The sequence below is a fragment of the Phycisphaerales bacterium AB-hyl4 genome, from assembly GCA_041821185.1.
Classification (GTDB): domain Bacteria; phylum Planctomycetota; class Phycisphaerae; order Phycisphaerales; family Phycisphaeraceae; genus Natronomicrosphaera; species Natronomicrosphaera hydrolytica.
Map to the genome: position 1 here is coordinate 57,672 of JBGUBD010000004.1, position 115,343 is coordinate 173,014.

The window sequence follows — 115,343 nt, forward strand, 5'->3', positions numbered from 1 at the left end:
GGCATCACAAGCAGACGGACTTCTGGCTCTGCCTCGATGGGATGCTCAAGGTCGGCGTGCACCGGGAAGCGGACGGAACGTCGTGGCAGGCAGTTATCGGCGAGCGACGCCCCGGTGTGCTCGTCATCCCGCCGCCGCTGTGGCATGGCGGCGCGACGGTGGGGCCGAAGTCGGCGGGGCTGCTTTATTATGTGACGCATCAGTACGACCCGGCGGCGCCCGACGAGGACCGCCGCGCTTACGACTCGATCGCTGATTTCCCCTGGACGGTCGAGCATAAGTAAGGCCGACGCCGACCCGGCTTGCGGGCCGAGTTGAAGCGCAGCGCAAGTCCGGACCATGCCTATGAACCAGCCTGACTTTCAGAAGATCACCCCCCTGCTGTTGATCAGCCCCAACGGCATGCTCGGCCGAGCGTGGCGTGAGCTGCTCGACGCGCACGGGTTGGATTACGAAACGGCAGCCCGCCCGGACTTTGATCTCAATCAGCCGGAGACAATCGAAGCGCATCTGGTGGATGGCGTGCGAACCGTGATCAACTGCTCGGCGTGGACGGACGTCGACGGCGCGGAAACGCACGAAGCCGACGCGATGCTGGTCAACGGCGAAGCGGTGGGCCAACTCGCCCGCCGATGCCAGGCGATCAACGCCACGCTGGTGCACTACTCCACCGACTATGTTTTCAACGGCCGGGCGGAAACGCCCTATCGCACGGACCAGCCGCGCGACCCGTTGAACGCCTACGGCCGAACGAAGGCTCGCGGCGAACTGCTCATCGAACAGTCCGGCTGCGAACACCTGATCATCCGCACGAGTTGGCTATACGCGCCGTGGGGCAGCAACTTTGTACGGACGATGGCGCGGCTGACGGCGGAGAAGCCGACGCTTCGCGTGGTGGACGACCAGCGCGGCAGGCCAACGAGTTGCGAACACCTCGCAACCACATCGCTGGCGCTGCTGCAAAACGGCGGGCGGGGCGTTTACCACATCACCGACGGCGGCGAATGCACCTGGTGCGAGTTTACGCAGGAGATCAATCGGCAGCTCGGGCATTCGTGTGATGTGCAGCCTTGCACGACGGACGAGTTTCCCCGCCCTGCGAAGCGGCCGGCGTACAGTGTGCTCGACCTCAGCGAAGCGGAGCACTTGGTCGGGCCGATGCCGGAGTGGAAAGTGAACCTGCGGTCGGTTTTGGACAGGATGGCGGGATCGACGGAATGACAATCAAGGTTAGAGCGAGTTGAACCCAGGTATCGCGTTCAGCCCCGCCGCCCCCGCGTGGGCGCGTGGGCTAAACAGGGTGCTTGAGTCGGCGGCTGACGGACCATGACAGACTCGGAACAGACACGCTATGAAAATTCTGCTTACTGGCGGCTCAGGCTTTATCGGTTCGAACTTTGTCCGGTTTGTGTTGCGCGAACGGCCTGGGTATCAGGTGATCAACCTCGATGCGCTGACTTACTCCGGCAATCCGGAGAACCTGGCCGACATCGAGAGCGATGAGCGGTATCGCTTCGTGCATGGTGATATTCGTGACATCGATCGCGTGGCGGAGTTGATTGAAGAGGCGGACGCGGTGGTGCACATGGCGGCGGAGAGCCATGTCGACCGTTCGATCATGGACGCGCGGCCGTTTGTTGAGTCGAACGCGCTGGGAACGCAGACGGTGATCGACGCGCTGCGTCGGGCGAACCCGAAGCTGACTAAGCGGCTGGTTCATGTGTCGACCGACGAGGTGTATGGCACGCTGCCGCTGGACAAGCCGGAGGTGAAGTTCACCGAAGACACACCATTGCAGCCGAACAGTCCGTATGCGGCGAGCAAGACGGCGAGCGACCTGTTCGTTCGCGCGGCGTTTCACACGTTCGGCATGGATGTGTGCATCACGCGGTGTTCGAATAACTTTGGCCCTTACCAGTTTCCGGAGAAGGTCATTCCGCTGTTCGTGACGAACCTGATCGAAGGCAAGAAGGTGCCGCTGTACGGCGACGGCCGAAACGTGCGCGACTGGCTGCATGTGGAAGATCATTGTGAAGCTGTGCTGGCCGTGCTGGAGAAGGGGTCGGCCGGCGAGGTGTACAACATCGGCGGCAACAACGAACGGTCCAACCTGGAACTGACGCACAGCATTCTCCAGGCGATGAACTGCGGCGAAGAGAAGATCGAATACGTGAAGGATCGGCTGGGGCATGACCTGCGGTACGCGATCGATGCGAGCAAGATCGAACGTGAACTGGGGTGGCGGCCGACGCGATCGGCCTGGCCGGGCGCGCTGGAGGCGACGGTGAAGTGGTACGTGGACAACCCGCAGTGGTGGCAGCGGGTGCGCAGCGGGGCGTACCGGACGTACTACGAGAAGCAGTACGGCAATGCGTGAGGGGGCGGTTTCCGGGGGGTTGCGGGCCATTCGAGCACCGGCCTGCGGTTGGGCTGCGGACAGTTGCCCTGCAATCACATCTTGCGGTAGGATGGGGGGCTATGACGTGGGTTGGCCCTATCGCCCGTTGATGCGTCGGTCTGTCAATCTGCTGCTGGTTTACCCCCCACGCGACCCTGCGCCGACGCGGGGCGACCACTATTTGTTCGTATCAGGAAGGTCATTGCCGTGACAGAACAACAATCCCTCTCTGCCGCCGACGCGACGCGTACGCAACCGCACGGTGACCTGACCGCCTACTACGGCGAGCCGGAGAACCGCAAGGAATATCTACGCGAGTTGTTTGACGATACGGCGATGGACTACGACCGGATTCTTCAATACGCCTTCTTCGGCACGGGGAATTTTTACCGTCGGCGGGCGTTGCGCTTCGCCGGGCTGAAGCCGGGCATGAAACTGCTTGATGTGGCTTGCGGGACGGGCGTGGTGACGGTGCAGGCGCTGCACACGCTTGAGCCGGAGGACATCGTCTGCGTCGATCCGAGTCCGGGGATGCGGAAGGTCGCCAGCGAGAAGCTTGGCGAGCGGACGCCGGTGCTCGAAGGCAGTGCCGAGCATCTGCCGGTGGAAGACAATCAATTCGATTTGCTGACGATGGGCTACGCGTTGCGGCATGTGACGTCGCTGGAAGATGCGTTCACCGAGTATTTCCGCGTGCTCAAGCCGGGCGGGAAGGTGATGCTGCTGGAGATTTCCAGGCCGAAGGGCCGGGTGTCGCGCTTTTTCACTCGGCTGTACATGCGGGATCTCGTGCCGTTGATCAGCCGTATCGTTGCGCGGCGTGAGCGTGGGCATACGTTGATGCGTTATTTCTGGGAGAGCATTGACCAGTGCGTGCCGCCGCAGACGATTCTCGATGCGCTGGAGAGTTGCGGGTTCAAGGATGTGTCGCGGCGGGCGGAGCTTGGGATTTTCTCGGCGTATATCGCGACGAAGCCCGAGGGTAACGACTGACATTTTTCCGGTCTGAAGGCTTGGCTGTGTCGCGTAACGAAGCGTGCGTGTGACGGCGAAGCTTGTGTGACGCGCTCCGCTGCGCTTCACGGCTAACGTGCCAGGCGCAGAGGCGATCGAGGCTGGGGGCGTTCGGCGACGAAAGATCCATAAGTGTCTGGGACGTATGTCACCGACCACTGACGAAACCTGCTTTCGGCCTGTCGCGGTCACGCCGACGTATAACAACGCCGGCACGTTGATCGATGTGCTGTCGCGCATCGAAAACCAGGGTGTGCCGATCGTCGTGGTGAATGACGGCTCGACGGACGCCACTGCCGAGCGGCTTGCTGCATGGACGAGCGAGCCACGCGCGGTCGCGGTGGAGGTGGTGACGCATCCGCAGAATCGCGGCAAGTCGGCGGCGCTGCAGACCGGCTTCGCCCGCGCCCGCGAGCTGGGTTATACGCATGCGCTGAGTATCGACACGGACGGCCAACTCGATCCGGAGGAGATGCCCGACCTGCTGGAAGTGGCCCGGCGCGAGCCGAGGGCGCTGGTGGTGGGCTATCGCGATGCGTCGACGCACAACGGCCCGGCGCGAAGCATGCTCGGCAGGCGAATGAGCAACCTGGGCATACGGCTGGCGTGCGGGGCGAAGCTGGAAGACAGCCAGTGCGGGATGCGGGTGTATCCGCTGGCCCTGGTGGAGGGCGTGTCGTGTCGAGGGCAGCATTTCGTATTTGAGACGGAGATCATCACGCGTGCGGCGTGGGCGGGGTGTCCGATCGAACAGGTGCCGGTGACGAGCCGATACTTTCCGCCAAACGTGCGGGTGAGCCACTTTCGACCGGTGATGGACACGATGCTTTGCCTGCGGCTGCACGCGAGGCTGTTGGCACGCAGTTTGATGCCGTGGCCGCACCGTCAACTGTGGCAGGATGCGTCGGCGGCGGATGATGGCGAACGGCCTGCGTGGTGGCGGCGGGCGCTGCGGTGGCTGGACCCGCGTCGGCTGTGGCATGAACTGCGGCGAGACTCGGTGAGCCGATGGTCGTTCGCGACGGGGTTGTCGCTGGGGACGCTGATTGCGAATCTGCCGATCTATGGCTTTCAGACGCTGTTGAGCCTGTACCTGGCGAAGCGGCTGCATCTGCATCCGCTGCCGGTGGTGACGGGGTCGCATCTGTCGATGCCGCCGATGGGTCCGGTGCTGGTGGTGGCGGCGATCTTCGTGGGGCATCTGCTCTTGGAAGGCCGTTGGCCGACGGGGATTGAAATTGAAGGCCGAGCGAGCGAGCTGGTGAGCCTGCCGGGGCGGGTGCTGCTGGCGTGGCTGGTGGGGTCGGTGCTGGTGGGCGTGGCGTGCATGGCGGTGACGTTTGTCGGATGTCTGGCACTGCTGCGGTTGCTGCCGATGGAAGAGAGGCCCGCGAAAGGCGGGGGCGATGGTGGCGAGGCGGGGGTTGGGTGAGTCGGTGACCCACGGATTCGCTGCGCTATATCCGTGGGCTTTCATGGTGCTTGATGGGAAAAGGTATGGACGCGAAACAGGACTATGACGTGTTGATCGTTGGCGGCGGGCCGACGGGGTCGACGGCGGCGCTGGCGCTGGCACGCAAGGGCTGGCGGGTGGCGATCCTGGAGAAGGCGACGTTTCCGCGCTTTCAGATCGGCGAGTCGTTTCTGCCGGCGGGCCTGGATGTGATCCAGAAGCTGGGCCTGGAAGAGCGGGTGAGGCAGATGCCGCACGTCGACAAGTATGGCGTTGAGTTCGCATTCGGCGACGGTAGAGACTGCCCCTACTTCGACTTCGGGCTGGTAATGACGGACCGTTCGAAGCAGGCGTTCAACGCGGCGCGGGCGGACTACGACCAGATGCTCATTGATGCGGCGAAGGAGGCGGGCGCGACGGTGCACCAGCCAGTAACGGTGCGCGAGATTGAACAGCTTGCAGATGATGCTGTTCGACTCGGGACGGACAAGGGCACGTTCACCGGGCGATACGTGCTGGACGCGAGCGGGCAGGCGACGTTGCTCGGCAAGCATTTGAATATCCGCACGCCGCTGCCGGACGATCATCTCCAGAACGTGGCGTACTTCGGGCATTTTGAGAACGTCGTGCGTCAGGCGGGCAAGCGCCAGGGCGACCCGACCATCGTGATGTGTGACGAAGGCTGGTTCTGGATCATTCCGTTGAACGAGCAACACACGAGCGTGGGCGTGGTGCTTCGGCCACACATCCAGAAGCAGGTTGGCGTGCCGGCGGACCAGATGTTGCAGTGGGCGATTGCGCGCAGTCCGCTGATGCGTGAGCGGATGGCGAACGCGGTCGGGCCGGACCGGAACAAGGTGCGTGGCGACTTCAGCTACCGTTGCGATCCGTCGGCCGGGCCGGGCTATTTTCTCATCGGCGATGCGGCGATGTTTCTCGACCCGGTGTTTTCCACCGGCGTGTGCGTGGGCATGCGGTCGGCGCTGTGCGTGAGCGAGCATCTGGACCGGGTGCTTGCAGGCAAGCTCGCCCCGGCGAAGGCGCGGCGGCAATGCATGACGGGCCATCGCAAGAGCATGAAGCTGCTCGTGCGTTCGATTCAACACTACTACCGGCACAGCTTCCGCGAGTTTCTCATGCAGGGGCAGGGGCCGCTGAAGATGCACTGCGCATTCATCACCGTGGTGGCGGGCTACGTGGTGCCGCGGACACCGCCCGGCGTGTGGTGGCGGTATCGGCTGTTCGAGCTTTGCATGCTCATCCAGGATCGGCTGCCACTCGCGCCGCGACACGCGCGGTTTTCGCTGCTCGCCCAACCCGCCGAAGCACCGGAACCGACGCGCGAGCCGGCGGCGGTATGACGCCACGCGACGCCCGGTCCGCTACAATTCAAACGTGACTGACTCACTCGACCAACTCATGCAGCGGGCCAGCGAAGCGCTGGTGAAGATGGACTACCTCGGCTGCGAGACGCTCTGCCTGCAGGCGCTGGGCATCGCGCGGCAGCAAACGGCGTGGTCTTACTACGCCCGCATCCTGCTGCCGTTGCAGGAGGCCCGGCGACAGCGGCGGATGATCGCGGCGGAGGGCACGATCCGCCTCGGCTCGGCCGGGCTCGAAACACCCGCCGTCGACTGGCTGGAGCGGCTGCAGCCGGGGTGCATGGTGGTGACGCATCCGCACACCGCCGACGACGCCCGCGCGCTCGACGATGCGGTGCATCAGCAGCAGTGTCATGTTGAAGTGCTCTACGCTAACCCCGCGAGCACGCGCGGCACGTGGACCGTGCGTTCGTTTCGCGGGCCGGACGTGCACGCGCTGCTGCCCGCCCCGCCGGAGGCCTGGCAACACCGCTGGCTGGACGAGCACACGCACTTGCCGCACGCCGCGGAAGACAGCACCATCGCCACGCCGGCCGACTGGTTTCTCAGTGCGGCCGAGGCCCTGGGCGATGCGGCGCTGGACCAGGTTGAGATGGGCCTGCCCTCGCTGGACCGACTGATGCAACTGGAACGAGCGTTACAGGTGGCCCGGGATCATGAAATTCTGCATCAACGGCTGGGCGACGCGGCGCGGGCCATGCGTTAAACTCATGGCTCGTCCCCGGAACCTGCGCGCCCCGACCTGAGTAACCCCGCCATGGCGAATCAAGCGAACACCACCCGACGCGGCTGTGGCTGCGGCACGCTCGTGCTCGGCTGCCTGGGGGTCATCGTGCTCTTCGTCGTGGGAATCGTCGCCGTCGGCGTGTTTGCGTGGTGGCAGTGGACCAGCACGCCGGATTACTGGGACGAGCAACGAGCCCGCATCGCGCAACTGACACCTGAAGAGCGTGACCAGCGCGCCGAAGCGGTGGAGCATCGCATTTCGAGTTGGCTCAGCCAGGCGAACGGGGCCGACCCGGATCGCAACTACGCCGCGCGATCGCTGGGTGAAGCCGGCGAGGGCGCGGACGCCCCTGCCGAGCAGAGTCAGTCGTTGAGCATGAGCTTCGACGAGGTCAACGCCTGGCTGGATCGTCGGCTCACCGGCTGGATGCAGCAACAAGAGGTCGACGTCGACCTGCCCGTGCGCGACCTCATCATCACGTCGCGGGATGGCAAGCTTATCGTCGCGGGCGACGTGCACATTCGACAGTTCAACCAGGTTGTCAGTGCTGTGATTGACGCAAACCTGCTGGCCGACGGCGACCTGCACCTGCACGTCGAACGCGTCCGCATCGGCCGTGTGCCCCTGCCCAGCGATGCGGTCGTGCAGTACGCTCGGCAACACATCCCCGACGACGAAAAAACCCAGGCCGTCCGTCAGGCGCTGGACGTGTTCGAAGGCACGAGCTTCACGCCGGTCTATCGCATCGACAATGAGCGCGAAGTCCGCCTTGTCGCCTGGTCGGTGAGTGACGATGGCGTTGAGCTGACCATCGACACCTCGCCGCGCAGCGATCGTCGCTGATTGGATGACTTATCAAACTCAGGCGCGGTTTATGAATCTGAAGCCCACGGATTGAATCCGTGGGCTTCCGCCATCATGCCAAGCTCATCGCTGCACCAGCGGCGACGGCTTGCCGAACGCCTCGCCGAAGATGAACTCGTCGAACGCCTTGCGTGTGCGTGGGGCGACTTCGTCGTCGCGCATCTTTTCGGGCAGGGATTGCGGATCGCCGCCGTAGCCGATCGCGCAGCCGGTCTGTGGCTCGAAGTCTTCCGGCACGTTGAACACCTCGCGTACGCGGTCGGGCTCGATGCCCGCCATCTGGTGGAGGAACAGCCCTTCCGCCGTCGCTTGCGCGGAAAGGTTGCCCATCGCCAGGCCCAGGTCATGTTGATGCACCCGGTTGAACTTGCCGCCTCGCGTGAACGTCTTTTTCGTCAGACCGAGCATCACGACGGGCGCGCCGCTGGCCCAGCTCGCGTTGAACTCGACGAGGCAACTGAGCACTTTCTCATACTGTTCGGGGTCGTCTTTCGTGCCGACGATAAACCGCCAGGGTTGTTCGTTGAACGACGAGGCCGACCACCGCGCCGCTTCAAACAGGCGGAGCAGTTTGTCTTGCTCTACCGGTCGGCTATCGAACGCTCGTGGGCTCCATCGTCGCGAAAGCACATCGAGTATCTCATGGTTCGGCTTAGCTGGCTTGTCCATTTTGCAACCTTTCTCTTGAATCAAAACTATCAAGCGATACGCACACGCTTCGCCCGCAGATGCACGACCTCGGCCGCGTTCGAACCGCAGGTGAACAGTGCGACTATCGTCGCGCGGTGCACACCATTGGCGCATCACATCAACGATCCAGTGTAACAGCGCGGGTAACGCCCACGTCAATCGTCTGATTCAAGAAAGCGGTCCACCGGCGAGGCGGGGTCGATCTCGCGTGCCTTTTCCGCAGCGCGACGCGACGCCTCGCCATCGCCCACGCGCGCGTAGAGCGCCGCGAGGCGAACCTGATGCGTCGCTCGCGTGGGTTCGAGCAGGGCAAGGCCTTGCAGGTGGTGCAGCGCCTGCTGCATATCGCCGCGCTGCATGTGAATGGTGGCCGCCAGTTCGCGATACGTGCCGTTGTAGGGTTCGCGTTGCAGTGCACGCTCGGCGGACCGCCCTGCCGTGTCAAGGTTGCCCATCCGCCGATGAATCTGTGCAAGCTGATGCGCCCATCGGCCGTGCTGAAGCTCCTGCTGATCGAGGTATGTCAGCGCGGCGACGGCTTCGTCATCCCGGCCGAGTTCGAGCGACAGTTCCACCAGCATGCGGTACGACCACGGGTCGACCGGCCGAGCGTCGGCGTAACGCATCACCGCCCGCCGCGCCGCCGCCGGGTCGCCCGAATCAATCGCGCGATGCGCGAGCATCAGCAGCAGCTCCGGATGACGCGGGTGTTCGTCCAGCAGTTCCGACAGTTCATCGGAGCTCTCGGGTTCACTGCGGCCGGCGAGAATGTCGCGCAACCGCTCACTGGTGTCGTGTTGTGCAAGGCCCCACTGCCGAACCTGATCGTGCGCCCACTGGCGAAACGCGCTCATGAACCCATCGCCATCCAGGCCGGTCACCTGTTCGATGGCTGGCACATCTTCCACGCCCTTGGCATGCAGGTTGAGCATGTCGACGATCGCGTCATGGCCGAACCGGTGCACAATGAACTCATGCATCCAATGCGCCTGTGCATACGCCAACGGGCGATCGCGCGGCGTACGCGGCCTCACGAAACCCCAGTTGATCGTCTCCAACGTGAACAGCTCGTCTTCGTGCAGCGCCCACGCGAGCAGTTGGGCCGTCGAGTAGTTGCGCTCCACGTACTCTTCCGCCACGGCACACGCTTCAGTGAACCAGTGCGGCACACGGTTGTTCGTCTGCGACAGGTTGAGCGTGTGCACGTACTCATGCCGTAAGACATTTGGCCAGTCGAACGTCCCGCGTTGTCTCGCGCCCTCGCGAGGCGGCGTGATCGAGATCACCGGCCCGGTCGCAGCGCCGATCGTCCAGATTTCCGGCATGCCGGTGATGCGTACGCCGAACCATTGTTCGTCGGGCATGATGTCGATTTGTGTTTTGCGATCTGGCGCGTGGCCGTAGAGGGCGACCAACTCTTCGTGAATCTGTTCGAGTCGCTCGGGCATATCGCGGGCGAGCACTTCGTCAATGCCCTGCTTGTAGCGGATGATGAAATGATCCGTTTCGATCGTTTCATACTGCAACAGTTCCTCGGCCAGTTGCAGTGTGTTGTTGGCTCGTCGATTGAACGGGTCCATCCGCGTGACCAGCGCAAGCTCACGACGGGCCGCGTCAATGTCGCCTGCCTGCATGAGCATCAAGCCAAGCTCGATGCGCGGTGCTGTTGCGTTCGACTGCCGGTTAAGCGCTTCGCGCAGCATGCGCTCCGACATGTCATATTGCCGAGCAAGCGACAGATATTCGCCGGCAAGCAACGGGCCCAGCGGCGAGCCGGGCGACAGCTCGTCATGCCGCGCCATCGCTTCGGCGGTCGCATCGTCGTCGTACGCCATCGACTCGACCGCCACCGCCAGCGCGATCAGCTCCCGCTGCTCCGGGTAGCGTTCGAGCGCGGCGTGCAGCGTTTCGCGGGCCGTATGCGGCTCGCGCTGCACGAGGCGCATGTGCACTTCCAGCAGGTCGGCAAGCAGATGTTCATCGTTGGTCTGACGCAGCGCGTCGATCGCTTCGTTCGCACCATCGAAATTGAAGCCGCGTGCTGACATCCGCCCAAGCCGATACCACGCTTCACTGCTGCGCGGGTTCAGCGCGAGCGTTTCAAGCAGCGCTTCGACCGCGTCGGGCCGGTTGTCCTTTTCCATCAGCAGCTCGGCCTCGGTCAGATGAGCGGGCCAGTACAGCGGGTCCAACCGCTGCCGAGCGTCGGCGAGCTGGTTCATCGCCACCTGGTAATCGCGGGCCGGCCGACCTTCCAGCTGCGCGAGCATCACCAGCGCCCGCGCCGCCGCGGTCTGCTCCGCCGGGTCGTCAAACTGCTGCGGTGCACGCTCCTGCCACGCGCGCAACACGTTCGTCGCACGGTTCAGCTCGCCGCGCTGCTCGTGCGCCTGGGCACGCAGCACCGCCGCCTGCACGCTGTCCGCTTCTTCGAGCAGTTCGATCACCCGCGAGGGCTCGCCGCGATGCAGCGCCGCCCGCGCTCGCAGCATCGGCTCCACCTGCTCGTCGGCCAGGCTGGGGTGGTTCAACTCAAACCGTTGCACCGCAAGCGACGCCCGTTCGTCCGGGGTAAGCTCGTCTTCGTCGGGCAGGTCGTCCCATCGGCCGTGGAAAATCTTGAGCTGCCGACGTTCCTCGTCGCTGATGATCGGATCATCGAGCAGGCGGTCGACCAGTGGCGCACGCTCGATCTGCTCGCTCAGCGCGGGCCCTTGTTGATGCTCGGTCGCGAGATCGCCCGGCGGGTAGATTTCCTCGTCGTCCGGCGGGCCGGGCTCCATCCCCGCATGCCCGCCCGGGTGGGCCGCCGCGGGCATGACCACGCAAAACGACAAGATCCACGCCAGCACCCACCGGCGTAAACCGGGGCGACCCATCCGTGCTACGGTAAACTGCATACTTCCGCCTCTCCCAAGTGGATCAACCGACCCGTGATAGTTTAGGATTCCAACCAGCTATGAGCCATGATTCTTCCCAACTTGCTGCCTGCCCCGGCTCGGACGTGTTTCCGATCCTCGACGAAATGGCCTTCTTCAACCACGCCGGCGTCGCGCCCATCTCCGGACCTGCCGCCGACGCGCTCGCTCAATACGCCGCCCGCGCCGCCAGTCACGCCTACGTCGACTCAGGCTGGTACCGTCGTGTCCGGGAGGTCAAACGTGCCGCCGCGACACTCATCAACGCACGCGGCGAGCATGAAATTGCCTTCGTCCCCAACACCACCGCCGGCCTCGCTCAGGTCGTCTACGGCCTGAACTGGCAACGCGGCGACAATGTCGTCATCACCAACGTCGAATACCCCGCCAACCGCTACCCCTGGCAAGACATCCAACAGCGGCTCGGGGTCGACCTGATCGAAGTGCCCCAGCAACCCGACGGCCGCATCGACGTCGACGATGTGCTCGACGCGATCACCGACCGCACGCGCGTGGTCAGCCTCTCACACGTTCAGTTCGCCTCCGGCCATCGCATCGACCTCAAGCCCATCAGCGACACGTTGCATCAACTGCCCAGCGGCCGAGGCTACCTCTGCGTCGATGCGATTCAAAGCGTCGGCGTGCTGCCGGTCGACGTGCAGGCGATGGGCATCGACTTCCTCTCCGCAGACGGTCATAAGTGGATGCTCGGCCCGGAAGGTTGCGGCATCTTCTACTGCCATGAAGACCTCGCCCCCCTGCTGCGCCCGACCATCGTCGGCTGGATGTGCATGGTCGATGCGCAAAACTTCGGCGACTATCGCTTCGAACTGCTGCCCGACGCGCGACGCTTCGAGCCCGGCAGCTACAACATCCCCGGCATCTACGCGCTGGGCGCGAGCATTGACCTGCTGTTGGAAACCGGCATCGACAAGGTCTGGGCACGCATCGAATCGCTCACCGCCCGCCTATGCGAACGTCTGCCGGAGAAAGGCTACCGCGTCTTCAGCCCGCGCGACCATGCGGACGAGCGCAGCGGCATCGTCATCTTCGAGCCGACGGATGATGCCAAGCCCCCCCTGCCGCAGATCGTGACGCAGTTGCAGCAGCAAGGCATCGTGATTGCGCTGCGCGAAGGCCGACTGCGTGCGAGCCCGCACTACTACAATCGGCTTGAGCAGATCGATCGACTGATCGACGCGCTGCCGTGAGCCGAGTCGCTATGGCGACCGGGTGTATCGCTGTAGGAATCGGTTGCTGATGAAAATGAAGTGAAGGTGAAGCGTATGCAATGCAACATCGACGCGCGTGGCCGATCGGTTCGACTGGTGGCGGGACTGGTGACGGCAGCGGTTAGCATTCTGCTGATCGCCCTGCTGTTGATGAATCTCGTGCAAGGCATGGCATGGTGGATCGTGGCGATCGCGGCGGGCCTAGGCGGCGCGTTTCAGATCTACGAAGGCTGGGCCGGCTGGTGCGTGTTGCGTGCAATGGGTTGGCGGACGCCGATTTGAGGCACCCGTTACGAGCCAAGCATCGCCGGCGTCTGGCGGACGCGGCCCGGCTGCCTGGCTGTGATGTGAGACAGGATGCGATGCCTGCCCGAGCCGATGAGGCGAGGTCAATCGTGAGGCGTATGGCAAGCAGTACTGACCAAAATGGTTTGACGTTAAAGTGAATGATGTTCTTCAATTGCGAGACTGGACACCGATTTGCTCGGGGGGTAGGATGATCGCTCATTCATGGCAACGAATGTGTTTTGCGACACAGGATTGTGCCGAAAAAATGAATGATGCCTTCAGGAGAGGTGGCCGAGTGGCTGAAGGCGACGGTTTGCTAAACCGTTGAAGGGGGTACATCCCCCTTCCGGGGGTTCGAATCCCCCCCTCTCCGCTTAAATGGTCCGTATGAACGCAAAAGCGTCTACGGACCATTTTTATTGCCCATCGCCCCCACCCGCGGGACCCCACTGTCCCCGTTTGGTCCCCAAAGGGCCTAAGTTCGGGGGGCGCGGGGGATGCGGTCCCCGCCTTGCCCACCTCCACCTTCCAGTCGTCACGGTAATTTCGTGTACCAATGGCCGTTCTGCGCATCCCCGTCGACAAACGGGGTATGAACAAGCAGCACACCCGACCGTCGTCCGCCGCATCCCCACCCTCCGGTCCGCTCACCATCGAGGAGGTGGCGGCGGCCCTCGCTCCACTCGCCGATCAGTTTCCACCCATCCTGTCGCTGGAGCAGGCTGCGAAGCTCAGCCATTACACGCCCGGCTCGCTGAAGAAGCTGGTCAGTCAGGACCGCTTCCCCGACAGCGCGATTCGTGCTCGACCGCTGCGGTTCTGGCGCGATCGGTTCACGTTGGAGGTGTTCAATGGCACCACCTCGCCCCGCCGATCGGCCAAGCCCTTCAAGGAAGAGCCGAAGGCCACACACCACGCCAACACGGAGACGCCCAAGCGATGAAGCTGGCCAATCGTCACGCTTGTGAAGGGACGGTGCCGCGCATCACCATCGGTCAGCGGGTGTACCGCCGCGCCGATGGCAGTCGATACGTGAGCAACACGTGGACCGCCCAGTGGTCGTACGAAGGCAAGCATCATTATGAAGCGCTCCAGACACGTCGGAAAGATGCGGCGCTGCGGAAAGCATTTTCGATCTGCGAGCGGATTCGGGCTGGCGAGGTGAAACCGAAGAAGTACGCGCTCACCATCGCAGAGATGCGAGAGAAGTACCTCGACCTCAAGCGAGGGGAAGGCCGAGCGCCCAAGACGGTTCAAAAGTATGAAGCCGGGCTGCTGTCGCTGGTGGCGTGGTCGACCACGGTCGGCCGGCGATCGGCCACCAGCTTCACCGCCGACGATTTCTGGCGCTACAACCGTTGGCTGGCGGACAACGGCGCCAGCGAGAAGACGCGATACGACCGGCTCATCCTGATCAAGCAAGCGTTCAAGTGGGCGCACAAGCAAAAGTTGCTGGCTGAGAACCCGCTGGTCGGCGTCAGCCTCAGCGAACCTACCCCGACCGAGCAGCCGTGCTTCACGCCCGATCAGGTGTCCACGTTGCTGCGGGAAGCGGACCCGCATGAGGCGGCGATTTACGCCACCATGGCCTACCTCGGCCTGCGCATCGGCGAGGTACGTGAACTCCGCTGGTCCGACATCCTCTTCGACGCCGGCGAGCATGGCGTGGTGGTGGTTCGGCGCGGCGGCTCAGGTGGCACGACAAAGAACCGAGGTGTGCGCCGCATCCCGCTCAACCCGGCCCTCAAGCCTTACCTGGACACCGTTGAGCGCAAGTTCGAGCGGGTCTTCACGGCTCGCCCTTCACCCAAGCATCCAGCCGGCGGCAGCCCGATCAGCGAACGACGGCTGTTGCTGTCACTCAAGCGGCTGTGCAAACGATGCGGGTTCAACAATCCGAACCAATACAAACTGCACACCTTTCGCCACGTGTTTGCGTCGATGTGCGCGAGGTCGAACATCGCGTACAAATACGCGCTCACGTGGCTGGGCCATTCGGACTCCAAGATTTTAGACATTTATTACACGATGTTCGATGACGTCGCCGGCGAGGCGATGCAGACCATCGTCTATCCCACACAACCCCCGTCAAAACCGCCATCGGAAGGCAAATGAGCCGAGGAGGCGGATCGTTACCATCGCCGCCCCTCACGCCTGTTCAGGGAAAGCACCGTCCGCACCGAGCATGAACATTGCCAGCAACGATTGGCTCATCAACAAGGAACATCACCATGCAACCCAATAACGATCCACATCATGACGAGTCCGATTCACAGAAGTTCGAGGAAGCAGAGGCGTATGGCCTGCCCGAGCAATTCGAGGTGCGTGACGACGACTCGGCGAACTGGGTCCTGCGCAAGATCGTGGAGGCGCGGCAGTATGCGCAGCGCGTAACGACGTGGGCGGAGCAGGAAAAAAAACGCGCCGAGCATCAGGAGGCGTTCTTCTGGAACCGCTTCGGCATGCAACTCCGGCGCTGGACGCAGCGGCAGATCGCTGAGCGCGGCGGCAAGCGCAAGAGTCTGGACCTGCCCGCCGGCCGGGTCGGGTTCCGAGCCGGCAAGGAGAAGCTCGTCGTCTGTGACGAAACAGCGGCGATCGCGTGGGCGGACACGCACTGCCCACAGGCCATCCAAGCGAAGCCTCGCCTGCTGATCAGCGAACTCCAACAGCACCTGAACGACACCGGCGAAGTGCCCGAGGGCGTCACCGTGCAGCCGGCCGGGGAAAGTTTCTACGTCAAGTAACCCATCACATTGTGCATCGCAGCAATCCAATCGAAAAGGAAGAACCATGACTCACCAGCCACACGACCGACACCTCGCCAGCAGCCTGCTTGCCGCACCAGATACCCCGCAGGCCGACCTGCCCCTGAGCGACGAAATGGCGTTCCTTACTGACGCGCTCAGCCAATTCGCCGTCGGCGGGCTGTATCTGCTCGGCGGCACGCCGGGTTCAGGCAAATCGCTTCTGGCGTTGCAGGTGGCGCTGGACCTGGCGAAGAACGGGCACAAAAGCCTGATGCTCCTGACCGAGCAAGGCTCGGCCGCACTCAAACAGAGGGCCATCCACATGGCCAGCGACCTGCCGCCGGAGCAGGCCAAGGCGGCGATCGGCGCCATCGACTACAACGACACGTTGCGCGATGTGGCCAGCCTGCCCGCCTACGCCGCGCGGGAAATCCTCAGCCCCCACGGTCGGCATCACGGGGTCAAGCTCGTCGTGCTCGACAGCATTCAGGGCGAAGGCCTCGCCGGTGCCGCCACGAAGGCCTACGGCAAGGTGTTGGAATTCGGCCGACTCTGCGCCAGTGCCGGCATCACCACCGTCCTCGTCTCGCATGTGACCAAGCGAGGTGACCTCGCCGGTCCCAAGACGCTGGAGCACGGCGTTGACGGCACCCTCCTGCTTCGACGAGCGATGCTCAATACGCTGTTGGCCGTCCGCAAAAACAGGTTCGGCCCACCACTGCTGCGCCCCATGCCGCTGGTGATCGATCCGTTGACGATGCGGCTCGCGCCTGCCCCGCATGCCGAGGCCCGGCCGGGCGCTGCCCGCACCTTCAGCGGCAGTCTCGGCCTGATGGAAGTTCAAGCCGCCGTGGCGGTGCCGCCGGATGGCCGCGTGGGCCGGACCACCGCACCGGGCCTGCCGCGCAAGGAGATCGAGCAGTTGCTCGACTGCATCGGCCAGATCGAGGGGCTGGAACTGAGCGACCTGGACTACCGCATCCAGTGTCGGCTGCCGCGCAGCGGGCAGTACATCGCCCACTTCGGCCTGCCGCTGTGCATCGCGCTCGTCGCCAGCTTCACGCGTAAGCCCGTGCCGGCGGATCACCTGTATCTGGGCGAAATCGATCTGTTCCGTCAGGTGCGCGAGGTGGCGCCGCCGGTGCTCGATGCGCTTGTCACCTCGCTGGCCGAAGGCCAATTGCCCTCACCGTTGACGTTGGTGGTGCCACCATCTGCGCTGCCGCACCTGCCGGCTGAAAACCCACCTTCGCTGCGGCTTGTGCCGTGTGCGACGCTCGAAGAGGCGATCTATGCCACCTGGCCTGAACTGCGGTGATCTCCATGGACTCACTTCTCATGACCTTGGGAGAAACGCATCATGAAACGTCAATTGCCCATGCCTGACTATGCCCTGACGCTGTTGCATAAACAGATGTGCATGAAATGCGGTGCTGGTTTCACGCGTGATCATGTTTCGCATATCGGGATATGCCATTGCAGGGGCGGCCACTATTTCTTCTACGCCACCGTCTGCTCGAAATGCGAAGAATCCGTGACGGTGATCGTGACGACCCAGGGCGAGATGACGGTGCAACGGTTGGCCGACGAGTTGGGCGGTCAGGTCCAGGGCCAGACCGAAGACGCCGTCCCCCGTGAAGGTGGCAACGATCTGTCGCCGTCTCCATCAGCCGGGCCACCCCCTCGGCCGATCGGTGCCGCGGAAGTCGAGCGTTTTCTGGCAGTGATGCACAAGGCCAAAACGTATGAGGAAGTCCTGCGAGCCATCGGAATGACATCGAAGGAGATCAGAAAGTATCGCTACAAGCGGTCATAACCCTCATGAAAGACGCGCCCCGCCATGGTAAGGAACATCACGATGCAGACCATCAATAACTGGGAAGTGCGATTTTATGGCGACCCCGAATCCCCACTGCCTCGGTTCTATCTGGAACTGGTGCATCAGCAGTCGAACCTGCGGGTCGGTGGCTGGCTTATCCGGTTCGACGATGGCACGGTGCTTGACGACTACGACGAGAGCGACCTGATGCTACCGATGCGGATGGCGGATGATCTGCTCGTCAACCTGCTTGATTACTGGTGGGACGACCTGACCGAGGGATTCTGGATCGAAGACGCGTTGGAGTGGCTTATCGACCCTGCCTACGGCAGCGCCGACGATACACAAGAGGTCAAAGGCTTGATCGAACGGGCCATCCTTTTCCACAGCCAGTAGTCCGTCACAACCGTCGCTGAGAAAAAAGAAGGAGTTTTTCATGGCCATTCGGAAGAACCAACCAACGGCCCCGTGCATCGAGCGCATCGCCGTACGACCGGCTTCAGAGGAGGAGTCGGCGACGGCGATCGCCGCGCTCGATGCGTTGCTGGTGGAGTTGGTCCATCAGGTTCGAGCCGATCAGGAGGGGGAAACCCATGACGATCAATGATGTACGACGTGAAGACAAGTGGCGCGGTCTGCGCTTCATTATTCTGGTTCGCCAAAGCGACGACAGCCAGGGCAGCACGAGCACCGAAGCTCAGTTGCAGTGGCTCCGAGCGGAGGGAGAGCGGCTGGGCATGGTGCTCGTTGACGAGATTATTCTCAACGGCGTCACTGGATCGCTGCCTGGTAAGCGCGACGACCTGCCACAACTGCTCGACCGCAAACGCGATCAGGACGACTTCGACGTTCTGGTCGTCCAGAGACTGGATCGGTTGACGCGCGGCGGCACCAGCCACGGCTTCTGGATTGATCATGAATTCGAGAAGGCGGGGATTACCATTCTCGCCACCGGCGACGATCTGCCAGAGGATGGCCGTTATGGTGGTCTGATCAAGGCTGCCAAGTATGACGCCGCCCGCGAGCAGGCCCGCTCCATCGGGCAGCGGTCGGTGCAGGGCATGATGCATGCCATCAAACAAGGCAGAAATTGCGTCGCCTCGCGCACGTCCTATGGCTGTGATCGCCTTTATCTGACAAGCGACGGCAAGCCGTCGTTCGTTATCCGCAATCTCGCTGATGGGCGGCAACATAAGCTGACCCACGACAAGAATGAGATCATCGACACGCTCGGCCAAGCCGGCGGGGGCGTGAAAGGCCACTACCGCAAGCAGAAGGACGAGCATGTCTTGATCGTGCCCGGCGAGGATGTGAAGGTCGGCGTGGTGCGCGACATCTTCGACCTGCACTACAACCAGCACTGGGGCGGAAAACGCATCGCCGACTTGCTCAACCGTCGCGGCATCCGCTCGCCAGCCGGCAAGGGCTGGAGCCAGCGGCAAGTTGAGTCGATCTACGAAAACCCCATCTACTGCGGCGTCGCGCTCGGCCAACGGATCAGTCAGGGCATCTATTATAAGCGTGGCGAACAGCATCCCGAGGCGGTCAATCTGGACGCCAAGACGCTGGCCAATTGCCATGTCGCGCCCAAGCAGCATCGCCCGCCGACAGAGTGGTTGTGGCAGGACCAGCCGTTGATGAAGGACTTCCTGCCCGAACCGGTCGCCGTCAAGGCGCGGCAGGAGATCGAGAAAGTGTTGCTGGAGCGATGGCAGCGGCGTCAGGACCCCACGCAGCCCACGCGATCGACGAACAAGCACAAAAACAGCGCCTACATCCTGACGGGCCTGCTGTTCGCGAAACAGGACGGCGAAGACCTCAGCGGTGTGATGTGCGGCAACGAGGGCCATCGCAAGCGCTACTACCGCAATCGCAAGGCCAACGCCACCTACTGCAAAGGGTCGGTGCTCAACCGTCTCATCTCCGCCGAAGCGTTGGAGACGGCCGTGGTCAAACTCCTGCGCAACGTGTTGCTCGATGCGCCGATGCTGCGCGAGCGGGTCCTGCAAGCCATCGCCGATCGTCCCTCCACCGATGCCAGCCGAACACAACTGGCCGAAGCTCAGCGAGAGCGGGATGCGATCGCCAAACGCGTGCAGTTGATCTTTCAGACCTTTGACGACGCCGACCTGGCGGATGCCAAGCCCGTATTGAAGGGCCTTAACGCCCAGGGTCGTGCCCTCGAGCATCGCATCGCTGAACTGACTCGTGCGTTGGAATACGTGGACGCTGACTCGGCCCCCGAAGAACTGGCCGACCGTGTCATCGAGCGTCTCAGCGGCATCGACGCCCAACTGCCCAACCTTCCCGCCGTAACCCTCCGCAACGTGCTGCGAGCATTCGTGGAACGGATCGAGGTGGACATGGCCAGCAAAAACGCCGCCGTCAGTCTGCGGTTGCCGCCTTGGGCGCTCCACAGGGGCGATTTGGCGATGTGCCTCGCACCCAGTTCAGCGTCACCAACTGGGCACGAGACACATCAGCACGACGGGTTGGTGATCCACCTCACCCACGCCGACTGCCGGTACGTTCACACCCGTGGCAGCACGACCGTGCCGCCGTGCTATGACTGCCGACGGCGGGCGGCGTAAGGGGCACTCTGCGCCAATCTGGTGGACGGCTGACTCGATCGTCGCACGTCGGTCGATCAACATGATAGAGGGCGCCACAACCATCCCTGTCCCGCAATCATGCAACGCTGCCGCCGCAGGCCGCAAGTGTCTACGGGACCGATCTTTGACAAGTAAATACTGGCTCAGGCCAGGCACCGGTTAACCATGCCTACCTCAAAATGGGCAGATCACCTCTGGTCGCAGCCACTACGGCCGCACATTCGTTTCGATGCGATCGACTTGAGTGACGCATTCGACGATGCCATGAGCATGTTGTGCGGCGACGAACACAGGATCACCATGTATGTGGTCTGTCACGGAATACACTACACGATCCGTGAACTGAGTGTTACCAGGCAATCGATCAGGAAAGCACAGGCGGGGATGCCGCTTGGCTCCTGCAAGGTAGGTACGTCAGCAGCTAAACCGGTGTTGTCGCGAGCCGGTTGTATAGCTGCGATGGGTGCGCGACACGTACGGGGTTTTCGCTGCATTGAGCCTGCGCCTTGATTCACGTACCTGCGCCGCCATTGAAAAGCAGGAACCATGCCATCCCCACACCCGCCGCGACCGCCAGCGTGCGGATCATGCCCCACTTGAACTGGAACATGGCAATGAACGCTCCGGCGGTGATAAGCAACGACGCCACGTTAATCGTCGCCCACTCCGGTACAAGCAGGCGAACACCGAACCCGCGCCACTCTTCGATGCGATCGAACATCACATGAACACCGAACCAGATCGCCAGGTTCAGCACCACACCGACGACAGCGGCGGTGATGGTCGACAGTGCAGCGCTGAGCACCTTATTGCCCCGCAGGTGTTCGATGTAGGGCGCGCCCAGGAAAATCCACAGGAAGCAAGGCGTAAACGTGACCCACGTCGTGACGATCGAGCCGAGGATGCCCGCCATGATCGGGTCGAACGGTTCCGGGAAGCGGTACGCGCCCATGAAGCCGACGAACTGCACGATCTGAATCAGCGGCCCCGGCGTGGTCTCGGCCATGCCCAGCCCGTCGAGCATCTCGCCGGGCATCAGCCACTGGTACGTCTCCACCGCCTGCTGGGCAATGTAGGCCAGCACCGAATAGGCCCCGCCAAAGGTGACCACCGCCGCTTTGCTGAAAAAGATCGCCTCGGCGGCCAGCACATGCTCGCGCCCGAACACGGCCACCAGCGCCGCCACCGGTACGAACCATAGCGGCAGCCAGACCGCCAGCACCTTCAACGTTCGGCCCCAGCTTGGCCGGGTGTGTGCCTCGGCATGATCCGCCAGCGCCGCCGCCGGGCCGTTGTCTTCGCCGTGCCCCTTGAGTACCGCGAACAGGCTTGGCCACAGTCGACCGCCGATCAGCCCGAGCAGGCCCGCTCCGAGCACGATGATGGGAAACGGCACCTCGAAGAAGAAAATGCCGACGAACGCCAGCGCCGCGATGGCCACCATCAGCCGATTCTTCAATGCCTTGCTGCCGATGCGGATCACGGCCGAGATGACCACCGCCAGCACTGCCGCCTTGAGTCCGAAGAACAGCGCCTGCACCAGCGTCGCGTCCTGGTAGACAGCGTAGATCAGCGACAGCGCGAGGATCGCCACGAAGCCCGGCAGGATGAACAGCCCGCCGGCCACCAGCCCACCGCGCCAGCCGTGCAGCAGCCAGCCGATGTAAGTGGCCAGTTGCTGCGCTTCGGGCCCGGGCAGGAGCATGCAGTAGTTCAGTGCGTGCAGAAAGCGGTTCTCGCTGACCCAGCGTTTCTCGTCGACGAGGATGCGGTGCATGACCGCGATCTGCCCCGCCGGCCCGCCGAAGGACAACGCCGCCACCCGGCACCAGACCTTGAAGGCTTCGCCGAACGAGACGCGATGGCCGGTAAAGGCGCTGCTGCTTTCCGCCAGCAATGTCGCACCACTTGCCGTCGATGTATCACAGGGAAGTTCAGAATGATTGTCAGACAATGCGATCACTCCAAGCAAATCGCACTGGCTTTCACCCAGTAGCGAGACAGCCATTCTGACCGAGGGGGCGAAGCTTGTCCACGGGTAACGCCGACCGGCGTCTGCCGTGCCGATTACTCTTCCTCGCCATCAGCAAATACGCGGATGTGCCGTGGGCGGACGTACACCTTGCTGCCGGCTGCCAGGTTCATCGTCGCGAAGCGTTCCTGAGAGATTTCCGAAGTTAATCGCTGATTGGCGCTGGTCAGCAGTTCGACGCGTGCCAGCGGGCCGGCGGAATGAACGCGGACGACTTGCGCTTCGAGCGACGGCAGACCGTTGGTCTTGGTGTCGATCGTCACGTCATAGGGGCGGATGAACACGCGGGCATCGCCAGCGATCTGCCTGCGATCTTCGGGGAATGGAAGCTCCAGTGAACTGAACTGGACCGTGCCGCCACCGACGCTGCCGTGGAAGGCGTTGACGTCGCCGAGGAAGTGCATAACGAACTCGGTTGCGGGGTGGTGGAATACATCGTCGGGCGTGCCGACCTGTTCAATCTTCCCTTGGTGCATGACGACGACGCGGTCGGCGACCTCCAAAGCCTCGTCCTGGTCGTGCGTGACGAAGACGCTGGTGACGTGCAGTTCGTCGTGCAATCGACGCAGCCAGGCACGCAGTTCCTTGCGGACCTTGGCGTCCAACGCCCCGAACGGCTCATCCAACAGCAGCACCTTGGGTTCCACCGCCAAAGCGCGAGCCAGTGCGACGCGCTGACGCTGTCCGCCGGAGAGTTGGTGTGGGTAGCGACCGGCCAGGCCATCGAGTTGCACGAGCTTGAGCAGTTCATGCACCTTATCGCGAATGAAGGCCTTGCTCGGCCGGTCGCGCCTGCGCTTGACGCGCAGGCCGAAGGCGACGTTCTCAAAGACGCTCATGTGACGAAACAGTGCGTAGTGCTGGAAGACGAAACCGACCCCTCGCGAGCTGACGTGCCGGCGGGCGACATCTTCGTCATGAAAGTGGATCGAGCCTTGCTCGGGGTCGGCCTGCTCCAGGCCGGCGATGATGCGCAGCAGCGTCGTCTTGCCCGATCCCGAAGGTCCGAGCAGCGCGACCAGTTCGCCGGAGTTCACGTGCAGGCTGACGTCGTTCAACGCTTTGAACGTGCCAAAGGTCTTGCTGATGTTTTTAACTTCGATGCTCATGGTTCACTCTCCTGAACTTTCGCGAGTGGCGATGGCCAGGTCGCGAGCGATTTTCCATTCCACAACCGACTTCACCACCAGCGTGACCAGCGCGAGCATGGCCAGCAGTGACGCCACCGCGAACGAGGCGGTGAACATGTAGTCGTTGTAAAGCACTTCAATATGCAGCGGCATTGTGTTGGTTTCGCCCCGGATGCGGCCGGAAACGACGTAGACCGATCCGAACTCGCCCATGGCTCGGGCGTTGCAGAGGATGACGCCGTAGATCAGGCCCCACTTGATGTTCGGCAGCGTGATGCGCCAGAACGTCTGAAACCCGCTGGCCCCGAGGGTGAGGGCGGATTGCTCTTCTTCCGTGCCCTGAGCTTGCATGAGCGGGATGAGTTCGCGCACCACGAAGGGCATCGTGCCGAACGCGCTGACGATGATGATCGCCAGAGGTGTGAAGATGATCTGAATGCCCCACTCGCTCAGCGTCGGGCCGAACCAGCCGCGAGCGCCGAAAAGCAGGATGAAGATCATGCCCACGACCACCGGCGAGATGGCGAAGGGCAGATCGATGATGGTGATCAGGACGCTCTTGCCCCGGAAGTCGAACTTGGCGATCGCCCACGCGGCCGCGACGCCGAACACAGTATTCAAGGGCACCACAATGGCGGCGGTGATCAGCGTCAGACGGATCGCAGACAGCGAGTCGGTCTCACGGATGGCGGCGAGGTAGACCTGCAAGCCCTCCCCAAACGCATATGTGAACACGAGCACCAGCGGCATCAGCAACACAAGACTGATGAAGCCGAGCGCGATCGCAATCAGTGTCCTTCGAACCCAGGCCGACTCGCCCACCGCCGCTGGCAGCGGCGAGGATGAGGCGTGTGGTTGTATTGATGTTGCGATACTCATCTGTTCAAGTTCCTTTTTCGAGCTTCAGCCCTGGTATCGCCTGCTCCACCATTGCAGCAGATTGATCGCCAGCAGCAGGATGAATGCGGCGGTCAGCATGACCACGCTGATGGCGGTGGCCCCGTTGTAGTCGTAGTCCTCCAGCCGCACGACCACGAGCAGCGGCGCGATCTCCGTTCGGCCGGGCATGTTGCCTGCAATGAAAATCACCGAGCCGTACTCGCCCAGCGCCCGTGCAAACGCGAGGGCGAACCCGGTCAACAATGCCGGCAGCACCGCCGGGAAGATCACCCGGCGGAAGGTTTGAAGCCGGGACGCCCCCAGGCTCGCCGATGCTTCTTCGATTTCTTTCTCCAGGTCTTCAAGTGCCGGCTGAAGCGTTCGCACGACAAACGGCAGGCCGATGAGCGTGAGTGCGATCACGATGCCGACCCAGGTGTACGCGATCTGGATGCCGATCATGTCGAACCACTTGCCGATCCAGCCGGTGCGGGCGTAAAGCGTGGTCAGCGCGATGCCCGAGACGGCGGTGGGCAAGGCGAAGGGCAGGTCGACGATCGCATCGATCAGCCGTTTGCCGGGGAAGCTGTATCGCACGAGCACCCAGGCGACGATGAAGCCGAACACCGCGTTGAGCAGGGCCCCCACCAGCGAGGCCCCGAAGCTCAAGCGGTACGCGGCAAGCACACGCGGGTGGGCGATGCCCTTGGCCCAGAACTCGCTGAAACTCATCTGCGTCGCCGCCAGCACCAGTCCGCCAAGGGGGATCAGCAGCAGCAGCGTCATGTAAAGCAGCGTGAACCCCATGGTCAGGCCGAAGCCGGGCAGAACGCTGTGTTGTTTGAGTCGCAATGCCATGTCGCCCCTCTCGTGCGTGCATTCATGCGGCGGTGCCGCGTGTTAAAAACGAAACTGCAACTGAGCCCGCGCGGCAAGCTGATCGCCGGTTTCCGAAATCAGCAGTCCCTGGCCGGTGTTGGCGACCGGCACCGGGTCGAGGGCGTAGACCACCTCGAACGTCAGCTTGGCGTTGTGGCGATGCAGGTAGTAGTTCGCACCGACAGTGAGCAGGCTCACATCGCGCTGCGTGAGGTCGCGCGATCCGCCCTGGATGCCGCCGGCGTTGTTGCGGTAGTAGACGTTGTCGAAGTCGATCCACTCGTATCGGCCGAACAGTTCCACCTTGTCTGGCACGACGAACGCAGCCGCCTGGACGACCGCACCCCATTGCAGCGCTCCGTCAAGATTGTCCGGCAGGCCATTGAGCGAATCGGCGCTGAATCGCTGGCCCGTGATTGAGCCGAACATGCTGAATCCGTTGAGCTTGGCGGTCACATCGCCGGTCCACTTGAACACATCCGGCCGATTGAAGTCATTGCGCGTTCGGCCCCACTCGTAATCCGCGGCCGCACCGAGCAGCACCGCCACCTGGTCGCCGCTCCAACTCTGGTAGTCGCCGAACTGTCGCCAGCCGCGCGATACGTCATCGGCGACCAGCAGGTACTCGGCCCGGCCGGTGAGGGCGATATTCGTGCCTTCGTTATTGAAGTCGGTGCGAGCGTTGTACGAGCCGTTGTGTACCGTACCCGTCAGCCGAAGCCGATCCCACGGCTGCCAGGCAAGCTGCACGCCCTGGGCAAACTTGGTTGTGAAATAGTCGGCCGTGTACGAACGCTCGGCGGCAAGCTGGTTCGGTGCGCCGACGTTCTCCTCATGCAGGAACGAGGGCTTGAGCTGGCCGACACGAATGCTCAGATCATCGTTGAAGCGGTAACCGATCCACGCCCACGCGGCGCTGACCGATCCACCATTGCTTGAGTCCAGCCGCAGACGGTAGGTCCAGTTCGGGTTGATGAAGTGGCCCTGAAAATCGGTCTGCAATCGACGGAACTGAAAGCCGCCGGTGTCGCGGTCATCCGCTTCGCGGCGCTGATTTTGGATGTAGCGCACTTGGCCGACGATGCCCAGCCGCAACTCGTGGTTGCCGTCGTCGCTACGGATGAAATAGCCTCGGTTGTAGCCGGCCTGTACCGCCTGACTACGTCCATCGGCATCCGCGAGCGTCTCGTTAACCAAGGCACGCACTTCCTCTGCCCGGCGCTCGTCGAGCCAGCTATCGCTTTCGTCGGTCGCCCGCAGCCGCTGCAACTCAGTGTCCTGCGCTTCGACGCGTGTCTTGAGCGCGGCAAGCTCAGCCTCCAGTCGTTGCAGACTGGTCGAGTCGTCGGCGAATGCCGTCGGGTTGTGTGCCAGTGCGAACAAAATTCCAGTTCCCAAGAGTGTTGCTGTCGTTTTCATAACCGAAGCTCCTTGTAACCGGCCGAGGCAGTACAGGGCCGGCCTAAGTGAAGCTCCGGTTGTCCGGTCGCTTGCGTATTTGTTGTTATCCCGACACACGTGTGTCGAGCGGGTTGTCGAATCGTTGTTTCTCGCTGACTTCAAGCTGGACCACATGCCCATCGTGAATCGTCAGCGTCAGTTGCCCGAACCGCAGGCCGGCTGCTTTGCGTTGCACCTCCGCCAGCCAGGCACTCTCGCGCAACGGCGGGGCACGATGGTGTTGTGATGCATCGGTTGGCATGGGTCATCCTTCACGGGGTGTAAATCTGGTCGAATGTTCCGCCGTCGCGGAAGTGCACGCGGTTGGCTTCGTCCCAACCGCCGAACACGTCGTCGATGGTGAACATCTCCACGTCGGGGAACTGATCGCGGTATTTTTCTTGAGCTGCCTCGGCCACCGGTCGGTAGTAGTACCGACCTGCCAGGTCCTGCCCCACGTCGGTATAGAGATATTCCAGGTACGCTTGTGCCACGTCGGTCGTACCATGACGCTCGGCGTTGCGCTCCACCAGCGCCACCGTCGGCTCGGCAAGAATGCTCACCGGCGGCACGACCATCTCTAGGCCCGCTTCGTCCAACTCCCGGCTGCCAAGCAGAATCTCGTTTTCCCAGTTGATCAGCACATCACCCAGCCCACGTTGGATGAAGGTGTTGGTCGCGCCGCGGGCGGCTGTGTCGAGCACAGGCACGTTGTTGTAGATTGCCGCGACAAAAGCTTGAGCGGCCTGTTGAGCCGACGCCACCTCGTCGGCATGGGCGGGGTCGTTCAGCTTGGCCACAAAGTCCGGGCCAAGCTCGCGCTGAAGTGCCGCGCCCCACATGGCCAGGTAGTTCCACCGTGCCACGCCAGAGGTTTTGGGGTTGGGCGTAATCACCTCCACATCGCTTCGGGTCAGGTCCTCCCACGTGTGGATGTTCTTCGGGTTGCCCTTGCGCACCAAAAAGGCGAGCGTGGACGAGTAAGGCGCGTTGTTATGCGGCAGCTTGCCCTGCCAGTCACGCGGCAGGCGGTCGGTCCGCTCGGCAATCGCGTCGATGTCGGCCGCAAGCGCCAGCGTCACTACGTCGGCTTCCAGGCCGTCGATCACCGCACGCGATTGACCGCCCGAGCCGCCATGCGACATACGGATGCGAACACGCTCGCCGGTCTGCTCATACCAGTGCTCGGCGAACGCCTGGTTGAACTCACGGTACAACTCCCGCGTCGGGTCGTACGACACGTTCAGGATCGTGCGATCCGTCGCTGCTTCGGAGTCGCCACAGCCGGTGAGCGACAGGCTCCCCAACAGGGCCGCGCCCGCCAGCGTGGCAAGGGTGTATGACTTGGCTCGGGTTCGTAACGATTTCATGGTCAGGTTTCCTTTCGCAGGTGCTTCGTTTGATGCAAGACGGTTTTCAAATCCGGACTTCAGCCCGGTGGTCAGGTTCCGCGTCAATCAGTTTCCTTCCGATCAGATCGAACAGCGGCGTCGTCAGGTAGCGCTCACCACTACTCGGGGCGAACGTGACGATGGTGTAATGCCGGTTCTCCGGCTCGGCCGCTATGCGTGCGGCGGCGGCAAGGTTCGCCCCCGTGCTGATCCCGGCCAAGATGCCCTCCTCGTGCGCCAGCCGACGCGCCCAGTGGATGGCTTCTTCCGCCGAGACGCGCTCGATGTCGTCGAGCAATTCACGATCAAGGTTGGTAGGTACGAAGCCCGCGCCGATGCCCTGAATGCGATGCGGTCCCGATTCGCCACCCGAGATCACCGGTGACTCGGCAGGCTCGACCGCCACCGCTGCGAGGTCAGGGTTCTTCTTGCGCAGGTAGCGTGTCGTGCCCGTGATCGTGCCGCCCGTGCCCACACCGGCGACGAGGACGTCGACCTTGCCATCCGTGTCCGCCCAGATTTCCGGCCCAGTGGTCTGCTCGTGAATGCGCGGGTTGGCGGGATTGTCGAACTGCTGCGGCAGCCAGCCGACCGATGTCTTCTTCAGAAGTTCATGGGCACGCTGAATCGCGCCCTTCATGCCCAGCGGGGCGGGCGTCAGTTCCAGGTTCGCCCCGAGCCCGCGCAGCAGCGCCCGCCGTTCGTGGCTCATTGATTCGGGCATCGTGAGCGTCAGCTTGTAGCCCTTCGCCGCCGCGACGAACGCCAGCGCGATGCCGGTATTGCCGCTGGTCGGCTCGATGATGTGCGTCCGGCCCGGCTCGATCTGGCCCGCCTGCTCCGCCGCCTCAAGCATCGCCCGACCGATGCGGTCCTTGACGCTCGACAGCGGGTTGAAAAACTCCAGTTTCAGCAGCACGGTCGCGTGCTCCGGCGGGATCACGCGGTTCAGCCGGACCAGCGGCGTGTGGCCGATGGTGCTGGTGATGTTCGGGAAGGTGGTGTGGTGCGGCACAAGGGGCTCTCCGGTGGCGTGGTCAACAATGGAACGTCCACCTGCTTAGAACAACCGTCGTGCCAGAGCGCAACATGGCCATTAGTAGCTTTTAATGCGTCACTTACGTTTTTAGGCCAGAATGCGGACCTTGGGATTCCATCTCATTTAACGGATTTAGCCGTTATATATTATGGACAACCGTGCTAAATGATGGTCTATTGGTTCCGATGGATCAGTTCCGCACCCTGCTTCTGGACGTGTGGCGCGAGGCGTGCCGGCACATCGAAATCGAGCGGTCAACCGAGACGATTGCCCGCATCCTGCCTCACCGCTTGCCCGTGGACCGCCTGGTCGTGTTTGCCTTTGACTTCACGCAAGGCCTTGCCATCCCGCGCGCGGACAGTCTCACCATTCCTCAGGATGTCGCGCCGCCTCGAACGTTGCGATCACCCGACCGCCGATTGCTTGAAGCGTGGTGCCGACGCCATGAGGTCATCCTTCACCGCCTCGGCGATCAGCAGCACGATGTCCTTCGCCTGCTCGCCGGCTCACCGCTGGATGGCAGTTGGCTCGCCGCGCCGCTGACCAGCGAGCATGGCTACGCCGGGGCCCTGCTGTTGCGCGCCCACCCGCCGGCGGAGTTCGAGCCGGAGCATGCCCGGATGGTTGAGTTGTTGATCGAGCCATTCTCTGTCGCATTGGAAAACGACCACCGCCTGCACGAACTCGACGCCTTGCGCGAAGCTGCCGAGGCGGACAAGCGATCAGCCCTCTCTCGTCTCGGACGTGAAGATTTAGTCGACACCATCGTCGGCGACGACGGCGGTTTGAAGGCAGTGATGGAACGCGCAGCTCTCGTGGCCCGTTCCGACCTGCCGGTGCTGATCCTTGGCGAAACCGGATCGGGCAAGGAAGTCATTGCCCGCGCCATTCACGAGCAGTGCCCGCGCGCCAAAGGCCCGTTCATTCGCGTCAACTGCGGCGCAATTCCGCCGGAGCTGATCGACTCGGAACTGTTTGGCCACGAAAAAGGCGCGTTTACCGGCGCGACCGCGTCCCGACGCGGCTGGTTCGAGCGAGCCGACGAAGGCACGCTGCTGCTTGATGAAATCGGCGAACTGACGCCTGCCGCACAGGTTCGCCTGCTCCGCGTGCTTCAGGAGGGAACGTTCGAGCGGGTCGGCGCGGAACGGCCGATCCATGTCAACGTTCGCATCATCGCCGCCACGCACCGCGATCTTCCCGCCATGGTGCAGGCCGGGCAGTTCCGCGAAGACCTCTGGTATCGCGTCGCCGGCTTCCCCATCGTGCTGCCGCCATTGCGCGAGCGCAAACAGGACATCCCCGCGCTCGCCACACACTTTGCCGAGCGCGCCGCAAGACGATTCGGCCTGCGTACGCAATCGCCGACTTCCACCGACCTGTCACTGCTCACCAACTACGATTGGCCCGGCAACATCCGCGAACTCGCCTCCGTGATCGACCGCGCCGCCATCCTCGGCGACGGCCATCGCCTGGCGATTGCCCAGGCCCTCGGTGGCGTCACCAGCCCCGACGCCACTCGGCCAAGTCAAACGCTTAACCCAACCGCACAACGCAACACGCTTGCCACCCTCGACGAAGCGACGCGGCAACACATCGAAGCTACCCTGGCCGCCACCCACGGCCGCATCGAAGGTGAACGCGGAGCAGCGAAACTGCTCGACATCAACCCTCACACCCTGCGTGCTCGCATGCGAAAGCTGGGCGTGGACTGGGCAAAGTATCGCTGACCATGCAAGACGCTCAATGGTGATCGCTATGTCGCGATGGCGAAACAAACTGAATCATCTACATTGAACCGACCCGCATCCCTTCAACACACTTCCCCGCCGGACACCGCTCCGTCTGCCAAGGCCGCGTTGCGCCTGAGCAACGAGGCCCCTGCCGACACGTTCATAAAGACGATGCTAGGGTAACACCTTCAATGGGCCGCAAGCCCGTATTCTGTGCGAAAGCACTCGGTCCCCGTGCCAGTCCCCAAGCGTCGGTCACCGTACGTCCCTGAAAGTAGACGATAATGTGTATTTCCGGTTTGCCAATCGACAGTATGTTACGACAAAGGCGACTGTTAAAGAATTTCAGAGAATTCCCAAGAATTGCCTTGACGAATCCCCCCCTCTCCGCTTCCCCTGCCATAGGGCCAGAAACCCCGTGTTTTACGGGGTTTTCTTTTGCGCCCACTATGCCGCCCCGCTGATCCGCAGTCATGCCGGCAGCGCATAGCGGCGCAGGCTGGCGCGATGTTTCGCGGCCCGATCCAGTCACCAGAGCAGTCACCTTGCCGCCCTCGGTCCCCGTCGCGGCCTGCTGCTCAGCGATCGGCGCGACCACCGGCAGCGCCGCCAGGGCTGCGGCCTGTTGGTCATCGTCGGTTTTGAGATATCGCTGTGTCGTGGTGATGCTGGCGTGACGGGCCAGCGTCCGCACTGTCTCCACGGATGCCCCGCTCTGGCCGATCGCGGTGCAGAAGCTCACGCGAAGCGCATGGAAGTCGAAGCGGCCTTGTGCGGTGTCGTAGGCGATCCCTATCGAAGGCTCGCTGACATCGGCGTGGACGGCTTTGTAGTAGAAGCGGCGGCGGCGGCGTTGGAGACATCCGAGAAAGGCGAGTCTACATCGAGATACCTCTGCAACTTTATGGCCGCGCTCCTGCTCATCAAGGCCTATGCACCATCAACGCCGCTACGCTGGCTCAACGGCGTCAAGGATAATTTGGAGCAATGGAGTGCGATGCGCCACGCACCCACCGTTCTGGAATCAGAAATTTACTCGCTAGCCAACCTTTTCCACAGTGACGCGAAGGGGCAATTACGGCGATGCGCATCAGGCGTGGTCGTATGCTTGGCCGACGGTTTGGCGGCGCACGAATGGCGATGGCTCAACGATAAGTGGCGACTCGCATCCTCAACTGAGCCCCGGCGAATTCTAGGAGCGACGCTCATCTGGTCAGATGAGGCGCTTTCTAACGAGATCGACGATTTCATCACCAATCGTCGTTGGACGACGCACCGTCTCCTGCATCATCTGCTGGCGTGCGGCGCGGCCATCGCATCGGTCGCACGCATCGACGATCTCCCCGCTGTGCGTGGCCCGATCGTCGTCATTCATCCGAACCTGTTTCCTCGCCAGCAACAGGAACAAATCGCCGGGTACGAATTTGGATCTGTACTAACCATTGGTGGCGCCGGTGCGACCTTCCCAATCCCGTGTGACTCGCCACCCGTTTCCAGTGCGACTGAGGATGAAGAGCCGTTTAGCTGGGTCAACGAGCTACCGTTTCAACATGTGCCGCTCGATTTCATTCAGCACTGCGCTGATAAAATCAATGTCGCGTCGCACAACTTGCGGGTTCTGACGCATGCGGACTCGATTCACTTGATGGTCATGCAAACATCGCCGCGTAAAGTCCGTCTGCTGATTCGCAATGACGACGCCATTTACCTGAGTACGGAAATTGATGCGGGTCAGAATATCAAGTGTGTCACAGTGTTGTCCGGTTTTATAACATCGTCCATTGAACCCAGTGGCTCTCGATTCAGAGTGAAAGTTCCCTTACGGGGCATGGCGATCGTTGACGTGACATTTGAGGCAGAGGTGATGTGTCCATCACAAATGAACTGAAATTGGGCGCTTCAGGGTTCTGTCTGGGTAGCCGGGGTGAACACACGCCAATTGACAGTTTACGGAATCTAATCGATCCCTCTGTCCAGCCCAATGGCCGGCGCAACTCTCCCTGTGCGCAACCCATCAAACGGGATTTCTCTCGAAAAGTTCGCGCATTCTTTTAACAGCAAAATGGGCTTGGAATCCGGAGTTCGCGCGCAGCGTAAGTGCGGATAATTTCAGCGTTTGATGCTGTTAAACACTTTTTTGGAGCGGTTGGTGGCGCGCGTTAAAAGCGCGAACTGGTTCGTGTTGCGCTTAGGGGTCGACCACCACATCGCCTGCCTGCAGCCAGGGATTCTCCGCCTCGCCTTCGACCAGGTCTTTCACGCGGATATGCGGCAGCCGGCGTTCACTGCCATCGGGCTGCTGACGCACGATCTCGATAACGGCAGGCACCCCCGTCCACTGTATGTTGTCCGCCGAGGCGATCAGTTGCAGCAGCGTCATGCCGTCCTCCGGCAGCACATAGGCACCGGGCCTGCCGACCGGTCCGGTGATATAGACGACCTGCCTCGCAGGCTCCGCGCCAGCCGCTGCTTCGAGTTGCCCATCAGCGTCGGCAGCGGCCAGTTGCAACTGCGCCTCGATCAACGCTTGCCGTGCCTGCTCTACGTCGTCCGGCGACGCCCGGCCCGCGTCCAGCAGTTGATGCACGCGATCCAGTTGCCGCTGGCGTAACGCCACCACGTTTCGCAGCAGATCGACACGTTGCGCGTCCGCATCGCCCGCCTCGGCCACCGGCTTGTCGCCCTCCCCGTCGCCAGCTTCTGGCTCGCTTGCCAGCCCGACCTGCCGGTCGATCAGTTCTTGCATCGTCATGCCCGTCTGCTCTGCGAGCCGACGATCGACCGCCTCAACATCGGTTTCCCAGTGGGCCGCATTGTCGTTGAATGCTACGCTGATGCCTGTGTCGTCGCTGTGCTCGGGTCGCTGGAAGACGGCAATCGTATCCTTGTCGAAATCCTGGACGAGGCTCGGCACGAGAATGTAGGACGCATTTCGCCGCAGCCAGTCGTGCTGACGTTGCTGCGGCCATTGGTCGAAGTCTGCAGGTAATTCCACCTGGCCCGTCGGAGAAAGGAGATAGTCGGCGGTGACGATCTGCCTTTCGTACAGTACAGCGACATCGTCGGGCAGAGGGCTGTCGCGATCATGCTGGCCCACCATTTCTATTCCTACCATCACCATAGCTTGGTGAATCCCGCGTGCCTGCGTGATGGACTGTTGGCGTCTGGTGATCGTGTTGGTTTGTGGCTGCTGCTTCCGCCACTCGTCGTCGTCAGCACGAACACGTTCGAGGAGCATTCGCTCGTCATCGGCTTGAGCGTCTGGATGCGTCAGCACGAGTTGATCGCCTTCCCAACGGGCGACCAGCCATGCGTCCTCGTCGTCGTTGAGGTAGATCTGCAGTTGCTCATCATCTTGGACGTATCGGCCGGTCGTTGAAACCTCGCCCGGTCGATCTTCCGCCACCACACGGCCATCGGCCCGAAACTCGATGACGAATGGTGACGTCCGGTCGGCCATGCGCCATCCGCCATGACCAGCGACCGCCATGTACATCCGCATTTACGTGAATCCAACGTCAGCCACGCCGATTTCGCTTCAGCGAATCGTTCCATATCTAGCGGTCAGCCCACCACTTGCCTGCGTCAGAGTTTCTGAACAGGGAGGGGTTACATCGCTGGATTGTCAGTCGTTCGCCAGTGCATTTTCAAAAAAAGCGACTGAGCGGTTGGCGCCCCATGCGTGTGGGCCTTGGAACAGGTCGAGTTCAAGACGGTCGGCCACCCCCGCCGCCTCGTAGATTTTCTGCACCTGTTCATAGCAGCTCATGGCCGACTCGATGCGGAAGCATTCGTCGTGGACGCCGATTTCGACCAGCAGCGGCCGCGGAGCGATGAGCCCGTGCAGATCCGGCACGTCGCAGAGGGCGTACAGCCCGGGCGTTAGTTGACTGCCGCAGGCGTTGACATCGCGCATCACGAAGTCGGCGAAACGGTCGCTGTAGCAGATGATGTCGGCTGCGGCGACACGTTCGTCGCAAAGCGCGATCCAGGTCGCCATCGTGCCGCCGAAGCTCAGGCCCATCACGCCGATGCGGTCGGCGTCGACGTAGGGCTGCTGGCACAAATAATCCAGCGCGCACGAGCCGTCGTGAACGTTCAGGCCGAGCATGGTCATGCCCAGCACGCTGGCGCGGAGGTAGTGAAGGTTGCACAGGTCGCGGTTGTGGGCGATGTCGTGGTGGTGGGGCTTTTTGCGGTCATCGCGATCGCCGAAGCCGCGCCAGTCGATGGCCATGGTGACGAAGCCGGCCTTGGCCATTTGCAGTCCGTAGTCGTAGTTGAGTTCCTTGATAGTCTCGGCGTGCTCGGGGGAAGTGTCGTTGCCCATGACGGACTCTTTGCCGAACGGGCCGTGGCCGTGGCAGGCGAGGATGGCGGGCCGGGGGCCGGTCGCATTGGCGGGGCGAAACACGTAGGCCGTGGCGGAGAGGCCCGGTTCAACGTCGAAAATGAGCTTCTGCTTGATGAGCCCATCCGCTTGCCATTCGACGAGAATCTCCGGGCTCAGCGATGGCTTTTCTGGCAGGCGGCCGAGCGTCTGGCGCACCTTTGGCAGCAGCGCTGCACGCCACGTCTCCCACTCCACTGCTGTTGAGCCCGCGAAACGGTGCTCCGGCGTGTGATCACGGGCGAGATTCAGCCAGTGCTGGTCGATGGAAAGGTTGCGAGGCATGGCGGGGGGAATCTCCGATCGTTGTGAGGTACCTCTGATGCATGAGCACGTTGCGCCACCGCAAATAGCACGGGGGATGACAGTATCGCCACGATCGACGAACCGCCCTGTCAGTGAAAATCTCATTTCATTATCGCGACGAACGGACATACCAAAGCCTCAATAATTGGCCGCTGATTGAGACGAGCTTGCCACCACTTTTGCCCTAGGTCAACTCGCCTGTCGCGAACACCTCGGCGAGCTGCTGCTCAAGCATGACCACCGGCAGGCAGCGTGCAGCGAGCAAGAAACAGGGGATGAAGCGCGAGGAGAGACCGCAGCATGATCCATTTACGCGAGCCTCACATTCGGACGAACTCACGCTTGGCACCGGCTTGTCATGCAGCGTTGATCGACACGGTGGCCCTGCACCACACGCCTTCTCAATCAGCCATGTCACCGCCCCGGGCAACTTCGCCCGCCGTGTCAGTGTTGCTGCCGGCGATCGCGCCGCTGCGAAAAACGCATCGGCCTGCAACATACATCTCCACATCGACGTGATATTGATCAATGACGGCCGGGTCCGGATCGACGCCGAGGCCAGGTGATTCCGGTACACGAATCTGACCGTCTGCATCAAGCCTCAGTTGATCCTTTGTCAGCCGTGTGGCTAAATCGCTGGCCTCGACCGGATACTCGCACAAGGTGTGGTCGGCCATGCCCGCGTAGGGTTGAAGCGAAGCCGACAGGGCCAGGTGCGTCGTGAAGGTGTGGTTGACATAGGTGACGTCATGCGCGTTTGCATATTCGGCCACCCGTCGCGCCGGGGTGATGCCGCCGATCCTGCCCGTGTCGATCTGGACGTAGCCGATGCCGCCATGGTCGATCAGGTGGCGGGCCATGTGAAAGTTATGTGCGCCCTCACCGGCCGCCATTTGCACACGGCTGCCCCGGGCCGTCAGTTCCCGGTAAGCCGCCAACGCGCCACTGACGAACGGCTCCTCCAGCCAGGTCACCTCGAAGGCATCCAGCATGGACAGCCGGGCGGCCGCTGCAGAGACATCTTCGTCCCATACCGTGCCGGCGTCGACGAGCAACATCAACTCGCTGCCAAGCCCTTCCCGCGCCGCCGCTACTTGCTCGCGGTCGGCGTCCACACTTCCCTGACCGAATGGACCCCATCCGAACTTCACCGCGGCGTAGCCCGCATCACGCATTGTACGGGCCTTGGCCAGGGTCTGCTGCGGGTCGTCGCCGAACAGTTGCGATGCGTACGGCGTCTTAGGGTAGGCCTGCTTGTCACCCAGCAGCCGGTAGACCGGCTCGCCCCGCCGCTTGCCCAGCAGATCCCACAAGGCGATGTCGATGCCTGAGAGGGTGTGGTCGGTCTGGGCGATATCCAGGCCGAGCTTGCGCACCTCGGCGTTGATGCGGGCGATGTCCGCCGGAGTTTCGAGCCGCTGACCGAGCACGCCGTCACGCACCGGCCGACAGGCCGAATGCGACATGGGACAGGCCCAGTTCGCCATCGACACCAGGGGTGAAGTTTCACATTCACCCCAACCGACCCACTGTCCCGCCGCGATCCGCACCAGCAAGGCATCCTGACTGCCATCGCCGATGTTCTTGATTGCCGGCATGGCAAGGTAATACAGGTCCACCGATTCAATCTTCATCGTCCGTTTCCCACCTCGCCGTGTGCCCGGCTTGTTCAGAATGTAACGGTCAGCCCACCGTCGACCACCAACACCTGGCCGGTGATATAGGTCGCATCCGGTCCGCAAAGAAAGAACGCGACGCCCGCAATCTCTTCAGGCTCAGCCGCACGCCGCAGTGGCAGATGATCGCCACGAACGTAGTTGTCCCGGAACCAGTCGCTCTCCAGTTCACTGACCCCCTCGACGACGCTCATCGGCGTCCGCACGAAGCCTGGAGCGATGGCATTGACGAGAATATGTCGATCCGCGAGTTCCAGTGCCAGTGCCCGGCAGTATTGCTCGATCGCCGCCTTGGCCATCCCATACGCGCTGGCCAGCCGCTCGGCCCGCCGACTGTGGATCGACGTGACATGCACCAGTCGTCCGCCCTCAGCCATCAACGGCACCACGGCTCGCGTCAGGTAAGTGGCGCCGTTCACCATGATGTCGAACGGCTTTCTCCACTGAGCGATGTCACTGTCCACCGCCTGCTCCGGCCCGACGACGCCGGCGCTGTTGACCACCGCGTCCAAACCGCCCCACGCGTCGCAGATCATGGTAGTCAGGGTTGAGATGCTGGCCGGGTCGCTGTAATCCCCGGCGAGCATGAGATGATCGTCGCCGATCAGATCCTGTCGAACTGCTTCGAGTTGCGATGCCCGCCGGGCGAACAGACAGACCTGCCACCCTTCGCGGGCAAAGCGTTGGGCTGTGGCTTGGCCGATGCCGGAGGAGGCACCGCAGATTAGCACGCGAGCCCCCGGCGTCTGTTTATCGTTTGGTGAGATCGTGGCGCTCATGGCGTGTTTGCCTCCAATGCATCGATACACCACGCCAAAGCTTGCGGAAAATGTTGAAGGGGCGCGTTGTGATCGCCACCCTGTATTTCATGATACTGAAAGGTGGCTCGGCCTCGTAGGCGCTCCGCCAGTAGCCGAGACTGGTCCACCGGTATCGTCTCGTCCGCCGTGCCATGAACAATCGCCAAGGGCATTACCAATTTCTGGTGATTCTTTCGTACGTTGTCGCCTTCATACGCCGTGGGCACCTTGGCTGGCGTTCCCCCATACGACCATTCAATCGCGTCAGCAATCTCACACAGAAGTGGCGAAGTCGCACAGCCGTGCCTGCACCATTGATGGTAATCGCCCACGTCTGTCGCGGGGCATAGTGCGACCGCTGCAGCCACGTCCTGAGGGTGGTTCGCGGTAAAGGTCAACGTGCCGGTGCCGCCCATGGAGCCACCCACCAGGATCACCTGCTTGGTCCCATGGTTCGTGTGAAGCCAGTGAAGCAAGCCGGCGAGATCCATCTGGGCAGCGGGGCCCATCCAGGCATTACCACGCAGGTTCGGCAGAACGACACCCATGCTCATGTCGCCCAGCATCGGCCACCATCGCTTCCGGATGTCCGGACGCGTCAGCAACTGATCGCCCGATGCATTGTGGCCGTGTAGCACCACCAGCCATCGCGACATCCGCCGGGGGTTGCGGATCAGTACCCAGTCTTCGTAACCATCCACAGCGCTACGATACTGCAGCCGTTCAAAGCCATCAGGTGCGTTGGGTGCTTCATAGCGGCCTTTCGCGACGATTTCAATTGCCGTCGCGTCGGCACATCGGGGGGGAAACTGACTATGCATGCACATTACCCCCGTGTTCCAATGACAGCGGAATGCAGCGATCGCCCAGAATGGCATGGAGTAGATTGTCCGTCGGATGCCCCCGGCCGAGATGCTGCATGAAGCTTTCCGCAAATACAACCCCGACCGCCTGCCCCTGCACCTGGGCATCCACCTCCATCTGCTGCAGATAGTCGTCCATGCCATTGACGTACTGCAGCCATGATCGCTGAGACGCGTGACATGCGAGCATCTCCCGCTTGATATCGATGACGGCGGAGATATCCACCGCCATCTGCATCGGCAGCGGTCGGCCGTAGATATCACTCAGGCCGGCCGCATGGCAGTAATACAAGTGGGGTATCCCGGCCGTGGCGATGCTGGGTTCGCCGCAATCGTAATTCGGTACTGAGGCGATGAATGCTGCCGTCCGCACCAGGCGTGAGGTTTCTTCGTGGTCCACAAGATAATCAGTCGGCGGCGGCGCAAAAACAATCTGCGGATCGACCTCCCGCATGATGCGAACCGCCTGACGCAAATGCCATGAATCGTATTGGATACACAGGTCGTGGCCACCAGCATAATGGTAATGGCCACCCAGAAGGTCGGCCGCCGCAGCCGCTTCCTTCAATCGCACGGCACGGATCGCCTCTCCCCCGAGCACGACAGACCCAACCTCGCCACCTGCCATTGTGGCGATATGAATCTCCCACCCAGCCTGCTCCAACAGCGCCAGCGTGCCGGACACCTGGAACTCCACATCGTCAGGATGGCAGTGAAAAGCAAGGACTCGCTTCATGTTGACGCTCATTGCAGTTTGGCCTCGTCCAGTTTAAAACAGCGCATGTCATCTGAACACGCAGCATCAACACGATGCGTTGAATCGCAGTTCAACGGTTGCGTCGCCCCGGTATCCATTGATCCGGACGGTCTCAGTTGCCGCGTCGTACTCGCCCATGCTGCACGCCGTTGCACGCAGCCCGTCAGGATGAGGCAACCTGATAACCACGGTGGCAGGCAGCGGCCGCTTCGCTCCCTGCACATGGGCGGTGATAACGCCTTGGTCCAGACGACTGTCCACGCTTAGCGAAACCGGCCCGAAATAACTCACCAGCCCGGTGAATGACAACGTCTTGCCCTCGGCCAGCCATCGCCGTGGAATCCCCTGCAGCAGTCGCAGCGTCTGGTCCACCTCCAGCATCAGCATCCAGCGTGTCTGCATGAGGAACCACGCTTCCTCGTGCGTCTTGTGTACACCCGTGCGATACTGATGTTCCCAGAAGGTGTAGGTTTCGCGGTCGGCCTGCGCGGCCATGGCGTTGTAGTAGCATTCGAGAAAAGCTGATACTTCGCCCCGCCTCAGATGAGCATAGTCGTGCCGGCAGTAGTATGGCTGCGACGCTGTCACGTTGCGCACGGTATTCAAACGATGGTGCGTGCGCAGCAGTATCTCAGCAAGCGGGGTGTCCGCCGCGAGCACCTCCTGGAAAATCAGGTGCAGCGGACCGATCGCCGCGTCGTGAATCGTGAAACTGCTATGCGTCAGTGCGATATTCCGGTCGGCCAGCAGTGACATGGCGCCTTCCGACTGGACAAAAGGCCCCACGGTCGGCATCCACGTCCCATCTTCCAGAGGCACCACAGGCCCGCGTGCAACCGCCTCGCGAAGGGCGACAAGAATATCCTGCCTCATCTGATCCGCTTCGCCAGCCAGCTCGTCGCTTCGCCGCGGATCCATCGTCCTGAGCATTTCCGCAGCACGCGCAAGGCCGAGGCAGGTATATCCCGCGTTCATGAAATAATGGTGCGACACCTCCGGATCGGCAACCGATCCGTCGATCATGCCATAGCCTCGCCCGCGATGCGCTTCGGTCATGTTGCGATGACGCCAGGCGATGAGAAAGTCGCAGGCCCGGTGTACGTGCTTCGCGATTCGTCGTACCCAGTTCTCGTCGCGTGTGTAGCGGTAATGCTCCCCAGCGGTCCATAGGACCGGGCCTGTCTCCGACTGGTAGTTCTGGTAGTTCTGCATCTGGCCGGATGGCCGCTGCTTGTCAAAGAAGTACTGCAAGCATCGCCGTGCCAGGTCGTGACGACCGATCGTGTCATAGTATTGAATGATCGGCGAACTTTCCGTACCAATCGGCGCGTATCGACCGACGCATGGCGCCAACGGCCCGACTGCCTCATGTCCATAGGTGATCAGGTCCAGATGCAGCACACCCGCTTTCAGCATTTCCTCCAGCCGCTGCTCCGGAAGCTGCACCGAGGCCGTCTTGCCCAGCTTTTCACGCCAGAAGGTCCGGCAGCGCTCGTGCCGCTGTGCAAACGATAGGGACTCGTCATCGAGCAAACGTTGAGCCCGTGCCTCGACAATCGGTTGATGCGGAATGTAAAATTCCATCGTTGCTTCGCCGCCTGGAGGCACGAGGACTGCTACCTCGACCTGCCGCAGCGGCGCCCCGTCGAGCCGTGCCACGCAATACACACGATCCCTGCTGAACCGGCCCTGGCCTGGGTAGTCTGCGTAATCATCACGCGTAACGGCCTGGCTGGTATGCACATGTTCGGGGTTGGGAGCCTGGAACCATGCGTAGGCGGGGGCCTTCGTGTTATTGCGTGCAGTAACCTGTATGCACAGGAGCGTCTGCTCGCCCAGTGCGTCATACTCCTCAGGCTCCAGTTCAACAGCGCGCTGCTGCTGCTTGGGCGTCTGCGAGCATCCGAATGCATGGCGATCTGCCACTAGGTAATGGGTCCCGCGAAGCGTTTCAGCCGACAGCGGCGTCCATTCCAGATCAGCAAAAGCGGTGAGGTGATAGTCGATGCCGGCATCCTGCGCTCGGCTGAGCACAATCGGAAGGCAGCCATCCTCAAGGCGACGTGTCACGTCCACCGTGCAGTTGGTTCCACGTCCGACGACGAAGCCGTACTCGACCGGCTGCCCGTTCGTTTCGGAAAGGCCTATCCCTTGAATGGGCACCTTCGGCCGAACCACACCCCAGTAGCCGCGGTCAACCAGCCAGTCGATCTCAAACATGCGCATGTCTCGGCTAAGCCCCAGCCAAGTCGGCGCGTGCGAATCCCGTACGATCGGCGAGCACCGCTCGTAGGACGCCTCCGGCTGATGCTGTAGACCACGAAGGTCGGGATCGCCATCGGCCTGACCGAGCGAGTCCCGCAGACACGTGTACGGCCGCGAATCCCTGCCCGGCGCGACGGCGACACCATACGCCGCGACCACAATCACCAGCCCCATCGCTGAATCGCGCGCGAAAAACGTAAAACTGCGATCTCCCGCCACCACCCGCACCCTTGTCGCGTCACGGCCCGACCGGTTGCAAGCGTCCGCGATCGTGACCAGCCACCACGCCGGCCCCATTCGGCCACGAGAGATCTGCGCCGCATTCACCACGGCATCCGGATCGCTGCACTCGATCCCGGCCAGTTGGCCGTGCTCGACTTCAATGCGGCCGACCTCTGGCGCGTCAGCCCACACGATTGTCATCTGTTGCTGCATATTGAGGTACTTTTGCCTTTGATCGTTCGTCGAAGCACGGGGCCGAAAGCGGTACCCGTTCAGGGTTCGTCCACCCCCGCCGGTATCTGTGAAACATTGAAGTCGAACCGATCGGCAAAACTGCGAATTTCGCTGCGGGCCGACCGTGTCAGGTTGGCAATGTGTAGGTGTTCAATGGAGCGACGGAAAACCATCAGGTTATCCATCGCCTCTCGTCGCTCGGCATCCGTGGCCTGATCATCGTCGAACATGGCGGCAAGCGCTGCACTTTTTCGCGCGTGCGTCAGCCCCTGTTGCAGGTAGTGGATGCGGGCCTTCACGCGCTGATCCGGATAGTCTTCCACCGCTTCCGCTGCCGCTGCAAGAATCTGTTCGCCACGGCCGAACGACTCGGGCGGGAACAGATCGTGGGCCGCCCGAAGATAAGTGTGCAACCGGTTCGCACGATGATGCGACATGGCCCGGGGTTTCAAAACCCGATTGATTGTTGTGTGGGCCTCCCAGTAATCGAAGTAGGCCTTGACATGCATCGCCGCGGGTCCGAATGCTGAATAGTACTCTTCCAGCAACTGCTCTACCGGTGTGTCGGGATTTGTGTGCAACCGTGCCAACAGGTAGAGCGTCGTCCCTTGTGCCGCCCACTGGCCGGTCAGCGTGTCGAAGTCGGTTCCGATCGATCCATTGCGGTAAGTGAACTGCATTTCGTCAGCCATCTGCCGAGCATAGTTGTGGGGCATTGACGCGCCGTCGTAGGTGTAATTAGGACGATAATACAGCGTCGCCCCGGTGGCGGACCACCTGTGCCATTGCTCGCGCAGCCATTGCTGTTCACGCGGATCTCTCGGAAACCACCAGCCACCCCATGGAACGAACGCGAGCACGATGTTTGGATGAAGTTTCACGTCATCTGGCGCAACAAAGTAATTCAGGTAGACAAACGCCGTCACGACAACATCCGGGTCGACCTCGCGTGCCATTTCGTAGACGCTCTTCCAGAATATCGCATAGCGCCGCCCCGCGTCAAAAGGCGTATACATGCCGCGCACATATTCAGGCATGGCGTCATACATTTCGAGCGTCGGCTGTGGCCCGTCCAGAGCCAGGCAGTCGTCACATGTGCATAACGCGAGAATGTCGTTTTCGCCAAGCTGTATCGGGATCTGCTGCCCGGGACTTTCCTCGCGCTGCTGCATCCAGCGGTTCACAATCTCGCGATGAAGCGCCTTGTTCGACACACACAGCGACACAAGCGATCCGGCGCCAGGGTCGGCAGGGCCGCGACGGCCGTCCCAACTGCTGGCCGGCGCACCGTACACCGATCCGAACCGCGTACGCCACTGCCGAGCCATCTCACCGTCGGGCAGTCGCTGAAACCATTCCGGGTGCGCATCGCCGTAGGTTTCCCACCAGTCGGGAAAGGAATGTTCTGTGAACGGCCGCCCATCGTCCGAGCGCCCCATGCGGTGCCGTCGAAGAAAGATGTACTGATCCCATACATACCGACCCAACGCTTCGTCTGAACCGTAGGCCATCCCCGCCTCTTGCCCAACCTGTAATTCGCCCCACAGCACGGGGTTTCCGTTTAGCCAATGAAGACCGGTGCGGATCATGCGGCGGGCAAAGTGCGGATTCAGGGTGATGTCCCACTCGCATGCCGTCACCCGATCCGTGCGAGGCAAGTTGACGCCCAGTTCGCCCGGCCACAGCCACGTCACATGCAGCGTACGTTCCAGAACCTCGTACACACCCCAAAGCGTTCCGGCGTGCGTATTGTTGAAATCCAGCGGATGCCCCGGGCCGTCATCACCCACGATGAACAGATTGCCCTCTAACGTCCGAATGACACATTGTTCCGTATTCAACGCCGTGTGATCAATCTGATGTCGGCGGGCGGCATCGGACTGCCCGACATAGATATGCGAAACACGTGCACGGTCGGCCTCCGACTCTTTCACGATCGGCAGTTCGACGCCGGTGGCCAGCTTGACGTGGTATGCCAATTCCTGGGCAGCATACTCGGCTACAGGATATGGCTCGTCGGCGGTGATGATGACAGCCCGAGCCTCCCCCTCGTCGACCCAGGTCATGGCAGGGGCGGGTGCCGCCACCATGCTGCATGCGGTGGCGATCGGCGCGATATAGTTGTCAATCGTATGATTACCCTTCAGGTGAGAGCTCATGTTTACCTTCCGAATCGGTTAATCTCAGGCTTCGCTGTGACGGCGTGGCCTCCGGGCCAGCCGGTCATCTCATGCATTGTGAATCGCAGATCCCCTGCACTGGGCGCAAGGCGTCTGAAGGGGGTACGACTCGATCAGTTTTGGCGGGTGGTTGCAGATGCACGCAGGGCCTGCTCTCGGAGGTCGTGTGGCGCGTCTCCGCTCTGATAGGCATCAAGCAACTGCTCGACAAGCTCAAGCTGGCCTTGCTTCTTGAGCAGGTGCAGCAGGCGCCAGTCCTCCCAGCCTTCACGCAATGCTTCCGAGTGCCGGGTGCGGATCACCCCCCTCGGCCCGGGATAAACCATCTGGTAATCGGATGGCTCCTGCAACCCCTCGCCCGGCGGGTTGCGGTCGTGATGGTTCCACGGATTCGCGCGCGGGCTGTACCAGGCATAAAACGCCCAGCCGTTGAAGCCCAAAGTGTAGCTGTTCCACGCCATTCGCCGGTATTTCTGGATCTCGACGGCATGTTCCGACCGATCGAGATGGCCGGACACGTAGTAGTACGAGTTCACCAGCCTCGGAGCGGCGAACGCCTCCATCGCCTTCGGCCGATCACGGACCAGAAGCATCAGCGGCATGGAAAGATCAACGTGCTCATCGTACCAGCCCTGTAGACCTCGCGCTACGGTCACATCGTCAGCCACACCGCCATGGTCGTAACCGGCCCAATAGGCAGGATTCACATAGATGTTCACACGCGGGTCCGTCTCCTTGATCACCCGCGCGGCGTACGCCACGCCCCCGATGTTGCTTTCCTTTGGCTCATCCCCCGTCTTGCCATACCACTGGTCATAAGAAAGCCCCAGTTCCTCAGCCCGAGCCACTCTTTCCTCGACCGCCTCTGCAATGCGCTCCCGGGCATCATCAGGAAAATCCGATTCCTGCGTCCAGCGTGACTGGTAGATCATGCCGACATAGTCCGGCGTCCAGGGAATCAACATGCCCAAGTCAAACATCAGCCGCATCCCACGGTCCGACGCCATCTCGCGGATCAGGTCGATGTACTCCACATCACTCCAGTCGCTGATGCCGCTGTCCAGCGCATACGCAATGTCGCGTTCAAGACGATCGGCGTACTCAAACGGAAACATCGTCGTTCGGTTGTATGAGTATGTTTTGACGTGGGCGAACGGCATGGGCAGCGTAACGTCCAACACTTCTACATTGACCGGGACGCGTTCATTGCCTTCGACATACAGATGCGTCTTGTAGATGCCCGGCTCAACCCCATCCGTGGTTACGCTGAGCCAGAATACCGCGCCGCCGCTTGGTGACAGCGTCACGTGTGGAAAATTGCTGATATGCGCCCCGTTCAGCAGGTACTTGCGCATCAGGCTGCCGCCGAGCAGGTTGTCTTCTTCAAAAATCGGCCCAAGATTGTTTCCGAAACTCGGATCACCGATCACGCCGAAGACACCGAGGTTCGCTTCAATCCCCTCTGCGGTGTCACCATCCACCGTCTTCAGCGGATCAAGGCGGACACGGACTTCGCGGGCGTTGTTGACCAGCGTATTTCTTAACACCAGTGCCGTCGCCTCGGTCTCGTTGCGTGCCATCACCATGTGAACTGGCTGGTTGACGCGATCGGCGTCGGGCAGCATCGGCTCATGCGAGATTGACGACCACGCCGGAACCTTCGCCCAGACCGCATCCTGTTTCCGGTGGTCGGAACCGAGCGACTGCACCCAGTAGAACGATTCACGGTCAGATACCGTGGACTTGCTCGCACCAGGCACGGTTTCAAAAGCTATACCGACCGGATACTCGTGCTCCACCGCTGGCGTGTAAATCTCCGGCGTTTCATCGCTGACCTCGGCGTCTCCCCACGCCAGCACTTCATTAAGCAGCGTTGTGTCAGGCGATTGAACCGTCAGTCTGACATACCTCCCGCCGGGTTCATCCGGAAGCTTGAGCCGATGGAGCAGGGCAGTCGGGCTGGTCTCGATGCTCTGCTCGAATACCTTTTCCCACGGCTCTTCCTCAGAACTCCGCATCTCGAGGCTGATAGCGACCCGCTGCGTCGGCGTAATGATGTTCCACTCAGCAAAGGTGCATCTGCGTTTGAAGTCGAATACGACGACCAGAGGATCACCCTCATTCATACCAACGCTTTTGTTTTGACCGGGACGCACATCCACCCCACGATTTCCGTTGAGTAGAATGCGACCACGACGGCCCAGGCGGTCGGGCCGGTCGTCCGGCGGGCTACCCGGTTCTGCCTCATAGGCGTATTCCACGCCCGTCAGAATAGCGTCACCCCAGTAATCTTCGTTGTCAGTCAGCAGGTAGCCCCGCGGCGGTGCGTCGGATCGCGTGCCGTCAAACCAGATGATTTCCGCAAAACTCTGAACGCCCCCTGCTGCGAAGACGATAGGTATGATCACCGCAGTCGCAGCGACACGCTTAAGCAAACACATTTTCATCAGGCACACATCCTTGAAAGACGACAATATTTTTCCCAATTCAGTTTCTTGCAATTTGAAACGGGCGAACGAAAGACCAGCGAACAGACATCGCTCATCGCGTCATATGAAGTTCCCGAAGCGCACGTCGCCGCAATTCGGCTAGCGGTTCGCCCCGGCGATACGCCATCAGTAATTCGTCCAGCAACGCCGTCTCCCCAGCCTGTCGCACGGCGGCAAGCAGCCGATAGTCTTCCCAGGCATCACGCATCTTTTCATAGATCGGCGTGATGATCGGCCCCTCAGGCCCGGGGAACACCATCTGATACCTATAGTCGAGACTCGACCACGTACGAATGTCCCATGGATTACCGCGCGGCGCGTAGTAGCAGTAATAGCCCCAGCCGTTGAAACCCAAGTCGAATGCCTTCCACGCCATCTGTCGCCCGGCCCTGCTCGGCGGATGGTGAAAGAAGGCCCGGACGAACCTTGGCCTGGCCCATAATGCGCAAGTCGTCTGGTTGTCTCCGACCAACGGCCCAATCGGCACAGATATGTCAATCAATTCGTTGTAGTAATCCGCCAGGTGATCGACGATCACCTCCTGCGGCGCAAAACCGGGACGCCAAAACAATGGGTTCATGTAGATCCGCACCTGCGGGTCCGTCTCACGGATGATCCGCGCCAGGACGCCGAACAACTCGGCATTGCCCTCCTGCGGCTCATCCCACAGTTCAACAAACCACTGGTCATAATCAAGACCAAGCGACTCCGCTTGAGTAACCAGATCCTTCACATGCCTGCTGATATTCGCTTCGTCATCCGCCGTCAGTTTGTCGACGGTGAGTACACTGTTATAGCCCTGATGGACATAAGCGGACGGCAAACCCATGATGCGATAGTACGTCTTGCCATGCGACCCGAAGTACGCCGCCTTGCTGTCAGGCTCTGGGAACCCTGCCCACACAGTCGTACCAAGTACACGGTTGACCAGCGCGTCCTTTTCCCGCCGACGCTGCGTTTCATATGGAAACTGATCCGTTCCGTTGGACCAGTCACGAACCCACAGATCCATTTCGGGCAACACCACGTTTGCCACCAGCACCGTCAACTTCATTTCGACGATGTCGTCTTCGCTTGTGCGAGCTAATATGGCTCCCGTATACCTGCCCGGTTCGGCATGATTGCTGACCACGCGAAGCATGAAGATCGCCGAGCCACCGGGTGGCAAAGTAAGTTGTGGATAGTCGCGTATGGCAGCGCCGTTACTCATATATCGGCACATCAGACTACCGCCAAGCATTTGACCGCGATCAAAAAACGGCATCACACGGACGTCACTATCATCGTTCTGTCCCGACTGATCTGTATCACTTTCCATCAGCAGACGCAGTCGTTGCTCCTCGGTCAATCGCTGCGTGCGAGGTGCCGTGGGCAGCGCACCGCCAACCAGCATCCGGGCCTCGATACCTGCTGCCTTCGCGTTATCGTTTCGACGCAGTTCAATGCTTTCCACCCGCAGTTCCAGGCTCTCATCAGGCGAAGTGTTGGTGAGACTCAGATAACTGCTTTCGGTTTCGTTCCGCGCCGTCAGCATGCTCAGCGGCGCGTTGATCGTGTTAGCCTCTGGTAGCACGGGCGCCTCGGGGCTAGGCCCGTGCGCCGCTGACCAGACAGCCGGCGCGGCAGCATGACGGCCGATAGCGGCACGCCACTGCTCGAAGCGCTCGCCACTGAAGTACGTCTGCGTCATGCCGGGAATGGACGCCAGTGTGTCAGCAGGTAGCTCGGCATCCCAGGTCGGCGTGATATTTTCAGGATAGGCGTCGGATACTTCCGCCCAACCCCACACGAGCACCTCGTCAACATAGGTAATGCCGGCAGAGCCGATTGATACACGCATGTAGCGGCCGTGGGTCTCGTCCGACAGCCACGCCCGCTTCACGGACGATTCATGGCCTTCACCCATCCGTCGACTGTAGACGGTTTGCCATGCCGTGTCGGGTGAGTCCCTGGTTTCGACGACCATTGAGGTCACGGCCGTCCGCGTCATGATGGTCGTGACCTCGGTGAACGTGGCTGGCCGTTTGAAATCAAAGACGACGACCAGTGGTTCGCCAGGATTTTGACCGACAGGCACATGCCAGTCGCCCGCGACACGGCCGGACAACAGTCTGCGACCGAATTGCGAAGCATCGCCACCTAACTGATCCCGAGGATTCGTAGGCTCACTCTCATATTCATACGTAACGCCAGTGAGAATGGAATCGCCCCAGTACCCTGCGTTGTCGCTCAACAGTTTCCCGCGTGGCGGGCCGGCCTCGTCCCGATCGCCCGTCGCCCAGACTATGACTTCACTGCCCTGGCCATCCGCGTGAGCGGCATACACAATGCCCAGCGGCATCCCCCACGCGATCCCTGCAAGCAGCACCGGGACTGCCAACAGCGGACTGATTCGGCTGATTGCATGTTGGTTCATATTCACCGTAACCTGACTATGGCTCGACACATTCGGGCGTGGGCACGATGCGACGGCTTGGACTTTACACATCTGCGAACACGTTCAACGGCCGCTACCACCAGAGACTGTTCTCGCCAAACAGCCATATACGATTCTGCAGCAAATCGCCGTTGACCCACGACACATGCCCGTCTGCAAAGGCGGTGTTTGAACCATTTGCGTGATTGGCTTCAATCGGCCCCGGCGCTCCGTACCAGTGAGACCCATTGAGTTCGATATCATTGCCGGGGCTCCACAGGTCGCCGATCAGCGGCTGCGCCGACGCGCCCAGCACGATTTCCGTTGCACCGATCATGCTCAGACGGGGGAGCGGCGTGGCCTGGCTGAACTCATGTCGCCAGGTCTGCCAGGCCCAGCCGTACCAATTGCCCGATCCGTTCAACGGCTCCCGATCGCCATAGCCTGCGACAATGCGATAGGTAGTCGCCATGTTTTCACCATGGTTGTAGTTGACGTAGGCATCGCTTAGCCGGGTGTCACGATCCGGACAAAGCAGTATCGACAACGCGCCAATCTCCGGACTCGTGTCGGATACGGCTCGGCCGGGCGATCCGAGGTAGCTGCGAAGCGCCACCGAACCGTGCCCGCCTTGCCCTCGAAACTGATTGGCGTATGCCCAATGAATCCGGGGAAACCAGGATGAACTATCTTCCGCGTAGAGCATCAATGCCAGCGACATCTGGCGCATCTGCGAGGCACACTGCACGCGCCGGGCTTGCGCCCGAGCGGAAGATAAGGTCGGCAGGAGGATGGAAATCAATATTGCAATGATGCTTATGACAACAAGTAGCTCAATTAAGGTAAACGCGTGACAGGTGCGTTTGTACGTCATTCTGCTGCTTTCCAATGGAATTGGTTCTGGTTCGCCTCGAGTCATCCTGGATTACGCCATACCGCATGATTTGGTGCAACATCACTTCGAAACAAGCCTGCGGCGGCGGCCAAAGCAGGCAGCCAGAGCAAACGCGAAAATCGAACCCATGCCCGGCTCAGGCACCAGCACGCCATGAACGACCAAACGAGGCCCCGGTGCATCTGACAAATCATTGTTGAACAGCAAGGCGTCTTGCGGAATTGATTCGTCGTGCTGCTTCAAAAGCACGCCATAGTTTGGGCTTGTCCCGTCGCCCCACGCCTGCACCAGGCCCGTCACGTCGTAGACATGCGTGTAGACGGGACTGTCAAACCCCCCCCACCAGTCATTCTGGACCAGGTACGGGTCGGCTTCGTAGCTCGGCTGAGTGTTCCATGACGTGTTCGTGCCAGGGCTCCATGCCTCGGTGACCTGATGCACCGCGACGTCCATGTAGTCGCCGTTGTACGGCGCGAAGACGGTCAGCTCGATGGTCGCAGTTGTTATCGAGGCAAACATGTCCAGTCCGCCGAACTGCAACAGCGCGCGATAGGGAGACTCGCTGGCGTTGCCGTGCGCTCCGATCGCGAACGCCGAATCCCCCGGCGACATTGTGTTGCCGTGATAAGCAGGAACCCCGCCACGAAGCGTCGCCGCCTGACCATCGCTGGGAGCAAGGTAGAACGTCTCCGTCACAGACGCGTGCGCCTGGACGGCCATCGACATCAACGCCACCACAACGAACAGCTTCGCACCAACCCAACGAACCATGTGTACATCCATCATCATCGAGTCTCCTGAAGAGAAAGGAAGGGAACTTTAAAAACCGGCAATTGAACAGACAACCGTAAAGGCGTTTCCCCCGTTGTGACCATGCTCATGCGCCGGATGGAGGCACGATGTCCCTCGGCCCGACCAATTCGTGAATAGTTTCCCGCCCCTGCTCGTAAGCAGCCAGGAAATGTGTTATCGCCTCAATGATCATGAGATCCCCACGATGAGGCATCACGTGCGTGTACGCCCGCTCCACCGGCTCAAGCGCCGCTGGGTTGGCAAATGTGACGATGGGATACCGTTCCGTACTCAACTCACGCTGACGGTAGGCATTCACAACAGCACCAACCTCCGCTTCCGTTGTGATGAGCGAGAACGGCTGGCCCTGCATGTCCAACATGCGGTTGATGGCGGCTTCCGACGTAGCTTCCGTCGCCATCTGAAGAATCGCACCCTTCTGAGGCAGTTTCTGCACCGCCGCCATGTACGCCATGAGCAACTCTTGTGTGATTTGCAGGGTCGGCGAGGCCTTAAGCAGCATCGCAATCGGCTGCTTGGGGCACGTCGCAACCAAGTGGTCAATCATCGCGCCAACAATCGCTTTGATGTCCAGACGCACCTGCGGAACCCATGCGGAAACCGGATGATTGCCCACCACCAGATAAGGCAGCTTCAACTCCTCCATCACCGCACAATGAAGGTCCGTGACCCAGCCATCCAGCAGTAGCCCCTGACAGTGAGCCTGAGTCAATGCGGCGGGGCGACGCCCCCGGATCAGATCCCGCGTGATCAGATTCGCCGAAGTAATCGCAATACCGCGTTCAGACAACCATTGTTCCGCTGTCACCATTTCAGACAGGTAGTAGGCATTCTCTTGCAGAACCGAATCAACAACCATCATCACCAATGACGTCAACTCACGCCGGGGCTGGCCGTTTTCAGCCAAATCCGCCACGAACGTCCCAGCCCCCTGCCGGCGAACCAGGTAGTTTTCACTTTCCAGAAGCGAGATGGCCTGACGAACCGTATTGCGCGAAACCTTATACGTCGCCGACAGCTCCTGCTCAGTCGGGAGCCTGCCATTCGGGCCGTAAACACCGCCCTGAATCTGCGCTTTCAGGGCGTGGCTCAAGTTCAGGTACTTTGCGTAGCGGGTAAGGGAGGTCATGGGAAACCACTGCCCTGCTTTTTGCTTCAGATCGCCAACCAACTCCACTCAATATTCATGCCATACCAATATAACTAGTATGGAATGTTTGTCAATACGTTCAAGTGATTTTCCAGCCAATGCACCGGCGGCAGTAAGGAAGCCCCTTATCAACATCCAAAACGTTCCAGCGCACAGCCTGGCCTTCGCCCACGGCGCCTTCGTGCCCTCGATGATGATTTTGACGCCCTCGCCGCTGGGCGAGATCTCCGTGTACGAGTTGAACGTGTCGACGATCTGCTGCGCGCTGTCGACCAGCGTGCCGTCGTCGTTCAGGCAATCGTCCAGGTCGATCCCGCAGTACGGATCGTCCGGCGTGAACACGAAGCCGATGCCAGCAAAGGCCGAACCTCCGCCGAGGGCATGGACCACCTCGGCGAAGGTCGACCAGTTGGACGGATCCGTCGCGTCGATTTCCTGTCCGGATCGGAAGTCGGTCGGCAGCTTAGTGATCTCGCCCTTGCGAACACCATAGCGCCACACGATCCATTGCCGACGTTCCCGCAAGGGCGCGGGCACGCCGTCGGGGTTGCAGGTGATGGCCGGGCGCAAGGGCTCGGCCGTTGACGAAGTTCCATCGCGTGGTCCGCGGTCCATGCGCGATCACCTCCCGTGTTACGAGGCCTTCGCGATCGCCTGAGGGTTGGCATGCCCAGGCGGTCGCTGAATGACTAAGGCGTCGTCTCCGAACTCGCGGGCGACGAAGCCGCTGAAAATTGTGTTGAGCTGCCGACCCACTGCCAACGTCGCGTCGATCACCACGGCATGAGCGCGTTCATCACATTCGAAGGCGCATTCCAAACGCACCCGCGTTTCGCCGTGCATGCTCGTCACGGCCAGCAACGCCAGATGTAGCGTGTCGCACACTTCAGCAAAGCACACGCCGCGGTCGAAGATGTAGCGACATCCCGAGAGCGCCATGGCGGCACCTCCTTGGTCGGCAACAAAAACGCGGGGGCCTATCTGTCATATACGCAAACACCGCGCGCCCTCCGATTAACGCAGGTACAAATGAAGGTTGTGCTCAGTGAAGCAGTCCTTGATCGCGGCCAGTTCCTGTTCCAGTTCATCGAGCGTGGCGCCCACAGCTTTCGCCAGCCGGGCTTTCGCCATCCGCCGCGGAACCAACTTCAGGATTCGCTGCTGCCGAGGTGTAAGCATTGACGTGACCGCATCGAGGTCGTGTTGCAGGTCGTTGACATCTGGCGCAGGTACGTTGGGGTCGGCAATAGTCTGGCTGGCTTCGAACTGGCCATCCTCGCCATCACCGTTGCCGCTGGTGACCGTCTGGTTCAGCGACATCTCTTCCCGAGCACGGTTGCGCTTAGCAGCCGTGTCGTAACGCGCCATTGAAATGATCTCGTTATCGACGGCCATCTCGGCAAAGGTCGGGAAACTGGAACGCTCGGGATCGAACTGAGATTCACGTTTGGTCAGCAGCAACCACAAACTCTGCCGAGTGTCCTTCACCTCCACCCCGGCGTACCGCATGTTTCGAGCATACGTTGCCGACTTACCTCGGATGAGCGCCTCGATCTTCGGGTCGCGTAGGTGGGCCGGGGCCATGGTGCCATCAGCACGTCGCCAGAGAGCATCCTCATTGGCCTGTGATCGCTTCTGAACCTGTTTGGACTGGGGGTGTTGCATCGCTGCAATCTCCGCCTGGGGGTGTGAAACCCGGCACACGTCGCGCCGGACACCCCCCGCGGAAATTGCAGTTTGGGCGCAGCAGAAAACGCCGACCTGTTCATACAGGACAGTTATGACAGGGTTTACGATCCGGCAAAAGTCAGATTGCAGTTGCAGTTCTAAGGTGCAACTGCAATTTGGCAGGCTAAAAAGGCTGGAATGGCGTCATCGAGACCAGGTCGGTTCAGAACTTGTGGCGCATGATTTCCTGCAGGTCGTTCGCCGTCCTCCACAACAGACGAAGCACGCCACCGTCCTTGTGCCTCAGGCAGCGGGATACGGTAGAGGGGTGAACCTCGGCCAATTTCGCGAGTTGCTCTTGCGTGGGACGCGGAAGCAATTTTGCCTCGCCCCGGGCCCCGGTTTCATCCGCATGATCCTTTGCGGTCTTGATGTGAGCTTTCACGGCCGCCACGACTTTGGCCATGTTTGCAGCGGCTACCGGCCGAATCGGCGTCTCTGTTGCGTTCGGTGACTTGGCGCGGCGTCGTTTGCGACCAGGCGCACCATCATGCGTTGTGGTGGAACGTGCAGATGCAGATGCTGAAGCCAGTGCAGGAGCACGGTCACGTTCGTAGCTGACATTGCCCATGAACAGGATGCCGCCAAGCGAGTACGGTGGAATCGTACCTCGTCGAAGTTCAGGGGCGAGTTCGGCACTCATCCGGTCAAGCGCACAGTTGATTTGGGAAGCATGACGCTTGTAGAGTTTGAATATCCGTTCCGCCGCCTCGTCACATGGTTCGTTCAAATTGCGGTACGCGCGGGATGCTTCAGGAAATCGCACGGCGAAATCGGTGACGTTGTCGATCTTCTCCAACTCGGTGCAAAGGCGAATGTACGACTCTGCCAGCCTTCGGTCAGTTGCCGGATCCAGCGTGTGCCGCCAGATGTCGGTGCGATACGGCGCATCCGACCAATGAGTGGGGACGCAGCAGGCGCGGAACTTCGTCATGGAGGCGGAGGATCAGGGCTTCAAGATCGGGCACCTGATCCACGACTGCGACACGAAGTACACCGAGCGCGTTTCGTCTGTGGCTGTCCGTGGGGTATCGCCGGCAGTTGGCACAATTCGCGTCACAATTTCGCCGGCGTCGGCACTCTCCCTGTGCGCAACCCATCAAACGGGATTTCTCTCGAAAAGTTTGCGCATTCTTTTAACAGCAAAACACCCCTGATTTCGCGAGTTCGCGCGAGGCGTAAGTACAGATGATTTCAGCCTTTGCCCCTGTTAAACACTTTTTTGAGGCGGTCGTTGTCGCGCGTTAAAAGCGCGAACTGGTTCGAGCCCTATAGAGGGGTCGAGCGCAACGAAATGCGTGTCTCGCGTCGGTGGGTTGCGCTTAGCGGCCTGTGACGAACATGACGAACCAGAGAGTTTTTTGACCCCTCAAAGTCGCGAAGGGCTGGCTTTGGTCATGGTGCAGGCCGATGCCTCCCCTACCGCCGTGCCACCCGGTTCCGGCGGTGTTCACTTATGCGCGCCCCCGCCACAGAGACGCAAGAGAGGCGATTATACCCGATGCCGAAGCTGTTCCATCCGCTGTTGAAGGTGATCGCCCACGCCACCCATCGCGAGCTGGCGGCGCAGGTGCAGGGGGCACCTGCCAAGGGGGCCGCTTGGGCCGTGGAGTGGGCGTCCGGCGTCGCCGACTGCAGAGCGCCAAACGGGCGCATTTCCATGGCGAGGGCAACGTGGATCGGCGTCGCGTTCGCGGGTGTTGGGGCATGTACCATTTTACAGCCCCGGCATCTGAGATGACATCGTCCAGCCTGCAGATCCAATCTCCATCGCACGACCTCTGCCGGCGATCATGCACCTGTTAAACTCGCAAGACATGATACAGAAGCGGTTTAGGATGCCCGGCGGCTTGGCCATCGGGTCCGTTCAACCGTTCGGTTGCTCGACATCCACCACGCAGGTTAACGGCCGACCAAACGGCAAGGTCGTTTTGAGACAGACCGATGAACCGCCCGGAATGGTCGTCATCTGGACTGCGGCCCCCCCAAGTTCACCACCGCCACCCTGAAATGCCGAAACCGCCTGAACCTTGTCCGGCGCCACCGGCATGTTCCACGTGACGCTCGGCCAATCATCTCGACTCAAATTGAATAACGTCAGGATCCTTCGACCCCCGACGGCCGCCACCGACGCCAACGGATAGACGCCGCCACTGACCTCCCATGCCGGTCGTTCTCGGCCAAGCCATCGCAGGGTTGCCGCCAGTTGTACCTGCCGGTATGGATGAAGAAACGGCGTACCAAATGCGGTGGCCATTTCAAGAGGCAGGATGGCGATGCGCCCGCCCCACTTATTCTCGAACAACGTCAGCATCGGCGCAACGTGCTGGCGATTCTGATCGACGATTTCGCTGACCACGCGGGCCGAGTCGGCCGGCTCAAGATGAACGTAGCGTCCCTGCCCCAACAGGTCCGGCAACGTCAACGTCAGATAACGGTCAACGGCCCCGCCGAACGCAACATCCGTCATCGCTTCAGCCGCGGTAACATGCCCGACATTGAGCGTGCGGAACGGGCCCGGCTCAGCGCCAACCAGTTCGCCGAAACCGCGTCGATGCAGCACGGCAAGCGCAGCAGCATCAATGAACATGCCACCGCGCAACACCGCTTCAAGGCTCGCATCGTCAAATGCATCGAGCATCTGTCCATCAGTCGCCACGACCGACGCGCAGTCATACGTCGTCGGAAAGCCCAGCATGTTGAGCGATGCTTCAAATGCGCCATCCACCGGAATCAAGGCTTCATAACGCGCCCCCGACGATAGTCGACGAACATCACTGGCACGCTCGTGGTGCAGCACCTGCACACCCTGGAACGTGCCGTCGAACGCTTGGCTGCGGCCGTCGCCATGCATGACATGCCGCAGTCGCTCGAGCATCGGCCGAGCTTCGCGGAGCATTGTGGCCCACATCGGATCCACCGACAACGACGAACCAAGGTGATCGAAGAGGTTCAGCGTCGCCCCTGCACACCCGCGGGCCACGGACAGCGCAACCTGTGTCATCGTAAACGATCGGCTCTTGGCGTAGCCCGTGAACGGCACGTTCTCCACCTCGGTCTGCTCGATCGTGCCCTTCGGCAGGACATGTCGTGTCCGGTGAATCTGAGCCGCACTGTCATACAGCCCCACAGCCGAGCCTTCCGTGTAGTTTCCCAACGTCGGTCGGCTATGGATCACACCCGGGCCACCGCTCATCCGCTTGGCCAAGCCGCGCCAGTCCCGTCCATCCAGACAGTGATTGGCGGGACCGGATGACATCAGCCCGATGCGCGTAGCAGGCGAGATGCCATGTACGGCGTCGGCGAGCACGCCCCCGAGCTCGTGCATCGTATCTCGCTGAAAATCAAACCATGCTCGCCGCCAGGGGTGCGCCTCACCGGGAGCAAGCAATGCATCGACCAATTGCTCGCGCGTCAGCGTCGAGACACCGACACGCCGCGCGAATGCGCCGAGGTGAAGCGGACAAAAGCAGCCGAACGCGGCCGGCTGATGGTTGAACGTGCGGATGTCGTCTTCGATCCAGATGACCGCTGGCTCCAGTGTTGCATACAGCTTCCAAAGCTCGACCGCATGATGCTGAAACCGTTCGCATCGCGGGCACGCCTGGGCGCGGCATACCACACCGTCGTGGCCGACCATCCAATGAAAGTCGGGAAACCGGGCACGCAGGTCTCGGCCGCGGTCGATGTGGCCTTGTGTGACCCAGGGATTCAGCGAAAAAGTCACGCCGACTTTATGCAAGGCATCCCGTGCTTGCTTAAGTTTCGAAACGTACTCGCACACCCACGCCACCGTCGGCATGCCTTGGCTGAACTCTTCAGCGTCGACCTTGAGAATCACCTCATCAACACAGGCGTCACGGCAGAATGTCAACAATTCCTCAAGCCGCGATTCGAAACACCACGGCGGCAGGGTCCGCCGAATCGCGTACAGCGGCGCATTGACAGCGGAGCGCGGATGCGTAGCGTGAGAGTCGGTCAAGTCAGTGCTCCGCTTGTCTTATTTCGTGTGAAAATACATTGGATGAAACGGGCGTAAAGAAAGCCCACTTTGCAATGAAAGCGGGCTTTCGTGAACTCACCGTCATTCAGTCACGCAGCAGGCCTCGAACGCCCATGCCATCTTTCCACGGATCGGTGTCGTCGATCGGCGACGCTTCGATCAGCGTCGCGAGGCGCTGGCGATACGCATACACGGCCTGCGGGTCTTCCGTCCAGTCCACCCGGCTGCGGACATGCTGGTTGACTTCATCCAGTGCGGAGCGGGCTTCACTAAGCCAAGCCGAATCGACTTCGCTCTGCTGTTTGTCGTACTGCCGCACCTGGTGTTCAAGGATCATGTAATAAGCCAGATCCTCAAAGCCATCACGATAGTTCTCAATGCGGATCGTGGGGATGAGCGTACCATCCGCCCCGAGCACGAAGTAAGCGCCGTCGCCGTTGGTATTCATGTGGGCTTCGGGATTCCAGTTGGAGTAGGGGTATTCGTGCAGGCCTTTCTCATCGTGCCAAATGCTGGTGTGGTAGTACAGCCACCCGTCGGGCTGATACTTCATGTGCATCAGGCCCGTCATCACGCGGTTGTCGATCGCCGGGTAGTCCACGAAGATGTTGGGATACGGCCGAGGCGGCCAGATGCAGGTGTACCACCAGACCTGGCGGCCTTCCTCGCGAGCCTTGTCGGCCAGGTCGGGGTTGTAACGCGAAATGATCGGACACCATGCGCCGAGCGACTTGATCGGCGAGTTGAAGCCGTAGGAATGATCCTGCGACGTGACCATGGTCAACACCTCGGGGAACGCTTCGCTTAGCCGTTTCGAGGAATCTTCAATGCCCTGCCAGCTATAAGGCGGCGTTTCGTCCCAGCCGTAGATGTAGGCGTGTTCGAGCAGACCGCGGCGTTTGGCTTCTTCGTAGTACGGGCGGATGTTCTCAATGTCCTGGTCACTGGCGCCGTGATAGTGGGTGATGTTGAAGCTGACCAGCGTGCCCTTCTCGCGCTGGTACTCGATGATGTCCCAGTCGACGGCGTCAACGCGGTCGGGGTTGGCCCAGTTGTAGATGCTGTCCATGTTGATGTAGTAGTCGTTGAGCACATCGGTATGCTCGAACTTTATCTCTTCCCATTTCTCGCGTGAGCCGATGGCCGCGTGATTGACCACATCTCGGCTGATGTAAGTGATCGCCGTGGGAATCGGCGCATGCCGGGGCACGTTGAAGCCGTAGACCTGCGTGGCGAGGTCGAAGGTCAGGTCTTCCTGCCCGTCGGCGGCGAGGGTGATCGTGCCGGTGTACGTGCCAGCCGACTGATCGCGTGGGGCTCGGATGCGGACCCACCATGTCTGCACATCGCCGAGCGCGACGTCGATGGGCCTGTCGCTGGCGACCAGCGCCTCGGGCCACCAGCCAACGTAGTCCACGAAATCATCGGTCGGAAAGGTGGTCTTGGCGAAGGCCACGATGTCCGTATCGATCTGGTCCTTGCTGATAACCGCGCCGTCCGGGCCGGTGAGGTCGCTGACGCGAACGGTGACGTTCTTCGCATCCGCGCGGAACGGCGCCACGGCCACCTGGAACGCCTCATGCTCGCCGCCGGCGAGGCTGACCGCCACCCCTTCGTCTATCGCCAGCCCGCTGCGGTGATGCTTCGGCATGATCTTGCGCATCGAATCAGCGAACCCGACCACAAAACCCGCGGACGTATCCTTGGCATAAGCGTCCACGTATTCGCGAATCTCCACGAATCGGTCCAAGGTCATGCCCACGCGGTTGAGTTGCTCCACCACGTCAACCTGCTCGTCCACCGTGATGTCATCACGCTCGGCCTCGGCGAGCAAGGCGTTCACCTGGTCGCGCATCATCTGCTCGGCTTCGGGGAGGTCCAACTCGCGCACGGTGATCTGCTCTTGCAGCGACGCCGCCTTGTCCCGAGCCAACGCCCGACGCGCTTCGCGCAGTTCCTCGGCGACCGTCGCCGCGCCGCCCGCGGGAGCGTCGTCGCTGGCAGTCAACAGGCGCACGTCGTCGAGGTAGAAGTTGACGTCCACATTCGACTGCGGCCGAAAGATCAGGGCATGAATATTGTCATGACGGATGAACGAAGGCAGCTTGAACTCCTGCACCACCGTCGTGTGGCTCATCGGCGGCAGCTTGATCATGAAGTGATAGCCGTTCTGAAGTTCGCCGACGATGGAGGTTTCCAACCGGATTTCACGATCCGTCGGGTTGGTCAACTCCATCGCAATGCGGTTATACGGCGCCCAGTGGTTGTCCCACACGGGAAGCCGGAAATGCGGCGGTCGGTCGGACGCAGCCGCGCGAAAGCCGGCGCTGTACTGGCCCGAGGTCGCGAACCGCTCGGCCTGATACACCGATTGAACGGACGCATCCTGAACCTCCCAATCCTCGATCTGCCAGGCTGTTTCAAAATCGTAAAGCAGTGTCTGTCCGATCTCCGCCTGCAACGTCGCGACCGGAGCCAGCAGCGTCAGTCCCAGGCTTGCCAGCGTAAACTTGCTTCGCATCGACGATCGATCCTTTCTGAATGCGTGAGGAGACACGAGGTTTAAGAGCCAAAAGTGACGACGCCGTGAGAATCGCGCCACACCTGATGATGACGCGCGACATCTTAACAGCCTCCGCCATCCTCCGAAACACTTTTTCATCCATTTAGCAGAAATTCCGCGCCGCCGAACGCCTTGACGGAACATCAGGAACGCGTCGTTCGGGCCGCGCGAGACACCGGCTGTGACATGCGCCGAAAACGAATTGAGGATCAACCCGACTCCCGCACGATCAACTTCGGCTCGACCCACTGATGCCTTTGCGCCTTGGTCACCTTGCGTTGCTCGATCAACGCCAGCAAGGTGTCGAAGCCCTTGCGGGCCAACTCATAGTCGCACAGGTCAACGGTGGTGATCGACGGGATGGTCACGTTTGTCATCGCGAGGTTGTCGTAGCCCGCGACGGCCACATCGTCCGGAATGCGCTTGCCCAATTCACGCAACGACCGAACCAGGTGCATCGCCATCAGATCGTTGATCGCCAGCAATGCATCCACCGGGGTGCGGGCCAGCATGTCGCGCAGACACGCGGTCAGGCTTTCATGCATGGCCGGGTTCTCCCAGTCCCACACAACGTCTTCGCAGTCCAACAGCAGGTCGTCACTCGGCTCGATCCCGTGCGCCCGCAAACTTTCCTCATAGCTGGTTCGACGGATTCGGCTATCCTGGTAGATCTGGTCGGGCAGACACAGCGCAATGTGGCGGCGACCACGCTGGACAAAGTGATCCACGAGGCCACGCATCGCTCGCCGGTGATCCACCGCAACCCAATATGTGTCTTTCGAGTCGGCCAGCGGTTGACCGAGATAGACAACGTTGGGAATTTGTTTGAAGACTTCGACGATGCGCTCGCCGACATCCGGGTAATGATGGGAGATGCAGATGACCCCGTCGACGCGATTGGCGACGAAGTCGGCGGCATAGCTTTCGATCTTCTCGATTTCACCGTGCGATTGCCCGATCATCACGCGATAGCCGTGCTCGTCGGCGGCGCGTTCGACTTCAGACAGTTGCCTGAACCGCGGCATGGGGGCGTAGCTGTCGATCACGACGCCAATGATCTTTGTCTGCTTGCCTGCCAGACGCTGAGCCGCCGCGTTGGGGTAATAGCCCATCCGGCTCGCGACGGACTTGATGCGCTTGGCAGTCATCTCACCGACGCGGACGTTCTTGCCCGCACTGTTCAGCAGCACGTTGGCCACGGCACTACGCGAAACCCCTGCCTCCACCGCGATGTCCACAAGGCGGACAGGCTTGGAAACCGGCGATTTGATAAGTTTTTTCGTCATGTTCGCGTCATCACCTTTCGATGATCTCCGATTCGCCATATGGACAGGTATTCACCTGACGCGGCACGTCCCATGGCCATGCGGTTCGTTCAGGTCCGCTTCGTCGCCTCACTACTTTTATTAGCGTACGTTCAACGGGGGTTAACCTCCAACTTATCGATGTGGGGTCCGCCGTCTTCCGCGATCAGGATCACGGTGTTGTTCTTTCCCGCCCGAAGCGGCGCGGGAATGTCTCGCCGTTCCCAGGTGCCCCACCAGCCGGTGGGCGGAAAGGTCACGTCGGCCGTTCGGCCGTTGACGGTGATCCGCTGTGTCAGAGGACGGTCGCTGCCGTTGGCGTAGCGAACGGTCAACACCTGTCGGCCGCCCTTCTCGCCGCCATCGACATTGTTGAAAGTGAGCGTGCCGCCACCGCGAGCCTGCTGCACGAAGCCGCCCACACTGCCGGGATAGCCGCCGCCACGCCGGGTGTTGCCTGTCATTTCCGCCTCCTGCGCCTGGTAGACGGGCGGGATCGGTTCCAACGGCGAAAACTCGGGATTGAGCGCCCAAACCTGGTCGCGCCCGCCACGATCCACGCCGATCAGCACGCGCGTGCCGTCTTCGGAGCGCGGCATGCGGAGGAAGCGATTCGGCGCCGACACGGGACTGAGTTTGAAGCCGCGCGTGGCCGGCGTGAGTTTCCACTGCTGGCTCGGCCCGTTGTGCGTACGGCCGAGTCGGACAGGTGCGGTGTCACGACCGCCGGGGTCGCCGGCTTCCAACGAAAGGTCGCGTGTATAGGCTGGCTGAATGCGATAGAGGTTTTGATCGTCGTCCACGCTGGTCAGCCGCCACATCTGATGCACCGGCTGCTCGGGGTAGCGCGTGGTCCAGCCGATGACATGCGTGCCGGGGCTTTCACCGGCGTCCTCGGCTTCGAGCCGGAGCACGGAATCAGACTGCGGGGCGAGTGTGTAGATGCCGTCCGGCAGCCAGTCGTCGGGCCAGAGTTCGCCGCTTATTTCGTCCGCGATCTGGGCGATACGGCGAAACGCCTGTTCATCCTTCACCCCGGACTGAAAGAACGACACACCCGGCATCTGCGGGTATCGCCGCTTGATCTCCTCCATCCGCGACCGAAGCATCTGCTCGTCCCAGACCGTCCCGCCCTTCCAGTTCGGGTAGTCGGTGATGTGGCCGAGCACGAATACGGTCTTGTGCAGCAGGCCGCGTTCCTTGAACGGCTCAAGCCTGGCCATCGCGTCCGACCAGAACAAGCCATCGCCCTGGTGCCGCGTGATGGTGTAACCCTGCACGAGAAACAGGTCGACCGTGCCATCGCGCCCCATGTCGTAAAGCTGTTCGCGCACCGTGTTGGAAAGCCAGACAGCAATGAATGGATGAGGATTTTCGAGCCGACCCTGGCGGAGGCCTTCGGGAATCCAATCCCAGACGCCGGACTGGTGCGCGTTGGCCCACTCGTCCAGCGCAACGCCGGGCAGTTCGAAGGGGAAGTCGTAGTTCTCATTTGGACCGCGACGCATAGTGCTCGGCTTCAGGCGCTCGTGCCAGTAGCCGGGCCCATCGGCCCATGTCGGAATCTGGCTACCGTAGACCCAGTACAGGCTCGACTTGCCCGCCTTCTCGAGCAGGCGCGGGTCCAGCCGACCACCGCTGTCGATGGTCGCGTTGGGATAGAACTCGAAGTTCGATCCCAACTCGTTAATGCCGTACCACACCCGGTACGGGGCCGACGGCCGTTCCCCTCGCACAGCCTGCTCCGCAGCCGGCGCCGGTACAGGCTCGGCCAGCAAACTCGCCGCGAACACCAGCATGGCGCCCCTCCCGAACCTTCGCCCACCTGAACCGAATGCTTCCGAACGGGGAAGATGCTTGAAGGCAAGGCAGATAAGGCTCGACGCGATGCGCATGGACGGCTCCTTGAAGCAGGCGACGACTCAGATCGAACGCTCCGGAACGGCGGCAAGGGCAAAATCAGCAATACGCTCACATGGGCGAGGAAAGCCGCCATCGCGTTGCTTCTATCCTACAAATCGTTTGATGTCCCGCAACATCTACTCCCAATTTTCTTTTCCCGCCTCGCCGTAAAGCCGACTGAAGTGGCCGCTATGGCCGCGTGGGACGAAATCGACGACCGATTTCGCCGTTCGGAACGGGGGCAGAAAATCGCACTTTTCTCTTGACGGGCAGGGCAGGATGCCGTATTTTGATGTCGCGTGACATTATTCAATGTCTTGCGACACTTGGTGGGCGGACGGCATCCGCCCTACGGCAACACCTCGATCGTTTTTTTCGAAACCTTTTTCACCGCCTTTGGAGGAATTTGAATGCTGCACCCGACGAAACTGAGCACGCACCTGCCCCGTCACACGCTGCCCGTCGCGGCCGCCCTGCTCGCGGTCAGCTTCGCCGTACCGGCCGCCCATGCCGCCGCCTTCGACTCGTTCGAAGATTTCACCGGCGACTCGGGCGACACGATCAACGGCTTCGCCGGCGACAACAACAGCGGCGAATGGGCCGCGACGATCAATCCCAGCTATTCAACCGTCATCGTCGGTGACGGCACCGCCTACGACGGCGACAACTACTGGCGCATCGACGGCCCCGCCGCGGGCGGCCAGGTTCACACCACCAAGGCGCTGACCAATCCCGTTGATATCGCCGACGGCGGCTCGCTGTCCTACGTCGTCCGCCGAACCGACCTCCACCAGGCGCAAGACGACAACGCCGGCATCATTCTCGAACTTCACATGTCCGATGGCAGCACCAGTCAGTCGCTGAACAATTTGTTTAACGGCACGATCCTCGGACAGGCACTGGATGTGTGGTACACCCACGCCTTCACGTTCACGATCGATGACTCGACGCTGAACGTCAACTTCACGATCACCAACACGGAGGACGAAAACGACGTCCTGACCGACACCTCGTTCACCCGCGCTCTCAACAGTGACGAGCACACGCAGATCACGGGGTTCCGGTTCTATACGTGGACCACGAATCACTACGTACACGACATTGACGCCATCGCCGTGGTCCCCGAACCGGCTTCGCTGGCGCTGCTGAGCCTCGGCGGCCTCGCGATGCTCGGCCGACGTCGACGCCAGGCCTGATTCGCCGATCGCCGCATAACCTCGCTCACCAAAGCCGGCCCGCTGCAGGGCCGGCTTTACATGTCGGAACGGGCCAGTCCCCCTCGCCCCCGCCCGCCACCGGTCCCGGCCCCGGCCCCTGCGCAGATTTACGGTTCAGCGAAAAACAGGCATTGACAAAATCACCCCAACAAGTATGATGTCGCGTGGCATCGACCGTTCTGGACCGCCTCCTATCGACCTCGTTTTGGCCTGAAACATGATCTTCCTGCCGTGACAGCGATCGCCTCAGACGTCATAATAAGGAGTCTCACATGGATGTTTCCCGTCGACACACGCCCACAGCTGGCTTCACGCTCATTGAACTGCTCGTGGTGATTTCCATCATCGCCCTGCTGGTCGCCATCCTCTTGCCCGCCCTGCAAGGGGCACGCGAATCGGCCCGCGCCATCGCCTGCGCATCGAACCAACGTCAGCTTGCTATCGCCGCGAGCGTCTACGCGACGGACACCGGCTACTATCCGCAGCAACGATACGACGACACGCCGAATACCAAAATGCACTACGTGCCCGGGCAGCTGGCCCGCGCCGGCTATCTCACCAGCTACGATGTCTGGCTTTGCCCGTCCACCGAACGCGGGAGAGATTACGACCACTGGTACGCTGACAGCCCCCACCCCAGTTGGCCCGGCGGTATCCCCTGGCCGCCGGACTGGGCGCTGTTCAGCTACGGCTACAACCACGACTTCTTCGAACCCACTCGGCTGTGGGGCTTTTACCAAGGCAATTCGGCACAATACGCCGACCGGGCGCCTTACCCGGCCAGCACGCTCGATGCCGCGCCTAAGCAACTTTCGCAGATCGCCATGTTTGCCGACGCCGCCCGGACACGCCTCGACTCAGGCGAAGCCATGGAAGCCAGCTTCCTGGTCGATCCCATCCCCCAGTCGCAGTTGCGGTGGCGGCATCCCGGCCACGCCATGAACGTCGTCTTCGGCGACGGACACAGCAAACGGCTTAACCACAGTGACGTCTGGGCCCGAGGCCAGAACATACGAACCTACCGCCCCTACTTCTCCGCGTGGAACCCGATGACGCCGTGAGTTGCCCCACTGGCCATGGGTTGTCCCACCGCGGGACCGCCTCATAACGCGCCGTACACGGTCGGTCGAGCCACGCTTCACACGAAATCCCCACAGCCCCGGCCCATGCTCGCCATGGGTCGGCTGTCCAACCAGAACAACGCGATATGCACGAAAAAGGTTTTTCCATCATGAACATCAGGCGAGGAATGGGTTCGTTGGCATCTTTGGTCATCGCGTGGAGTACTGTCGCAATGGGAGCAACCGGCGTCTCGACCTCATTGGAAGGTAAGGCAGCGGAGTTTCTGGCCGATCGCATGGCGGAACCGCTTGAATGGCAAAATTCGCTCCATCCTGATGGGGAAGACCGGGTCGAATTCAGCCTTTTCAAAGAGGGACGCCCCGGGGTGGCGATTCTGCTCCCGGTGGACCCGACGCCGCTGGACAGGACGGCCGCCGAGAAATTGAGCCAGTGGCTTGAGGCGATGGGCGGCGAGGCGTTCCCCGTGGTGCAGGAAGGGGCAGTCTCCCTTGAGGCGTATCCGCACGTGATCAGCATCGGGGATACGGACCTGCTACGGAGTGTCGGCGTCATAGAACATTCGGTGCTCGGCCGAGCCGGACTGGGCATGGACGGGTACACCATCGCTTACCGCGACGGCGACCTGTTCCTGCTCGGTGGCGAACGCATCGGTCCTATTTATGCAGTTCTCGCGCTGTTGGAGGAGGACCTGGGGTTCCGGTGGTATTCACCGGTCGCCAACAGGGTGCCGGACATGCCGGAAAACGGCACCGTCACGGTCACCCCCCGATCCGGCACGCCGGCGTTCCAGTGGCGCGAACATACATACTGGCCTGCCTGGCGCACGACCGAGGGCAGCGAACTTTGGAATGTGCAGAATCGACTCAGCGGCATCAACCCGACGATCCGACCTGAATGGGGCGGCCACATGAAATGGGCGCGATGGTGGGTTCACAGCTTCCTGGGATATGTACGGCCGAATGATCATTTTGAAGAGCACCCCGAATGGTTCTCCTATCGGGACGGCGAACGCCAGGGGCAATGGAACAGAACCTCGTTGTGCCTGAGCAACGAAGAGATGCGCTACTATTTCGTGACGCGTGTGCGTGAGCAGTTGCAGGAAAATCCAGATGTGCGCTGGGTCGACCTGTCCCCGCCGGATCGCGATGACATGTGTCTTTGTGATGACTGCCGAATGCTTCGGCGACGCTGGGGCGGCAAGGGCGGAACGGTTCTCCACCTGGCCAACGAAGTGGCTGAAGCGTTGGAAGATGAATTCCCGAAGGTAACGTTCTCGCCGCTGGTTTACTGGACCACCAAAGGGGCCCCGCCCCGCTCCGTTGACATTCAGGCGCGCCCCAACGTGGTGGTGAAATACTGCAGCGACTGGACCGGCATCCGCCATCCCTATTATTCCATGCGCGATGTCGAAAGGGACCGCAGCAACTTCGAACGCTGGCGCGAAATCAGCAACGGTCGGCTCCTGTTGTGGCACTATACGACGTTCCACTACCGCAGGCCGGTGCTCGATCCACAGCCGACGATCGACGTCTTTGCCGACAATCTCCGATTCTGGAGCGAGAATGGCGTGGAAATGGTTTATGCAGAGTCGGCTCACAACGCGCCTCAGGATCGAGACATTGAACGAGCCTGGATCTTCAGCAAATTGATGTGGGATCCGAGCCTGGACGTCGATGCGCTATACGAGGATGTTACTCGCGGATACTACGGCAAAGCTGCTCCGGCACTGCTGGCGTACAAAGATCTGCTCGACCTCTATTTTGATACCTACGGCGATCGCGACATGAGAAGGTTCTGGCAGGTGACGGTCCCCGAAGAGGAGTTCCTGCAACACGGGTTTACGGAACAGGCGAACCAGATTTTCGAGAAGGCGGTGACCCTAGCCGATTCCGATGAGATCCTGCAACGGGTGAAAGTCGCCTGGCTACCGGTTGTGTTTGCGGAAATGCTGCTGTTGGAAGATCAGATGATCGAAGGTCAGCTACCTTCCGAGGAGGCGCTTGATTCGCTGATCCAACGATGGCAGGACCTGGCATCGGCGTGCGAGCCTCACAAGACGACAGGCGTTTTGGATGGGTTCAAATCGGATAAACTGGCCGACCGTCTGACGAATCAGTACGAAGCGGCAATGGAAGGGCAGGAAGTGGTTGACGAACGAGGTGAATCCCGAGAAGGCGAAGCGCACTGAAATCGTAGACAAACATTTACCTCCCTCCGTTCTGTTTACATGCTATTTACCAGACCAGCATTTGGAGCAAGCGTTGATTGCGATCTCCAAGCAGCGTCCCCGGCTGTTCCTCCCGCCGGAACGTGAAAGACGCGTGAAGCAACATATCCGCTCCGATGCCATGCTCGGCGCGTTCTTTGAAACAATGCGTGCCCAGGCTGACGCCATGCTTGACCTCGAGCCCGTCGAGCACCAGTTGGAGGGTCGGAGGCTGCTGGATGTGTCGAGGCAGTGTCTGAAGCGGGTGGTTTATCTTTCGTTGGCTCGTCGCATGACGGGCGAGCCGCAATATGGGGCGCGCGCGGAAGAAGAAATGGTCGCCGCTGCAGCATTCGAGGACTGGAACCCCAGCCACTTTCTCGACACCGCCGAGATGACGACCGCACTCGCCATCGGATATGACTGGCTGTACCACGATCTGGCGCAGGACGCGCGAGAGAAAATCCGAAATGCGATCATCGAAAAAGGCCTCCAAGCCTCCATCGGCGGCAATCCGCGTCACATGGAATGGATCAGCGGCGATTCCAACTGGACGCAGGTGTGCCATGCCAGCATGGTCATTGGCGCCTTGGCGGTGGGAGAGGACGTGCCGGAACTGGCCGCGCAGATCATCACGCGGGCGTTGGACAACATCGGACGACCAATGGCGGCGTACGATCCGCAGGGCGCTTACCCGGAAGGGCCGATCTACTGGGGGTACGGCACGAACTTCAACGTGCTCCTGCTCGACGCGCTTCAGTCCGCTCTTGGATCGCTCGATATGTATATCGACATCACTCAGCATGAAGGATTCATGCGGACTGGCGATTACATGCTGCACGTCACAGCTGCCACCGGGGACTACTTCAACTATTTCGACAACAGTCCGGACGCCGAACTTCAGTCGGCCCAGCATTGGTTCGCGTTGCGATTCAAGAACCCCGGCCTGCTCTGGCATGAAAAGCGACTCCTGGAGCGGTATGTGCACGCGGATCACGATGCGGCCGATCATCACAATCGCCTCGATCCGTTCGCACTTATCTGGGCGCAGCCGATCGACGATCTCGACCCGCCGAAGACGCTGCACTGGGACAGCGGAGGCGTGAACCCGATCGGGACTCACCGCAGTGCGTGGACTAGAGACGCGGTTTATCTCGGAATCAAGGGCGGCCGACCCAGAACGGCCCACGGACACATGGACATCGGCTCATTCGTCATGGAATCAGACGGCGTACGCTGGGCCGTCGATCTCGGCGCCCAACGCTACCACGCTCTTGAAGCGGCGGGTCTCAGCCTCTGGGACTTGAGTCAGGAAGGTGACCGATGGGAAATCTTTCGCCTGAACAATCGCAGCCATAATACGCTCGTGGTCAACGACGAACTGCAACGCGTCGAGGGCATGGCTCCGATCATCCATTCCTCGTCCAATGAGCAATGGGCCTACACCATCATAAACATGACCGAGGTGTATGAAGGTCAGTTGGTCAAAGCCCATCGTGGCGGGGCGATGCTCCACAATTACCAGATCGTCATTCAGGACGAACTCACCGCCACCGATGAAGCGGCACACGTGCGTTGGGGTATGGTGACCCAGGCGGATGTTGAAATCACGGACGCTCAGCACGCTATCCTGAAGCAGAACGGCCAAACGCTCGGCTTCGACGTGCTCAGACCGGCCGAGGCGGAAATCCAGATTTATTCGATGGAGCCGCCTGCGGCGTACGACGTATGCAACTCCGGAACGCGCATGATCGGATTCGAGGCCACACTGGCGCCAAATAGTGAGCAGCGTCTGGTGGTCTTATTGACGCCCGGCCAAACGACACCATCCAAGATTGCGATCAAGCCTTTGTCCAAGTGGTAAGGCTCGCGAACGGCATGAGGCCGGCGTCCACCTGAGGCAGCCGCGTACCCGCAGCCTCGGAGCCGATTCGTCCATGGCCGCCAGACTCCGAGACCGTGGCCCGCCGCCTGCCAGCTAAGGCTGAGGCCACGCAATCGCTGACATAGAAGGTGATATCCCATGGGGACGGGTCGCCGGTGACGTTCCCGCTCTGGTCGCCAGCGACGCGGGCGCCGGTCCGCATCGCCATACGAAGCGCCTCATCGCGGTTCGGATTCCGTCCGTCGGAGGTCGATGAGACGAACCGATCCTGGCGGCAGCGCGAACGATATGTGCGCGAAGTCATGTGTGAATACCGCCGACTCCGCCGGCTGGAGGTCGAGCGCATCATCGAGGAGCCGCTGACTCGCGTGCCAGGTTCCGCCCGGAAGATTTTTGAGCGTGAGGCGCACGCCGGAGACGGCGACATCGGCGAAGTTGCTTACAAGCACACGGGCGTGGCAGCCGGCATCGTCCGTACCGGCCAGCACGCTCAGGCCCGTGTCGAGCTTGTCCCCGTTGGTTGCCGCGCGCTGAGGTGTCTGGAGCATCTCGTTAAAGGCGACAAACGCGTAAAACGGCTTCTGCGGGCGAGCGTCGGTATCGAACATGCCCCACCGCCCGAGAAACGGCGCATACCAGTTGGTCATGGTCATCGGCTCGTCCTGCAGATAGCTGAGCGTGGCCACAATAAACGCCGCCGACTCGGCGCTGGCAAGCTGATCAAAAAAGCGTCGGCGTCGACTGGCGCTAGTCCGCCATGACCAATCCTCCTCCGGAAACCAGTTCCACTCGTTGAGATTCAGTTCGGCGTCGCCGAAGCCATAGTTTTCGAGCCGCTGCTTTGCTTCGCGCGTGCTTTCAACGACTTGCTTGGGAGTGCGGGCGTAGAGATGCCAACAGAAAAAGTCCATGGGGCATTCATGCTGTTGGCAGTACGCCAGGAAGCTTTCGGCGTATTCGCCGCTCGCATCGGCCCCGCCGAGTTTGAGGTGTGGAAAGCTCCGCTTGATGGCCTTGGACGCGGTCTCATAGAGCGCGAACCACTGTTCCTGCGTGCCGGTCCACATCGACGGGTGCCACGGCTCGTTCCAGATCTCCCAGTATGCGATGTCGTGGTGGAAGCCATCCGCCCACCCCTCGTTGTAGTGCCGAATGATCTGGCAGCAGATCCGGGCCCACTTGTCGTAGTCGCTCGGTGGGTGGACGAAGTATTTCGGATGCTGGTGTTCGATGCTCGGACCCAGGCGGTAGATCGCCTGGGTGTCCAAGGCCTTGGCCGTCTGGAGGTAGTCATCGGTCGGACCGAAGGTCCAGTTGGTCGGCTCGGACTCGTCAAGGTGAGCCAGCGGGAAAAGATCCTTGATGTCGACTGTATCTTTGCAGACCAGGGCGCAGTCGTGCAGTCGCAGGCTGGGGAACCCCGCGGCGCGGAAGTAGTCCGAAAGGTCGCGACCCTGGGTGTAGAGCGGTCCGAAATTGGTGCCATGCAGCGCGCGGATCGGCGGAAGCGGTCGGCCGAAATCGACGGCTATGGGTTTTACGTCGCGTGCAGGCATGGCGATTTGGAGTCTGGGCCGGATCCAAGCGACAAGGGCGAAGCCGACAAGCGAAGCTCCTCAAGGAACGACTGCCCGAGCCGGCCCTTCACGGCTGCGCTTTACACCCCTGAATGCCGGCTAAAGTGGCAGGGGTCATCCTATCGTAATTGCCGCGCCGTGCAATGAGCAATCGCCGATGAACCGACCATGTACAACCATGGTATCGAACGCAAGTGAACTCCCGAGCAAGCTGGTCCGGCTGGGTAAGTGTGCTCGTCAGCGGCTTGCTCGGGAAAACTTGATCCAGCCTCTCCCTGCTCATAATCCACCAAGCCGTTAATCCCGAACCGCCCACTTAACACCCTCACCACTTCCCCACCGGGCACCGCTCCTCAGCCAGCCGCGTCTTGTGCTTGAGCCAGCCAGCCGCAGCGATCGCATTTGCAGTAGCGTTTCGGGTTCGCATGGCACGGCACGGCATATTCACACGCTCGGCAGATCGCGCGGCGCTGCTCGATCGTCGCCTCATCGGCTAGACCCACACCAGCAGCGCTCTGCACGAGTTTCGCCGCGCCCTGCACCACGTGTTTCACGCTTTCGCAGCCGCAGCCCATGGTCAGATGCCCTCCTGCACATCGCAGTCGCTAGTGGTGATGCTCACCTGCAGCTTGCTGCGGTTCGTTTCCATCAGCCACCACTGGCCGTCCCAGTAGTCATAGGAATGCTGGCAGCAGTCGTAGTTGACATTTCCTGCCGTGCAACTGGCCGACTCCTCGTTCGTGTTCACGCCCACTTCCACCTTCCACCATTCGTCCTCGTAGCTGTCGCAACTGCGCGAAGGCTGCTCATGGATCTCGATCCAGGCAAACGCGCTGCTGCCCTGGCGGAACCGCCAGCCGTAGCTGGTCTTCTGGAGGGTGATGTTTCGCGACTCGGTCTGTTCATCGCCGTCCGGCCCTCCCTGTGCGCAACCCATCGAACGGGTTTTCTCTCGAAAAGTTCGCGCATTCTTTTTAACAGCAAAATGGACCTGAATTGGCGAGTTCGCGCGCAGCGTAAGTGCGGCTGTTTTCAGCCTTTGATGCTGTTAAACACTTTTTTGAGGCGGTCATTGTCGCGCGCAAAAAGCGCGAACTGGTTCGAGCCCCGCAGAGGGGTCGAGCGTTACGAAATGCATGTTCTGCGTCGGTGGGTTGCGCTTAGCGGCCTGTGACGAACGTGACGAACTGGAGAACTTTTTGGGCCGTTCAAAATCGCGGAGGGCAGACTTTGGCCATGGCGAAGACCGATGCCTCTCCTACCGCCGCCACGCTCGGCTCCGGCGGTGTGTAGACATCATATATAAACCTGGCGCTGCGCAATTCGCATGCGTTCGCCACGCTCGCCCTCACTCCGGCCCGGCCAACCTTCCATCCACCGGAGGCTGCCTGATCGAATGTGCGCAACTTGACGGACACTACCTCATCAGTCATGACATCGCGTTGCAGCGAATGGCTCCACATCTGGCTGCCAGCCCGCCACTCGCCTGTGTCAGAATTTGTGAACAGGGCGGACGACGACACTGCCACCTCACATCTCAGTCCGGCGTGGGGGGTTCTGGTCGGTTTCGGCGCGGGCCGTGCAGAGGCCAGTCGTAACATTCATCGGCCCGTTTCTGTTCACCGATACCGGGGCGTGCTTCGAGGTAGCCGAGTCGGCCGGCGCCGTCGTTGTCGTTGACGATGAAGTTCATGCGGATGGCCTGCCCCTGCTCCGGGCGCAGCGGTGCGAGGCGTGACCACGGGATCGCCGCTTCATAGAAACACGATTGCCCGATGCGTCGCGTGGCAAAGCGCACGTCGTCCCATAAACCGGTTTCGCCTTGCAGGGCACGGTGCGCGTAGACCTGGTCGCCGTCGGCCGTGCGCGCGAGTGTCAGTTCGTAGGCGAATCGGCCGTCCACCGCGAAAGCGATCTGAATGCTGTCGCCCAGCCAGGTGCTTCCGCCGACGGACGGCTGGAAGTGCACGTCATCGATCACCTGTGCCGCAAGGTAGAGGTAGTCGTCGTCCCACTGGAACCGCAGCAGTGCGGACAGATCGTCCGGGCCGGTCCACCACGACTGCAACGGCTTGACCTGATCCACTCGGCCGAGGAAGTAGGCGGGGATGTCGCGCCATTCGCGCAGGTTGCCGTCGATGGTCGGAGCCGAGCGTGCGCGATGAACGACGACGCTGTCGACGCGCTGCTCATGCGAGAACGGCTAATGATTGATACGGCCTTCAATGACGACGACCGGCTCGGTCTGGTCGTGCACCGGCATGGCCCATTCGATCACCTGCTGCCTGCGCGGCGGCAGCATGAACTGGCTGGTCTCGTCGGTGTCGGCGTCGTCCTTGAGGCCGATGGTGGCTTGAAGTCGAAGCGGAATGTCACTGCGATTGCGCAGCGTGATCGGCAACGTCACCGAATCGCCGGCCAGCGGCGTGTCCAGCGGCGGCAATTCGATAGCCAGGGGTGAAAGCACCCCCAGTTCAATTGGAAGCGTCGTCGCGTCTTCCGCGACAAGGTGCAGTGTGTAGTCGCCGAACGTCGCGCTGCGCGGGACGGGCAGCTTCCATCATCGCCTGCACGGCAAAGATGGCGCAACTGTTCGAGCCCTTCATGTCCGAGGCGCCGCGTGCGTAGAGCTTACCCCCTTGAGGAGGGGGGAGAACGGGTCGGTTTTCCATCCACTGGTGGCGGGCACGACGTCGTAGTGGCCGGTGAAGTGCAGCGTCTTCGCGGCACCGACGTCCCACCGGGCGACGAGGTTGTAGCGTGGGAAGTCGTCGAGTCCGGGCGTGAGCTTGGCCTGCTCGGTTTTGGGCACACGGTAAAGCTTCGTGGCCATGCCGAGTGTTTCGAGCTTGTTCTGGAGGAATTCGCAGCAGGCTTTGTAGCTACGGCCGGGCGGATTCGAGGTGTCGAACGCACAGAAGTCCGAGGCAAAGCGGACGAGCGACCGTTCGAGCTTGCCGACGCGCTCGTGCGCCTTTTCGCGCCTGCCATCGCCACTGGAATGGGAACTGGCGGGTGCGTTCGGTCGGGCGGCGCGGCGAGGCATGCTTCACCTAATCCCTTCGTGAGCGCCTGCGCTTCAACAAGGTGCATCCCAACGCTTCAATCACAGGCAGCCAATACATGTGCACTTCATTCGGCGTGTGATTGTGATATAGATCGTCCAGGCTGCGAAACAGCTTCCCGGCCCAGCGTCATGCACGTTGTCTTTCGTGCGCGACCGCTTGGGCCGGAAAGCCGGTCCTGGTTCAGGGGGTGGTCATGTTAGTTCAGCTTGCCGGAGGAAGGACAAAGAGCCGACCTCCGCCAGCGGGAAGCGAGATCTGCAACCCCTCCATAGCGGGACTATCATCAATCACCGGCTCCAGTTCACCTGTTTCCTGACTGACTTCGAGCACCTCAGCCGGATCAGCATCAAACTCAACTGTCAGCCATGAGGTATATGCATATCGGTAATTATTAATCATCACCGCTCGCCTGCCGTCGGGGAAGATAAAAGTCCCAATCAAGAGGTCTGCGGGCAATGCTTTCTCTTTTGAAGCCTTCACTGAACGGATGGGTATGCCGGCACGCGTGCGATCGTCGAGGCTACCGAAAATGCGTCCTTCACCGAACTCCCCATCGGGCCTCACATAGTAGAAGTCCCCTTCAGGCTTCATACGGAACGCCCCGGTGCTTTCGAGTTCCATCAGCGTCGGGCCAAGGTTCTGGATCGCATGGTTAATACGCTGGGCTTGATAATATTTACGCGTCAGCCGTCCCTCGCGCGTCACCAGCGCCCCGCCTTCGGGGAACGATGGGCTGGTGGGGGTGAAGTAGCAGAAATACATGACCCCTTTCGCACCGAATGCCAAAGAACTGTAGATCTGCCAACGCATCTGTGCTTCGGTGGGATCCATCAGAGCGTCGAAGGGCATGGCCTTGAAGAAGTTCCAGAAGGGAATGTCAGCCTCCATCGAATGCTGCCGCATCGATTCCAGGTTCCGAATATACTCATCACGCCTTCGCTCGCCCCGATGGAAGTCCGGGTAGTGATTCGTCGAAAGCACATCCGTATCCACGATCTCGACGAAACGCCTGACATGTTCGTCATACGTTGGCACGCCCAACTGTTGGGCACTTGCGTAGGTCGGATAGAGATTGATGTAACTCAACATGCCGGGTCGTATTTCACGAATGGCGCTGACCCACTCACCGAGTTCGGAAAACCTCGCAGCCGAAGGCTCATCGGTTAACAAGTACCCCCAGCAATTCGGGTGGTCGGGATACTCCTCCGGCTCAAGACCACGAATATCGACAAGGGCAACCAAGTCATGCTTTTTGCACAACTCAAGTTGCCGATTCAGGAACTCCGTGCCGCGCCCTGCAAACCCGCCGATGACCAGATTGAAGTTGGCCTCGGCGATTTCCTTGTAGGCCTGTTCCATGTTGGCATCCGCAGGCGGATCAACCCAGAATCCGAGCGCGAACTCATCTTGCTGAAAACGCGGAACCTCGTCAGCGGAGTCAGTCGCGTCCTGGGCAAGGGTGGCCGTCGAGCCGAAGCACAAGCTTGAGGCGACGATCCCGGCTGCGAATAACGTGGGAGTCTTCATGAAAATTGTTTCCTGATCACTAAAGTTGTCAAAAAAACAGGGCGTAGAGACAAATTGCATCGCAGGTCAAAGCTGCAAACTATATTAAATCCAGTAGTGTATTTATTGCGTCATACATCAAGCCGACGCACGAGCGTGAGGCTTTAAAATTGATTGTGTTGGCTCCTAAGGCAGATGTGGCCACACTTGAAAGACGCCTTTGTTCAGGTTGATTCGGTCGACGATAGCGGCATGCGAGTCGAGGTAGCCAGCGCCCGCATGCTCAGCGGGGTGCGGATAACCGCGACCATAAAGCCAGATTTTTCTGGATGGATGCTCCCACCCGTCGATGTCGCGATTGTTGACGTGGTACGGCCCATTGGGCGACTCGCCGAAGGCGATATCAGTCACCGGCCAGTAGTCCGGCTGGGTGAGCGGCCGATCCTGTGCGGGGCAGTCCCATACGCCTTCGCTAAGGTTGTTGCTCGTCAAAGCCGTGCTCGTACTGCCGTAGCCCTGCAGTTGCCGTGCCCAGTGCCCGGTCCAAGGGCCTGAAGCGACGACGCCGTCGTGGTCCATGGCGTACATATTCATGGCCAAGCCAAGGGTTCGAAGATTGCTCAGGCAGTTCATCTGCTTGGCCATTTCCCTCGCCTGCGACAGCGCGGGAAGCAAAAGTGCGATCAACACAGCAATAATCGAAATTACGACAAGAAGCTCGATTAAGGTAAATCCTCGTTTCACTTCTCGCCTGCTATATAAGAAATTCCTCATGAATGCGTATCGCTCCTTCCCCCGCGAACATCTCTGAACAAACCGCATGAACAGCCTGCATCCACACACCCCTTCTACTTGATTCCTGAGCAGTGATTAATTGGCAGGATCCGGTCGGGTTGACGCCTTTGCCGATGAGCCCCGGCCACCTGCGGCCCCGATGAACGGGACCGCAGGCCTTTCCCACCCCCAACACATACCCCCCGCGGAAGGGCAGAGGTCATCAGGCTTTCCCGATTAGCGAGCGGCGGCGACGTGCGACGAGCAGCAAGCTGCCGGCAAGGATGAGGCCCATGCTGCCCGGCTCAGGCACCATCGTGATGTTGTCGAGGAACATCTGCTGGTTCGAGGGGCCTTCACCCTTGTTTCCGATGAATCTGATACGCGTGATTTCCTGACCAGCAAGGGTGGGTGCATCGGCAATACTGAAGATTATGGTCTGCGGCGTAGTATTAGCATCTGCTGTACTACCCACGATGGCGTCGAAGAACGCCCCTTTGATGATGTGAATGTTGTTGTTATTGGGGGAGGAGGCGGCGGTGGTCCAAATTCTCACCGAACCATCCTGCCACCAGTTGTTGCTCGTGCCGCCGGCCGGCGGCGTGTAGACATCAAACCGAAGAAACTCACCCTCGGTGGGGAGCGTGGGGCGCGCTTCCGCCGAGAAATCAAATTGGTAGGTCAAAGCGAGGTCGCTGACGCCCATGGGGGCGTGGTGAAGTGCGTAGTCGCTGCTGCCGTCGAAACTCGGCGAGGAAACAAAGGGCGTGGTGGCGGTCGACCCGGTTGTAGAGCCGACAATAGAGGTCCACCCCTGCACCGTCCCATCTTCGAAGTCCCAGGTGACGGTGCCGAAGGCGCTTGACGTGGAGCCGGCAATCACGGCGGCGATAAGTGCAGCATGTCGATTCATAGCAATCTCCTTGTTTCCGGTGATGTGAACAGATGATTCTGGCCGGGCGGGCAGTCCACTGCGCCAGCCAAAAGATAAAGTAATCGAGGACATATTAAAAGTCAATCAATATCTTAATGACGCTCGGGAATTTTTGCCGCCGGGCCTCCGGATGAGAGTGCTCCTGAGCACAAAAATGGCTAAGTATGCCTAATATAGACATTTATACACCTTTCGCCCTTCCTACTGATGCCCCCCGGCGGCCAGGATAATTTTATAATTGCCAATCAAACACATAAAGACTATCCTTTTGATATGGATCATACTCACCTCACGCCGGTCGCACTGCGATGCGAGAATCGGGCCTCGCCGCCTGCGGTTGACGTGGCAAATCCGCGGCTGGGCTGGACGTTGCACGCCCCCTCAGATGCGACGCGCAACTCTTGGCAGAGTGCGTACCAGATTCAGGTTGCTTCCAGCCTGGAGAAGCTCGCCGCAGACACTGTGGACCTATGGGATTCCGAAAAGACAGCCTCCCGGCGGACAACGCAGGTTCGGTATGACGGCCAACCGCTGGCGTCGGCGCAGCAGTGCTTTTGGCGTGTGCGAGTCTGGGACGAGGCGGATCGGCAGTCCGGCTGGAGCAACCCCGCAGTATGGACGATGGGCATTCTCTCGCGGGAGGCTTGGCAGGCGCGATGGATTGGCGTGGAAGCGGCGATCCCTCATCCAGCCCCTTTCTTTCGCTATGACTTCAAGGTCGAGAAAGGGATTCGGCGGGCACACCTTTACGCGACAGCTTGTGGGCTGTATCGGATGCATATCAATGGTGCGGCGTTGGCGGACAACGTGCTCGCCCCCGAGTGGACCGACTACCACCGTCGCATTCAGTACCAGGGCTACGACGTCACGGATTGCCTGCAGCGCGGCGACAATGTGATCGGTGCTTGCGTGGGCGACGGCTGGTACGCCGGCCGTATCGGGATCACCTTCGCCGTGCCCGGCGCAAGTCCGCGTGGAATCTACGGCCGACATCTGGCGCTGCTGGCGCAGTTGCACATCGAGTTCGACGACGGCGAACAATGCGTCATCGCCACGGACGATGGTTGGCGGTATAGCCTCAAGGGCCCGATTCGTACGGCGGATCTGCTCGATGGCATTCATTACGACGCGCGGCAGGAGATGCCGGGCTGGGACGCAGCGGGTTTCGATGACGCCGATTGGCAACCGGTAGTAGAGCGCAAGGCGCCAGCCGGCAGGCTGGTCGCGCAGGCCAACGAGCCGGTGCGCGTCGGACAGCGCATCGCTCCGCAGCGCATGCTCGAGCCGGTTCCGGGTGTGTACGTTTTCGACCTCGGGCAAAACGTCACAGGCTGGGTCCGCTTGAAGCTGGCAGGCCGGCGCGGCCAGGCGATTCAACTGCGGCACGCGGAGATGCTCTCGGAAGACGGACACATCTATACCGAGAATCTCCGCACAGCCTCGCAGACGGACACGTATCACTGCCGCGGCGGCGGCGAGGAAGTCTTCGAGCCTGTTTTTACATATCACGGCTTCCAGTTCGTGGAGGTGAGCGGGCTCAGCCAGCGGCCGGCGTTGACGGATCTGGAAGCGTGCGCCGTGTGGACGTCTGCGCCCGAAGCGGGCGACCTGACGTGCAGCAACACGCTCTACAACCAGATTTTCAGCAACATTCGCTGGACCCAGCGTAACAACCTGATCGGCGTGCCGACGGACTGCCCGCAGCGCGATGAGCGGATGGGGTGGTCAGCCGACATCCAGGTATTCGCACAGACGGGCTGCTTCAACCAGGACCTCGCGGCCACCTTAACCAAGTGGCTGGACGACTTCTGCGACGCGCAAGCGGATGACGGGCGTTTGCCCGATTTTGCGCCGCACCCGTTCGACCCGAACCGCTGCTTCTCGGGCACGCCTGGCTGGGGGGATGCCGGGCCCATTGTCGCGTGGTGCTTGTATCGCAATTACGGCGACCGCGACATTCTGCGTCGGCTGTATGAGCCCACCCGGCGGTGGATCGAGTGGATCCACCGGATGAACCCGAACCTGCTCTGGCGCGAGGCGCGACATAACGACTACGGCGAATGGTTGAATGCAGACACTTTTCAGTTCGACCACCTGCCCAGTCAGGGCGCGGACATGCCGCGCGACGTGCTCGCGACCGCGTACTTCTTCCGTTCGACTGCGCTGCTGGCCGACATGGCGCAGGTGCTTGGCCGGGTGGAAGACGCGGAACGCTACCGCGGCTTGGCCGATCGCATCAAGGGGGCATTTAACGACGCGTACGTGAATCGCGAGGGGCGCATCGTCGGCGACACGCAGGCTGGCTACGCCATCGCGCTGTCGTTCGGGCTGCTTGCCGAGCCGTTGGAGAAGCGAGCATTTGATCATATGATCCGCCGATTCGACGATTACGACGGCCACCTTTCGACGGGTTTCATCGCCACCGTGCTGTTGATGAACGAACTGACGCGGCGCGGCCGGGCGGACCTGGCACACGAACTACTGAACAAGCGCACCTGCCCATCGTGGGGCTACAGCGTCGAGCAAGGCGCAACGACGGTCTGGGAACGGTGGGACGGCTTCGTTCGCGGCAAGGGATTCCAGGACCCCAACATGAACTCGTTCTGCCACTTCGCCATCGGCTCGGTGGGAGAATGGATGTATCGCAATGTCCTTGGCGTTGACGTCGACAATACGGCTGAGATCGGCCAACTGACGGTCATGCCCCGGCCGAGCCGGCATGTCACGTGGGCGCGGGGCTATCACCGCACGATACACGGGCGGGTTTCCGTTGACTGGGCAGTGCAGGGTGATCGGCTCACGCTCGAGGTTACGACGCCGGCGAATTGCGAAACCACCATTGGTATCCTGAGCAGCGACATGGACCGCGTGAGGGAAAGCGGGCGTACGCTTCGCGAGGCACCGGGTTTGACATTCATCGGGACGCGCGGCGCGTTTGCGCTCGTGCGGGGCGGGTCGGGAACGTATCGTTTCACTAGTGTGTGTGATCCGGCGTTGCTAGAAAGTGCCGATCAAACGGGCTGTGGGCTGGTCACCGGCAAGTCGGCGTCGGCCACCGCGTCGGCAGGTCTCACTGCTAGCGTGGAACAACGCCGACCAGGGGCGGTGCCCACGGCGACGGGTTGAGGCGGTGAGGTGCAACAGACGCCTTATGATGTATACCTATGACTAAGCAGGCACAGATCATCGGGGACGTTCGGCAGAAAATCGCCAACGGCGTGTATGCGCCCGGACGACCACTGCCCACACAGAAGATGCTCTCGTCGCACTACGGCGTGGCGATGGGAACGGTGCGCCAGGCGCTCGCAAGCCTGGCCCGCGATGGGATTCTGGAGTCGCGGCGTGGCTTCGGCACGATCGTGAACCCCAATATCGACACCGGAAACGCTCCCGACACACCAGCACGCAGACTCGGCCTGCTCGTCCCGGAAAGCTGGTTCGGCGGAACCTATGTCACCACCTTGAAGCGTATTCTCGCAGAGAATCCTGAGTTTGACCTGAGCATTCGCTTCGCGGACAGCCAAACCAAGGAGTCGATCCTCGACTGGGCGCAGCCGCTTGCTGCCGTGCTGACCCAGGACGCGATCTCGATCGACCTGATGGAGTACCTGCGTGCCACCGGCAAGCCTGTGATGGTCATCGGCTACCTTCTCACCGGGCGATGCCCCTCCTGGGCGAGCGAGGTCATCACGGACGCGGACATGGCCTATCACATGGCTGTGCAGTTCGTCCATTCGCTCGGCCATCGCCGAATACTGCTCGTCCGCGAAAGCGGGTCGTTCTACTTCGAATCCGTCGGCCGTGCATTTCAGCATGAAGTGAAGAAGCTCGGCGGAGATGTCATCGGCGACCAGGTGATCGCCGCGCAGGGTGACGACGGCAGCACCCTCCTTGAACACCTGGACGGCTGCAAACAAAAACCCACGGCTGTGATCGTGGACGGTGGCCTCCAGTGCTGCCGACATCTCCACGCGCTTCAAAGCGCCGGCTGGCGCGTACCCGATCAGATCAGCCTGCTGTCCATGAATCAGGTGCCTGAGGACTGGTTGTCCACGCCCACCTTGAGCCGTGTCGAGATGTCAATCGGTCACTGGGCCGGGCATCTTGCTGAGGCGCTGCGTTCCGTGATTGACGACGGGGCTATCGTCCGCGAGCACCTGCCTCCGCGCATCGTGTGGGGCAAGACGTGCGGCCGCGTTGAAGATGGAACTGATCACTGAAGGCAGAACTGCTTTAGATGATCGCGGATGTTGGGCCGCGGGCCGCGGAAGCGTTTTTGGCCCACGTGGATCGGACAGAACGATTCGCGAAGAATCGCCACATCGGTACCCGTTAACAACGCGCCGATGATGATCGCGACACCATGCACGATGGCCTGGCCGAGCGGACCACGGAAACGTTTGAATTTCTGTTTGGGCGGAGGCATGATGGACCTGACCTGCTTGGCTTACCGATCCGCGCTGATTTTAATCCTCTGCTTGTAGGTGTGGGCCTTCCCTGCCGTGTGGACAGAGGCGTCGACTGGCGATATGCCCGGCCATTTGCAGGACAAGCCGAAGATCCAGATCCGGGCTCAGGGCCTGCCGCCCCCCCATGCGGTCGATGTCTCAGCGCTGGCGAATCGCGCGGTCCTGCGGGCGTTTCTGGAACGCCGGCCGGACGTGACCGGCGACGGAATGGACACGGGGCCGCTGATGGCGATCGTGGCGGGGATTCCACCAAATGCGATCTACGTGAACTATCGACAGAGTTCGACCTATCTGTCCCAGGAATTTCTGGTACCGGTGGAGGTGCTGCTGGCCCGATTGCTCAGTGACGATTCGCGTGTGCGGGAATACGACGAGGAAGGCCGCTGGTTGGGCGAGGCGGAAGTGACGTCGGCGATTCGCGAACGCGTGCCCGATCCGGCCTGGCCGGTGGTATATCGTGCGGACGAGAGCGGGCAGTATGCCCAGCCCCATGCTTGGGCGGTGCCAACGAGCACGTTGGTGATGGCGCTGCAATATCGCAAGGATCTATTCGCCGCGGCCGGGCTGGACCCGGAACGCGGGCCGGCGGACTGGGAGGAGATGCGAGAATACACCCGCCTCCTGACGGTGCCGGAGCGTCAGCAGTACGGACTGTCGGTGGAAGGCGGAAACTTGCTGAGCTGGGGCATCTACACATTTCTGGTCTCGGCAGGCGCGCGGGCGGTAGAGCAGGATGCGGATGGCACGTGGCGGGCGAGCTACGGCACGCGCGAAGCAGCGGAGGCGGTGGGCTTTTTCCGCGGCCTCGCAAACGACACGTTCGAGCGTGACGGGCGGACGCTCCGCAGGGCGGCCTACATCGGCACCAACGAACGGGGGCTGATGTGGTATCGCGGGCAGGTGGCGATGCGGTTCGCGTACATGGACGAGGAACCGCTCGGCGAGATCAACCCGCAACTTGTGGGCATCGCCCCGGTGCCCATAGGCCCCTCCGGCGAACGCGGCTGCGAACTGAACAGCCGGATGGTGGGCATCTACAGTGGTCCAGACCGGCTCAGCAACTGGCGGTCATGGATTACATCTGGTTCATCACCAGCGAGGATGCCCATCGCATCCGTACCCGCATTTATGTAGAGCATGGCTACGGACCGTTCGCCAGCCCGCGCCTTTTGGCGAAGTTCGGTTCCCGCCCGGCAACTGGGTCGCTCCGGCCGGTAGCAATCGGGGCGACGATGGAGGCAACGAAGTCGTCGGAGCTTCTGGTGTAAGGGCCACTTTCAGGTGGCTTGGCGAGCATGCGGGCCGCAACGCGAGTGAACGCTGAGCAGGCCCCGAAACTGTCAACGCAGGAGCCGGCCCGCCTCGTAAACGGGGATGGCCGATGCCATCGCACCCGCCGCGTCAGTGGCAGAGCGACCGAAAGAGTGCGATGGTCCCCGGCCGGGGTATTGGTGGCGGCACGCATGCGCACGGGGATCGAGCGCAACACGGAGAGCCCCATGTGCTGCCCCTATGGACAGCGGCTCGATTAAAGCTGGCGAAGCTAGCGCCTCATAACGCGCCTTTAATTTCATACGAAAGCTTGAATATGAGTTACAAAGCGGCATTTTTGATATAGAGGGGATTTTCGAATCCCGCCCTCTCCGCTTTCCCCCTTGAGGGGACGAAAACCCCGTTTTTTACGGGGTTTTCTTTTGCGCTGAGCTCGACAACCACCTCTACCGACTCGGCGTCGATAGCGCACAGAGGTGCATCCATCTGCGCCGATTTGTGGTGTCCCGCAGTCAGTAGAGCAGTCAGCGCCGCAGCGTCGTGGGTACCGGTCTGGGCCGCGGCGGCGGGGGCGATCGTGATCGTCGGCAGCGCTGAGAGGGCCGCCACCTGCTGCTGGTCGTCCGTCCGCAGGTACCGCTGGGTGGTCGTGATGCTGGCGTGCCGGGCAAGCGTCCGCACGGTTTCCATGGAGGCCCCGCTCTGGCCGATCGTGGTGCAGAAGGTCGTCCGCAGGGCATGAAAGTCGAAGACGCCCTGGGCGGTCTCGTAGGCGACGCCGGCAGCCTTCAGATCCTGGCGGAGCATCCCAGCTGTGTTCGCCGGCACGTTGAACGCCCGGCCGTCCGCCACCATCCAGTTGCAGAAGCTCTTGGCGACGGTGAGGTAGTGGTTGCGACTGCGCTGCTTCAGCGGCTGCTGAATGAGCTTGGACTCGCCGGTCTGCTCGTCCCGCACCCGCGCCGATTGCGTCAGCCGGGCGATCGCCCCCTGCACGCTGCTGGCGGTCAGCTCCGGCCAGTACTGCACGCCGGCCAGGTCGAATAGCCGGCGCAACCGCGCGGCGCTCTGCGTGGCGTGCCGCGGCTTGCCTTCGGGCGCTACGTCAGCGATCAGTCCCGTGCCGAAGCGGCATGACCTTCCCTCGCCCGAGGCGAAAGCCTGGGGCGGGATTTCAGATGATCACGCGATGCACGACCGCCACGTTGGGAATCCCAAGGCCTTGGTGAGGCGAATCCTCGCCTTGTAAAGCGGATATGTAGATCGGCCGTGGTCAGGCCTCCATACGTCGCACATCGACGGCGAGGCTTTGCCTCACCGCATCATCCAAGTCAACCCGCATCTCCCCCGGCACGGTGATGGTGTACCGCCGCTGACTGGTGGTTCCGTCGTAGTCTGCGATGATCGGCCCCAGCGGCGTGGGCACTTTGATTGATACATGCGTCAGGGAGGCTGGCTGCGGGCGCAATCGGATATGAGCGTATCCAGGTGCGACAGGTTCAATCCCCATGAGTTTGCGCGGGATGATGTTGATCGGGGCTGTGCCCCAAGCGTGGTTCCAATCGAGATTGTTCTTGTATCGGTGTGCCCACGCCTCGAGCGTCATCGTTGATCCTTGCTCCAGCATATGCCACCAGCTACGATCGCTTCGCGAAGTCATCAGCGACAGCGCATACTCCGCTTCGCCGTAATCGTAAAGACCTTCCAGTAGGTATTGCGCGCCGTAGACGCTGCACGCCATGCCGCGCGACTTCACGAACTGCAGCACCGTATCGCGCCGCTTCGGCGGAACAAGGCCGAAGGCTAACGGCATCATGTTGGAATGCAACGATGCGTGCGACGAGCCTTCACCATCGATGTATATACCGCGCGTCGGATCGAACAGCTTGCTGTTGATGGCCTGGCGCACCTTCTCAGCTTGTCGCGAGAAACGGTCGGCATCGGAGGTGCGGTCAATCAATCGCGCCATCGCAGCCATCAGCACCAACGCTCGATAGTGCAGCGCATTGATCACGGTGTTGATCGGGCGCATGTCGTGGTTGTCGCGTTCGCCGATGCCCCCGACGGTAAAGCTGCCGGGGGGCCAGTCGACCAGATCCTGCAGACTGTCCTTTGCTATGTAGCGGGCATGGAACAGGTGCAGCTTCCGCTCCAGCTCGGCTGGTCGGGGGGCGGCGGTACTGATCAGGCCATCCTCCGCGCCCAGGTCGATGAGTGTCTTGGCCACCAGGTCGTCGTAGAAGCAGTTGACTGATTCGCGGTCGCCTGTGTAGAGCACGTCCGCCCACGCCATGAATACCGAGTGCATGTTCCAGTCAGCGAACCATGTCGGGTGTTGCACAAGGTATTCGTGTGTGTAGCGGGCGGTCTGGTAATGAGCATCGCAGGCATAGTGGCTCAGTTGGTTGATGTATGCGTCGCCTTCGTAGGGGATGCGTTCGCGGTCGCCGTCGACGTACATGCCGCAGAACGTCGTTGCTTTGATGGTGTGCCTGCAAAGCTGCCAGACCGCGTTGAGCGTCGCATCGGAACACTCGAAGGATGCCGCTGTGTCATCAAACGGCACGTGAATCGCGAGTTGATGGATGCGCTCCACGGTCGGGGTTGCGTGGTTCGCGTCGATCTCGCAGTACCGGAACGGGACAACGTCGCCTGCTTCAACGGGCAGTGGGATCGCGGCGGGCCCGGTATTCTGCGTGTCAGGGGGAATGGCAATCCGGTAGCAGTGCGTGCCCACAGTGAGCTTGACGTCGATACTGCGGTATCGAATCGTGCCCGGCGGTTGGCGGTCGACGTTCCCCGAGGCATCCAGCTTTTCACCAAGGTGAAGACGGAGCATGGCGTCTGGCGTATTGCAGGTGACGCTCAACTCGACCGTGGCAAACATCGCTTTGCCAAAATCGAAGAACCAGGCACCATCGGCACGTTTCGCTGCCTGGACCGGCGCGATACGTGTCCACTGGAGCAGAGGGGGGTCGCAGGTATATCGCCCCGGCGCCTGCCAAGCCCTGATCGTTGAACCGTCTTCGAAAGCCGTTGCCATTGGGACGTCCCCATTTCGTGTGATGGCCGGGGTGCCAACCCGGGGCCGGTGCGTGCCCGTCACGGGGTGTTCTTCATGTCCCAGAAACGGCCGAAGATCGCCTGAGCATCACCGGCATGCCTTTGCCGTTCGGATGCCGGTTCCGGTTGAAAGCCCCTGCAAGACGATGGCATTTTAAGCCATAAAAATGTTTATTATATAGACTTAAGCACGCCAAGTGGACTGCGAGGCATGATCTGTGGCATAGATTTCACGTCCTCATCGCCTCCGCAAACCGGTCGAAATTCAATAGATTATAATTTTTTGTATTGACAGGCAAAATTACGGCAGCATAATGTTATGTTATATGCCGGAGAACCACTGATGGCGAAGCTAGTAGAACAAACATCCAGCGTGTCGCCGCCTCGCAAGCTCAGAAAGCGAGCATACGCGTATAAGCGTGTCGCCGATTCGTTGGCCCGCGAGATATCGGAAGGGCGCTACGCGGTGGGAGATCAGCTGCCTGTCGAGAAGGCGCTGGAAGATCGCTTCAATGTCAGTCGAATAGTGGTTCGCCAAGCGATGGGGCTGCTTGAACAGGAGCAGATCATTCGACGAGAACCGGGCCGCGGCACGTTTGTTATGAGTCGCGGGCCGACGAACGAGGCCGCGCCGGAACGGCACAGTCTGATCGGCATTGTGAGCGACTTTAAGTTTGGGCATTCTGACGCTTATGGTGGGCCTATCTTGCGCGAACTGGCCAAGCAATTCTCGGGCACATCTCGTACCCCGGCGTTATTCAACATCTGGTGTGAAGGCGAGGATCCAAATTTTGAAGATTCTACGCTTGAGCGTTTGCGCGAGGTCGATGGCATCGTCGTCTTAATGCCCACGCTGCCAATACGCACGGAGCGGATCCTTCAACAATTGATTCGCTTGCAGAAACCTGTCGTGGGGATCAATTTTACCAGTTCGATCATTGACACCATTGCGCCGGATAATTTCAACGGAGGCATTCAGGCGGCGGAGCATCTTCTCGAACTCGGTCACCGACGGATGGTATGTATCGAAATGGAAAACCCGTCGCAGGGTTGGAAAGACCGCATCGAAGGTTTTCGGCATGTCCTCAGTCGCATGACTGACGCGTCAATGCGGACCGTCACGGTGACACCGTTCAACATCCATCAACGTGTCTGCGAATTTGTCGATTCGGCAGACCACTTGCCAACCGCCATTTTCGCAGGGACCGACGAGAACGCTGTGAAGGTGATTACGGCACTTGGTAAGTACGACATCAAGGTGCCCGAAGACATCAGTGTCATGGGGTACAACGACGAGCAGGTCGCCGAATCGCATATCGCACCGTTAAGCACGATTCATGTACCATTGCGTGAGATGGCTACGCATGCTGCTCGCCTGCTCGAACAGCGGATCGCTTCGGGGGTAAGTGGTGTATCACACCGGGAAATTCTTTTTGCGACGCATCTTGTTGTTCGTGAGAGCACAGCTGCACCGTCATAGTCGTCGGTCTAGCAAACAAAGACCTTTCTTTTAACTTTTCTATTGAGGAGATGGACGATGCGAAAACTTCTGACCGCTCTAGCCGTAACTGGAATGGCCGTTCCCGCCATTGCGGACCCGATGTGGGATTTCAACGACCAGCAGGAGCCCTGGATCGATAACAGCACATTCTGGGAATGGGACTCAAATGCTGGGATTGTCAACGGTGAGAACATTCATCGCCATATTGTCGGGACGTTTCACGTTCCGCTTAATGCCACCTTCACGCAAGACGATGATTTCTTCGCGACTTTTGATCTCAGGGTGTCTGCCCCATCATCATGGATCGGCGCGTTCCAGGTCGGCAGGGTAGGGTTCTTTAATCAAAACACATGGGGCGACGAGTTCAGTAACTTTCTTGGTGTACATGCCGCGGCACGCCCAAATACCGATGTATCGATTCGTTTCGCCGATGATGATGGCACGGGTAATGCGTTCTCCTTTGTCAACTCACCCTCTGGCACCTGGTTCAGCTATGAAGTGGTGTATGCTTCAGGCGAGGGTGACAATAATGCCGGCCTGCTCACGCTGAATCGCTACGCCCAAGGCGACCTCGGCGGGACGCCCGATGTCAGCCAGAGCTACAGCCTCCTTGCAGGCCAAGAGTTCGCGATCAATGCATTTGGCCTTGCCTCGGGCCATGATTCAACAGCAACCAGCAACGGTTTCGGCATGGCCCTGGACAATGTGTCGGTCATCCCCGAACCTGCATCGATCGTGCTGTTGGGGCTCGGGGCGGCATGCGCAATTCGTCGCCGCAATCGACAGTCGATCGCGTAAACGTCATATGGTCGATATCGCCCCACACGAGAAGGAGTGCTGTCAATGGGCCGTGTCAAGGGTTTCACGCTGATCGAACTGCTGGTGGTAATTTCAATCATAGGTTTGCTCGTGGCCTTATTGCTTCCCGCTTTGAGCAGTGCTCGTGAGATGAGCAAACGTGCCGTATGTCTTTCGGGGATGCGACAATTGGCGATCGGGACCACCCTCTACGCAGATGATTACAACAATTGGATGCCCGTGGATTATATTCGCGACACCCAGGGCTTCACGCCGACAGGTGTGGCCGGGCGAGCTATGTTCTGGAATAAGTGGACGAACCTCGGCTTAATCTTCAGCGCAAGCACTGGTCCTTTGAAAGGACATGGCTATATCAGTGATCCTCAAGCGTTCTTCTGTCCGAGTGTGTATGAGAGCCAGCCAAACGAAGGTTATGCGTACTATCAATCTCTGGACGCATTTGAAGACCCGCGTAGATCTGGCTGGATCGTCTACCACTCGTACATATACAGAGCAAGTCCACCTGTCGAGGGAACGACTGGGTTCTGGCGACTCGACGAAAATCCAAACGCATGCTTTTTGTCCGACAAAATCTTCAATACCACGGGCACAGCTATGAAGCAGGGGCACGGCGTTGATGGCGTCAATGCTGCTTATACCGATGGTCATGCCCGCTGGATTCGTGATGAACGAATTTACAATCAACTCGGAAGTGTTTCGATGACGTCCCCGCAGCTTTCATTCATGACCAATCAACTGTTCGAGTTGCTGGACGATCATTAACTTAAGGCCACCCTTCCCCAGTTTACGCACCACTGATCTGGTCCGGTTGAAGATTCATAGTTCGCAATGACTGACCGGATATCGGTACACCCGATGTCCAGCAATATTCCTGCCGAATGACACCAGAATGATTTTCAGAAAGGCAATCGATGAAGGTACAACTGCAAGTGCTCCGCGATACGTGCAAGCGCGTCGGGACCGTTGGCGTATTAGGCAGTCTGTTCGGAGTCACAACGGCATTCGGTGCCGAGCGATCCCAAGTGGAGCTTCTCGAACCGTCCCATTTCGGCTATGAACAGGTGACATTCACTGAGGCGCCTGTCGTAAGCCAGGATGGCAACCTGCTTCGTGCAAAGCTTGCAAACGGTGTCGAACTGCGGTTCGACGTGGACGCAGTACAGCTTCAGGCTGCGACGCGCGAGGGCGTCATCCTAGCCGAGAGCGACAGCGGCAATCCGTTCTACATGAAGTACATTCCGGCGGGCACCGGGCCCGACGTGGAACCCTATGCCGCAGACTTGTCTTTCACCTTCCAGCGAGCGATCGCCATCGAAGAATCGCTGACGTTCTGGTTGGAAGCCACCGCGTCAGACGGCGAAACATCTCTCGTACGATGGACGGTATATCCGGTTGACTATGTCATCAACGGCATGACGTTTTCCGGCATCGCGGATCAGTTCTTCATCCAGGATGATTCGCATTACTTACACGAAATGTATATGAACTGGCGAGGCCCAGTCGGGGAACACTACGAAGGGGCACGGACATTTCGGTTTTCGTGTTATCCGGGCAACCAGCAAGCCTATTCCGAAGCGACGTTCAGCCGATCGGAGCCAAAGTCGCTTGGGGACTATGGTATGTTTATTGACGGGGGGCAGATGTTCAATCTCATCGGTTTGCCGGGATTGCGTGGCTCAATCCTTGAGTTCATGGATGAGCCATTCCATTGCCGAGCGGTCTTGCGAAGCACGAGAGATAACGACGCGGTCGAAGTCGGCTATCGGATCGGCCTCGGCCGTGTGGGCCCGGTTTACACCACACCGCTGCGTTTTCGATTGTCGACGCAAGAAACACTTTCGAGCAATCTCTGGATTCAAATCACGCAGTTCACCAAAGCGAAGTTTCAGAATGACCTGGCGATTGAGCCCACGGATCCCCGGCCGATGGCGGTGGTGCGTAACGCATGGCGAAACAGCAGCTTCGTAGAACATGCGGACGAGTTGCTTCCGATTATCAAGGAGTACGGCTATCGACAGGTGGAGATCGGGTGGGTCTGGAAGCGCGGGCATTCGCTGGCCAGCCGACAAGCCTGGCCAGCCATGCGGGAATGGGACGGGTCGAGGCTGAAGTCAGGTGCACACTTCCAGGGTGACTTCAATGGCGAGATCACCGAAGTCGCCGGCGGTGCAGCCGGGCTTGCTGACTTCACCGCAAAAGCACACGACATGGGCATCAAAGTTTACGTCTGGCATCAGACGGCCCACGGATGGGTGGGGAGCCCGGATGTTCGCAACAATCCCGAGTGGCTCGTCCACCGAATGGATGGGCATTCGGTTTTGGGCTGGCACAATTCCGAGCGGATGCCCGTAGTCTGGTACGACATGAACAGTGGCTGGAAGGATGAGACGCTTCGTCGTTTTCAACGCATCAAGGAACAGACGAACATCGATGGGCTTTGGCTCGACGTGTACGCCACTGGTTCGACGTGTAACTACCTCAGGCCAGTGAGCACGTATTCGATGCCTCAGCGATCTGCCTATATTCGGGCATTGCGAGAAATGGGCTACGAGATTCAGACGGAAGGCGTCAGCCTGGCGAGCGTTGATTCATTCGTCCTACGCAAAGACGACATGGAATACTATCGGGAGCACCCGTTCATTCTGTTCGGCAGCTGTCCGTTCCGCATGGGTGCGACCAGCGGCTATGGGCAACTCGACTTGTTCAAACTCATGTCCTATCGGTCTTTCCCACACGACCGCGGCGAACAATGGCGTCCGACCGACAATGAAGAGGTCGAACGCACGCGTCAACTGTATGCCGATGAGGTGAGGTATCGCAATCACTGCTTCAATACGATCGAAGATCGTTTGGGTGCTGTGATTGGTGTCGTTGAAATCGAGGGTGGCACGCAGTGGGTATGCGAGCGCGGCAATGCCTTGTTTCTCTGGGATGATACGGACGTCGAGATCATGTCACCCAGCCAGATGGTGCTGGATGCCATCCTGACGCCGGGGGGCGACAAAGCAGCGGCAGAAATCGACGCGCTGCAAGGCCAGAGGCGAGTGTCAGTGCCAGCTCAATCAGTCATGCTGTTCACCTCCCCGGCGAACTGACAGGCGTATCGTTTGACGATGATGATCGATCTGCGGAGCGAATTGCACAGAAATGAATAATATCGCTTTGGCAACGTCGTACCCGGTCCAAGTGATTCACAATTTTGGTGAAGGCCACTTTGGATCCGCCCGCGAACCAGTACTTCGACGGATGCAAGATGGCTCGCTGTTATGTTTTCATTACACGGGTGGACCTTGGGAACCGCACGATGAGAATTGCATTGTTCGGACGATCAGCCTAGATGACGGGAAGACCTGGTCGCAGCCGGAAGTGATATTCAATCATCCCAGGCGAGCCACATGGGGCCCAGAGCTATTCGCCGAAGACGGGAAGGTGATGGCTTTCGTCCACACGTTCAACACTGACCGCTGGTATGGCGAGATGAAGACATTCCTCGCCATCAGCAGCGACAGCGGTCGAACATTCACCGAACCCTCCATGATGCCCGGTCCGAGTGGCAACGTCGTGATGCGCCGAACGATCGTACTATCCAATGGTGATTGGCTGACACCTTGTTATTGGCAAGAACATCTTTCAGGGTTTACCAACGAGTTTACTAGAGAGGGATTCAGCCAGGGCGGCGAATGGCGATTTCGTGTTGGCGTCGTGCGGGCAAACAACCAGGACTGGAAGACGGCTAACGTCGTCGGCCGTCTGGAGAATGAACATTGCGATCTTTGGGAGCCCAATGCGGTCGAAATTGCTCCTGGGCATATCGTGATGTTCATGCGTGCTTCGGGCACAGGCGTGCTTTATCGTGCAGAAAGCCTGGACTACGGACGATCGTGGTCTGAGGCAGTTCCCACTGACATTCCCAACGCCGATACGAAAATCACGCTATTGAAAATTAGGAACAAGACGATTCTGTTGAATAACCCGACGTCTCGTGGACGTAGCCGGATCGAGCTGTGGGTTTCCGATGATGGGTGCGAAAACTGGGCCACGCGGATCGAAGTGGCAAGATTGAAAACGCAGGGGAGAGCCGGGGTCAACGAGCACTACATTCCTGCCATGGTCTGTTATCCCGACGGTTTCGTGGATGAGGCGCAGGAGTCGATTTACGTTGCATTTGAAGATGGTGCATGCCATTACATGGCTAAGATTCCACTTGCGGACTTTCGGTAGCCCCAATGGGTCTTTGATCTGCGGATGGTGAGCAAACCACCCGTACCGCCAGTGCCGAAAGGTAGTTCTGGCTGTGCAGTGTCATGAATGCTCATGCCGCTAATGATGAAACAGGGACAGCGGATGTGAGTTCTTCGAAACTGACAGTTGTGCCTCCTGTAGCGACTCAGTAGCGTGCCACGGCATGATGCACGAGAGTTGATCGGGTGGCTAATTACCTGCGTCCGGATTGCGGCGCAGCGGTTGCGCCGGTCCGAAGGTCTTTCGAAAGTGAATAGATGTCGGTTGGCCGGTCGCTACGCGGCTCGTCTGAGGTTGCTGCAATGTCGATAATGGGCAGCCGCGGTCGCCTCGGCAAGGGCGGCGTCTGACCTGGATGTTGGCATGGCATTGATCGCGTTGCCGCATCGGGATCGGCGCCGCCGGTTGCCCCGTTTTGGACCACATCAATGGCCCGCTCCACAACTTCACTTGTTCGGACAGCGATCACCACCACAATTTAGCTGCCGTGTGAAACTCAATGTTCTTATCAATCTGGTCGGCGTTGCGCCAACTCACATGGCCGTCGAGGAACCCGACGTTGGCGCCGTGACTGTGATTCGGCGCGACAGGAGCTGGTGTGCCGTAGAGATGGCCGCCATGTATGGCGATCAACTCTCCAGGGGGAGCCCAGACGTCGCCAATGATGGGTTGTCTTGAGGCCGCCAGCGGAACCGGCGTCTGGCCCGCCATATTCAGGCGCGGCACAGGAGTGGCATCGCGTTCGGCGCTATAGGTACGACCCCAACGCCACCCATACCAGCTTCCCGTGGCTGTACCCGGGGATCCCCAATTCCCATCGGCATTTGCATAAGAGCCGTGACCAGCGGCAATGCGGTAGGTGGCCCCGGTACTTAAGCCGCCGTTGTAGTTCACATAAGCATCCATTAGCCGCTCGTCGCGATCAGGACACAGCAGGATTGCCAACGGGCCAGCATGCTGGGCTGCCGACCATGGAATGATCGCCAGCCGCGCGCGCAACGTGGGGTGCCCGCCACATCGGCGAACAACTGCAACTGCACCTGCATCGCGTCATCGCCAGCCTGCAACGTCAGTTCAAGCGACTCGGCCTGTACTGGCGAGGCGCAGCCGATGCGGTGATCGACAAGCGACAGGCCCGGCCGGTCCGTGGCCGCTTCGTCGGCCGCGGCCCAGGCCTGCGTCGCATCGCCGCGACGCAGGCGCTCGATGGTCAGCCGACCCTTGGCGATGCGAAGCCGGGCAGCCCACTGTGGCGAATGGATCGCCAGGCAGCTATCCGTGATCTCGATGCGCGTGTCGTTCCAGAGGATCGGATCGCAGTCGGCGGCAGGCATGGTCGAGTACTCCAAGGGTCGCGGTACGGACGCCAGCGTAGCGGGCCAACCGCTGGTTCGCACACGCCCACGGGCTTGGGTATCGCACGGTACATCAGCCTGGTGTCGTCGTGCCGGTGCTCAAAACATGGGGTTGGCATGCCGGGGGTGCGAAAATAGCAAAGGGTTACGAATTTGATCTCCCGTCCTTTTGCTATTTTCACTTGCCCCGGTTTACTCCAGTACATAATTCCGTTTTATACTTGCTTCCGGGAGCTTTCACCGGCGCGGCCATCATGTAAGCGGTGATCTGCCCATCCGCCATTCCTCATCCGTTTCAGCAGGGAGTCCGCTCATGAGCCATGTACCGAACCGCTACCGCTACGAAACGCACATGCACACCAGTGAAGGTAGTGCTTGCGGCAAGAGTACTGGCGCCGAACTGGCTCGAATGTACGCGAAAGCGGGCTATGCCGGCATCATCATCACCGACCATTTTTTCAACGGCAACTGCGCCGTCCCCCGTGACCTGCCTTGGGGCGAGCGGGTCGAGCGATTCTGCCTCGGCTATGAAAACGCCGCCGCCGCCGGCGGGGAACTGAACCTGTCGGTGTTCCTCGGCTGGGAGTACAACTACCGGGGAACGGAGTTTTTGACGTATGGTTTGGACAAAGCCTTTCTGCTCGCCCACCCCGACATTCTCGATTGGGACGTGGTGACGTACCTCGACGCCATACGCGAGGCGGGTGGTCTGATCAGCCAGGCTCACCCGTTTCGGCAGCGGCCGTATATCGAGCACACCCGGCTGTTTCACAACCATGTCGATGCTGCCGAGGTCTACAACGCCTCGGACTGCGACGCGTGGAATGACATGGCCTGTCGATATGTGGCGATGAACAACCTCATGCACACCGCCGGCTCGGACACGCATCACGTTTCGCGTTCGCCGCTGTCGGGCCTCGGCTTCGATCGGCCGCTGCACACGATCGAAGAATTCATCGCCGCGGTGCGAGCCGGCGACGGCGTCGTCCTGCGCGACATCGAGAATCCGCTGGTTCCCGTCACGGCAGCGCCGTCACCCGCGGCGGACGACCAAGCCGGAGCGTGACGGTGCGTCCACATCTGGAGCGATCCACTCAGCGCCGGCCAACTTGGCGAAAGTGCTGTGCGACGCTCCGTGGACTTCCTTTTCCCCTCCCTCATCAACAACAACTGTGGGCGATGGGCCCGGCAACGAAAGCGGCGCATCCTGAAGCGGTGCGGAATTCGCTTATCGGGGGGGGGGCGACGCAGTCTACGCCTGCTCGAACACGACCATCTGGTGACACTGCAGTGTCGGGATTTCGCAGACAAGACGGTTTCCGTCCCGGTGGGTCTCCAGCGGCTCCCCCTGTGGCTCGAGTTTGACACAGGCAACCGGGTGCGGCGGCTGAATCGACACGCGAACGTCGTGTAGCGGAGTCAAGTCATCCACCACCTCCACCGCTTGACGACCAACCCCACCCCGGTTGATCGTGTTCGCATAAATCAGGTGCAGCACACTTCGCTTCTTGGTCGGCTGGTGCATGAAAGTGACCCGGCCGGTCGTCGGAATATTCTGCACTTCGACGCTACGAGGCCCGCCAAGAGCACGGTCGATCGCCGCATGCAGAAACTCCCGCAACGGGACCGCACCGTACGCGGCATAGGCGCTGAACACGCGATGAGCAAGATAGAGCGTCCGGCCATGCTCGACACCCAGGGCGTACCCCGACGCCTCGGGTCGAGGCGGGGCGTGCTGATGGCTGCAGAAATGCTCGGCTGTGCGATTGTAGTAGGGGTCATACACCTCGCCCAGCGATTCCCCGGCGGCAGGTGTGATACGCTGAGAACCGAGATACATCACCATCGGATCGCTCACATATGCAGGCCGCAACGGCTCAATCGGCACTGCAAAGTCGGGCGAGAACGCACTCGGGCCATGATGCTCGGCGCCCAGTTCGAGGCCAAAACCCGAGCCGTCGGCACGCAGCCCGCTCTCGCCGCTGAGCAGCAGTCGACCGCCCCTGTCGACATAGTTACGAAGCTTTTCCTCAAGCTTTGGTCCGAGCCGGATTTCGTCGGGCAGAATCAACAGGCGGTATGGCTCGAAGTCCATTTCGGCGTCGATCACATCGAAAAGGTAATGTCCCTCAAGCAGCGCCCGAACGGCGCCGGTGTCTGGTGCGCACGCGTCCCGCCCATGCCCAGGGTCGATAGCCTTGCAGGCCTCGGCCGAAAGCAGGGCAATGTCTGAAATGCTCTGGACATGATCGCACCAAGGCTCTTTCGCTTCGACTTCGGCGTATGCTTTGCCAATCAAACGGTAAGTGCTCTCATCAAGCCGGCCGTGCGGGGGCAGCTGGTCCCCAATCGAACACTTCGCCCCGTAGGCAAGCATGGCCGAGCACTCGTAACGCAGGGCGTTGAGGCTTTTGTAGCCGCCGAATTCGCCCCAAGTGGTGTGGAATTTGCCTGTCATTCCCAAAACATCGTGAGACACGATTTGTTTGGCGTACTTTGCTGATAGTGGAAAATGGTCGTACCCCCACCCGCCGGTCGGCAGTGACTCCAATTCGAGATGACTGAAGTGGCGCAGCACCTCTGTCTGCCCACGCGTGATGTGGCCGCTATTGTGAAACACCCGCCGGTTCGGGTTGTCTCGGCGGATCGAATCGGTGGTGCGACGATAGTAACGGTCAAGCGCAAGGCTGTTTGCCCGGCGACGATCCGCCTCACGGGTCGCGTCAAGCCCCTGTTCGCGCATGACGTTCAATCCGGCCTCACTGCAAGAGTGATGCTGAGCGACTATGTCGAGGAAAATGCCGTCGCAATCGGGAAACAATTCCACCACTTCTTCGATCTGTTCGCAAAGGTAGCCGAGATACGGACTGTGAAAACACATCAGGAACCAGCCAGCCTCAACGGGTGAAGCACCTGCGAGGCGTCCTTCATGGTCTCGCTCACGCCATTCGGGGTGGAGTTGCCCCGCCAGGTTGTCCAGCCCGGCGGAAAGGTAGATCGGGACGCGGATGTCGGCCTCTTTGCAGGCGTCGTACTGCCGGCGCAGAAGGTCGAACGAGAGTGTCGGATGCATTCGGCCCACCTTCGTGGGATGATAGCTCCAGCCGTGATGGCACTTGGCGAACAGCGTGACCGAGTCGACCCGAGCATGTTGGAGCGTCTGCTGAAACTGTTTTGCATCGAATTGGACTGCCACACTCGGGATCGCCGGCGAAGTGTGAAAGTCCAGGTGTACCTGCCGAAAGCGCAGACTATCGCTGGATGACGCAGTTGAAGTCGTAGTAGGCATAGGGATTGACATCATACCGATTAAGCTGGAGAGCCTCGCTCCGCCCCCGTTCCAAAACCGTAAGTGTAGAAAATACAGGCGCCTCGGTTTGGATCACTCCGCGCCATTGTAAAGAAACGCCTTGCGGTCTTGACAATCTGGTTAACTGGGTTAGCATAGTTGCCATGGCTCGTACGGAAACCCCTCTTGCTTGCGAAACGCTTGTAGATGCGGTGGATTCGCGCCCGTTCGTGGTGCAGATTCAGGATCGCCTGCGCGACATGATTCGCCGGCAGGATCTCAAGCCGGGGCAGCAGTTGCCGTCCTTACGGGATCTCTCTCGGCAGACGGGTGTGAGTCTGGGCATTGTGAAGTTGTCGTTGAGCAAGTTGACGACGGAGGGATACCTTCGCTCTCATCCGGGACGGGGCATTTTCGTCGCATCGCCGCAGCAGGAGCGTCAGGCCGTCGCATTAGTTTTGCCTGGTCTGGACTTCGATCAGATGCCCAAGATCATTCGCGGCGTGAAGGCCGGCCTCGGCGACAGCTCCCCGCGGCTGCTGATGCAGTCGGCTGAGTTCGACTTCAAGCACGAAGTAGATCTGCTTCGCAATCTTGACTCGTCTTTTGTTGCGGGGGCGATCATCTACCCGCCGCCGCTGCCGGAGATCGTGGAGCATTTGCGTGAGCTGCGCCGGCGCGGCGTGGCGTATGTGCTGGTGGACACGCTGCCGGCGTCGCTGGACGTGGACGCAGTGCTCAGCGACCGCGTGAAGCTCGGACGGCTGGCGATGACGCACCTGCTGGAGCAGGGGCATCGGCGGATCGGGTTGGTCAAGCACAACGGTCGATCCGTTTCGGACCGCGAAGTGCGTGAGGGGGTCGATGAAGCTTTGCGAGCGTACGGGCTTGCGACTTCCGACCTGGCGTGTGAAACGGTGGACGTCATGGATCTGAACCCGCGCGAGCCGTGGGCCAACGGTGAGCGAGCGGCCCGGAAGCTGTTAAGTGAGCACCCGGATCTGACGGCGATGTTGGGCATCAACGACAATCTTTCGCTTGGTGTGGCGCGGGCCGCCCGCGCCGTGGGGCGACGCGTCCCGGAGGATCTGTCAGTCGTAGCGATCGGCGACCTGCAACAGTTCATGCTGGCGGAACGGCCGATCTCGGCGGTCGCCCAGCCGCACGAACAGATGGGCCGGGAGGCCGCCCGCCGCCTGGTCGCGTTGATGGAGGATTCGGCCGGCGAACCGGTGACCAAACGGCTTGAGCCGAAACTGATCGACCGCGGCAGTGTCATGCCAGCGGTGCGGAAGTAGCGTTCTGCGAATTGTTTGGGATTGCCTTGCGGTGTGGATCGATATTGTCCTTTTCAAAGGGTGAACACATGTCCAAGCGGTCAGCATTTACCTTAATTGAGCTGCTCGTCGTCATATCGATCATCGCATTGCTGATCGCCATACTGCTGCCCGCATTGGGCGCGGCACGCCGGACGGCGAACCAGATGCGTTGCCTTTCGACACTGCGGCAGATGCAGTTTGCCAGCGAACTTTACGCCGAGGACTACAACGACTGGCATGTGCCGGCCCGCACGCGGGCTCCTGCAAGCGTTCCTGAAACGAATTGGTACTGGGGGCGAATCGACGCTTATCGGGAACTGGTCGGCATGGAGCCCAGCTATGGCTCCATCACTGCCGAATTTGCTTGTCCGGACGCCGAGTATGCATTTGCGAATCCCACCAGTTCAGGTCGGTATGAGTTTCAACGCGTCTACGGGGCGAATTATGAGGGGCTTGACGTCTTGGACGGGCGACCGCCCCACTTCGGCTATCGACGCAACGAAATCCGAAGTCCTTCATACAAGATCGCTCGTGCGGATGCACTGGACTGGTGGTTCACGTCATGGAACTCAAATCGGTACGTCGACGAAAGCGACATAAACAGCCCGACGATGATCGCCTATCGCCACCCCAACGAAACGACGAATATCGCTTTTTTTGACGGCCACGCCAGCGCGACCGCGCGCGATGATGTGGCTCGAACAAGGATCACTGCAGCGGAGCAGGATCGGATCTGGGCGCCGTTGAAGTGAAACGGTCCTTTCGGCGACGGAAACCGTGCGACCGGTATCGACGGGTTATCCGCTTTTTGAGAGCGAGGAACAGTTCATGCGGCATCGGCTACTGACAGGTGTGTTGTTCGTGTTGGGGAGCGCGTGTTTCGCCCTGCCCGGCGCTGCGAGTGATATGACTGCGGATCATCCGCGCGTAGGCGAAGTGGTGGTTCACGAACAACTCGCCTCGCCTGAGGCTCGAGAGCGGTGGAGCGATGCCGAGTGGGCTCGCGTGGTCGATCAGGGGCCGAATGAGGAAACGGTCCTGCGCATCGATGTCCCCGGTGCGCCGGGGGCGGGTGAAGATGGTTCGGTCCAACAGGACGTGTGGGGTCGGGACATTGAAGCGCGGGCGCGGCGTTTTGAGTTAAGCCGATCATTGGACGTGGATGACTTGCGTGGCTGGCGGGTGAACCTGGTGGCGAGAATTCGCACCGCCGGTGTGCCCGAGCCCGACGAGCCGTGGGAGGGTGTTCGCCTCGGCTTCAATTATCGCACGGAAACCGGCCGCCGCTACAACCACAACCTCAACGGCCTGCCCGGTGACAGCGACTGGTTTGAAGCCCGGCTCGATGGCGCACGCATCCCCGAAGACGGGACGGCCGCCACGGCGTACGTCGGCCTGATGGCCCCGGCGGGCACGATGTGGGTTGACGAGGTGCGCATCGAACTGGTCGAACCGCCGCTGAGCTACCTCGCCGCGCAGCGCGATGAGACGTTTGAGCAGGAAACCATCTGGCGCGGCGCGGGCATTGCCGGCGGAACCGGCGCTCGGCACGGCTGGATCGAACGGTTCGTCAACGACTGGAACATGAATCACGTCAAGGTCTGGGTGCGTTTCCCCTCGCCGGACCTGCCCGACGAGGCGTATGCCGAGCAACTGGAGAGTCGGCTTCAGCATCTGGATCGTGCCCTGGATCGGGCGAAGCAAGCGGGCATCAAGGTGATTGCGCAAGGTTGGTTGCGCAACGAGTGGCGCGATAGCGACCGCGGCGGGACGCACACGGTGTATCTCGATCAGCACGCGCTGGATCGCTTTCTCGATACCTGGCGGTTGATGGCCGAACGATACAAGGGCAGTGAGGGCATTCTGGGCTATGACCTGTTGAATGAAACCGTGCTTCGCGTGCCGCCGGCCGAGGGATTTCCTGATTATGAAGAACTGATTGAAAAGACGGCGGAGATGATTCTTGAGATCGACCCGGACGCGCACTTTTTCGTGCAACCCGAAGAGTGGTGGGGCATGCAGGCCTTCACGATCCTTCGGCCGGTGAACATCGAGAACGTGACGTACAGCATGCACATGTACGCACCGTTCGCCCTGACGCATCAGGGCGTCGGCACTCGGCAACACGCGGGCATCGCATATCCCGGCGAGATCAACGGCGTGTACTGGGACAAGGACATGCTGCGTAAGGCGCTTCAGCCGGCGCGTGACTTTCAACTGGCCCACGGCGTACGCATGGAAGTCGGCGAATTCAGTTGCATCCGCTGGGCGCCCGACGGCAGCGCGGCGCGCTGGCTGAACGACGTGATCGAAATTTTCGAGGAGTACGGCTGGGACTGGACCTACCACGCGATGCTCGACTTCGACGGCTGGAGTGTTGAGCTCGGCGAAGACCCGGACAACACGGACCCGCTCGACGAGCCGGGCGAAGCCAAGCAGGTGCTGCTGGCCGGCTTTGCGCGGAACGATCCGTCGACCTTCAATCCCCGCCCGGCCGAGCAGGCGGCAGTCGCACCGGGAGATGTCGTGTTTGAGGCCGACTTTGAAGGCGATCGACCCTTCGCCGGCTGGGAAGGCAGCAGTCGGGCAACGGTGGATGTCGGCTACCAGGGCGGGCAGGCCATGCGCGTACACCGTGATGTCGAATCGGGCGAGGGTACGGTTCACGTGCGCAAGACGCTGCCGGTGGAAAAGATGCGCGGCAGTCGTGTGAAACTCGAAGCTATGGCCAAGGCCGACGACGTGGCCGAGCCGGCGCAGCGACACAACGGCGTCAAGGTCATGGTGCACATCCAGACGCCGGACGGCTCGGACTACCCGCAGGCAGGCAACGCCCACGGCACGTTCGATTGGCGCCCGATGCAACGCACGATTTATGTTCCGCGCAACGCCACCGGCGCGTCGCTGATCCTCGGGCTTCAGGACACGACCGGCACGGTCTGGTTTGATGACGTGCGTATGACGATCGTCGATGCGCCGAAGTAGTGGAATTGCTGTCAGCAGTCTCTTGGGCCGCGTGCTGGTGCTCGCGGTTTCATCGAAGTTTTTTGTTCATTCACTTATTGAAGGAGGACGGTATGACTCGTGCAATGTTACTCGCACTCGTTCTGTGTACGCTGATGATTGCTTCGCCGGCGTTGGCCGACGTGAAAACCTACCGCTATGGCACTGGCTCACAAGCCGGCGTGAACTGGTGGGACACCGGGCACTGGAGCGCCGATGGTCTGGGGCCGAACTGGGAAAATTACTGGCAAGCAAACCTGCATGGTGTAGGATTTCGCGCGCGAGCGCCGCAATCGATCGGCCAAGGACAGGGGGAATGGCACATCTTTGTGACATGGGATACTCGGGATGTCGACCACTACATTACCGGTCTCACGTTTGACTGGTCGCAGACGTCGGGTAGTCGCTCGCTGGACACGATCTGGCACGATGTTTTTATCAACGGGAATTTTGACGAGCCGGTGTGGAGCAACCAAGACACCGTACGGAGCGCCAGCGGAAGTGGCGCGGTTTCGTTCAACGTGTCGGAGCGTATTGAGAGCATCAGCCTCAGCGTTTCGTCAAGTTCCACGGATAGCTGGATCGGCGACTGGTACGGCGAATTCACCAACGCACAAATCACCACCACCCTCATCCCCGAGCCGGCGTCGCTGGGGCTGCTGGCGGTTGGCGGGATGGTGATGCTTGGTGGTCGGCGTCGCCGACAGCGGTGACGCGTATTCGCCCTCGGCCGGCATTGATCCATAACGTAATGTAACTGGACGCAGAGCGACTGGCAGCGGGTCGCTCTGCGTTTATTGATATTGACACAACTGCTTCCCGCAACAACCAGAGTCAGGCGTGCGACACGGATAGCATGGCGCGACTGAAAAGGAACGACCTGCAAATGATCTCGGACAGCGAATTGCGGCGACGGATGATGGGCTGCTGGCTGGGCAAGGCGGTGGGCGGCACGCTTGGCATGCCATACGAAGGCGTGCGCAATACATTGAATCTGACGTATTACGATCCGATGCCCGAGGAGATGTTGCCGAATGACGATCTTGATGCGCAAGTGGTTTACGCATTTTTACTGGACAAGATGGAGCAGCCGCGAGTAGATCGTCACGTGCTTACTGAAGCGTGGCGGCACATCGGCATGTCGCCGGACGAGTATGGCATCTGCAAGCGCAACATGAAACTGGGGCTGGTTCCGCCGGCGACCGGCAGCTACGACAACCCCTTTGCTCGCGGCATGGGCGCTGCGATTCGCACGGAAATCTGGGCATGTCTTGCGCCGGGCCAGCCGGAGTTAGCGGCGGCATACGCCTATGAAGACGCTTGCATGGATCATGCGGGCGAAGGCGTGGATGCGGCGGTATTTCTGGCGGCGCTTCAAAGCATGGCATTTGTCGAACAGGATCGCGAGGCGCTGCTGGATCAGGCGATGGCCTACCTGCCTGCCGAAAGCGAACTGCGGCAGGCCATTCAGAACACACGGAAATGGTGGGCCGAGTCCGGCGACTGGCACGTGGTTCAAAAGCGATTGGCCGACCGTTATCTCAATGACAATTTCACCGACGTGGTGATCAACCTTGCCTACATCGTGCTCGGCTGGCTGGCGGGCGAGGGGCAGTTCGGCAAGTCGATCTGCGCCGCCGTCAACGCCGGGCAGGACACAGACTGCACGGGCGCGACGCTGGGGGCGCTGCTTGGCATTCTCGATCCGGATAGCATTGAGCAAAACTGGCTCACCCCGATCGGCCGTGACCTTGTGCTCAGCGAAAGCGTCAGCGGCGTGACGCATCCGCCGACACTCGATGGCTTCACCGATCAGATCATGGGCCTTCGGCACAAGCTCGCCGGCCGCGCGCCGGCCGTCGAAGCGCAGCCACAGGACACCAGCCACCTGGCGATTCGTGCGGAAGTCGCGTTCGATGACGACGACGCACTTCCAGACGTCAACGAAGCGCCCGCCATGCCCACGGATGCGCAGCCCATCAGCCTGCCAGGCCAGTATGTGCAGTGGCCGGCAGCGGACTGTTGCGGCAGGCAGGTCTGGCTGCGCTATCGCATTTCGCTCGCAGACACCGGCCCGGTCCAACTGCTGTTCAACACTCCCGAGCCGATGCGCGTCTGGCTCGACGGCCATGGCATCCTGGCAAGCGAGGGCTCGGCTTTTGTGCCCGCCATGCACCGGGCACCAAAGGGGCAAGGCCTGACGGTAGACCTCCTGGCCGGCGAGCATGAAGTTGTCGCCGTGATGCGCCGTCCCGAAGCCGGCCCGTTGACCTGGTGCATCGGGCTCAGCGACGTGAAGGCGAGCCCGGTGTGCAATGACTGGCTTGCTGACGTATTCGATCGCCCCGGCCGCACGGTCGCGGTACGGTGACGGCGCACCCATTAATCGCTGTGGCCTGCCTGAAGCAGGCCACACAGAAGTGGCCCAAAATGTCGGGCCCCCCGCGTAACTCATGTCTTCACGCCGCCTTCCGCTCGTAATGATTCAGCAGCCCGCCGAGCAACGGCGTCCGCCGCACCGGCCCAATCGCTCCGGCCACCACCTCTCGTGCCTCCGGTCCATCCCGCTCGTTCAACGGCACGTTCCCAGGGATTGATGCGGGCACATCGTGTTGTGATACTTCACATAGATCTGCACAACGTAATCGACCTGCCTCAAACTGAAGCACCACAGCGCGTTCAGGCACTCCCGCTTCAGACTGCCGATCCACGACTCGGCGAACGAATTCGCAGCCGGAGATTGGAACGGCGTCTTCACGATCTGCTCGCCACTGATCCGGCGGAAGTGCTCGTCGAGCGCCTCCGTGTACTTGCTGTCGCGATCCCGGATCAGGAAGCGCAGGTCCAGGCCTTCGTCCTCCGTCCACATCGTGACGTTCCGCGCCTGCTGCTGCATGACCCACCGCCGATACGTCTTGACGCTGACGATTCCCCCTTCATGGTGAGGGATGTCCGTCTACACCTATCCTACAGGCCGATGTCACGCAGAACTGCAATTGTCTCGTTCTGATTCACACAACTAGTACGACAACGCGGTGCGTACATAGAAAGTCGTTGATTGCAGCCACTGGCGTCGAGTAATGAGTAGGGATCGCTCCATCGGCAGGGTTTAGTATGACGCGATAAGCGGCACTGCGTACAAAGCCCTGGGGGCCCATCAGGCCGCGCAGTTGCTCGTTGAATCCGGCAGCAACGTGATAGCATATTTCTGATGCAAGAATGGCATGGCGAGGCAATAGGTCCTGAATTGCGGTAAATGCATCGTCCGGACATGGAGATGCTCGAGCCGGACTTCTCGTCGGACACCGACCCGACGCGACCCGAACGCCTGAGGGCGGAAAGGCAGGCCATCGATCAGTTCGAAACGGGACAGCTCGAAGGTTACGGCATGGTGCAGGTGAACGGCGGCAAGGTTTCGGTCGATCTTTACAACGGGCTGGGCAGACGCAAATGGAAAACGCTGGACCTGACTTCCGTACTCAAGGCTCAAGGGCCTGCCGATACGGTTCACGCCGCCATACCGTGACGAATGTCGCGAACTGTGTCATGGGCAACCGCCGAAGGCGTCACCGGATCGGAATTATGCACTGTGGCCGCCAAGACAAGGGCTCACGCACCACGGCGATCAAGCAGACCGAGTATCAATGACTCTACGTCTTCACGGCCGTGGTTGTCCGGAGAAACTCGAAGCTTAGCAATCGATCATAACCATCCCGATCCCCGCAAGGCGTGGGGCTAACTATCGCACCATGTGAGTTCGCTTTATCGGCTCAGGCGACCTAATCTGATCGTATAAAATAGCACTCATTTTTTATCTCGGCTGAATCAGAATTTGATAGCAGAACAATGGCGACTCCCCCCCGCCATCAATATTTGGGGTCGTTCACACGGATAGCATTCGCGCCCCTCTAACTCGCACTGAAGGGATATATGATGAAGAAGATATTGGTCACCGGCGGAGCAGGTAAGGCAGGGCGAGCCACCGTACAGGAACTGCTGGCGTACGGTTATGAGGTGCAGAGCACCGACCTCGTACGACATGGAGGTTTGGGGTGCCCAGAGATGCGTGCTGATCTCACCGACCTGGGCCAAGCGATCGATGTGTTGAAAGGTTTTGAAGCCGTGGTGCACTTGGCTGCGATCCCCGGGCCGGGAATCGTCAGCGACGTACAGACGTTCCACATCAATACCACGAGCACCTACAACGTGTTCAGCGCTGCCGCAACGCTGAACATGAAACGAGTGGTCTGGGCTTCGAGTGAGACGACGCTGGGCCTGCCGTTCCCGGCCAACCCGCCGGCCTACGCTCCGGTCGATGAAGCGCACCCGTTGACGCCGCATACCACGTATGCCCTGTCCAAGGTCGTTGGGGAGGAGTTGGCCCGGCAGTTCAGTCGCTGGAGCGGAATTCCGATCGTGGGGCTGCGGTTCAGCAACATTATGGAGCCGGCCGACTATGCCCGTTTCCCCTCGTTCCAAGCGGACCCGGAACTGCGGGCGTGGAATCTGTGGGGCTACGTGGACGCGCGGGATATGGCGCAGAGTTGTCGGCTGGCATTGGAGGCCGATCTGACTGGGGCATCGGCGTTCATCATCGCCGCAGCCGACACGGTGATGACTCGGCCAAGTGCTGAGCTGCTCGCCGAACGCTTCCCCCAGACTGAGCTGCGGGGCCTAACCGATTCCCGCGCCACCCTGCTGAGCATTGACGCCGCCAAACAGGTGCTGGGCTACCGACCAGCTTACTCCTGGACAGACCATGTCGAACCTGCCGGGTGACGCAACCGCAACCGGACCTCCACGTCCCACTCGATCGACTTAACTACAAACTGCGCGGCGTCACCAATGCCCCCCTACTTTCACGCCATTTGCATTGCGAACTTGGGAACATCGCCCTCCTTTCATTCGCTGAACCGGCCATGGCGGCGTCGCCAGGCCCTAATCTCCGCCGACGTCAGACCGCCGAACGCCTGGCGCGGCCACTGGTGAACTGGCTGCCTGCCCTGATCGCTGTCAAAGATCACCGATGCGTCCATTGCCAACGCCAGCTTGATCGCCTCCACGCAGAGGCTCGCATCCAGCATAAAGCTGACAGACCCTGCCTCACAATGCATGGATCGCTCGCTGTAATCCTTACCGGCGATGCGATGGCGGTATGTAATGATCGATCAGTTTTCCATCCTCGCTGATAATCTTGAAGTCCTGCTGCCGATCCTGGATCGTCACGAGAATCAGATGCCGGATGGACTCGGCTCGCTGGAGGTACCAAGTCTCGTCAACCGGATGCACGGTGCGAACGTCTACGCCCCATGCACCGTCGCCGATGTACACCACGCCTTCCGGGTGCTCTTGTTCATCGCGAATGGGTACGGTGCGCTTGTACGTGTGATCATCATTCTCGAACACGACGGTCAGATTGTGTCGCTCGAACAGCGGTACCCAGTGCTCTCGTACATTACGGGCAATCGTGCGGTTATAGTCGCGATGCGACGGAAAGCCCGGCGAATGATAAATCGGGAACACGTGCGGCACATCGCTCCGCTGGTCAAGTTGCTCCTCCAGCCACGAGGTTTGCTGGCCTTCGATCGGGCCGCTGTGGTCCGAGTCGAGAAGGAAGATGCTCATGTAATCGCTGAAGTCGAGTACGGCATAGCCGGGATGGCCCGGGAAGGGAAACAGGTTATAGAAGTAAGGTGCAATGGCTTCACGAAACTCATCTGTGTCCTCGTAGGCGTCGCGGCCGCGATCGTCACCGTAGTAGGTGAAGCCGCGCACTTCATGGTTGCCGATGGCGAGCACAACCGGCACGACCCGGCCGTCGTCATCGATCAGCGTGTTCAGATTGGCGTCAAACCATTCGTACCACCGGTCAAGCCGATCTTCGCGCCCATCGGCGTAGGCCAGGTCACCCCCCCACAGCATGAAGTCCACGTCGTACTGCATCGCCACGCGGTTGGTCTGCTCCATCCAGCGCTGGCGGTGTCGTGTGTCGCCGCCGGCGGCAAAGCGAATCGGCTCGCTCGCGTCCGCGGGCATCGTGCGGAACGAATAGAACGGGCTGCTTTGTCCGCGTTCATCACGGAAAATCCGGAACCGGTAGCTCGAGCCCGGCTCTAACCCGGTCAACTCGGCCGTGCGAATGTGACGATCCGAAAACGTCATCGGGTGACTGGTCGGCTCAATGCGCTGCCAGTTCTCTTCATCCCCATCGGCATACTTAAGCACTGCCGGGTCGTCTTCGTCCTCCGTGTGCCAGAGGATCGTCATCGTCGTCGTCGGGTCCTGCTGCCAGGTCAGGTACAACGCCAGTGGTGTCTGCACCGGCTCGGATGCAACCAGGCGAGCGCCGAGGCAGATGTCCGAACTGCTCGTGCCCTGGTTGTGCACCGACACCGCCAGCACATTGCGCCCCTCACGCAGCAGCGACGCATCAACTTCAAAGATGTCCGTTCTCACAATCGGGTTCGTCACGCCCGTCGGTCGCGTTCCGAACCCGACCTCGCCGTCTGGCATGATGGCGCTGCGGCCGATCTCCACACCGTTGAGGTAATAGACCGCGCCGTCGTCAACGATCTCGTCCAGCCGAAGTTCCACTGCCTCCAGCGGGCCATCGTAGTGGAACTCTTTACGGAAGTAATAGGTGATGAGATTGTTTTCCACTTCCGTCTGCAGCCCCGGCTCGGGCCAGCGGGTGTGTCGACCAGACGTGTCATAGCCCAGCAGCGCGGGCCCTTCCGCCCATTCGCTGTCGTCATAGTCCGGCTCGCGCCATGCCTCGCCGAGATCTTCGTTGCCGTCGTGATACCGCCATATCGCGTCGAAGTCGATGATCACCTCATCCGTCGGCGCCAAGTCGGCGTTCGCCGGGACGGCCAAGACCAGACAGACTACGCCCATCATTAACATGCCCGCCAGGCGGAAGACCCGGCGAGATACGGTTACATGCCAATTACGTTCCATCGCGTCCATCCTTTCACATGAAATAATAAATACACTTTTGTGCCCGTCATGTGCCACGCCCGATGCTTCGCATTTCAACCCTTAATGCCGGTGAGCGTGATGCCTTGAATGAAGTAGCGTTGAGCCATGAAAAACAATGCCACCACCGGCAGGGTCATCAATGTTGAGGCGGCCATCAGCAGGCCGAAGTCGCCGCCATGTTCGGTACGGAAATCGAACAGGCCCAATGCGAGCGGGTACAAACGCTGATCATTGAGATAAATCAACGGGCCCATGAACTCGTTCCAGGTGTTCATGAAAGTGAAGATGCCCACCGCCGCCAGCGCCGGCTTCATCAGCGGGAGGATAATCCGCCAATAGATGCCGAAGTAACCACAGCCATCAATTCGCGCTGCGTCCTCCAGTTCGGCAGGGATGGCCTTCATGAACTGTCGCAGGAGGAAGATGAAAAACGCCGTGCCCAGGAACGAAGGAATCCACAGCGGTATCAGTGTGTTGTACCAACCCAGGCCACGGAAGATCATGAACACAGGGATCATCGTCACCTGCGGCGGCAGCATCATCGTCGCCAACAACACCACGAACAGCACATCGCGTCCCGGCCAGTGTAGCCTTGCAAACGAATACGCCACTAGCGAACAAGCAAATATCTGCCCGATAATGGTCAGCACAACCAGGTAAAAGCTGTTGAACACGTAATGCCAGCGATACGGCGTACTGAGAAATGCCTGGCGATAGTTGTCCGTGTACTTGTGCCATAATTGCCCAAGCCGACTGCTGCGCTCGATATGCAGCCGCATGCGGAAATGGCCTGGCTGGTTGAATACCTCCCCTGCTTCGGCGGAACTCAACTGTGCGGGCACCAACTGCCACACGCCCAGGTCGCGTTCGTCGCGATCGTCCATGTGCTTGAACTTGAACGTGATCTCCTGCCATCGTCGCTGACCGAGGAACAACCGATCCTGGGGAACGTAACGCCGACCATTCACTTCAAGTTCCACACGAAGTCGATGCCACGATCGGTCCTGCCGAATCGGCAACGTCACCGCCAGCCATTCCTCCATGGCCACGGGCAGCGGGAAGTCCGCCACCATCGTCGCTTCATCCGTCTCACTGAGGTCATAGGCCAGATGCGCAACCGCATCCTGCGGCGACTCGCTCGGTTCGTGCATGAGACGCAGGGGCGATCCAGCCTCTGCCTGCCAGTGATCCAGTAACGATCGCTCCGCGTCCAGTGGATGATCCAACAGCTGCTCGTCGCGCACCATCACATTGCGCAACGCCACACCACGGTGAATCGTCGGCCAGACATCGCCGACGCGATCATCATCCAGCCGTCCTTCCACAGCCTGCAGGATCGATTCTGCTTCCCCCTCCCACGTGGCTGTTGGCAGCCCGGCGGTGACGCTCGTCCACAGGCCGGTCACCACCGCCTCACGCAGCATCGCCGCTTCCACCCCTTCCATCTGCTGCGCCGTAATCCTCGGCTCGGCATGTCGCCACAGCAGTGCCCGCAGCTCCGGTTCCATCTCATCCCAACGCGAGACCGCCAGCGCCTCGGGGCGAACCATCGGCGATAGTTCCTCCAGCGTGATGTAGGGCGACTGCCGCACGGGCTCTGGAATCACCGGCACCCATCGCGGCGGATAAACAAAGATCTCCTCCGGATACTTGAAGCTCGTGCTGAGCATCCACACAAATGGAAAGGAAAACAGCAGCGAACCAATCACCAGCGCCCCGGTCGCCAGCAGCCGCGACAGCCAAGCCATCGGCAGCGCCCAGGCGCATGCCAGCGAAAAGGCCGCGAACAGCCCGGCCACATAAATCAGCACGCCGATGCCGTGCGCAAAATCGCCCACGAGCACCGCCACCGCCATGACCGCCAAGGCCATCAACTGGGCCATCAATCCAAAACCAATAAACACGCGCTTCATACGTTCACGGTGCCTCGTAATGCACCCAGCGGTGCGCCAGTTTCATCTGAATGATCGTCAACGCCAGCGTCAGCACGAACAAGATCCAAGCCATCGCCGAGGCGTAGCCCATCTCGAAATAGCGAAACGCTTTGTTGAAGAGGTAGTACGCAAAGAACAGGGTCGAATCGTCTGGCCCGCCCTGCGTCATGATGTACGCCGGCGTGAAAATCTGCAGTGTCGCGATCGTACCCATGATCAAATTGAAAAAGATATAAGGCGAAAGCATCGGCATCGTCACCGCCCAGAACTTGTGCCACGGCCCCGCGCCGTCAATCTCCGCTGCTTCATATAAATGTTGGGGGATGCCCTTGAGCCCGGCAAGCCAGATGATCATGCTCGCCCCCGCGCCCCACAAGCCCATCACGATGATGGCCGACTTCGAACCCGTCAGCCACGCGGAACTGTGCAGCCACAGCGGCAGGTCGCGGATGCCGATCATGCGCAAGAACGAATTCACCAGCCCGATCTCCGGGTTGAGCACCCAGATCCACAGGATCGCGCTCGCCACCGCCGGCACAATGGCCGGCAGATAGAAGATCGTGCGATAAACCGCCATGCCCTTCACGTTCATGTTCAGCAGCATCGCCACACCCAGCCCGATCGCCATCGTCAACGGTAGGCCCAGCAGCATAAAACCGGTATTCGCCAGCGAGTACCAGAACAGGCTGTCTTCAAACAGAAGCTGTCGATAGTTCTCCAGCCCCACAAATTCAGCCGGGTGCAAGACGTCATACCGAGAAAGGCTGTAGATCAATGACACGAGGATGGGGCCACCCGTCAGAAACACCAGCCCCAGCAGGAAAGGCGAGGCGAACAACACCCCCCACAAAGTCTCTTCACGAAACACCTCGCGCAACCGATCACGCCGCCACATATGCCAGTACAGCCCCGCCATCCCAGCCAGCCCCAAAGCCACGCCGCCGACCATCACCCATCCCCACGGCACAGGCGGATCGTCATGGTCGGCATGGATTCGATCAAGCTGGCGCTGCACACGCTGCTGCCCACGCTGCAGCGCATCCTCCGGCGACAGCGTATGTCGCACCGCCCGCTCATACGCTCGCACATGCTCATCCCACAACAACTGCCCCACCGGCGTCACCGGGCGGAAGCGCGATATTTCCATCACCTCCGTGCTCAGCCGAAACGCATCCTGAATCCGCCGCGGCAGATCCGGGTTGCCCTCGACAAACCGGTCGATGAGCATCTCGTTCACGTCCGCACGCGGCGCAATCTCAGGCACGTAGCTACGCCCGCGACTCGCAGCGAACTGCGCCCGCACCTGGTGCTGATGCTCCCAGCTTCGGTCCGTCATCAGAAAACGGACCAACTCAAAAGCCAGTTCCGGATCCGGCGAGCCACGTGGAATCGCCCACGAAAAGCCGCCTGACCACGTGATGGACTCGTTACCCGCCGGCGCGGGCGGCGGCGCTACGGAAAATCGCAAGCCCGGCGCATAGTCGGCAATGTCATTTAGAAACCAGTTGCCATCGATTTTCATCGCCACCCGGTCGCTCAGGAACGGGTCCAGTTCGCCGCCCTGAAAAGTGCTTTGAAACGCATCGACCGCCTCCACCCCGCCAAGATCGTCGTAGATGTCGCGCATGAAATGAAGCGCTTCGACAATGCGCGGGTCCGCCAGCGTCGCTTCCCGCCCGTCCGGCGTCATGAACTCGCCTTCATTCAGCCAACCATAGATGTACAGCCAACTGTTGCCGTAGTTCGGCGCAAAGCCCAGCCGTGTCATCCGTCCCGCGGCGTCATATTCGGTCAGCCGGTTGGCATAGTCACGCAACTCGTCCCAATCCCGCGGCGGCCGTGCCCGGCCATGCTCGTCCACCAACCCCTCACGCTCGAGCAGATCTTCGTTGTAATAAAGCACGCGCACGTCCGTGCTGAGCGGAATCGCATACACCCGCCGATCGGCACCCTCACCCACCGACGCCTCGGCCCACGTCGCATGGTAGTACGCTTCAGAATCAATCCCCTGCGACAGACGTGCCAACTCCCGTGCTTCATCAACGAGATCATTCAGCGCCGTGCCACGTTCAAGGGCGGCATTCAATCGCTCGGCCGCGCGTAATGTAGGCCCCCTCCCCACCGGCTCAAGCGAGCCCATCACTTCGTCCAATGCCCGCGACACGGCCTCCCCATCCCCCGCTTCGACCGCTTCCAGTGCCGCGTCCGCTGCCGCCTCCCGCGATCGGCTGCGCTCGACGAATTCGTCCAACGGCTCAAACGCGTTCCGCGACGCCCACTCGCCCACCGTGAAACGGTCCTGGATCAACACATCCGGCGGACTGCCCCCGGCAATGCCCGTCATCAACTTCTGTGGATCCATTCCGCTCGGGCCCGCCCCCAGCGACACCACAATCCGCACCCCGGGATGCTGCCGCTCAAACTGCCGAAACGCCGCCTCCAGCCCCCGGTCGCGCCAGGCGACCCACACGACCAGTTCCTGCTCCGACGCATCAGCGTCAACAGGGCTCCCGGCCGCCAGATTCGAAGCGGCCGCGATCGCAAGCCAAGTCAACAGCGCAAACACCACGATCCGCCATTCACCGCGGGCAGCAAACCAATCGCTCGTATCACGACGTCCACAAGTATTAACGGAGTTCACCATAACTTTAAACGTTGCGCGCTCGTATTGAGCGTTGATTCACATGCCACCGGGAAGAATGCCCAGAGACTTTCACCCCTGGGCATTGGCATATCGAGCCGGACGTTCGTCACAATCGAACGGAATATCGCTGCTCGTCGAATCGCAGGTTTCAGTCACGCGAACGCCAGAGCCGACTGTTGCGTGAAGACACCTCGATCTCAGCAAAGGAGTATGACTCCACGTGCCCGTCGAAGAATAGAAGGTTGCTGTTGCCGGTCATGGCGCTGGCATTCGACTGGTGGCGGAAGGCCATGCCCTGCCCCGGCGCCGTTTCCTTAGTGTACTCAAACCAAGTGCCACGGCGGGCGTTGGTGTGGTCGATCCGTTCATGGCCCGAGTCAGCAAAGAAGAACGAGTCGGATGGGCTGGTCACCCAGTCGATGCGATGCCCCTGGTGGCGCGGGTCTGCCCCGGAGGAGCTGCTCAGCGTATCGTGGTCTCGCCCAGTTTCGACATTCATGCCATAGGAGTAATACGCATGGGTGTTGCCTGGAACCCATCGAGATGTGCCGCCGAAGTTACTGGCCGCATCGGCGTGGGCATATGCCGCATTCGGGCACAGCGACTCGACCTGCCACAATTTATTGTCCGTGCTCGTGCCGCGCAGGTCCGGCGTCGTATTCAGCAGTTCCGTAAAGTAATTGTTCATGTGCCATCGCCGCTGAGAACTCGTGTTGCTGCGAGTCTGGCTATTGTATGAAGCCGGAAAGCTGAACGGCACATTCCACCCGTCGAAGTCCGCCTGATAAATCGCGTCCGCCAATCCGAATTGTCTGATGTTCGCCGAGCATTGCACGTTGCGAGCCGTTTCCCGTGCGGCACCGAGCGCAGGCAGCAAAATGGCGATAAGCATCGCAATGATCGATATGACGACGAGAAGCTCAATTAGAGTAAAGGCCTGTCTGGTTTTCATGGCAAACTCCTTTATAGGGTATTTCGATCCGGGGGTCATTCGTTTCACAAAAATACAGTGTGTTTCTGCCCCACCGTGCAGCGTGCGTTTGCCTGGCACATCATCGCAAAGGCACGCTGCACGAATGGGGCGGGGGTGGTAGCTGTCTGACGCCAGCCACCACCCCCGCCTTATCGCGTTTTATTTCGTCGATGCGCTGCGTCGACGCAGCAGCAGCATCATGCCGCCCGCCCCGACTAACGCCAACGATGCAGGTTCCGGGACGCCTTGCACGGTGATCAGGTCCAGATAGAGTTGAGCGCCAGATGAAGTCGTCACCGACCCACTGATACCCTCAAATTCATTCGTCCCGGGCTTCATCGTGCTCATCACACGGAAAGCGAAGTCCGAGTTGTCGCTCACGCCTGCCACTTCGGACAGGTCATAGATGTGGGTGACCCAGGTAGAGCCGCTGGACGAACCGATTTCGCGCTCGATCAGGTCGTAGTCGATGAAGTTTTCGCCATCAATCGAGTACTGGACTGTCCAGTATCGCGATAGGCTACTCGAACTGTAGGCGGTATCCCACCAGACCACGATGTCCGACATGCCGGAGGTGTCGACCGAAATCTGCCAGCCTCGCGA

95 protein-coding genes and 1 tRNA gene (2 of these 96 cut by a window edge) are annotated in these 115,343 nt (G+C 60.7%); 42 read left to right on the forward strand and 54 right to left on the reverse strand.

Going from position 1 to position 115,343, the window contains the following annotated elements; all coding sequences use genetic code 11:
• The 8 genes from ACERK3_06875 to ACERK3_06910 all read left to right on the forward strand — a co-directional run.
• Nucleotides 1-284, forward strand: partial view of a hypothetical protein gene (locus ACERK3_06875; GenBank protein MFA9478018.1) — the 3' portion only. It extends 211 nt beyond the left edge of the window; 284 of the gene's 495 nt are visible here — the last part of the coding sequence; the start codon falls outside the window, past its left edge; its stop codon occupies nucleotides 282-284.
• A 55-nt stretch (nucleotides 285-339) separates the two neighbouring features.
• Nucleotides 340-1,221 carry a dTDP-4-dehydrorhamnose reductase gene (gene rfbD / locus ACERK3_06880; GenBank protein ID MFA9478019.1) on the forward strand — a complete coding sequence of 294 codons (882 nt, stop codon included), beginning with the start codon at nucleotides 340-342 and terminating at the stop codon, nucleotides 1,219-1,221.
• Between the two features lie 130 nt (nucleotides 1,222-1,351).
• A complete protein-coding gene (rfbB, locus tag ACERK3_06885; protein MFA9478020.1) occupies nucleotides 1,352-2,377 on the forward strand; it encodes a dTDP-glucose 4,6-dehydratase in 1,026 nt (341 codons plus the stop codon).
• Nucleotides 2,378-2,605: 228 nt separating this feature from the next.
• Entirely contained in the window at nucleotides 2,606-3,391 is a 786-nt protein-coding gene (locus ACERK3_06890) for a class I SAM-dependent methyltransferase (protein ID MFA9478021.1), read from the forward strand.
• Nucleotides 3,392-3,557: 166 nt separating this feature from the next.
• The gene (locus ACERK3_06895; protein ID MFA9478022.1) at nucleotides 3,558-4,844 is read left to right on the forward strand and encodes a DUF2062 domain-containing protein; all 1,287 of its coding nucleotides are present in this window, start codon (nucleotides 3,558-3,560) and stop codon (nucleotides 4,842-4,844) included.
• 65 nt (nucleotides 4,845-4,909) lie between these two features.
• Nucleotides 4,910-6,226 (forward strand): NAD(P)/FAD-dependent oxidoreductase, encoded by a 1,317-nt coding sequence (locus ACERK3_06900; GenBank protein ID MFA9478023.1) that lies wholly within the window; start codon nucleotides 4,910-4,912, stop codon nucleotides 6,224-6,226.
• A gap of 34 nt (nucleotides 6,227-6,260) precedes the next feature.
• Nucleotides 6,261-6,953 (forward strand): hypothetical protein, encoded by a 693-nt coding sequence (locus tag ACERK3_06905; protein ID MFA9478024.1) that lies wholly within the window; start codon nucleotides 6,261-6,263, stop codon nucleotides 6,951-6,953.
• A 51-nt stretch (nucleotides 6,954-7,004) separates the two neighbouring features.
• Entirely contained in the window at nucleotides 7,005-7,817 is an 813-nt protein-coding gene (locus tag ACERK3_06910) for a hypothetical protein (GenBank protein ID MFA9478025.1), read from the forward strand.
• Nucleotides 7,818-7,901: 84 nt separating this feature from the next.
• Here the strand turns inward: ACERK3_06910 and ACERK3_06915 are convergent, their stop codons facing one another.
• A complete protein-coding gene (locus tag ACERK3_06915; protein MFA9478026.1) occupies nucleotides 7,902-8,507 on the reverse strand; it encodes a nitroreductase family protein in 606 nt (201 codons plus the stop codon).
• 176 nt (nucleotides 8,508-8,683) lie between these two features.
• Nucleotides 8,684-11,428: a tetratricopeptide repeat protein gene (locus tag ACERK3_06920; GenBank protein ID MFA9478027.1), complete on the reverse strand. Its 2,745-nt coding sequence runs from the start codon at nucleotides 11,426-11,428 to the stop codon at nucleotides 8,684-8,686.
• 59 nt (nucleotides 11,429-11,487) lie between these two features.
• On the opposite strand from ACERK3_06920, the gene ACERK3_06925 reads away from it, so the two are divergent.
• The 11 genes from ACERK3_06925 to ACERK3_06975 all read left to right on the forward strand — a co-directional run bounded on the left by ACERK3_06925 (nucleotide 11,488) and on the right by ACERK3_06975 (nucleotide 20,126).
• Nucleotides 11,488-12,657 (forward strand): aminotransferase class V-fold PLP-dependent enzyme, encoded by a 1,170-nt coding sequence (locus ACERK3_06925; protein ID MFA9478028.1) that lies wholly within the window; start codon nucleotides 11,488-11,490, stop codon nucleotides 12,655-12,657.
• Between the two features lie 75 nt (nucleotides 12,658-12,732).
• Entirely contained in the window at nucleotides 12,733-12,960 is a 228-nt protein-coding gene (locus tag ACERK3_06930; protein MFA9478029.1) for a hypothetical protein, read from the forward strand.
• A gap of 287 nt (nucleotides 12,961-13,247) precedes the next feature.
• Nucleotides 13,248-13,339 (forward strand) — tRNA-Ser (locus ACERK3_06935).
• A 219-nt stretch (nucleotides 13,340-13,558) separates the two neighbouring features.
• Complete coding sequence (locus ACERK3_06940; GenBank protein ID MFA9478030.1) at nucleotides 13,559-13,909, forward strand: hypothetical protein; 351 nt, start codon at nucleotides 13,559-13,561, stop codon at nucleotides 13,907-13,909.
• The gene (locus tag ACERK3_06945) at nucleotides 13,906-15,081 is read left to right on the forward strand and encodes a tyrosine-type recombinase/integrase (protein MFA9478031.1); all 1,176 of its coding nucleotides are present in this window, start codon (nucleotides 13,906-13,908) and stop codon (nucleotides 15,079-15,081) included. The genes ACERK3_06940 and ACERK3_06945 overlap by 4 nt, the downstream gene beginning before the upstream one ends.
• 116 nt (nucleotides 15,082-15,197) lie before the next feature.
• Entirely contained in the window at nucleotides 15,198-15,713 is a 516-nt protein-coding gene (locus ACERK3_06950; protein MFA9478032.1) for a host-nuclease inhibitor Gam family protein, read from the forward strand.
• Nucleotides 15,714-15,759: 46 nt separating this feature from the next.
• Nucleotides 15,760-17,034 carry an ATPase domain-containing protein gene (locus ACERK3_06955; protein ID MFA9478033.1) on the forward strand — a complete coding sequence of 425 codons (1,275 nt, stop codon included), beginning with the start codon at nucleotides 15,760-15,762 and terminating at the stop codon, nucleotides 17,032-17,034.
• A gap of 42 nt (nucleotides 17,035-17,076) precedes the next feature.
• Nucleotides 17,077-17,532: a hypothetical protein gene (locus ACERK3_06960; protein ID MFA9478034.1), complete on the forward strand. Its 456-nt coding sequence runs from the start codon at nucleotides 17,077-17,079 to the stop codon at nucleotides 17,530-17,532.
• A 42-nt stretch (nucleotides 17,533-17,574) separates the two neighbouring features.
• Nucleotides 17,575-17,931, forward strand: coding sequence for a hypothetical protein (locus tag ACERK3_06965; GenBank protein ID MFA9478035.1), 357 nt, complete (start codon nucleotides 17,575-17,577; stop codon nucleotides 17,929-17,931).
• Nucleotides 17,932-17,971: 40 nt separating this feature from the next.
• Nucleotides 17,972-18,142: a hypothetical protein gene (locus tag ACERK3_06970; protein ID MFA9478036.1), complete on the forward strand. Its 171-nt coding sequence runs from the start codon at nucleotides 17,972-17,974 to the stop codon at nucleotides 18,140-18,142.
• The gene (locus tag ACERK3_06975) at nucleotides 18,129-20,126 is read left to right on the forward strand and encodes a recombinase family protein (protein MFA9478037.1); all 1,998 of its coding nucleotides are present in this window, start codon (nucleotides 18,129-18,131) and stop codon (nucleotides 20,124-20,126) included. The genes ACERK3_06970 and ACERK3_06975 overlap by 14 nt, the downstream gene beginning before the upstream one ends.
• Before the next feature lie 532 nt (nucleotides 20,127-20,658).
• Here the strand turns inward: ACERK3_06975 and chrA are convergent.
• From chrA to cysK, 8 genes are all read right to left on the reverse strand, one after another.
• The gene (gene chrA / locus ACERK3_06980) at nucleotides 20,659-22,101 is read right to left on the reverse strand and encodes a chromate efflux transporter (protein ID MFA9478038.1); all 1,443 of its coding nucleotides are present in this window, start codon (nucleotides 22,099-22,101) and stop codon (nucleotides 20,659-20,661) included.
• Between the two features lie 113 nt (nucleotides 22,102-22,214).
• Nucleotides 22,215-23,288, reverse strand: coding sequence for a sulfate/molybdate ABC transporter ATP-binding protein (locus ACERK3_06985; protein ID MFA9478039.1), 1,074 nt, complete (start codon nucleotides 23,286-23,288; stop codon nucleotides 22,215-22,217).
• 3 nt (nucleotides 23,289-23,291) lie between these two features.
• The gene (cysW, locus tag ACERK3_06990) at nucleotides 23,292-24,188 is read right to left on the reverse strand and encodes a sulfate ABC transporter permease subunit CysW (GenBank protein ID MFA9478040.1); all 897 of its coding nucleotides are present in this window, start codon (nucleotides 24,186-24,188) and stop codon (nucleotides 23,292-23,294) included.
• Between the two features lie 24 nt (nucleotides 24,189-24,212).
• Nucleotides 24,213-25,046, reverse strand: coding sequence for a sulfate ABC transporter permease subunit CysT (cysT, locus tag ACERK3_06995; GenBank protein ID MFA9478041.1), 834 nt, complete (start codon nucleotides 25,044-25,046; stop codon nucleotides 24,213-24,215).
• A 42-nt stretch (nucleotides 25,047-25,088) separates the two neighbouring features.
• Nucleotides 25,089-26,486, reverse strand: a complete 1,398-nt coding sequence (locus tag ACERK3_07000) for a porin (protein MFA9478042.1) — start codon at nucleotides 26,484-26,486, stop codon at nucleotides 25,089-25,091.
• Nucleotides 26,487-26,571: 85 nt separating this feature from the next.
• A complete protein-coding gene (locus ACERK3_07005; protein ID MFA9478043.1) occupies nucleotides 26,572-26,769 on the reverse strand; it encodes a YezD family protein in 198 nt (65 codons plus the stop codon).
• 10 nt (nucleotides 26,770-26,779) lie between these two features.
• On the reverse strand, nucleotides 26,780-27,877 hold the full coding sequence (locus tag ACERK3_07010) for a sulfate ABC transporter substrate-binding protein (protein MFA9478044.1): 1,098 nt from the start codon (nucleotides 27,875-27,877) through the stop codon (nucleotides 26,780-26,782).
• Nucleotides 27,878-27,923: 46 nt separating this feature from the next.
• A complete protein-coding gene (gene cysK / locus ACERK3_07015) occupies nucleotides 27,924-28,913 on the reverse strand; it encodes a cysteine synthase A (GenBank protein ID MFA9478045.1) in 990 nt (329 codons plus the stop codon).
• Between the two features lie 209 nt (nucleotides 28,914-29,122).
• Here cysK and ACERK3_07020 point away from each other — a divergent pair, with 209 nt between their 5' ends.
• Nucleotides 29,123-30,667 carry a sigma-54 interaction domain-containing protein gene (locus tag ACERK3_07020; GenBank protein MFA9478046.1) on the forward strand — a complete coding sequence of 515 codons (1,545 nt, stop codon included), beginning with the start codon at nucleotides 29,123-29,125 and terminating at the stop codon, nucleotides 30,665-30,667.
• A 163-nt stretch (nucleotides 30,668-30,830) separates the two neighbouring features.
• On the opposite strand, the gene ACERK3_07025 is transcribed toward ACERK3_07020, so the two are convergent.
• Complete coding sequence (locus ACERK3_07025) at nucleotides 30,831-31,466, reverse strand: tyrosine-type recombinase/integrase (GenBank protein MFA9478047.1); 636 nt, start codon at nucleotides 31,464-31,466, stop codon at nucleotides 30,831-30,833.
• Here ACERK3_07025 and ACERK3_07030 point away from each other — a divergent pair.
• Nucleotides 31,422-32,558, forward strand: a complete 1,137-nt coding sequence (locus tag ACERK3_07030; protein MFA9478048.1) for a hypothetical protein — start codon at nucleotides 31,422-31,424, stop codon at nucleotides 32,556-32,558. The two genes, ACERK3_07025 and ACERK3_07030, sit on opposite strands and share 45 nt — an antisense overlap.
• Before the next feature lie 300 nt (nucleotides 32,559-32,858).
• Here the strand turns inward: ACERK3_07030 and ACERK3_07035 are convergent, their stop codons facing one another.
• The 21 genes from ACERK3_07035 to ACERK3_07135 form a co-directional block, all read right to left on the reverse strand.
• Nucleotides 32,859-34,172 carry an SLBB domain-containing protein gene (locus ACERK3_07035; protein ID MFA9478049.1) on the reverse strand — a complete coding sequence of 438 codons (1,314 nt, stop codon included), beginning with the start codon at nucleotides 34,170-34,172 and terminating at the stop codon, nucleotides 32,859-32,861.
• Between the two features lie 123 nt (nucleotides 34,173-34,295).
• Complete coding sequence (locus ACERK3_07040; GenBank protein ID MFA9478050.1) at nucleotides 34,296-35,345, reverse strand: alpha/beta hydrolase family protein; 1,050 nt, start codon at nucleotides 35,343-35,345, stop codon at nucleotides 34,296-34,298.
• A 422-nt stretch (nucleotides 35,346-35,767) separates the two neighbouring features.
• Nucleotides 35,768-37,000 (reverse strand): mandelate racemase/muconate lactonizing enzyme family protein, encoded by a 1,233-nt coding sequence (locus tag ACERK3_07045; GenBank protein ID MFA9478051.1) that lies wholly within the window; start codon nucleotides 36,998-37,000, stop codon nucleotides 35,768-35,770.
• 35 nt (nucleotides 37,001-37,035) lie between these two features.
• Nucleotides 37,036-37,821, reverse strand: a complete 786-nt coding sequence (locus ACERK3_07050; GenBank protein ID MFA9478052.1) for an SDR family NAD(P)-dependent oxidoreductase — start codon at nucleotides 37,819-37,821, stop codon at nucleotides 37,036-37,038.
• Nucleotides 37,818-38,663: an alpha/beta hydrolase family protein gene (locus ACERK3_07055; GenBank protein MFA9478053.1), complete on the reverse strand. Its 846-nt coding sequence runs from the start codon at nucleotides 38,661-38,663 to the stop codon at nucleotides 37,818-37,820. Before ACERK3_07055 ends, ACERK3_07050 begins: the two co-directional genes overlap by 4 nt.
• Complete coding sequence (locus ACERK3_07060) at nucleotides 38,656-39,453, reverse strand: PIG-L deacetylase family protein (protein ID MFA9478054.1); 798 nt, start codon at nucleotides 39,451-39,453, stop codon at nucleotides 38,656-38,658. Before ACERK3_07060 ends, ACERK3_07055 begins: the two co-directional genes overlap by 8 nt.
• 54 nt (nucleotides 39,454-39,507) lie before the next feature.
• Entirely contained in the window at nucleotides 39,508-42,150 is a 2,643-nt protein-coding gene (locus ACERK3_07065) for a hypothetical protein (GenBank protein ID MFA9478055.1), read from the reverse strand.
• A 71-nt stretch (nucleotides 42,151-42,221) separates the two neighbouring features.
• Nucleotides 42,222-44,342 carry a DUF4838 domain-containing protein gene (locus ACERK3_07070; protein MFA9478056.1) on the reverse strand — a complete coding sequence of 707 codons (2,121 nt, stop codon included), beginning with the start codon at nucleotides 44,340-44,342 and terminating at the stop codon, nucleotides 42,222-42,224.
• Between the two features lie 134 nt (nucleotides 44,343-44,476).
• Entirely contained in the window at nucleotides 44,477-46,864 is a 2,388-nt protein-coding gene (locus ACERK3_07075) for a hypothetical protein (protein ID MFA9478057.1), read from the reverse strand.
• Between the two features lie 40 nt (nucleotides 46,865-46,904).
• The gene (locus ACERK3_07080) at nucleotides 46,905-49,085 is read right to left on the reverse strand and encodes a hypothetical protein (protein ID MFA9478058.1); all 2,181 of its coding nucleotides are present in this window, start codon (nucleotides 49,083-49,085) and stop codon (nucleotides 46,905-46,907) included.
• A 277-nt stretch (nucleotides 49,086-49,362) separates the two neighbouring features.
• On the reverse strand, nucleotides 49,363-50,187 hold the full coding sequence (locus tag ACERK3_07085; protein ID MFA9478059.1) for a DUF1559 domain-containing protein: 825 nt from the start codon (nucleotides 50,185-50,187) through the stop codon (nucleotides 49,363-49,365).
• Between the two features lie 36 nt (nucleotides 50,188-50,223).
• A complete protein-coding gene (locus tag ACERK3_07090; protein MFA9478060.1) occupies nucleotides 50,224-50,889 on the reverse strand; it encodes a DNRLRE domain-containing protein in 666 nt (221 codons plus the stop codon).
• 151 nt (nucleotides 50,890-51,040) lie between these two features.
• Nucleotides 51,041-52,147 carry a GntR family transcriptional regulator gene (locus ACERK3_07095; protein MFA9478061.1) on the reverse strand — a complete coding sequence of 369 codons (1,107 nt, stop codon included), beginning with the start codon at nucleotides 52,145-52,147 and terminating at the stop codon, nucleotides 51,041-51,043.
• A gap of 6 nt (nucleotides 52,148-52,153) precedes the next feature.
• A complete protein-coding gene (locus ACERK3_07100; GenBank protein MFA9478062.1) occupies nucleotides 52,154-52,741 on the reverse strand; it encodes a hypothetical protein in 588 nt (195 codons plus the stop codon).
• Nucleotides 52,742-52,759: 18 nt separating this feature from the next.
• On the reverse strand, nucleotides 52,760-53,065 hold the full coding sequence (locus ACERK3_07105; protein MFA9478063.1) for a hypothetical protein: 306 nt from the start codon (nucleotides 53,063-53,065) through the stop codon (nucleotides 52,760-52,762).
• 75 nt (nucleotides 53,066-53,140) lie between these two features.
• On the reverse strand, nucleotides 53,141-53,791 hold the full coding sequence (locus ACERK3_07110; GenBank protein ID MFA9478064.1) for a hypothetical protein: 651 nt from the start codon (nucleotides 53,789-53,791) through the stop codon (nucleotides 53,141-53,143).
• A 226-nt stretch (nucleotides 53,792-54,017) separates the two neighbouring features.
• Nucleotides 54,018-54,788 carry a hypothetical protein gene (locus ACERK3_07115; GenBank protein MFA9478065.1) on the reverse strand — a complete coding sequence of 257 codons (771 nt, stop codon included), beginning with the start codon at nucleotides 54,786-54,788 and terminating at the stop codon, nucleotides 54,018-54,020.
• Nucleotides 54,789-55,721: 933 nt separating this feature from the next.
• On the reverse strand, nucleotides 55,722-57,836 hold the full coding sequence (locus ACERK3_07120) for a hypothetical protein (protein MFA9478066.1): 2,115 nt from the start codon (nucleotides 57,834-57,836) through the stop codon (nucleotides 55,722-55,724).
• 106 nt (nucleotides 57,837-57,942) lie between these two features.
• Complete coding sequence (locus tag ACERK3_07125) at nucleotides 57,943-60,378, reverse strand: glycoside hydrolase domain-containing protein (protein MFA9478067.1); 2,436 nt, start codon at nucleotides 60,376-60,378, stop codon at nucleotides 57,943-57,945.
• Between the two features lie 251 nt (nucleotides 60,379-60,629).
• Nucleotides 60,630-61,706: a LacI family DNA-binding transcriptional regulator gene (locus ACERK3_07130; protein ID MFA9478068.1), complete on the reverse strand. Its 1,077-nt coding sequence runs from the start codon at nucleotides 61,704-61,706 to the stop codon at nucleotides 60,630-60,632.
• 131 nt (nucleotides 61,707-61,837) lie between these two features.
• Nucleotides 61,838-63,523 (reverse strand): hypothetical protein, encoded by a 1,686-nt coding sequence (locus ACERK3_07135; GenBank protein ID MFA9478069.1) that lies wholly within the window; start codon nucleotides 63,521-63,523, stop codon nucleotides 61,838-61,840.
• Between the two features lie 54 nt (nucleotides 63,524-63,577).
• Here ACERK3_07135 and ACERK3_07140 point away from each other — a divergent pair, with 54 nt between their 5' ends.
• The 5 genes from ACERK3_07140 to ACERK3_07160 all read left to right on the forward strand — a co-directional run bounded on the left by ACERK3_07140 (nucleotide 63,578) and on the right by ACERK3_07160 (nucleotide 69,996).
• Entirely contained in the window at nucleotides 63,578-63,892 is a 315-nt protein-coding gene (locus ACERK3_07140; protein MFA9478070.1) for a hypothetical protein, read from the forward strand.
• Between the two features lie 144 nt (nucleotides 63,893-64,036).
• On the forward strand, nucleotides 64,037-64,822 hold the full coding sequence (locus ACERK3_07145) for a PEP-CTERM sorting domain-containing protein (GenBank protein ID MFA9478071.1): 786 nt from the start codon (nucleotides 64,037-64,039) through the stop codon (nucleotides 64,820-64,822).
• A 293-nt stretch (nucleotides 64,823-65,115) separates the two neighbouring features.
• On the forward strand, nucleotides 65,116-65,904 hold the full coding sequence (locus tag ACERK3_07150; protein MFA9478072.1) for a type II secretion system protein: 789 nt from the start codon (nucleotides 65,116-65,118) through the stop codon (nucleotides 65,902-65,904).
• Between the two features lie 146 nt (nucleotides 65,905-66,050).
• On the forward strand, nucleotides 66,051-68,114 hold the full coding sequence (locus ACERK3_07155) for a DUF4838 domain-containing protein (protein MFA9478073.1): 2,064 nt from the start codon (nucleotides 66,051-66,053) through the stop codon (nucleotides 68,112-68,114).
• The gene (locus tag ACERK3_07160) at nucleotides 68,074-69,996 is read left to right on the forward strand and encodes a heparinase II/III family protein (GenBank protein MFA9478074.1); all 1,923 of its coding nucleotides are present in this window, start codon (nucleotides 68,074-68,076) and stop codon (nucleotides 69,994-69,996) included. Before ACERK3_07155 ends, ACERK3_07160 begins: the two co-directional genes overlap by 41 nt.
• 239 nt (nucleotides 69,997-70,235) lie before the next feature.
• Here ACERK3_07160 and ACERK3_07165 read toward each other — a convergent pair whose 3' ends face one another.
• The 9 genes from ACERK3_07165 to ACERK3_07205 form a co-directional block, all read right to left on the reverse strand.
• Nucleotides 70,236-71,573, reverse strand: coding sequence for a hypothetical protein (locus ACERK3_07165; protein ID MFA9478075.1), 1,338 nt, complete (start codon nucleotides 71,571-71,573; stop codon nucleotides 70,236-70,238).
• Nucleotides 71,574-71,947: 374 nt separating this feature from the next.
• Nucleotides 71,948-72,169, reverse strand: a complete 222-nt coding sequence (locus ACERK3_07170) for a hypothetical protein (protein ID MFA9478076.1) — start codon at nucleotides 72,167-72,169, stop codon at nucleotides 71,948-71,950.
• A gap of 2 nt (nucleotides 72,170-72,171) precedes the next feature.
• Nucleotides 72,172-72,531 carry a hypothetical protein gene (locus tag ACERK3_07175; protein ID MFA9478077.1) on the reverse strand — a complete coding sequence of 120 codons (360 nt, stop codon included), beginning with the start codon at nucleotides 72,529-72,531 and terminating at the stop codon, nucleotides 72,172-72,174.
• A 600-nt stretch (nucleotides 72,532-73,131) separates the two neighbouring features.
• Nucleotides 73,132-73,680 carry a sugar-binding protein gene (locus ACERK3_07180; protein ID MFA9478078.1) on the reverse strand — a complete coding sequence of 183 codons (549 nt, stop codon included), beginning with the start codon at nucleotides 73,678-73,680 and terminating at the stop codon, nucleotides 73,132-73,134.
• 117 nt (nucleotides 73,681-73,797) lie between these two features.
• Nucleotides 73,798-74,061: a hypothetical protein gene (locus ACERK3_07185; protein MFA9478079.1), complete on the reverse strand. Its 264-nt coding sequence runs from the start codon at nucleotides 74,059-74,061 to the stop codon at nucleotides 73,798-73,800.
• 135 nt (nucleotides 74,062-74,196) lie between these two features.
• Nucleotides 74,197-74,640 carry a hypothetical protein gene (locus ACERK3_07190; protein MFA9478080.1) on the reverse strand — a complete coding sequence of 148 codons (444 nt, stop codon included), beginning with the start codon at nucleotides 74,638-74,640 and terminating at the stop codon, nucleotides 74,197-74,199.
• Between the two features lie 223 nt (nucleotides 74,641-74,863).
• Nucleotides 74,864-76,189, reverse strand: coding sequence for a hypothetical protein (locus ACERK3_07195; GenBank protein ID MFA9478081.1), 1,326 nt, complete (start codon nucleotides 76,187-76,189; stop codon nucleotides 74,864-74,866).
• A gap of 165 nt (nucleotides 76,190-76,354) precedes the next feature.
• On the reverse strand, nucleotides 76,355-76,990 hold the full coding sequence (locus tag ACERK3_07200) for a type II secretion system protein (protein ID MFA9478082.1): 636 nt from the start codon (nucleotides 76,988-76,990) through the stop codon (nucleotides 76,355-76,357).
• Nucleotides 76,991-77,165: 175 nt separating this feature from the next.
• Nucleotides 77,166-77,855: a PEP-CTERM sorting domain-containing protein gene (locus ACERK3_07205; GenBank protein MFA9478083.1), complete on the reverse strand. Its 690-nt coding sequence runs from the start codon at nucleotides 77,853-77,855 to the stop codon at nucleotides 77,166-77,168.
• Between the two features lie 294 nt (nucleotides 77,856-78,149).
• On the opposite strand from ACERK3_07205, the gene ACERK3_07210 reads away from it, so the two are divergent.
• Both ACERK3_07210 and ACERK3_07215 read left to right on the forward strand, forming a co-directional pair.
• Nucleotides 78,150-81,002, forward strand: coding sequence for a family 78 glycoside hydrolase catalytic domain (locus ACERK3_07210; GenBank protein ID MFA9478084.1), 2,853 nt, complete (start codon nucleotides 78,150-78,152; stop codon nucleotides 81,000-81,002).
• 38 nt (nucleotides 81,003-81,040) lie between these two features.
• Entirely contained in the window at nucleotides 81,041-82,096 is a 1,056-nt protein-coding gene (locus ACERK3_07215) for a substrate-binding domain-containing protein (protein MFA9478085.1), read from the forward strand.
• Here the strand turns inward: ACERK3_07215 and ACERK3_07220 are convergent.
• A complete protein-coding gene (locus ACERK3_07220) occupies nucleotides 82,090-82,302 on the reverse strand; it encodes a hypothetical protein (GenBank protein MFA9478086.1) in 213 nt (70 codons plus the stop codon). The genes ACERK3_07215 and ACERK3_07220 overlap by 7 nt on opposite strands.
• A gap of 103 nt (nucleotides 82,303-82,405) precedes the next feature.
• On the opposite strand from ACERK3_07220, the gene ACERK3_07225 reads away from it, so the two are divergent.
• The gene (locus tag ACERK3_07225; protein ID MFA9478087.1) at nucleotides 82,406-83,479 is read left to right on the forward strand and encodes an extracellular solute-binding protein; all 1,074 of its coding nucleotides are present in this window, start codon (nucleotides 82,406-82,408) and stop codon (nucleotides 83,477-83,479) included.
• A 459-nt stretch (nucleotides 83,480-83,938) separates the two neighbouring features.
• On the opposite strand, the gene ACERK3_07230 is transcribed toward ACERK3_07225, so the two are convergent.
• Nucleotides 83,939-84,646 carry a tyrosine-type recombinase/integrase gene (locus tag ACERK3_07230; protein ID MFA9478088.1) on the reverse strand — a complete coding sequence of 236 codons (708 nt, stop codon included), beginning with the start codon at nucleotides 84,644-84,646 and terminating at the stop codon, nucleotides 83,939-83,941.
• A gap of 244 nt (nucleotides 84,647-84,890) precedes the next feature.
• Nucleotides 84,891-86,504: an alpha-L-rhamnosidase C-terminal domain-containing protein gene (locus ACERK3_07235; protein ID MFA9478089.1), complete on the reverse strand. Its 1,614-nt coding sequence runs from the start codon at nucleotides 86,502-86,504 to the stop codon at nucleotides 84,891-84,893.
• Between the two features lie 519 nt (nucleotides 86,505-87,023).
• On the opposite strand from ACERK3_07235, the gene ACERK3_07240 reads away from it, so the two are divergent.
• From ACERK3_07240 to ACERK3_07260, 5 genes are all read left to right on the forward strand, one after another.
• A complete protein-coding gene (locus ACERK3_07240) occupies nucleotides 87,024-88,160 on the forward strand; it encodes a GntR family transcriptional regulator (GenBank protein MFA9478090.1) in 1,137 nt (378 codons plus the stop codon).
• Between the two features lie 57 nt (nucleotides 88,161-88,217).
• The gene (locus ACERK3_07245; protein ID MFA9478091.1) at nucleotides 88,218-88,979 is read left to right on the forward strand and encodes a PEP-CTERM sorting domain-containing protein; all 762 of its coding nucleotides are present in this window, start codon (nucleotides 88,218-88,220) and stop codon (nucleotides 88,977-88,979) included.
• Nucleotides 88,980-89,024: 45 nt separating this feature from the next.
• On the forward strand, nucleotides 89,025-89,762 hold the full coding sequence (locus ACERK3_07250) for a type II secretion system protein (GenBank protein MFA9478092.1): 738 nt from the start codon (nucleotides 89,025-89,027) through the stop codon (nucleotides 89,760-89,762).
• A gap of 149 nt (nucleotides 89,763-89,911) precedes the next feature.
• Nucleotides 89,912-92,095 carry a hypothetical protein gene (locus ACERK3_07255; protein ID MFA9478093.1) on the forward strand — a complete coding sequence of 728 codons (2,184 nt, stop codon included), beginning with the start codon at nucleotides 89,912-89,914 and terminating at the stop codon, nucleotides 92,093-92,095.
• A 52-nt stretch (nucleotides 92,096-92,147) separates the two neighbouring features.
• Nucleotides 92,148-93,221: an exo-alpha-sialidase gene (locus tag ACERK3_07260; GenBank protein ID MFA9478094.1), complete on the forward strand. Its 1,074-nt coding sequence runs from the start codon at nucleotides 92,148-92,150 to the stop codon at nucleotides 93,219-93,221.
• Between the two features lie 486 nt (nucleotides 93,222-93,707).
• On the opposite strand, the gene ACERK3_07265 is transcribed toward ACERK3_07260, so the two are convergent.
• Together ACERK3_07265 and ACERK3_07270 are read right to left on the reverse strand one after the other, a co-directional pair.
• Complete coding sequence (locus tag ACERK3_07265) at nucleotides 93,708-94,148, reverse strand: H-X9-DG-CTERM domain-containing protein (protein ID MFA9478095.1); 441 nt, start codon at nucleotides 94,146-94,148, stop codon at nucleotides 93,708-93,710.
• The gene (locus ACERK3_07270) at nucleotides 94,148-94,576 is read right to left on the reverse strand and encodes a hypothetical protein (protein ID MFA9478096.1); all 429 of its coding nucleotides are present in this window, start codon (nucleotides 94,574-94,576) and stop codon (nucleotides 94,148-94,150) included. Before ACERK3_07270 ends, ACERK3_07265 begins: the two co-directional genes overlap by 1 nt.
• Nucleotides 94,577-94,910: 334 nt before the next feature.
• Between ACERK3_07270 and ACERK3_07275 the strand changes: the two genes are divergently transcribed.
• Entirely contained in the window at nucleotides 94,911-95,663 is a 753-nt protein-coding gene (locus ACERK3_07275) for a PHP domain-containing protein (protein ID MFA9478097.1), read from the forward strand.
• 186 nt (nucleotides 95,664-95,849) lie between these two features.
• Here ACERK3_07275 and ACERK3_07280 read toward each other — a convergent pair whose 3' ends face one another.
• Nucleotides 95,850-97,793 (reverse strand): alpha-amylase family protein, encoded by a 1,944-nt coding sequence (locus tag ACERK3_07280; GenBank protein MFA9478098.1) that lies wholly within the window; start codon nucleotides 97,791-97,793, stop codon nucleotides 95,850-95,852.
• Nucleotides 97,794-98,050: 257 nt separating this feature from the next.
• Between ACERK3_07280 and ACERK3_07285 the strand changes: the two genes are divergently transcribed.
• From ACERK3_07285 to ACERK3_07305, 5 genes are all read left to right on the forward strand, one after another.
• The gene (locus ACERK3_07285) at nucleotides 98,051-99,184 is read left to right on the forward strand and encodes a GntR family transcriptional regulator (GenBank protein MFA9478099.1); all 1,134 of its coding nucleotides are present in this window, start codon (nucleotides 98,051-98,053) and stop codon (nucleotides 99,182-99,184) included.
• Nucleotides 99,185-99,195: 11 nt separating this feature from the next.
• A complete protein-coding gene (locus ACERK3_07290; GenBank protein ID MFA9478100.1) occupies nucleotides 99,196-99,957 on the forward strand; it encodes a type II secretion system protein in 762 nt (253 codons plus the stop codon).
• A gap of 76 nt (nucleotides 99,958-100,033) precedes the next feature.
• Nucleotides 100,034-102,190: a glycoside hydrolase family 5 protein gene (locus ACERK3_07295; GenBank protein ID MFA9478101.1), complete on the forward strand. Its 2,157-nt coding sequence runs from the start codon at nucleotides 100,034-100,036 to the stop codon at nucleotides 102,188-102,190.
• Nucleotides 102,191-102,252: 62 nt separating this feature from the next.
• Complete coding sequence (locus tag ACERK3_07300; GenBank protein MFA9478102.1) at nucleotides 102,253-102,921, forward strand: PEP-CTERM sorting domain-containing protein; 669 nt, start codon at nucleotides 102,253-102,255, stop codon at nucleotides 102,919-102,921.
• Nucleotides 102,922-103,094: 173 nt separating this feature from the next.
• Entirely contained in the window at nucleotides 103,095-104,579 is a 1,485-nt protein-coding gene (locus tag ACERK3_07305) for an ADP-ribosylglycohydrolase family protein (GenBank protein MFA9478103.1), read from the forward strand.
• Nucleotides 104,580-104,780: 201 nt separating this feature from the next.
• Here the strand turns inward: ACERK3_07305 and ACERK3_07310 are convergent, their stop codons facing one another.
• Complete coding sequence (locus ACERK3_07310) at nucleotides 104,781-105,104, reverse strand: integrase core domain-containing protein (GenBank protein MFA9478104.1); 324 nt, start codon at nucleotides 105,102-105,104, stop codon at nucleotides 104,781-104,783.
• A gap of 375 nt (nucleotides 105,105-105,479) precedes the next feature.
• Between ACERK3_07310 and ACERK3_07315 the strand changes: the two genes are divergently transcribed.
• Both ACERK3_07315 and ACERK3_07320 read left to right on the forward strand, forming a co-directional pair.
• Entirely contained in the window at nucleotides 105,480-105,734 is a 255-nt protein-coding gene (locus ACERK3_07315; GenBank protein ID MFA9478105.1) for a hypothetical protein, read from the forward strand.
• A 404-nt stretch (nucleotides 105,735-106,138) separates the two neighbouring features.
• The gene (locus tag ACERK3_07320) at nucleotides 106,139-106,987 is read left to right on the forward strand and encodes an NAD-dependent epimerase/dehydratase family protein (GenBank protein ID MFA9478106.1); all 849 of its coding nucleotides are present in this window, start codon (nucleotides 106,139-106,141) and stop codon (nucleotides 106,985-106,987) included.
• Between the two features lie 122 nt (nucleotides 106,988-107,109).
• Here the strand turns inward: ACERK3_07320 and ACERK3_07325 are convergent, their stop codons facing one another.
• The 6 genes from ACERK3_07325 to ACERK3_07350 all read right to left on the reverse strand — a co-directional run.
• Nucleotides 107,110-107,322 carry a hypothetical protein gene (locus ACERK3_07325; GenBank protein ID MFA9478107.1) on the reverse strand — a complete coding sequence of 71 codons (213 nt, stop codon included), beginning with the start codon at nucleotides 107,320-107,322 and terminating at the stop codon, nucleotides 107,110-107,112.
• Nucleotides 107,323-107,341: 19 nt separating this feature from the next.
• On the reverse strand, nucleotides 107,342-109,168 hold the full coding sequence (locus ACERK3_07330; protein MFA9478108.1) for a fibronectin type III domain-containing protein: 1,827 nt from the start codon (nucleotides 109,166-109,168) through the stop codon (nucleotides 107,342-107,344).
• Between the two features lie 74 nt (nucleotides 109,169-109,242).
• Complete coding sequence (locus tag ACERK3_07335; protein MFA9478109.1) at nucleotides 109,243-111,072, reverse strand: ABC transporter permease subunit; 1,830 nt, start codon at nucleotides 111,070-111,072, stop codon at nucleotides 109,243-109,245.
• 34 nt (nucleotides 111,073-111,106) lie between these two features.
• Entirely contained in the window at nucleotides 111,107-113,767 is a 2,661-nt protein-coding gene (locus ACERK3_07340; protein MFA9478110.1) for an extracellular solute-binding protein, read from the reverse strand.
• A 148-nt stretch (nucleotides 113,768-113,915) separates the two neighbouring features.
• Entirely contained in the window at nucleotides 113,916-114,719 is an 804-nt protein-coding gene (locus ACERK3_07345) for a type II secretion system protein (GenBank protein MFA9478111.1), read from the reverse strand.
• Nucleotides 114,720-114,899: 180 nt separating this feature from the next.
• Nucleotides 114,900-115,343, reverse strand: partial view of a PEP-CTERM sorting domain-containing protein gene (locus tag ACERK3_07350; protein ID MFA9478112.1) — the 3' portion only. Its footprint extends 270 nt past the window's final position; the window shows 444 of its 714 coding nt (coding positions 271-714); its start codon lies beyond the right edge, outside the window; the stop codon is at nucleotides 114,900-114,902.

Excerpts from the sequence above, each read along its gene's own strand:
- ACERK3_07305 (MFA9478103.1), top strand. The coding sequence starts at position 103,095 with ATGATCTCGGACAGCGAATTGCGGCGACGGATGATGGGCTGCTGGCTG.
- ACERK3_07070 (MFA9478056.1), bottom strand. The coding sequence starts at position 44,342 with ATGAGCTCTCACCTGAAGGGTAATCATACGATTGACAACTATATCGCG.
- ACERK3_07170 (MFA9478076.1), bottom strand. The coding sequence starts at position 72,169 with ATGGGCTGCGGCTGCGAAAGCGTGAAACACGTGGTGCAGGGCGCGGCG.
- ACERK3_07030 (MFA9478048.1), top strand. The coding sequence starts at position 31,422 with ATGGAAGTCGAAGCGGCCTTGTGCGGTGTCGTAGGCGATCCCTATCGA.
- ACERK3_07195 (MFA9478081.1), bottom strand. The coding sequence starts at position 76,189 with ATGAAGACTCCCACGTTATTCGCAGCCGGGATCGTCGCCTCAAGCTTG.
- ACERK3_07310 (MFA9478104.1), bottom strand. The coding sequence starts at position 105,104 with ATGCAGCAGCAGGCGCGGAACGTCACGATGTGGACGGAGGACGAAGGC.
- ACERK3_07050 (MFA9478052.1), bottom strand. The coding sequence starts at position 37,821 with ATGAGCGCCACGATCTCACCAAACGATAAACAGACGCCGGGGGCTCGC.
- ACERK3_07175 (MFA9478077.1), bottom strand. The coding sequence starts at position 72,531 with ATGGGTTGCGCACAGGGAGGGCCGGACGGCGATGAACAGACCGAGTCG.
- ACERK3_07105 (MFA9478063.1), bottom strand. The coding sequence starts at position 53,065 with ATGGCGCTCTCGGGATGTCGCTACATCTTCGACCGCGGCGTGTGCTTT.
- ACERK3_07275 (MFA9478097.1), top strand. The coding sequence starts at position 94,911 with ATGAGCCATGTACCGAACCGCTACCGCTACGAAACGCACATGCACACC.
- ACERK3_07135 (MFA9478069.1), bottom strand. The coding sequence starts at position 63,523 with ATGCTGGTGTTCGCGGCGAGTTTGCTGGCCGAGCCTGTACCGGCGCCG.
- ACERK3_07210 (MFA9478084.1), top strand. The coding sequence starts at position 78,150 with ATGGATCATACTCACCTCACGCCGGTCGCACTGCGATGCGAGAATCGG.
- ACERK3_07245 (MFA9478091.1), top strand. The coding sequence starts at position 88,218 with ATGCGAAAACTTCTGACCGCTCTAGCCGTAACTGGAATGGCCGTTCCC.
- ACERK3_06915 (MFA9478026.1), bottom strand. The coding sequence starts at position 8,507 with ATGGACAAGCCAGCTAAGCCGAACCATGAGATACTCGATGTGCTTTCG.
- rfbB (MFA9478020.1), top strand. The coding sequence starts at position 1,352 with ATGAAAATTCTGCTTACTGGCGGCTCAGGCTTTATCGGTTCGAACTTT.
- ACERK3_07035 (MFA9478049.1), bottom strand. The coding sequence starts at position 34,172 with ATGCGGATGTACATGGCGGTCGCTGGTCATGGCGGATGGCGCATGGCC.
- ACERK3_06940 (MFA9478030.1), top strand. The coding sequence starts at position 13,559 with ATGAACAAGCAGCACACCCGACCGTCGTCCGCCGCATCCCCACCCTCC.
- ACERK3_06970 (MFA9478036.1), top strand. The coding sequence starts at position 17,972 with ATGGCCATTCGGAAGAACCAACCAACGGCCCCGTGCATCGAGCGCATC.
- ACERK3_07225 (MFA9478087.1), top strand. The coding sequence starts at position 82,406 with ATGCCCGGCCATTTGCAGGACAAGCCGAAGATCCAGATCCGGGCTCAG.
- ACERK3_06930 (MFA9478029.1), top strand. The coding sequence starts at position 12,733 with ATGCAATGCAACATCGACGCGCGTGGCCGATCGGTTCGACTGGTGGCG.
- ACERK3_07145 (MFA9478071.1), top strand. The coding sequence starts at position 64,037 with ATGCTGCACCCGACGAAACTGAGCACGCACCTGCCCCGTCACACGCTG.
- ACERK3_07130 (MFA9478068.1), bottom strand. The coding sequence starts at position 61,706 with ATGACGAAAAAACTTATCAAATCGCCGGTTTCCAAGCCTGTCCGCCTT.
- ACERK3_06985 (MFA9478039.1), bottom strand. The coding sequence starts at position 23,288 with ATGAGCATCGAAGTTAAAAACATCAGCAAGACCTTTGGCACGTTCAAA.
- ACERK3_07325 (MFA9478107.1), bottom strand. The coding sequence starts at position 107,322 with ATGCATTGTGAGGCAGGGTCTGTCAGCTTTATGCTGGATGCGAGCCTC.
- ACERK3_07085 (MFA9478059.1), bottom strand. The coding sequence starts at position 50,187 with ATGACTCGAGGCGAACCAGAACCAATTCCATTGGAAAGCAGCAGAATG.
- rfbD (MFA9478019.1), top strand. The coding sequence starts at position 340 with ATGCCTATGAACCAGCCTGACTTTCAGAAGATCACCCCCCTGCTGTTG.
- ACERK3_07065 (MFA9478055.1), bottom strand. The coding sequence starts at position 42,150 with ATGACAATCGTGTGGGCTGACGCGCCAGAGGTCGGCCGCATTGAAGTC.
- ACERK3_07315 (MFA9478105.1), top strand. The coding sequence starts at position 105,480 with ATGGAGATGCTCGAGCCGGACTTCTCGTCGGACACCGACCCGACGCGA.
- ACERK3_06910 (MFA9478025.1), top strand. The coding sequence starts at position 7,005 with ATGGCGAATCAAGCGAACACCACCCGACGCGGCTGTGGCTGCGGCACG.
- ACERK3_07320 (MFA9478106.1), top strand. The coding sequence starts at position 106,139 with ATGATGAAGAAGATATTGGTCACCGGCGGAGCAGGTAAGGCAGGGCGA.
- ACERK3_06925 (MFA9478028.1), top strand. The coding sequence starts at position 11,488 with ATGAGCCATGATTCTTCCCAACTTGCTGCCTGCCCCGGCTCGGACGTG.
- ACERK3_07000 (MFA9478042.1), bottom strand. The coding sequence starts at position 26,486 with ATGAAAACGACAGCAACACTCTTGGGAACTGGAATTTTGTTCGCACTG.
- ACERK3_07255 (MFA9478093.1), top strand. The coding sequence starts at position 89,912 with ATGAAGGTACAACTGCAAGTGCTCCGCGATACGTGCAAGCGCGTCGGG.
- ACERK3_07125 (MFA9478067.1), bottom strand. The coding sequence starts at position 60,378 with ATGCGAAGCAAGTTTACGCTGGCAAGCCTGGGACTGACGCTGCTGGCT.
- ACERK3_06895 (MFA9478022.1), top strand. The coding sequence starts at position 3,558 with ATGTCACCGACCACTGACGAAACCTGCTTTCGGCCTGTCGCGGTCACG.
- ACERK3_07115 (MFA9478065.1), bottom strand. The coding sequence starts at position 54,788 with ATGACGAAGTTCCGCGCCTGCTGCGTCCCCACTCATTGGTCGGATGCG.
- ACERK3_07010 (MFA9478044.1), bottom strand. The coding sequence starts at position 27,877 with ATGAAATCGTTACGAACCCGAGCCAAGTCATACACCCTTGCCACGCTG.
- ACERK3_07345 (MFA9478111.1), bottom strand. The coding sequence starts at position 114,719 with ATGAAAACCAGACAGGCCTTTACTCTAATTGAGCTTCTCGTCGTCATA.
- ACERK3_07140 (MFA9478070.1), top strand. The coding sequence starts at position 63,578 with ATGCTTGAAGGCAAGGCAGATAAGGCTCGACGCGATGCGCATGGACGG.
- ACERK3_06975 (MFA9478037.1), top strand. The coding sequence starts at position 18,129 with ATGACGATCAATGATGTACGACGTGAAGACAAGTGGCGCGGTCTGCGC.
- ACERK3_07020 (MFA9478046.1), top strand. The coding sequence starts at position 29,123 with ATGGATCAGTTCCGCACCCTGCTTCTGGACGTGTGGCGCGAGGCGTGC.
- ACERK3_07215 (MFA9478085.1), top strand. The coding sequence starts at position 81,041 with ATGACTAAGCAGGCACAGATCATCGGGGACGTTCGGCAGAAAATCGCC.
- ACERK3_07250 (MFA9478092.1), top strand. The coding sequence starts at position 89,025 with ATGGGCCGTGTCAAGGGTTTCACGCTGATCGAACTGCTGGTGGTAATT.
- ACERK3_07155 (MFA9478073.1), top strand. The coding sequence starts at position 66,051 with ATGCACGAAAAAGGTTTTTCCATCATGAACATCAGGCGAGGAATGGGT.
- ACERK3_07285 (MFA9478099.1), top strand. The coding sequence starts at position 98,051 with ATGGCTCGTACGGAAACCCCTCTTGCTTGCGAAACGCTTGTAGATGCG.
- ACERK3_07205 (MFA9478083.1), bottom strand. The coding sequence starts at position 77,855 with ATGAATCGACATGCTGCACTTATCGCCGCCGTGATTGCCGGCTCCACG.
- cysW (MFA9478040.1), bottom strand. The coding sequence starts at position 24,188 with ATGAGTATCGCAACATCAATACAACCACACGCCTCATCCTCGCCGCTG.
- ACERK3_07110 (MFA9478064.1), bottom strand. The coding sequence starts at position 53,791 with ATGCAACACCCCCAGTCCAAACAGGTTCAGAAGCGATCACAGGCCAAT.
- ACERK3_07220 (MFA9478086.1), bottom strand. The coding sequence starts at position 82,302 with ATGCCTCCGCCCAAACAGAAATTCAAACGTTTCCGTGGTCCGCTCGGC.
- ACERK3_07330 (MFA9478108.1), bottom strand. The coding sequence starts at position 109,168 with ATGGAACGTAATTGGCATGTAACCGTATCTCGCCGGGTCTTCCGCCTG.
- ACERK3_07335 (MFA9478109.1), bottom strand. The coding sequence starts at position 111,072 with ATGGCCCAGTTGATGGCCTTGGCGGTCATGGCGGTGGCGGTGCTCGTG.
- ACERK3_07090 (MFA9478060.1), bottom strand. The coding sequence starts at position 50,889 with ATGTCGATGGCCGTCCAGGCGCACGCGTCTGTGACGGAGACGTTCTAC.
- ACERK3_06965 (MFA9478035.1), top strand. The coding sequence starts at position 17,575 with ATGCAGACCATCAATAACTGGGAAGTGCGATTTTATGGCGACCCCGAA.
- ACERK3_07165 (MFA9478075.1), bottom strand. The coding sequence starts at position 71,573 with ATGCCTGCACGCGACGTAAAACCCATAGCCGTCGATTTCGGCCGACCG.
- ACERK3_07190 (MFA9478080.1), bottom strand. The coding sequence starts at position 74,640 with ATGCCTCGCCGCGCCGCCCGACCGAACGCACCCGCCAGTTCCCATTCC.
- ACERK3_07200 (MFA9478082.1), bottom strand. The coding sequence starts at position 76,990 with ATGCGGTTTGTTCAGAGATGTTCGCGGGGGAAGGAGCGATACGCATTC.
- ACERK3_07060 (MFA9478054.1), bottom strand. The coding sequence starts at position 39,453 with ATGAGCGTCAACATGAAGCGAGTCCTTGCTTTTCACTGCCATCCTGAC.
- ACERK3_07235 (MFA9478089.1), bottom strand. The coding sequence starts at position 86,504 with ATGTTTGCCACGGTCGAGTTGAGCGTCACCTGCAATACGCCAGACGCC.
- ACERK3_07100 (MFA9478062.1), bottom strand. The coding sequence starts at position 52,741 with ATGGACCGCGGACCACGCGATGGAACTTCGTCAACGGCCGAGCCCTTG.
- ACERK3_07240 (MFA9478090.1), top strand. The coding sequence starts at position 87,024 with ATGGCGAAGCTAGTAGAACAAACATCCAGCGTGTCGCCGCCTCGCAAG.
- ACERK3_07340 (MFA9478110.1), bottom strand. The coding sequence starts at position 113,767 with ATGGTGAACTCCGTTAATACTTGTGGACGTCGTGATACGAGCGATTGG.
- ACERK3_06900 (MFA9478023.1), top strand. The coding sequence starts at position 4,910 with ATGGACGCGAAACAGGACTATGACGTGTTGATCGTTGGCGGCGGGCCG.
- ACERK3_06960 (MFA9478034.1), top strand. The coding sequence starts at position 17,077 with ATGAAACGTCAATTGCCCATGCCTGACTATGCCCTGACGCTGTTGCAT.
- ACERK3_07265 (MFA9478095.1), bottom strand. The coding sequence starts at position 94,148 with ATGGATGCTTATGTGAACTACAACGGCGGCTTAAGTACCGGGGCCACC.
- ACERK3_07040 (MFA9478050.1), bottom strand. The coding sequence starts at position 35,345 with ATGCCTCGCAACCTTTCCATCGACCAGCACTGGCTGAATCTCGCCCGT.
- ACERK3_07005 (MFA9478043.1), bottom strand. The coding sequence starts at position 26,769 with ATGCCAACCGATGCATCACAACACCATCGTGCCCCGCCGTTGCGCGAG.
- ACERK3_07055 (MFA9478053.1), bottom strand. The coding sequence starts at position 38,663 with ATGCATAGTCAGTTTCCCCCCCGATGTGCCGACGCGACGGCAATTGAA.
- ACERK3_06950 (MFA9478032.1), top strand. The coding sequence starts at position 15,198 with ATGCAACCCAATAACGATCCACATCATGACGAGTCCGATTCACAGAAG.
- ACERK3_07295 (MFA9478101.1), top strand. The coding sequence starts at position 100,034 with ATGCGGCATCGGCTACTGACAGGTGTGTTGTTCGTGTTGGGGAGCGCG.
- ACERK3_07150 (MFA9478072.1), top strand. The coding sequence starts at position 65,116 with ATGGATGTTTCCCGTCGACACACGCCCACAGCTGGCTTCACGCTCATT.
- ACERK3_07045 (MFA9478051.1), bottom strand. The coding sequence starts at position 37,000 with ATGAAGATTGAATCGGTGGACCTGTATTACCTTGCCATGCCGGCAATC.
- cysT (MFA9478041.1), bottom strand. The coding sequence starts at position 25,046 with ATGGCATTGCGACTCAAACAACACAGCGTTCTGCCCGGCTTCGGCCTG.
- ACERK3_07260 (MFA9478094.1), top strand. The coding sequence starts at position 92,148 with ATGAATAATATCGCTTTGGCAACGTCGTACCCGGTCCAAGTGATTCAC.
- ACERK3_06955 (MFA9478033.1), top strand. The coding sequence starts at position 15,760 with ATGACTCACCAGCCACACGACCGACACCTCGCCAGCAGCCTGCTTGCC.
- ACERK3_06920 (MFA9478027.1), bottom strand. The coding sequence starts at position 11,428 with ATGCAGTTTACCGTAGCACGGATGGGTCGCCCCGGTTTACGCCGGTGG.
- ACERK3_07270 (MFA9478096.1), bottom strand. The coding sequence starts at position 94,576 with ATGCCTGCCGCCGACTGCGATCCGATCCTCTGGAACGACACGCGCATC.
- ACERK3_06945 (MFA9478031.1), top strand. The coding sequence starts at position 13,906 with ATGAAGCTGGCCAATCGTCACGCTTGTGAAGGGACGGTGCCGCGCATC.